General features: G+C 55.9%; 113 protein-coding genes, 2 tRNA genes and 1 rRNA gene (1 of these 116 cut by a window edge). 69 read left to right on the forward strand and 47 right to left on the reverse strand.

Translation table 11 applies throughout. The features are described from left to right. The first annotated feature begins 90 nt into the window (after positions 1 to 90). Positions 91 to 206 (forward strand): 5S ribosomal RNA (rrf, locus tag NKJ21_RS06750). 435 nt (positions 207 to 641) lie between these two features. Here rrf and NKJ21_RS06755 read toward each other — a convergent pair. The 3 genes from NKJ21_RS06755 to NKJ21_RS06765 form a co-directional block, all read right to left on the reverse strand. Continuing rightward, positions 642 to 863 carry a membrane protein gene (locus NKJ21_RS06755; protein ID WP_004206262.1) on the reverse strand — a complete coding sequence of 74 codons (222 nt, stop codon included), beginning with the start codon at positions 861 to 863 and terminating at the stop codon, positions 642 to 644. Positions 864 to 1159: 296 nt separating this feature from the next. Then, positions 1160 to 4270: an efflux RND transporter permease subunit gene (locus NKJ21_RS06760; protein WP_117108824.1), complete on the reverse strand. Its 3111-nt coding sequence runs from the start codon at positions 4268 to 4270 to the stop codon at positions 1160 to 1162. 12 nt (positions 4271 to 4282) lie between these two features. After that, a complete protein-coding gene (locus NKJ21_RS06765) occupies positions 4283 to 5422 on the reverse strand; it encodes an efflux RND transporter periplasmic adaptor subunit (RefSeq protein ID WP_008806702.1) in 1140 nt (379 codons plus the stop codon). Positions 5423 to 5800: 378 nt separating this feature from the next. On the opposite strand from NKJ21_RS06765, the gene envR reads away from it, so the two are divergent. Then, entirely contained in the window at positions 5801 to 6454 is a 654-nt protein-coding gene (envR, locus tag NKJ21_RS06770) for an acrEF/envCD operon transcriptional regulator (protein WP_008806701.1), read from the forward strand. Between the two features lie 84 nt (positions 6455 to 6538). Here envR and fis read toward each other — a convergent pair whose 3' ends face one another. From fis to msrP, 10 genes are all read right to left on the reverse strand, one after another. Further along, the gene (gene fis, locus NKJ21_RS06775) at positions 6539 to 6835 is read right to left on the reverse strand and encodes a DNA-binding transcriptional regulator Fis (protein ID WP_000462905.1); all 297 of its coding nucleotides are present in this window, start codon (positions 6833 to 6835) and stop codon (positions 6539 to 6541) included. 24 nt (positions 6836 to 6859) lie between these two features. Then, positions 6860 to 7825, reverse strand: coding sequence for a tRNA dihydrouridine synthase DusB (gene dusB, locus NKJ21_RS06780; protein ID WP_008806700.1), 966 nt, complete (start codon positions 7823 to 7825; stop codon positions 6860 to 6862). Positions 7826 to 8182: 357 nt separating this feature from the next. Beyond that, a complete protein-coding gene (prmA, locus tag NKJ21_RS06785) occupies positions 8183 to 9064 on the reverse strand; it encodes a 50S ribosomal protein L11 methyltransferase (protein ID WP_008806699.1) in 882 nt (293 codons plus the stop codon). A gap of 11 nt (positions 9065 to 9075) precedes the next feature. Next, complete coding sequence (gene panF / locus NKJ21_RS06790) at positions 9076 to 10527, reverse strand: sodium/pantothenate symporter (protein ID WP_023298282.1); 1452 nt, start codon at positions 10525 to 10527, stop codon at positions 9076 to 9078. Further along, positions 10517 to 10759, reverse strand: coding sequence for a YhdT family protein (locus NKJ21_RS06795; RefSeq protein WP_012540445.1), 243 nt, complete (start codon positions 10757 to 10759; stop codon positions 10517 to 10519). Before NKJ21_RS06795 ends, panF begins: the two co-directional genes overlap by 11 nt. Positions 10760 to 10869: 110 nt before the next feature. Continuing rightward, on the reverse strand, positions 10870 to 12219 hold the full coding sequence (accC, locus tag NKJ21_RS06800) for an acetyl-CoA carboxylase biotin carboxylase subunit (protein WP_008806697.1): 1350 nt from the start codon (positions 12217 to 12219) through the stop codon (positions 10870 to 10872). A gap of 10 nt (positions 12220 to 12229) precedes the next feature. After that, positions 12230 to 12697, reverse strand: a complete 468-nt coding sequence (gene accB / locus NKJ21_RS06805; protein ID WP_008806696.1) for an acetyl-CoA carboxylase biotin carboxyl carrier protein — start codon at positions 12695 to 12697, stop codon at positions 12230 to 12232. Positions 12698 to 12719: 22 nt separating this feature from the next. Beyond that, positions 12720 to 13172 (reverse strand): type II 3-dehydroquinate dehydratase, encoded by a 453-nt coding sequence (gene aroQ, locus NKJ21_RS06810; RefSeq protein ID WP_012540446.1) that lies wholly within the window; start codon positions 13170 to 13172, stop codon positions 12720 to 12722. Positions 13173 to 13404: 232 nt separating this feature from the next. Then, positions 13405 to 14004: a protein-methionine-sulfoxide reductase heme-binding subunit MsrQ gene (gene msrQ, locus NKJ21_RS06815; RefSeq protein WP_012540447.1), complete on the reverse strand. Its 600-nt coding sequence runs from the start codon at positions 14002 to 14004 to the stop codon at positions 13405 to 13407. Next, positions 14004 to 15005, reverse strand: a complete 1002-nt coding sequence (gene msrP, locus NKJ21_RS06820; protein ID WP_012540448.1) for a protein-methionine-sulfoxide reductase catalytic subunit MsrP — start codon at positions 15003 to 15005, stop codon at positions 14004 to 14006. The genes msrQ and msrP overlap by 1 nt, the downstream gene beginning before the upstream one ends. Before the next feature lie 228 nt (positions 15006 to 15233). Between msrP and NKJ21_RS06825 the strand changes: the two genes are divergently transcribed. The 9 genes from NKJ21_RS06825 to tldD all read left to right on the forward strand — a co-directional run bounded on the left by NKJ21_RS06825 (position 15234) and on the right by tldD (position 27775). Further along, the gene (locus NKJ21_RS06825) at positions 15234 to 15425 is read left to right on the forward strand and encodes a hypothetical protein (protein WP_032691257.1); all 192 of its coding nucleotides are present in this window, start codon (positions 15234 to 15236) and stop codon (positions 15423 to 15425) included. 79 nt (positions 15426 to 15504) lie between these two features. Then, complete coding sequence (gene csrD, locus NKJ21_RS06830) at positions 15505 to 17445, forward strand: RNase E specificity factor CsrD (protein ID WP_008806692.1); 1941 nt, start codon at positions 15505 to 15507, stop codon at positions 17443 to 17445. 305 nt (positions 17446 to 17750) lie between these two features. Further along, positions 17751 to 18794 carry a rod shape-determining protein MreB gene (mreB, locus tag NKJ21_RS06835; protein WP_002918653.1) on the forward strand — a complete coding sequence of 348 codons (1044 nt, stop codon included), beginning with the start codon at positions 17751 to 17753 and terminating at the stop codon, positions 18792 to 18794. A gap of 70 nt (positions 18795 to 18864) precedes the next feature. After that, the gene (gene mreC, locus NKJ21_RS06840) at positions 18865 to 19857 is read left to right on the forward strand and encodes a rod shape-determining protein MreC (RefSeq protein ID WP_008806690.1); all 993 of its coding nucleotides are present in this window, start codon (positions 18865 to 18867) and stop codon (positions 19855 to 19857) included. Beyond that, on the forward strand, positions 19857 to 20345 hold the full coding sequence (gene mreD / locus NKJ21_RS06845; RefSeq protein ID WP_008806689.1) for a rod shape-determining protein MreD: 489 nt from the start codon (positions 19857 to 19859) through the stop codon (positions 20343 to 20345). The genes mreC and mreD overlap by 1 nt, the downstream gene beginning before the upstream one ends. Positions 20346 to 20352: 7 nt before the next feature. Beyond that, on the forward strand, positions 20353 to 20934 hold the full coding sequence (locus tag NKJ21_RS06850) for a nucleoside triphosphate pyrophosphatase (RefSeq protein WP_022064520.1): 582 nt from the start codon (positions 20353 to 20355) through the stop codon (positions 20932 to 20934). A 2-nt stretch (positions 20935 to 20936) separates the two neighbouring features. Next, positions 20937 to 22406, forward strand: coding sequence for a ribonuclease G (gene rng, locus NKJ21_RS06855; protein ID WP_008806687.1), 1470 nt, complete (start codon positions 20937 to 20939; stop codon positions 22404 to 22406). A 37-nt stretch (positions 22407 to 22443) separates the two neighbouring features. Beyond that, positions 22444 to 26241, forward strand: a complete 3798-nt coding sequence (gene yhdP / locus NKJ21_RS06860; protein WP_239270427.1) for an AsmA2 domain-containing protein YhdP — start codon at positions 22444 to 22446, stop codon at positions 26239 to 26241. Positions 26242 to 26329: 88 nt separating this feature from the next. Next, positions 26330 to 27775 (forward strand): metalloprotease TldD, encoded by a 1446-nt coding sequence (tldD, locus tag NKJ21_RS06865; protein WP_008806685.1) that lies wholly within the window; start codon positions 26330 to 26332, stop codon positions 27773 to 27775. Between the two features lie 35 nt (positions 27776 to 27810). Here tldD and aaeR read toward each other — a convergent pair whose 3' ends face one another. Continuing rightward, entirely contained in the window at positions 27811 to 28740 is a 930-nt protein-coding gene (aaeR, locus tag NKJ21_RS06870; RefSeq protein ID WP_008806684.1) for an HTH-type transcriptional activator AaeR, read from the reverse strand. Positions 28741 to 28871: 131 nt separating this feature from the next. Here aaeR and aaeX point away from each other — a divergent pair, with 131 nt between their 5' ends. The 4 genes from aaeX (at position 28872) to NKJ21_RS06890 (ending at position 32343) form a co-directional block, all read left to right on the forward strand. Further along, positions 28872 to 29075, forward strand: coding sequence for a p-hydroxybenzoic acid efflux pump operon protein AaeX (gene aaeX / locus NKJ21_RS06875; protein ID WP_002918640.1), 204 nt, complete (start codon positions 28872 to 28874; stop codon positions 29073 to 29075). 7 nt (positions 29076 to 29082) lie between these two features. Further along, a complete protein-coding gene (gene aaeA, locus NKJ21_RS06880) occupies positions 29083 to 30015 on the forward strand; it encodes a p-hydroxybenzoic acid efflux pump subunit AaeA (protein WP_008806683.1) in 933 nt (310 codons plus the stop codon). Between the two features lie 5 nt (positions 30016 to 30020). Beyond that, positions 30021 to 31988 carry a p-hydroxybenzoic acid efflux pump subunit AaeB gene (gene aaeB / locus NKJ21_RS06885; RefSeq protein WP_008806682.1) on the forward strand — a complete coding sequence of 656 codons (1968 nt, stop codon included), beginning with the start codon at positions 30021 to 30023 and terminating at the stop codon, positions 31986 to 31988. A gap of 79 nt (positions 31989 to 32067) precedes the next feature. After that, entirely contained in the window at positions 32068 to 32343 is a 276-nt protein-coding gene (locus NKJ21_RS06890; RefSeq protein ID WP_008806681.1) for a barstar family protein, read from the forward strand. Positions 32344 to 32536: 193 nt separating this feature from the next. On the opposite strand, the gene yhcN-B is transcribed toward NKJ21_RS06890, so the two are convergent. The 3 genes from yhcN-B to argR all read right to left on the reverse strand — a co-directional run bounded on the left by yhcN-B (position 32537) and on the right by argR (position 34009). Then, complete coding sequence (yhcN-B, locus tag NKJ21_RS06895) at positions 32537 to 32803, reverse strand: DUF1471 family stress response protein YhcN-B (protein ID WP_008806680.1); 267 nt, start codon at positions 32801 to 32803, stop codon at positions 32537 to 32539. A gap of 98 nt (positions 32804 to 32901) precedes the next feature. After that, positions 32902 to 33165, reverse strand: a complete 264-nt coding sequence (gene yhcN, locus NKJ21_RS06900) for a peroxide/acid stress response protein YhcN (protein WP_008806679.1) — start codon at positions 33163 to 33165, stop codon at positions 32902 to 32904. A gap of 373 nt (positions 33166 to 33538) precedes the next feature. After that, positions 33539 to 34009: a transcriptional regulator ArgR gene (gene argR, locus NKJ21_RS06905; RefSeq protein ID WP_002918625.1), complete on the reverse strand. Its 471-nt coding sequence runs from the start codon at positions 34007 to 34009 to the stop codon at positions 33539 to 33541. Positions 34010 to 34423: 414 nt separating this feature from the next. On the opposite strand from argR, the gene mdh reads away from it, so the two are divergent. The 10 genes from mdh to NKJ21_RS06955 all read left to right on the forward strand — a co-directional run bounded on the left by mdh (position 34424) and on the right by NKJ21_RS06955 (position 44069). Further along, complete coding sequence (mdh, locus tag NKJ21_RS06910) at positions 34424 to 35362, forward strand: malate dehydrogenase (protein WP_008806678.1); 939 nt, start codon at positions 34424 to 34426, stop codon at positions 35360 to 35362. Between the two features lie 131 nt (positions 35363 to 35493). Then, positions 35494 to 36123: a GntR family transcriptional regulator gene (locus NKJ21_RS06915; protein WP_254732814.1), complete on the forward strand. Its 630-nt coding sequence runs from the start codon at positions 35494 to 35496 to the stop codon at positions 36121 to 36123. Then, complete coding sequence (locus NKJ21_RS06920) at positions 36110 to 36775, forward strand: GntR family transcriptional regulator (RefSeq protein ID WP_008806676.1); 666 nt, start codon at positions 36110 to 36112, stop codon at positions 36773 to 36775. Before NKJ21_RS06915 ends, NKJ21_RS06920 begins: the two co-directional genes overlap by 14 nt. Before the next feature lie 211 nt (positions 36776 to 36986). Further along, a complete protein-coding gene (locus tag NKJ21_RS06925) occupies positions 36987 to 38255 on the forward strand; it encodes an SLC13 family permease (RefSeq protein WP_254732816.1) in 1269 nt (422 codons plus the stop codon). A gap of 32 nt (positions 38256 to 38287) precedes the next feature. Further along, positions 38288 to 39187, forward strand: a complete 900-nt coding sequence (ttdA, locus tag NKJ21_RS06930) for a L(+)-tartrate dehydratase subunit alpha (RefSeq protein ID WP_012540456.1) — start codon at positions 38288 to 38290, stop codon at positions 39185 to 39187. After that, positions 39187 to 39804 (forward strand): L(+)-tartrate dehydratase subunit beta, encoded by a 618-nt coding sequence (gene ttdB / locus NKJ21_RS06935; protein ID WP_008806673.1) that lies wholly within the window; start codon positions 39187 to 39189, stop codon positions 39802 to 39804. The genes ttdA and ttdB overlap by 1 nt, the downstream gene beginning before the upstream one ends. Positions 39805 to 39945: 141 nt before the next feature. Continuing rightward, on the forward strand, positions 39946 to 40197 hold the full coding sequence (locus tag NKJ21_RS06940; protein ID WP_012540458.1) for an oxaloacetate decarboxylase subunit gamma: 252 nt from the start codon (positions 39946 to 39948) through the stop codon (positions 40195 to 40197). Positions 40198 to 40212: 15 nt separating this feature from the next. Continuing rightward, positions 40213 to 41982 carry a sodium-extruding oxaloacetate decarboxylase subunit alpha gene (gene oadA / locus NKJ21_RS06945; RefSeq protein WP_072122018.1) on the forward strand — a complete coding sequence of 590 codons (1770 nt, stop codon included), beginning with the start codon at positions 40213 to 40215 and terminating at the stop codon, positions 41980 to 41982. Between the two features lie 15 nt (positions 41983 to 41997). After that, on the forward strand, positions 41998 to 43299 hold the full coding sequence (locus NKJ21_RS06950) for an oxalacetate decarboxylase subunit beta (protein ID WP_004147009.1): 1302 nt from the start codon (positions 41998 to 42000) through the stop codon (positions 43297 to 43299). Between the two features lie 59 nt (positions 43300 to 43358). After that, positions 43359 to 44069, forward strand: coding sequence for a hypothetical protein (locus NKJ21_RS06955; protein WP_022065668.1), 711 nt, complete (start codon positions 43359 to 43361; stop codon positions 44067 to 44069). A 25-nt stretch (positions 44070 to 44094) separates the two neighbouring features. On the opposite strand, the gene degS is transcribed toward NKJ21_RS06955, so the two are convergent. The 3 genes from degS to zapG form a co-directional block, all read right to left on the reverse strand. Continuing rightward, positions 44095 to 45153 carry an outer membrane-stress sensor serine endopeptidase DegS gene (degS, locus tag NKJ21_RS06960; RefSeq protein ID WP_008806667.1) on the reverse strand — a complete coding sequence of 353 codons (1059 nt, stop codon included), beginning with the start codon at positions 45151 to 45153 and terminating at the stop codon, positions 44095 to 44097. An 87-nt stretch (positions 45154 to 45240) separates the two neighbouring features. Beyond that, positions 45241 to 46608 carry a serine endoprotease DegQ gene (gene degQ, locus NKJ21_RS06965; protein WP_008806666.1) on the reverse strand — a complete coding sequence of 456 codons (1368 nt, stop codon included), beginning with the start codon at positions 46606 to 46608 and terminating at the stop codon, positions 45241 to 45243. 173 nt (positions 46609 to 46781) lie between these two features. Further along, positions 46782 to 47180 carry a Z-ring associated protein ZapG gene (gene zapG / locus NKJ21_RS06970; RefSeq protein ID WP_012540461.1) on the reverse strand — a complete coding sequence of 133 codons (399 nt, stop codon included), beginning with the start codon at positions 47178 to 47180 and terminating at the stop codon, positions 46782 to 46784. A 190-nt stretch (positions 47181 to 47370) separates the two neighbouring features. Here zapG and zapE point away from each other — a divergent pair, with 190 nt between their 5' ends. The 7 genes from zapE to NKJ21_RS07005 all read left to right on the forward strand — a co-directional run bounded on the left by zapE (position 47371) and on the right by NKJ21_RS07005 (position 51876). Then, positions 47371 to 48501, forward strand: coding sequence for a cell division protein ZapE (gene zapE / locus NKJ21_RS06975; protein WP_012540462.1), 1131 nt, complete (start codon positions 47371 to 47373; stop codon positions 48499 to 48501). A gap of 266 nt (positions 48502 to 48767) precedes the next feature. Next, positions 48768 to 49196, forward strand: a complete 429-nt coding sequence (gene rplM, locus NKJ21_RS06980) for a 50S ribosomal protein L13 (RefSeq protein ID WP_002918559.1) — start codon at positions 48768 to 48770, stop codon at positions 49194 to 49196. 15 nt (positions 49197 to 49211) lie between these two features. Further along, entirely contained in the window at positions 49212 to 49604 is a 393-nt protein-coding gene (gene rpsI / locus NKJ21_RS06985; protein ID WP_000829815.1) for a 30S ribosomal protein S9, read from the forward strand. Between the two features lie 57 nt (positions 49605 to 49661). Further along, positions 49662 to 49874, forward strand: coding sequence for a hypothetical protein (locus NKJ21_RS06990; protein ID WP_136047529.1), 213 nt, complete (start codon positions 49662 to 49664; stop codon positions 49872 to 49874). Positions 49875 to 49915: 41 nt separating this feature from the next. Beyond that, on the forward strand, positions 49916 to 50554 hold the full coding sequence (gene sspA / locus NKJ21_RS06995) for a stringent starvation protein SspA (protein WP_002918467.1): 639 nt from the start codon (positions 49916 to 49918) through the stop codon (positions 50552 to 50554). A 3-nt stretch (positions 50555 to 50557) separates the two neighbouring features. Further along, positions 50558 to 51052 carry a ClpXP protease specificity-enhancing factor gene (gene sspB, locus NKJ21_RS07000; RefSeq protein WP_148273717.1) on the forward strand — a complete coding sequence of 165 codons (495 nt, stop codon included), beginning with the start codon at positions 50558 to 50560 and terminating at the stop codon, positions 51050 to 51052. 119 nt (positions 51053 to 51171) lie between these two features. Then, entirely contained in the window at positions 51172 to 51876 is a 705-nt protein-coding gene (locus tag NKJ21_RS07005; RefSeq protein ID WP_166716451.1) for an N-acetylmannosamine-6-phosphate 2-epimerase, read from the forward strand. 55 nt (positions 51877 to 51931) lie between these two features. Here NKJ21_RS07005 and gltD read toward each other — a convergent pair whose 3' ends face one another. Continuing rightward, positions 51932 to 53350 (reverse strand): glutamate synthase subunit GltD, encoded by a 1419-nt coding sequence (gene gltD / locus NKJ21_RS07010; RefSeq protein WP_008806661.1) that lies wholly within the window; start codon positions 53348 to 53350, stop codon positions 51932 to 51934. A gap of 9 nt (positions 53351 to 53359) precedes the next feature. Next, entirely contained in the window at positions 53360 to 57820 is a 4461-nt protein-coding gene (gene gltB / locus NKJ21_RS07015; RefSeq protein ID WP_131002561.1) for a glutamate synthase large subunit, read from the reverse strand. Positions 57821 to 58493: 673 nt separating this feature from the next. Here gltB and NKJ21_RS07020 point away from each other — a divergent pair. Beyond that, positions 58494 to 59429 carry a TIGR01212 family radical SAM protein gene (locus NKJ21_RS07020; RefSeq protein ID WP_008806659.1) on the forward strand — a complete coding sequence of 312 codons (936 nt, stop codon included), beginning with the start codon at positions 58494 to 58496 and terminating at the stop codon, positions 59427 to 59429. A gap of 46 nt (positions 59430 to 59475) precedes the next feature. Here NKJ21_RS07020 and NKJ21_RS07025 read toward each other — a convergent pair whose 3' ends face one another. Both NKJ21_RS07025 and NKJ21_RS07030 read right to left on the reverse strand, forming a co-directional pair. Then, positions 59476 to 60759 (reverse strand): MFS transporter, encoded by a 1284-nt coding sequence (locus NKJ21_RS07025; RefSeq protein WP_008806658.1) that lies wholly within the window; start codon positions 60757 to 60759, stop codon positions 59476 to 59478. An 86-nt stretch (positions 60760 to 60845) separates the two neighbouring features. Next, positions 60846 to 61862: a Zn-dependent oxidoreductase gene (locus tag NKJ21_RS07030; protein ID WP_012967168.1), complete on the reverse strand. Its 1017-nt coding sequence runs from the start codon at positions 61860 to 61862 to the stop codon at positions 60846 to 60848. Between the two features lie 288 nt (positions 61863 to 62150). Here NKJ21_RS07030 and uxuA point away from each other — a divergent pair, with 288 nt between their 5' ends. From uxuA to mtgA, 4 genes are all read left to right on the forward strand, one after another. After that, positions 62151 to 63215: a mannonate dehydratase gene (gene uxuA, locus NKJ21_RS07035; protein WP_008806656.1), complete on the forward strand. Its 1065-nt coding sequence runs from the start codon at positions 62151 to 62153 to the stop codon at positions 63213 to 63215. Between the two features lie 149 nt (positions 63216 to 63364). Beyond that, the gene (arcB, locus tag NKJ21_RS07040) at positions 63365 to 65704 is read left to right on the forward strand and encodes an aerobic respiration two-component sensor histidine kinase ArcB (RefSeq protein WP_074387488.1); all 2340 of its coding nucleotides are present in this window, start codon (positions 63365 to 63367) and stop codon (positions 65702 to 65704) included. A gap of 233 nt (positions 65705 to 65937) precedes the next feature. Beyond that, on the forward strand, positions 65938 to 66591 hold the full coding sequence (gene elbB / locus NKJ21_RS07045; protein WP_008806654.1) for an isoprenoid biosynthesis glyoxalase ElbB: 654 nt from the start codon (positions 65938 to 65940) through the stop codon (positions 66589 to 66591). Then, complete coding sequence (gene mtgA / locus NKJ21_RS07050; RefSeq protein WP_008806653.1) at positions 66588 to 67313, forward strand: monofunctional biosynthetic peptidoglycan transglycosylase; 726 nt, start codon at positions 66588 to 66590, stop codon at positions 67311 to 67313. The genes elbB and mtgA overlap by 4 nt, the downstream gene beginning before the upstream one ends. 63 nt (positions 67314 to 67376) lie before the next feature. Here the strand turns inward: mtgA and npr are convergent, their stop codons facing one another. The 11 genes from npr to NKJ21_RS07105 form a co-directional block, all read right to left on the reverse strand. Beyond that, positions 67377 to 67649 (reverse strand): PTS phosphocarrier protein NPr, encoded by a 273-nt coding sequence (gene npr, locus NKJ21_RS07055; RefSeq protein WP_002918431.1) that lies wholly within the window; start codon positions 67647 to 67649, stop codon positions 67377 to 67379. Next, on the reverse strand, positions 67646 to 68500 hold the full coding sequence (gene rapZ, locus NKJ21_RS07060; RefSeq protein WP_002918428.1) for an RNase adapter RapZ: 855 nt from the start codon (positions 68498 to 68500) through the stop codon (positions 67646 to 67648). Before rapZ ends, npr begins: the two co-directional genes overlap by 4 nt. A 45-nt stretch (positions 68501 to 68545) precedes the next feature. After that, entirely contained in the window at positions 68546 to 69034 is a 489-nt protein-coding gene (ptsN, locus tag NKJ21_RS07065; RefSeq protein ID WP_004144926.1) for a PTS IIA-like nitrogen regulatory protein PtsN, read from the reverse strand. A 70-nt stretch (positions 69035 to 69104) separates the two neighbouring features. Continuing rightward, on the reverse strand, positions 69105 to 69392 hold the full coding sequence (gene hpf, locus NKJ21_RS07070; protein ID WP_004206206.1) for a ribosome hibernation promoting factor: 288 nt from the start codon (positions 69390 to 69392) through the stop codon (positions 69105 to 69107). 22 nt (positions 69393 to 69414) lie between these two features. Continuing rightward, a complete protein-coding gene (gene rpoN / locus NKJ21_RS07075; protein ID WP_012540467.1) occupies positions 69415 to 70848 on the reverse strand; it encodes an RNA polymerase factor sigma-54 in 1434 nt (477 codons plus the stop codon). A 47-nt stretch (positions 70849 to 70895) separates the two neighbouring features. After that, a complete protein-coding gene (lptB, locus tag NKJ21_RS07080; RefSeq protein WP_002918417.1) occupies positions 70896 to 71621 on the reverse strand; it encodes an LPS export ABC transporter ATP-binding protein in 726 nt (241 codons plus the stop codon). A 6-nt stretch (positions 71622 to 71627) separates the two neighbouring features. Then, positions 71628 to 72173, reverse strand: coding sequence for a lipopolysaccharide ABC transporter substrate-binding protein LptA (gene lptA / locus NKJ21_RS07085; protein ID WP_002918415.1), 546 nt, complete (start codon positions 72171 to 72173; stop codon positions 71628 to 71630). After that, complete coding sequence (gene lptC, locus NKJ21_RS07090) at positions 72142 to 72717, reverse strand: LPS export ABC transporter periplasmic protein LptC (protein WP_008806651.1); 576 nt, start codon at positions 72715 to 72717, stop codon at positions 72142 to 72144. Before lptC ends, lptA begins: the two co-directional genes overlap by 32 nt. Next, entirely contained in the window at positions 72714 to 73280 is a 567-nt protein-coding gene (gene kdsC / locus NKJ21_RS07095) for a 3-deoxy-manno-octulosonate-8-phosphatase KdsC (protein ID WP_032736461.1), read from the reverse strand. Before kdsC ends, lptC begins: the two co-directional genes overlap by 4 nt. A gap of 14 nt (positions 73281 to 73294) precedes the next feature. Next, positions 73295 to 74299: an arabinose-5-phosphate isomerase KdsD gene (gene kdsD / locus NKJ21_RS07100; RefSeq protein WP_075206807.1), complete on the reverse strand. Its 1005-nt coding sequence runs from the start codon at positions 74297 to 74299 to the stop codon at positions 73295 to 73297. Continuing rightward, positions 74296 to 75273 (reverse strand): calcium/sodium antiporter, encoded by a 978-nt coding sequence (locus tag NKJ21_RS07105; protein WP_023340757.1) that lies wholly within the window; start codon positions 75271 to 75273, stop codon positions 74296 to 74298. Before NKJ21_RS07105 ends, kdsD begins: the two co-directional genes overlap by 4 nt. Before the next feature lie 209 nt (positions 75274 to 75482). Between NKJ21_RS07105 and mlaF the strand changes: the two genes are divergently transcribed. From mlaF to murA, 7 genes are all read left to right on the forward strand, one after another. After that, entirely contained in the window at positions 75483 to 76295 is an 813-nt protein-coding gene (gene mlaF / locus NKJ21_RS07110; RefSeq protein ID WP_012540470.1) for a phospholipid ABC transporter ATP-binding protein MlaF, read from the forward strand. A gap of 7 nt (positions 76296 to 76302) precedes the next feature. Beyond that, entirely contained in the window at positions 76303 to 77085 is a 783-nt protein-coding gene (gene mlaE, locus NKJ21_RS07115) for a lipid asymmetry maintenance ABC transporter permease subunit MlaE (RefSeq protein ID WP_254732818.1), read from the forward strand. Positions 77086 to 77089: 4 nt separating this feature from the next. After that, complete coding sequence (mlaD, locus tag NKJ21_RS07120) at positions 77090 to 77641, forward strand: outer membrane lipid asymmetry maintenance protein MlaD (protein WP_004206195.1); 552 nt, start codon at positions 77090 to 77092, stop codon at positions 77639 to 77641. An 18-nt stretch (positions 77642 to 77659) separates the two neighbouring features. Beyond that, positions 77660 to 78295, forward strand: a complete 636-nt coding sequence (gene mlaC, locus NKJ21_RS07125) for a phospholipid-binding protein MlaC (RefSeq protein ID WP_002918386.1) — start codon at positions 77660 to 77662, stop codon at positions 78293 to 78295. After that, positions 78295 to 78585 carry a lipid asymmetry maintenance protein MlaB gene (gene mlaB / locus NKJ21_RS07130; protein ID WP_008806646.1) on the forward strand — a complete coding sequence of 97 codons (291 nt, stop codon included), beginning with the start codon at positions 78295 to 78297 and terminating at the stop codon, positions 78583 to 78585. The genes mlaC and mlaB overlap by 1 nt, the downstream gene beginning before the upstream one ends. Before the next feature lie 136 nt (positions 78586 to 78721). Next, positions 78722 to 78976 (forward strand): BolA family iron metabolism protein IbaG, encoded by a 255-nt coding sequence (ibaG, locus tag NKJ21_RS07135; RefSeq protein WP_004144910.1) that lies wholly within the window; start codon positions 78722 to 78724, stop codon positions 78974 to 78976. A gap of 53 nt (positions 78977 to 79029) precedes the next feature. After that, positions 79030 to 80289 carry a UDP-N-acetylglucosamine 1-carboxyvinyltransferase gene (gene murA, locus NKJ21_RS07140; protein WP_008806645.1) on the forward strand — a complete coding sequence of 420 codons (1260 nt, stop codon included), beginning with the start codon at positions 79030 to 79032 and terminating at the stop codon, positions 80287 to 80289. A 54-nt stretch (positions 80290 to 80343) separates the two neighbouring features. On the opposite strand, the gene sfsB is transcribed toward murA, so the two are convergent. Both sfsB and ispB read right to left on the reverse strand, forming a co-directional pair. Further along, positions 80344 to 80616, reverse strand: coding sequence for a DNA-binding transcriptional regulator SfsB (sfsB, locus tag NKJ21_RS07145; protein WP_008806644.1), 273 nt, complete (start codon positions 80614 to 80616; stop codon positions 80344 to 80346). Between the two features lie 195 nt (positions 80617 to 80811). Continuing rightward, complete coding sequence (ispB, locus tag NKJ21_RS07150; RefSeq protein WP_008806643.1) at positions 80812 to 81783, reverse strand: octaprenyl diphosphate synthase; 972 nt, start codon at positions 81781 to 81783, stop codon at positions 80812 to 80814. A 260-nt stretch (positions 81784 to 82043) separates the two neighbouring features. On the opposite strand from ispB, the gene rplU reads away from it, so the two are divergent. From rplU to cgtA, 4 genes are all read left to right on the forward strand, one after another. Next, entirely contained in the window at positions 82044 to 82355 is a 312-nt protein-coding gene (rplU, locus tag NKJ21_RS07155) for a 50S ribosomal protein L21 (RefSeq protein WP_002918379.1), read from the forward strand. A gap of 20 nt (positions 82356 to 82375) precedes the next feature. Further along, positions 82376 to 82633 (forward strand): 50S ribosomal protein L27, encoded by a 258-nt coding sequence (gene rpmA, locus NKJ21_RS07160; RefSeq protein ID WP_002434222.1) that lies wholly within the window; start codon positions 82376 to 82378, stop codon positions 82631 to 82633. A gap of 92 nt (positions 82634 to 82725) precedes the next feature. Next, complete coding sequence (locus NKJ21_RS07165) at positions 82726 to 83691, forward strand: DMT family transporter (RefSeq protein ID WP_074387492.1); 966 nt, start codon at positions 82726 to 82728, stop codon at positions 83689 to 83691. Between the two features lie 15 nt (positions 83692 to 83706). Next, a complete protein-coding gene (gene cgtA, locus NKJ21_RS07170; protein WP_008806641.1) occupies positions 83707 to 84885 on the forward strand; it encodes an Obg family GTPase CgtA in 1179 nt (392 codons plus the stop codon). 51 nt (positions 84886 to 84936) lie between these two features. Here the strand turns inward: cgtA and dacB are convergent, their stop codons facing one another. After that, positions 84937 to 86370 (reverse strand): serine-type D-Ala-D-Ala carboxypeptidase, encoded by a 1434-nt coding sequence (dacB, locus tag NKJ21_RS07175; protein ID WP_008806640.1) that lies wholly within the window; start codon positions 86368 to 86370, stop codon positions 84937 to 84939. A gap of 235 nt (positions 86371 to 86605) precedes the next feature. Here dacB and greA point away from each other — a divergent pair, with 235 nt between their 5' ends. Next, positions 86606 to 87082, forward strand: a complete 477-nt coding sequence (gene greA, locus NKJ21_RS07180; RefSeq protein ID WP_008806639.1) for a transcription elongation factor GreA — start codon at positions 86606 to 86608, stop codon at positions 87080 to 87082. A 152-nt stretch (positions 87083 to 87234) separates the two neighbouring features. On the opposite strand, the gene yhbY is transcribed toward greA, so the two are convergent. Next, positions 87235 to 87528, reverse strand: a complete 294-nt coding sequence (gene yhbY / locus NKJ21_RS07185; protein WP_002918374.1) for a ribosome assembly RNA-binding protein YhbY — start codon at positions 87526 to 87528, stop codon at positions 87235 to 87237. A gap of 123 nt (positions 87529 to 87651) precedes the next feature. Between yhbY and rlmE the strand changes: the two genes are divergently transcribed. The 7 genes from rlmE to NKJ21_RS07220 all read left to right on the forward strand — a co-directional run bounded on the left by rlmE (position 87652) and on the right by NKJ21_RS07220 (position 93793). Continuing rightward, positions 87652 to 88281, forward strand: a complete 630-nt coding sequence (gene rlmE / locus NKJ21_RS07190) for a 23S rRNA (uridine(2552)-2'-O)-methyltransferase RlmE (protein ID WP_008806638.1) — start codon at positions 87652 to 87654, stop codon at positions 88279 to 88281. A gap of 99 nt (positions 88282 to 88380) precedes the next feature. After that, the gene (ftsH, locus tag NKJ21_RS07195) at positions 88381 to 90315 is read left to right on the forward strand and encodes an ATP-dependent zinc metalloprotease FtsH (RefSeq protein WP_008806637.1); all 1935 of its coding nucleotides are present in this window, start codon (positions 88381 to 88383) and stop codon (positions 90313 to 90315) included. A gap of 98 nt (positions 90316 to 90413) precedes the next feature. Continuing rightward, positions 90414 to 91262, forward strand: coding sequence for a dihydropteroate synthase (gene folP / locus NKJ21_RS07200; protein ID WP_012540474.1), 849 nt, complete (start codon positions 90414 to 90416; stop codon positions 91260 to 91262). After that, positions 91255 to 92592: a phosphoglucosamine mutase gene (glmM, locus tag NKJ21_RS07205; protein WP_002918370.1), complete on the forward strand. Its 1338-nt coding sequence runs from the start codon at positions 91255 to 91257 to the stop codon at positions 92590 to 92592. The genes folP and glmM overlap by 8 nt, the downstream gene beginning before the upstream one ends. A gap of 229 nt (positions 92593 to 92821) precedes the next feature. Beyond that, positions 92822 to 93151 carry a preprotein translocase subunit SecG gene (secG, locus tag NKJ21_RS07210; RefSeq protein WP_060619835.1) on the forward strand — a complete coding sequence of 110 codons (330 nt, stop codon included), beginning with the start codon at positions 92822 to 92824 and terminating at the stop codon, positions 93149 to 93151. Positions 93152 to 93160: 9 nt separating this feature from the next. After that, positions 93161 to 93247 (forward strand) — tRNA-Leu (locus NKJ21_RS07215). 297 nt (positions 93248 to 93544) lie between these two features. After that, a complete protein-coding gene (locus NKJ21_RS07220) occupies positions 93545 to 93793 on the forward strand; it encodes a hypothetical protein (protein WP_162493299.1) in 249 nt (82 codons plus the stop codon). Positions 93794 to 93834: 41 nt separating this feature from the next. Here NKJ21_RS07220 and NKJ21_RS07225 read toward each other — a convergent pair whose 3' ends face one another. The 3 genes from NKJ21_RS07225 to argG all read right to left on the reverse strand — a co-directional run bounded on the left by NKJ21_RS07225 (position 93835) and on the right by argG (position 96880). Continuing rightward, positions 93835 to 94386, reverse strand: coding sequence for a YfaZ family outer membrane protein (locus NKJ21_RS07225; protein ID WP_008806633.1), 552 nt, complete (start codon positions 94384 to 94386; stop codon positions 93835 to 93837). Between the two features lie 349 nt (positions 94387 to 94735). After that, positions 94736 to 95365 (reverse strand): winged helix-turn-helix transcriptional regulator, encoded by a 630-nt coding sequence (locus tag NKJ21_RS07230; protein ID WP_012540476.1) that lies wholly within the window; start codon positions 95363 to 95365, stop codon positions 94736 to 94738. A gap of 171 nt (positions 95366 to 95536) precedes the next feature. Beyond that, positions 95537 to 96880 (reverse strand): argininosuccinate synthase, encoded by a 1344-nt coding sequence (gene argG, locus NKJ21_RS07235; protein WP_008806631.1) that lies wholly within the window; start codon positions 96878 to 96880, stop codon positions 95537 to 95539. 307 nt (positions 96881 to 97187) lie between these two features. Here argG and NKJ21_RS07240 point away from each other — a divergent pair. The 13 genes from NKJ21_RS07240 (at position 97188) to NKJ21_RS07300 (ending at position 111934) form a co-directional block, all read left to right on the forward strand. Beyond that, positions 97188 to 97264, forward strand: a tRNA-Met gene (locus tag NKJ21_RS07240). A 208-nt stretch (positions 97265 to 97472) separates the two neighbouring features. Further along, complete coding sequence (gene rimP / locus NKJ21_RS07245; RefSeq protein WP_002918364.1) at positions 97473 to 97925, forward strand: ribosome maturation factor RimP; 453 nt, start codon at positions 97473 to 97475, stop codon at positions 97923 to 97925. Positions 97926 to 97952: 27 nt separating this feature from the next. Further along, positions 97953 to 99440 (forward strand): transcription termination factor NusA, encoded by a 1488-nt coding sequence (gene nusA / locus NKJ21_RS07250; protein ID WP_008806630.1) that lies wholly within the window; start codon positions 97953 to 97955, stop codon positions 99438 to 99440. 24 nt (positions 99441 to 99464) lie between these two features. Continuing rightward, positions 99465 to 102155, forward strand: a complete 2691-nt coding sequence (gene infB, locus NKJ21_RS07255) for a translation initiation factor IF-2 (RefSeq protein ID WP_008806629.1) — start codon at positions 99465 to 99467, stop codon at positions 102153 to 102155. A 102-nt stretch (positions 102156 to 102257) separates the two neighbouring features. After that, on the forward strand, positions 102258 to 102659 hold the full coding sequence (gene rbfA, locus NKJ21_RS07260; RefSeq protein ID WP_002918248.1) for a 30S ribosome-binding factor RbfA: 402 nt from the start codon (positions 102258 to 102260) through the stop codon (positions 102657 to 102659). Next, on the forward strand, positions 102659 to 103603 hold the full coding sequence (truB, locus tag NKJ21_RS07265; RefSeq protein WP_049139420.1) for a tRNA pseudouridine(55) synthase TruB: 945 nt from the start codon (positions 102659 to 102661) through the stop codon (positions 103601 to 103603). The genes rbfA and truB overlap by 1 nt, the downstream gene beginning before the upstream one ends. 148 nt (positions 103604 to 103751) lie before the next feature. Then, a complete protein-coding gene (gene rpsO / locus NKJ21_RS07270) occupies positions 103752 to 104021 on the forward strand; it encodes a 30S ribosomal protein S15 (RefSeq protein WP_012540479.1) in 270 nt (89 codons plus the stop codon). A gap of 242 nt (positions 104022 to 104263) precedes the next feature. After that, on the forward strand, positions 104264 to 106399 hold the full coding sequence (gene pnp / locus NKJ21_RS07275; RefSeq protein WP_008806626.1) for a polyribonucleotide nucleotidyltransferase: 2136 nt from the start codon (positions 104264 to 104266) through the stop codon (positions 106397 to 106399). A gap of 108 nt (positions 106400 to 106507) precedes the next feature. Then, positions 106508 to 107392 (forward strand): lipoprotein NlpI, encoded by an 885-nt coding sequence (gene nlpI / locus NKJ21_RS07280; RefSeq protein WP_002918241.1) that lies wholly within the window; start codon positions 106508 to 106510, stop codon positions 107390 to 107392. Between the two features lie 104 nt (positions 107393 to 107496). Next, entirely contained in the window at positions 107497 to 107577 is an 81-nt protein-coding gene (gene yrbN / locus NKJ21_RS07285; RefSeq protein WP_085903200.1) for a protein YrbN, read from the forward strand. Then, positions 107570 to 109501, forward strand: a complete 1932-nt coding sequence (gene deaD, locus NKJ21_RS07290; protein ID WP_012540481.1) for an ATP-dependent RNA helicase DeaD — start codon at positions 107570 to 107572, stop codon at positions 109499 to 109501. Before yrbN ends, deaD begins: the two co-directional genes overlap by 8 nt. Before the next feature lie 143 nt (positions 109502 to 109644). Next, on the forward strand, positions 109645 to 110889 hold the full coding sequence (gene mtr, locus NKJ21_RS07295; protein WP_012540482.1) for a tryptophan permease: 1245 nt from the start codon (positions 109645 to 109647) through the stop codon (positions 110887 to 110889). A 103-nt stretch (positions 110890 to 110992) separates the two neighbouring features. Continuing rightward, a complete protein-coding gene (locus NKJ21_RS07300) occupies positions 110993 to 111934 on the forward strand; it encodes a LysR family transcriptional regulator (RefSeq protein ID WP_155010922.1) in 942 nt (313 codons plus the stop codon). Here the strand turns inward: NKJ21_RS07300 and NKJ21_RS07305 are convergent. The 5 genes from NKJ21_RS07305 to mdcG form a co-directional block, all read right to left on the reverse strand. Further along, a complete protein-coding gene (locus tag NKJ21_RS07305; protein WP_022066344.1) occupies positions 111897 to 112328 on the reverse strand; it encodes a HutP family protein in 432 nt (143 codons plus the stop codon). The two genes, NKJ21_RS07300 and NKJ21_RS07305, sit on opposite strands and share 38 nt — an antisense overlap. A 44-nt stretch (positions 112329 to 112372) precedes the next feature. Beyond that, complete coding sequence (madM, locus tag NKJ21_RS07310; protein WP_049162900.1) at positions 112373 to 113143, reverse strand: malonate transporter subunit MadM; 771 nt, start codon at positions 113141 to 113143, stop codon at positions 112373 to 112375. Positions 113144 to 113162: 19 nt separating this feature from the next. Then, positions 113163 to 113543, reverse strand: coding sequence for a malonate transporter subunit MadL (gene madL / locus NKJ21_RS07315; protein WP_022066342.1), 381 nt, complete (start codon positions 113541 to 113543; stop codon positions 113163 to 113165). 247 nt (positions 113544 to 113790) lie between these two features. Continuing rightward, the gene (locus tag NKJ21_RS07320; RefSeq protein ID WP_022066341.1) at positions 113791 to 114009 is read right to left on the reverse strand and encodes an acetyl-CoA carboxylase biotin carboxyl carrier protein subunit; all 219 of its coding nucleotides are present in this window, start codon (positions 114007 to 114009) and stop codon (positions 113791 to 113793) included. A gap of 1 nt (position 114010) precedes the next feature. Further along, positions 114011 to 114013, reverse strand: the 3' end of a protein-coding gene (gene mdcG / locus NKJ21_RS07325; RefSeq protein ID WP_048272061.1) for a malonate decarboxylase holo-[acyl-carrier-protein] synthase. The gene runs 702 nt beyond the window's last position; 3 of the gene's 705 nt are visible here — the last part of the coding sequence; the start codon falls outside the window, past its right edge; its stop codon occupies positions 114011 to 114013.

Here is a 114013-nt window from a genome sequence, read left to right on the forward strand (position 1 = left end):
CGCACCCTTGGTAAGGGTGAGGTCCCCAGTTCGACTCTGGGTATCAGCACCACTTTTTAGGTTAAAGTTCGGCACGTTGTAAAGAATTTGCCTGGCGACAATAGCGCGGCGGTCCCACCTGACCCCATGCCGAACTCAGAAGTGAAACGTCGTAGCGCCGATGGTAGTGTGGGGTCTCCCCATGTGAGAGTAGGGAATCGCCAGGCATCAAATAAAACAAAAGGCCCAGTCGAAAGACTGGGCCTTTTGTTTTTGTTATATCTGTTGTTTGCCGATGAGCGCTCTCCGGAGCAGGACAAATCCGCCGGGAGCGGATTTGAACGTTGCGCAGCAACGGCCGGAGGGTAGCGGGCAGGACGCCCGCCATCATTCCCAGGCATCAAATAAAACGAAAGGCTCAGCGGAAGACCGGGCTTTTTTGTTTTTTGCGGCCAGACGCGCCGCCAGCTCCCCCGGTGGCGCTGCGCTTACCGGGGCTACAGACCCCGTAGCCCGGAAAAGGTGCGCAGCACCGCCTCTGGGGAAAGCAGCGGTCATATCAACGTAAATGAAAGGCCCAGTCGTGTGACTGGGCCTTTTGTCTTTCTGGCGACTGAGCCGAAGGGAACGCCTCCAGGCTGAGCATTTGTGGAGCGGAGTTGCTAACGAGTCAGCGCGACGATCCCTAACGTGAGGCCGGCTACCGCGGCGGCCCCCCCGGCGATCGCACCTGCGGTGTCCCAGTTGTCTTCTGTTGTGCCTTTCATACAGGTATTGGTGTGGACTAAGCGGCCTTGCGAGTCATAAACCGGCACGCAAGGAGAGTCATGGGCACAGCCTGCCAGCAGAGAGGCCAGCAGCGCCACGATTAAATACTTTTTCATGATATTACCTCTGGATAATCCGCAGGGTTGTACTGAGAGCCAGTGCAGAACGGAATGGCTTATTTTATCACCGCGGATTGTCCGGCCCGGATGCCGAAATCATCTCAATTTATGAGCCGCGTAAATATCGTGAAGATAAGCCCGGGAATATGCAGAAAAGATGGAGAGAAAGATTGTGATTCAGCGATGCTGCGTGCGATGGCGGTTGCCAGACTGAGGGGAGTTTAGTTTAGCTGGCGACCAATATTCCATGCAAAAAAAGCGCCCGGAGGGGGCGCCTTCAAGACATAGCCGAATTATTCAGCGTGCCGGGTAAAGCGTCGCCTAACGACCACGAAGAACACCGGGACAAAGAAAATCGCCAGCAGTGTCGCGGTAAGCATCCCGCCCATCACGCCGGTGCCCACTGCATTCTGAGCCCCGCTACCGGCACCATGGCTAATCACCAGCGGCATAACCCCGAGGATAAAAGCCAGAGATGTCATAAGAATAGGGCGCAGACGCATCCGCGATGCCTCCAGCGTGGCCTCAATGATCCCTTTCCCTTCTTTCTCCATCAGATCCTTGGCGAACTCAACGATCAGGATCGCATTCTTTGCCGACAAACCGATCGTAGTCAAAAGACCGACCTGGAAGTAAACGTCATTATTCAGCCCACGCAGCGTGGCGGCTAACAGCGCGCCAATGACCCCCAGCGGAACCACTAACATGACTGAGAAGGGGATCGACCAGCTCTCATACAGCGCTGCCAGGCACAGGAAGACGACGATCAATGAGATGGCATAAAGTGCAGGCGCCTGGTTGCCGGAGAGCCGTTCCTGGTAAGACATCCCGGTCCAGTCGTAACCGATGCCGCTCGGCAGTTTACTGGTCAGTTGTTCCATCAGGGCCATGGCTTCCCCGGTACTTTTTCCTGGCGAGGCTTCACCGAGGATCTCCATGGACGGCAAGCCGTTGTAGCGCTCCAGACGCGGCGAGCCATATATCCAGCGTGAAGTGACAAAGGCGGAGAACGGAACCATTTCGCCGTTGGCGCTACGAACGTACATGTTGTTAATGTCGCTCGGCAGCATACGGAAATGGGCATCAGCCTGGACGTACACTTTTTTCACGCGGCCGCGGTCGATAAAGTCATTGACATAGTACCCCCCCAGCGCCGCAGATATCGTTTCATTGATATCGGAGAGGGATACGCCCAGCGCCTGCGCTTTTTCCTGATCGACATCCAGTTTGAACTGCGGCGTATCTTCCAGCCCATTGGGCCGTACCCGGACCAGCTGATCCGGATGCTGTTTCACCATACCGAGCAGTTGGTTTCGCGCCTGGGTCAGGGCGGTATGGCCAAGTCCACCCTGGTCGATCAGCTCAAAGTCGAAGCCGGTGGCGGTACCCAGCTCAATAATGGCCGGCATGTTGAACGGGAAAACCATGGCGTCTTTTATCTGGCTGAAGGCCACGGTGGCCCGTTTAATAATCGACTCAACGTTGTTTTCATCACCGCTACGCGCTTCCCAGGGTTTCAGGCTGACAAACGCCATGCCGGAGTTTTGCCCCTGGCCGCTGAAGCTAAAGCCGTTAACGGTAAAGACGCTTTCAACATTGGCCTTCTCGTTATGCAGATAGTAGTCGGTTACGGTATCCAGCACCTTCTGCGTGCGCTCCTGGGTCGCGCCGGAAGGCAGCTGGATCATGGTCAGGAAGACGCCTTGATCCTCGTCGGGCAGAAAGGACGTGGGCAAACGCATGAACAACACGGCCATCCCCACGACTATCACCAGGTAGATCACCAGATAACGGCCTGTTCCACGCAGAATGCCGCTAACGCTGTTGGTATAGTGATTGACGCTCTGGTCAAAGCGGGCGTTAAACCAGCCGAAAAATCCTTTTTTCTCATGGTGTTCGGCTGAGGCTGGCTTCAACAACGTGGCGCAGAGCGCCGGCGTCAGTACCAGCGCAACCAGCACGGAGAGCGCCATGGCGGAGACGATAGTGATCGAAAACTGACGATAAATCGCGCCAGTCGAGCCGCCGAAGAAGGCCATCGGGACGAATACCGCAGAGAGCACCATGGCGATACCCACCAGCGCTCCCTGGATCTGCGACATCGACTTTTCTGTCGCTTCTTTTGGCGAGAGCTTCTCCTCAACCATTACACGTTCGACGTTTTCCACCACCACGATGGCGTCATCGACCAACAGGCCTATCGCCAGCACCATGCCAAACATCGTCAGGGTGTTGATGGAGTAGCCAAACATCGACAGTACCGCAAAGGTACCCAACAGCACGACAGGAACGGCAATCGTCGGAATGAGCGTTGCGCGCATGTTCTGCAGAAACAGATACATGACAAGAAAGACGAGGATAATTGCCTCAAAGAGCGTTTTAACCACTTCGTGAATGGAGATTTTGACGAAAGGGGTCGTATCGTACGGATAGACAACCTTCATCCCCTGAGGGAAATAGGGCTGCAGCTCGGCCAGCTTCGCTTTAATCGCGGTGGCAGTATCCAGCGCGTTGGCGCCGGTCGCAAGCTTAATACCCAGACCAGAGGCGGGTTTACCGTTAATTCTCGCGACGACGTTGTAGTTTTCTCCCCCCAGCTCAATGCGGGCGACGTCTTTCAGATGGACGACCGAACCATCGGCATTGACCCGGAGTGTAACCTTGCCAAACTCCTGCGGATCTTTAAGCCGCGTCTGAGCGATGATCGACGCGTTCAGTTGCTGACCTTTCAGCGCCGGCGTACCGCCCAACTGACCCGCGGCGATCTGATCGTTCTGAACCTTCAGCGCATTGATGACGTCGACCGGCGTGAGGTTGTATTTATTCAGCAAATTGCCGTCCAGCCAGACGCGCATGGCGTACTGCGCGCCGAACAGCTGCACATCGCCCACGCCGTTGAGGCGGCTGATAGGGTCTTTCACGTTGGAGGCGACATAGTCAGAAATATCGTCCTGGGTGGTGGCCGGGTTATCAGAGATAAAGCCGGCAACCAGCAGGAAGCTGCTGCTGGATTTTTCGACGCTAATCCCTTGCTGCTGTACTTCCTGAGGCAGCAGCGGCGTAGCCAACTGCAGTTTGTTTTGCACCTGCACCTGGGCGATATCCGGATCGGTGCCGGACTTAAAGGTGAGCGTAATGGTTACCGAGCCAGCGGAGTCGCTGGTTGACGACATATACATCAGGTTGTCGATACCGTTCATATTCTGTTCGATAACCTGAGTGACCGTATCCTGCACGGTTTGGGCATCCGCACCCGGGTAGGTGGCGGAGATCGCCACCGCAGGGGGCGCAATCGTCGGATACTGCGCTATCGGTAGCTGCAGGATGGCCAGGCCGCCGGCAATCATCATAATGATGGCCAGCACCCAGGCGAAGACCGGTCGATGGATAAAAAACTTAGACATGGCTGAGTATCCTTATTGTGCGGCCGGTGCCGCACGCTCCGCTTCCGCTTTGACGGTGACGCCTGGACGGACTTTCTGTAAGCCGCTGACAATCACTTTATCGCCCGGCTTCAGCCCGCTGGTGATGAGCCATTTATCGCCAACGGCCTGAGTCGCGACCACTTCCCGGGTTTCAACCTGGTTTTTGTCATTCACCAACATCACGGAGGCATCGCCCCGCGGCGTGCGGGTCACTCCCTGCTGCGGCACCAGGATGGCCTGCGGATCGACACCTTCGTCTATGCGAGCACGGACGAACATCCCCGGCAGCAGGGCATGCTGCGGGTTAGGGAAGATAGCGCGTAGCGTGATAGAGCCCGTGCTTTCATCGACAGTGACGTCAGAGAACTGCAGCGACCCTTTAAGCGGATAGGCCTGGCCGTTCTCCATCACCAGCTCAACGCTTTTTGTATCACCGCCGCGCTGCAGGCTTTCCTGCTTAAGGCGCATAAAGTCATTGCTGGACTCCGTCACGTCGACATAGATGGGGTCGAGCTGCTGGACGGTGGCCAGGGCATCCGACTGACCGTTGGTGACCAGCGCGCCCTCGGTGACGCTCGATTTGCCGATGCGCCCGCTTATGGGGGAGGTCACTTTGGTGTAGGCCAGGTTGATACGGGCGGTGTCTACGGCGGCTTTGGTGGCGATGACGTCGGCGTCGGCCTGGCGTGCGGTGGCCACCGCCTGATCGTATTCCTGCTGGCTGATATATTTGGTACCCAGCAGTGGAACGTAGCGTTTCACCGTCAAATGGGCGATGGCGGCTGCGGCTTCGGCCTTGGCCTCATCGCCTTTCGCGCTGTTCCAGGCGGCCTGATAGGTTGCCGGATCGATCTGATAGAGCGACTGACCTGCTTCGACATCACTTCCTTCAACAAAGTTACGCTTCAGGATGATACCGCTCACCTGGGGGCGGACTTCCGCCACGCGAAAAGCAGAGGTGCGGCCTGGCAGTTCGGTGGTGACCGACAACGGCGCACTGTTCACGACATGGACCGTCACCTGCGGCGCCTGTGCATGGGGTTGCGGGTTGCCCGAATTATCGCAGCCGGTAAGCAACAAGGCAGAGATAATTAAACCGGATAAAAGTGTCACTCTGGCGTGAGTTGTCATTGCGGTTCCTTATAGATTACGTGCCAAATTCGGCGGCGAATCTGTGAAAGAAAGAGGGAATCAAAAAGCAGTTTGCCATCCTACAAATAAACGCCATTGGATGTAAGAGATACTTATTTTTAAGCAATCAGCAAGGCACGCAAAAACAAAAAAATGGCCGATCTGTTTTTACTATTTATCTTAATTGTAAAACATAATAAACAGACATTGTTTTAATGAATGAGTTGGCTATTAATATTCATTAAGGTGATTCGTTGGTTTTCTACATCAGAATTAGCTTGTCTGCATTTTTGCTAAATAATATTGTGCACCGAATGTTAGATTAAGGGATCTTCAGAAAAATCTATATTGCCTGTTAATCGGGAACTGAGATCTTATATGGCGAGAAAAACCAAAGAGGAGGCGCTGCGCACGCGGCAGCTCCTGATTGAGTCCGCGATCCAGCAGTTCGCCCTGCGGGGGGTGACCAATACGACCCTGACGGATATCGCTGATGCGGCGGGGGTGACTCGCGGTGCCGTATACTGGCATTTTGCCAGTAAGACCGAGTTGTTTAATGAGATGTGGCAGCAGCAGCCGCCGCTCAGGGATTTGATTCAGCAAAACCTGGCGACAAGGAATGAGCAGGAGCCCTTAAAAGATTTGCGCCAGCGATTTATTGCTGGCCTGCGCTATATTGCTGAGAATCCTCGCCAGCGTGCCCTGATGCAAATCCTTTATCAACGCTGTGAGTTTGCCAGCGATATGTTATCGGAGAGCGAAATTCGCCAACGCATTGGATTTAACTATTCCGTTATTGGCGGCATTCTGCAGCGCTGTGTGCGTAACAATATATTGCCAGCCGAAACAAATATCGACGTGATATTAATTGTTTTACATAGCGCCTTTTCCGGCTTGATTAAAAACTGGCTGCTTGAACCGCAACGCTTCGATCTGTATCAGCAGGCACCTGCGCTGGTGGATAATATTATGGCGGTGGTCTGTGCTGCTCGTTTATCGCAGGAGCCTGTACTGCGGGTAGTGAATCAGTAATGTGTTCTGTCGGCGCAGATAATAAAAAAGGCGCTTCCCCATGCCGAAGAGCGCCTTTTATATCAAGCAAGCAACTGACTAGTATCAGTTCATGCCGTATTTTTTCAGTTTTTTACGCAGTGTACCGCGGTTGATGCCCATCATCAGGGCTGCGCGGGTCTGGTTACCACGGGTGTATTGCATCACCATGTCCAACAGGGGCTGTTCAACTTCAGCCAGTACCAGCTCATACAGGTCATTCACATCCTGACCGTTCAGTTGAGCAAAATAGTTCTTCAGTGCCTGTTTAACCGAGTCACGCAGGGGTTTTTGAGTTACCTGATCCTGAGAGTTAACGGTAGAAACGGTCAGTACGTCAGAATTTACGCGTTGTTCGAACATAGTTCTGTCAGCTCTTTATTTCTATTACGCAAAATTTTCGAAGTATGCCTCCAACGCCTCCAGCTGTTCGCTGGCATCCTCAATGGCGTTGAATGTGCGCCGAAACTGGTCATCTGGAGCATGTTCCTGAAGATACCAGGAGACGTGTTTACGCGCGATTCGGTACCCTTTTGCCTGACCGTAAAAGTCATGCAATTCCCGAACGTGCGCACAAAGCAAGCGCTTAACCTCTGCCAGTGGCAGCGGGGGCAGCAGCTCTCCAGTGTCCAGATAATGCTGGATTTCCCGAAAGATCCAGGGTCTTCCCTGAGCTGCACGGCCTATCATCAGGGCATCAGCCCCTGTATAGTCGAGCACAGCTCTGGCTTTAAGCGGGTCAGTAATGTCACCATTCGCGATAATCGGAATGGAAACTTTCTGCTTAACTGCCCGAATACTGTCGTACTCAGCGTCTCCGTTAAACAAGCAGGCGCGGGTGCGTCCGTGAATAGTCAGAGCCTGAATGCCACACTCTTCGGCCAGTTGGGCAATCTCTACGCAGTTACGGTGTTCCGGTTCCCAACCGGTGCGAATCTTGAGAGTCACAGGAACGTCCACCGCGTTGACGACCGCCGTCAGGATTGACTTCACCTGCTCGGGGTACTGCAAGAGGGCTGAACCTGCAAGCTTGCGATTCACCTTTTTCGCCGGGCATCCCATATTGATATCTATAATCTGGGCGCCACTTTCCACGTTAATCCGCGCGGCTGCAGCCATCTCTTCCGGTACGCTACCGGCGATTTGCACGGTACGAATACCGGGCTCATCAATATGCACCATCCGTAAACGGGACTTGTCGCTCTCCCACACCTGTGGATTAGAGGACATCATCTCGGAAACGGTTAAACCCGCTCCCATCTCATAGCACAGCGTCCGGAATGGTCTGTCAGTAATGCCAGCCATGGGCGCTGCGATCAGGCGATTTCTGAGCTGGTGGTGTCCGATGCGCATGAGTTAAGAAATGACCATACTGTGACTGCAAGGCGGCGTATATTACGCATTTTTTGCACGAGATGAAAGGCCAAACTTTGAGCAATCCTCTGTTGCAGATCAATGAATCCGGGACTAGCGTAAAAGCGATGAATAAATACTTATATTAATCATTACTTTAATTGATGATGGGTAATTTGTGTCCATTTATAAAATCGTAAAACTTCTCGATTTTTCTTAGATAAACTCGCTGCCTGACGGCATAAAACGCTGTTTTTGTAGCCAAAAAAGTACTCTGTAGTGCGATCTGCCTCTCATTTCCAGGCATTATTTGGTGGCTACTGGAAACAAAAATGCGGCCCGCAGGCCGCATTGTGCTTAGTTTTTCCGGCCGGTGATCCGGCACCACTCCTCTTTCTCCACCACCGGGTCGAGGGTGAAGAGCGGGGCGTAGGCTTCGCAGACGCTTTCCGCCTGGCTTGCCAGAATGCCGGAAAGGCCCAGCAGGCCGCCTGTAACCGGCAGGACGCTGATTAATGGGGCCAGCTCACGTAACGGGCCCGCGAGGATGTTTGCGACCACGACATCGGCTTTCATGGCTTCTGGCTGATCCTGCGGCAGATACAGTTCAAGACGCTCGGAGACGCCGTTACGCTGGGCGTTATCACGGCTGGCCTGGATGGCCTGTGGGTCGATATCAATCCCGATCGCTTTAGCGGCACCCAGTTTCAGGGCGGCGATCGCCAGGATGCCGGAACCGCAGCCAAAATCGATAACGGTTTTGCCCTGCAGGTCGAGGCCGTCGAGCCACTGCAGACACATGGCGGTAGTGGGATGAGTGCCGGTACCAAAAGCCAGTCCCGGATCAAGCATCACGTTGACCGCGTTCTCATCGGGGACATCGCGCCAGCTCGGACAAATCCACAGGCGCTCACCGAAACGCATCGGGTGGAAGTTATCCATCCACTCGCGCTCCCAGTCTTTATCTTCCAGCTGTTCAATTTTATGCGCAAAGCCGGCGCCGAGCAGCGGATGCTGCTCCAGTTGGGCAACGACCGCTTTCATATCGGTTTCGGCATCGAACAGGCCGATCACGTCGGTATCGCCCCACAGCCGGGTTTCCCCGGGCAACGGCTCAAATACCGGCGTATCGTGCGTATCCTGGAAGGTGATGGAGACCGATCCGGCCTCCATCAGCGCATCGCTAAGATCTTCTGCGTTCGCGCCGGTAGTATTTAGTTTCAGTTGGATCCATGGCATAGCAAAACTCTTTATTTATCAGTAGTCATCACAGGGGCTGGCGGGACGGGTTGGCCGAAACGGTTCCCGACGACAAAAGCCAACAAACTTAGCAGTAGCGAGGGCACGATAGGATGGAAGCCCAGGAACTGAATATGAAACGTCGCGAGCACGGCATACAGCACGCCGCCCACCAACATCGCGCTGAGCGCCCCGGCAGCGTTTGCCCGCTCCCAGTAAAGGCCCAGCACCAACGGCCATAAAAACACCGCTTCAAGGCCGCCGAAGGCCAGCAGATTGAGCCAGATAATCATTTCCGGTGGCCGCCAGGCGGCCAGCATCATTAATATACCCAGCACTAAGGTGGCGATCGTTGAGATCCGCTTGAGCTTCTGCTCATTGCGTTTTTTTGTTGGCTGCGCGCTGAGCCACAGATCTTTAATGATCGTAGCCGATGCCTGCAGTAAATGGGCGTTCACGTTCGACATAATCGCGGCCATCGGCGCGGCTAAAAACAGTCCTGCAGCCCACGGCGGCAGCACCTGGACCATCAACGTGGGGATCACCAGATCGGGCACGGTGAGGCCCGGCAGGACGGCGCGGCCAAGAGCACCGGCGAGATGCATGCCAAACATCAGAATCGCCACGACGATCGTGCCAATGACAATCCCACGGTGCACGGCTTTGCTGTCTTTATAGGAGATACAGCGTACGGCGGTATGCGGCAGGCCGATAACGCCGAAGCAAACCAGCACCCAGAACGAGGTCATAAAGGTGGGGGACAGGATATCATCCGCACCGTGCGGCGACACCAGCTGTGGGTCGATCCGCTGCAGTGTGTCCACCGCCTGATGCAGGCCGCCGGCAGCATGGACGACACCAACCAGCAGGACGATCGTCCCGATCAACATCACCATTCCCTGCATCGTATCGTTGAGTACGCTGGCGCGGAAGCCGCCGAAAGCGGTATACAGCGCGATGGTGATCCCAAAGAGCAGCAGACCGGTTTCGTACTTGATCCCGGCAGCGGTTTCCAGCAGGCGCGCGCCGCCAATAAACTGCACCGCGATGGCCCCGACAAAGGCCACCAGCAGGCTGACGCTGGCAATCCATACCACCGCGCGGCTTTGGTAGCGCGCCTGCAGCATATCGTTAAGGGTAATAGCATTGTAGCGTCGCGCCAGGATCGCGAACTTCTTGCCGAGGATCCCGAGAGAGAGCCAGATCGTCGGTACCTGGATCATCGCCAGCAGTACCCAACCCAGCCCATATTTATAGGCGGCGCCGGGGCCGCCTATAAACGAGCTGGCGCTAATATAGGTGGCGGTGAGGGTCATGGCTAATACAAACCCCCCCATCGATCGACTGCCGAGGAAATACTCGCTAAGGAAGTTCCCGGTGCTGCGTTTACGCATCGCGTAAATCGACAGCCCGAAGACCACAAACAGATAAGCGATCAGCACCACGATAATCTCAAGCTGCATCGTTATCCTCCAGAGAGATATCACGGAAGATAAAGCGCACCATCGCCCAGCACAGCAGTATAAACAGCAGCGGCACCAGCAGGCAGGCCATTTCAAACCAGTGGGGCAGGCCGGTAAAACCGATACTGACGCCCGGCAGATAGGCCGCCGCCAGCCAGGCGGCAAGATAGAGAAGGGTCAGCCACAGCGCCCAGCGCGCTTCTTTATGGGCCTGAACAAAGCGTTTGTCCATTTTTTGTCCCTTGAGGATGAAGAAAGCGGGGATTGTACCGCATGGAAAAGTCGAGGGGAGAGAAAAAGAAAAAAGGCCGGATTAACCGGCCTTTTGCAGCAAATACAGGATTATTTTTCCTGCAGTCCGAGCTTTTTCTCCAGATAGTGGATGTTAGTGCCACCATGCTGGAAGTTCTCGTCGCTCATAATGCGCATCTGCAGATCGACGTTGGTTTTGATGCCATCGATGATCAGCTCCTGCAGCGCATTCTTCATGCGGGCAATCGCCACGTCACGGCTTTCGCCGTAGCAGATCAGTTTACCGATCATGGAGTCATAGTACGGCGGTACGGTGTAACCGGCGTAGATATGAGACTCCCAGCGCACGCCAAAACCGCCCGGCGCGTGGAAGCGGGTAATTTTACCCGGGCTCGGCAGGAAGGTGTTCGGGTCTTCGGCGTTGATACGGCATTCCACCGCATGGCCTCTGACGACCACTTCATCCTGCTTGATGGACAGCGGCTGGCCAGCTGCAATACGCAGCTGCTCTTTGATCAGGTCAACGCCGGTGATCATTTCGGTAACCGGGTGTTCTACCTGAATACGGGTGTTCATTTCAATGAAGTAGAACTCGCCGTTTTCGAACAGGAACTCGAAGGTGCCCGCTCCGCGGTAGCCGATATCCACACAGGCTTTCGCGCAACGTTCGCCGATGTAGCGACGCAGTTCCGGGGTGATGCCCGGCGCCGGCGCTTCCTCGACCACTTTCTGGTGGCGACGCTGCATGGAGCAGTCACGCTCTGCCAGATAGATAGCGTTACCCTGACCGTCCGCCAGTACCTGGATCTCGATGTGGCGAGGATTTTCCAGGTATTTCTCCATGTAGACCATGTCGTTATTGAAAGCCGCTTTCGCTTCCGCTTTCGTCATGGAGATAGACTGCGCCAGTTCGGCGTCGCTACGCACAACGCGCATACCGCGACCGCCGCCGCCGCCGGAGGCCTTGATGATCACCGGATAGCCAATGCGTTTGGCATGGGCGCGGTTAGCGTCCATATCGTCGGTCAGCGGGCCGTCAGAACCTGGAACGGTCGGGACGCCGGCTTTCTTCATCGCGGTGATTGCGGACACTTTGTCGCCCATCAGGCGGATAGTGTCGGCTTTCGGACCGATGAAGATAAAGCCGGAGCGCTCAACCTGCTCGGCAAAGTTGGCGTTCTCGGAGAGGAAACCATAACCCGGGTGAATCGCTATCGCGCCGGTGATTTCCGCCGCGCTGATGATAGCCGGGATGTTGAGATAGCTTTTTACGGACGGAGCCGGGCCAATACAGACCGTCTCATCCGCTAACAATACGTGTTTTAGATCGCGATCCGCGGTGGAGTGCACAGCGACGGTCTTGATGCCCAGTTCTTTACAGGCACGCAGGATGCGCAATGCGATCTCGCCACGGTTAGCGATGACAATTTTATCCAGCATGTTCGCCTCGTTACTCGATAACTACCAGCGGCTCGTCGAATTCTACCGGTTGGCCGCTTTCGATCAGAATGGCTTTCACCACGCCGGCTTTGTCGGCTTCGATCTGGTTCATCATTTTCATCGCTTCGACGATGCACAGGGTGTCGCCCACGTTAACTTTCTGGCCAACTTCCACAAACGCTTTCGCGTCCGGGCTTGGCGTACGATAGAAAGTACCAACCATCGGGGAACGTACGATGTGACCACTGATTTCCGCTTTTGCCGGCGCTTCAGCTGCAGCAGCTGGTGCGGCAGCCGCGGCGGCAGGCGCCTGAGGCTGCATCATCGGCGCAGCATAAGCCTGCTGCATAACCGGATAGCTTGCGACCGGTGCAGAGCGGCTGATGCGAACAGACTCTTCGCCTTCAGAAATTTCCAGTTCGGAGATACCTGATTCTTCAACCAGCTCGATCAGTTTTTTAATCTTACGAATATCCATGAGTGGGTTCCGTACTCTTTGTTTAGTGTGATTGTGACAGGCGTTTTACCGCCGTCTGTAAAGCGTATGAATAGCCGTCCGCCCCCAGTCCGCAAATGACGCCAGCGGCGACATCTGACAGGTATGAGTGCTGGCGGAAGGGTTCGCGTGCATGCACGTTGCTCAAGTGAATCTCGATAAACGGGATGTTCACGGCAAGCAACGCGTCACGGATTGCTACGCTGGTATGCGCGAACGCGGCCGGATTAATCAGGATATAGTCCACGTTGTCTTTAGCCTGATGAATTCGGTCGATTAACGCATACTCCGCGTTGGACTGCAGGTGATCCAGGCTCACATTCAGCGCCGCCGCCTCAGATGTTAAACGGTTAACAATTTCAGCCAGCGAGAGGGTGCCATACTTATCAGGCTCGCGGGTACCGAGCATGTTAATGTTTGGACCATTCAAAAGCAAAATGTGAAACTTGTCAGCCATCGTGTGGCGATCTCCTGCCATCTTCGGGTAAAAAACAACATATACCTTCAATGCGCCCTTGTCACCTTTTCAGGGTCAGAAAACCCCGTCAGGAAAACCAAAGTCGCACATTATAACGATTTCGTAGCAATTGGCAGCTAAATACTGGTCTTATCAGGGAAGATTATCAACCGCTATCGTAAAAAGAGTCGCGGTTGATAAAAGATCTGCGGGAAACTGCACATTACCGGATTCAGCGCCACCACTGGCGGAACTTCTTATAACGGCATGCCAAAAGCACCACCGCCAGCAGGGCATAAATGATGGGCTGCGGCGAGACGATCTTCACTGACCACAGGTAGTGAATCGGCGCGAGGATCGCCACCAGATAGACGAAATTGTGCAAAAGTTGCCAACGACGGCCCAGTTTTCGCTGCATCGCCTGCGTCGAAGTCGCCGCCAGCGCCAGCAGGATCACCCAGCAGATCATGCCTAACGTCAGATAGGGGCGATTGATAATCTCCGAGCCCAGCAGCGCCAGATTGTTAATGCCCAGCTCCAGCAAGGTGTAGCTGGTCAGGTGCAGCGTCGCCCAGGCAAAACACCATAAACCTAACAGGCGGCGAATGCGAATCAATAATGGCTGCTTCGCATAGCGCGCCAGCGGGGCGACCAGCAGAGTCGCCAGCAGAAATTTAAGCGCCATCCTGCCGGTAAAGTGCTGGATATCCTTGGCCGGATCGGCGCTAAAGTAGCCCTGATGCCCGGCCCAGAACAACCAGACCAGCGGTAAAAACCCCGCCAGGTGGAGGAAGACTTTCAACCACGCGATCTGTTTGACGGTGAAACGCACTAGAAGTTCTCCCGCAAGTTCATACCACGATACAGTGAGGCCACCTCGTCGGCATAGCCGTTAAACAGCAACGTCGGCTGACGTTTCACATCGAGCACACCGCCTGAGCCGATGAACCGCTCGCTGGCCTGCGACCAGCGGGGATGATCGACATGGGGATTAACGTTGGCAAAGAAGCCGTATTCGTCCGGCGCCGCCAGATTCCAGGTGGTCGGCGGCTGCTCGCGCGTCAGCTCAATGCTGACGATGGATTTAATGCCTTTAAAACCGTACTTCCACGGCACGGTCAGGCGGATCGGCGCGCCGTTCTGCGGCGGCAGCGCTTTGCCATACACGCCGACGGTAAGCAGCGTCAAGGGGTGCATGGCTTCGTCAAGTCGCAACCCTTCCACGTAAGGATAAGCAAGTCCCCCGCCGATAAAACGATCTTTCTGCCCGGGCATTTGATCCGGGGCGTAAAGGGTTTTGAAGGCGACATAGCGTGCGTTGCTGGTGGGTTCCACCAGCGCCAACAGTTTATGCAGCGGGAAACCGACCCAGGGAACGACCATCGACCAGGCCTCCACGCAGCGCATACGGTAAATGCGCTCCTCCAGCGGAAAGCGTTTGGTCAGATCGTCATGGTCAAGGGTCAGCGGCTTCGCCACTTCACCGCCGATGGTCAGTGTCCAGGGATCGGTGCGCAGGCTACCTGCGTTCGCCGCCGGGTCGGCTTTATCGAGGCCGAATTCATAAAAGTTATTGTAACCGGCGACCTTATCTTCCGGGGTGAGCGTCAGATTAGCCTGCCACTCGGCGGGTTTAGCAAAGTCCAGGGCCTTGCCCGCCGGGGCCGGCGGGCGGTCATTTCCTTTAAACCAGTCCAGCAGATCGGCCTGCGCGGCGGCGGGAAGCGAAAGCGCCGTCGCGCTGATACCCAGCATTTTCAGCACCTGGCGCCGCTTGAGCATAAAAACGGATTCGGCCGTGACGTCGGCTTCCGTCAGTTTTTTTCTTTTCATGGTGTCCTCCGTCATGCGTTTCCCTAAGCATGACGGAGACGACGATTTATCGCGAATATGTCACGAAAAATTGCAGATTAGGATGAGGAGCCGCCGCCGAAGCAGAGGCGCGGTCGTCCAGGAATCATCGGAAAGTGGCGCAAGACGTTTCCTTTACCGCGCATGACCCGGCATCTTTAGCAGGGAAAAGAGGGCGGCAAGCAGGCCAAACGGTAAACCGGTAATAATTTGCGTCGCTGGCGCGGGTTTGCCATCCTGCGTCTAAAATTAAAGCGCTTCTGGCGCAGGCCGCAGGCGGGCAATGATTGGCAAATTTTTTCTGCCGACTATACTCGCTATCGGCATACTTTCGCCGATAATACGCATTCCATTGCCAGACTCGCCATCTTTGATAGTATGCGTCGCGCTTTAAAAGGTTAATGCTAGCGGCAAGGCGCGCGCCAGCACGGGAGCCTGATGGTTCATCGGGCAGTCATTCACTCGCGGAGTTAACACAGGGATGCGATTAACGACGAAGTTCTCAGCCTTTATCACGCTGCTAACTAGCCTGACCATCTTTGTCACGCTGATTGGCGCTTCGCTGAGTTTTTATAACGGCATTGAGAACAAGGTCGAAAACCGGGTTCAGGCGGTGGCGACCATGCTGGATAACCGGCTCATCACCACCTCTTTTGATCAGCTTGAGCCGCAGCTGGATGAGCTGATGACGCCGATCGAGATCGTGCATATCGATTTCATGCTTAACGGCAAACCACTCTACAGCCACTCCCGAACCGACAGCTACCGCCCGCTTGGCAGCCATGAGCAATTCCGTGAGATCACGGTCCCGTCGCTTAAACACCCCGGTATCACTCTGCATCTGGTCTACGTTGACCCAATGGTGAACTATTTCCGCTCGCTGTCGATCACGGCCCCGCTGTCGATCTCCATCGGCTTTATGGTGGTGATTATTTTCTTCGCCGTCCGCTGGATCCGCCGCCAGCTGGCTGGTCAGGAGCTGCTTGAGCTGCGTTCCACGCGCATCCTGAGCGGCGAGCGCGGGCCGCAGGTGCGCGGATCGGTCTATGAATGGCCAGCCAGCACCAGCAGCGCGCTGGATATGCTGCTGTCGGAGCTGCAATTCGCCAGCGATCAGCGCAGCCGTATGGATACGCTGATTCGCTCCTATGCGGCACAGGATTCTAAAACGGGCCTGAATAACCGCCTGTTCTTTGATAATCAGCTGGCCACGCTGCTGGAAGACCAGGAGAAAGTGGGCGCCTACGGCATCGTCATGATGATCCGTCTGCCGGAGTTCGATCTGCTAAGGGACAACTGGGGACGGGCGGCCGCCGAAGAGCATTACTTCACGCTTATCAACCTGCTCTCTACCTTTATTATGCGTTATCCCGGCGCGCTACTGGCGCGCTATCACCGTAGCGACTTCGCCGTGCTGCTGCCGCACCGCACGTTAAAAGAGGCGGATAGTATCGCCGGGCTGTTGCTGAAGGCCATGGACGCACTGCCGCCGACGCGCATTCTCGATCGCGACGATATGATGCATATCGGGATCTGTGCTTTCCGCAGCGGGCAATCGACAGCGCAGGTGATGGAGCACGCGGAAGCGGCAACGCGCAACGCGGTGCTGCAGGGTAGCAATAGTTGGTCGGTTTACGATGACACCCTTCCTGAGAAAGGCCGCGGCAACGTTCGCTGGCGGACGCTGATCGAACAGATGCTGAGCCGCGGGGGACCGCGGTTGTACCAAAAACCTGCCGTTACCCGCGATGGCCGGGTGCATCACCGTGAACTGATGTCGCGGATGTACGACGGTAAAGAAGAGGTGATCGCCGCCGAGTACATGCCGATGGTGCTGCAGTTTGGTCTGGCGGAGGAGTATGACCGCCTGCAGGTGACGCGCCTGCTGCCATTTTTAGGCTTCTGGCCTGAAGAAAACCTGGCGTTACAGCTGTCGGTGGAGTCGCTGATCCGTCCCCGTTTTCAGCGCTGGCTGCGCGATGCCTTAATGCAGTGTGAAAAATCGCAGCGTCAGCGGATTATTTTTGAACTTGCGGAGGCAGATGTTTGTCAATATATCGGCCGTCTGCAGCCGGTTATGCGGTTGGTTAACGCCCTGGGCGTTCGGGTGGCGGTCGTTCAGGCGGGACTAACCCTGGTGGGAACCAGCTGGATCAAGCAGCTGGATGCGGAGTTGATCAAACTGCATCCTGGGCTGGCGCGCAACATTGAAAAGCGCAGTGAGAACCAGCTGCTGGTGCAAAGTCTGGTGGAAGCCTGCAAAGGCATGCCTATGCAAGTTTTTGCGACGGGCGTACGCAGCCGCAGCGAGTGGTTAGTGCTGTCCCAGTGCGGTGTCACAGGCGGTCAGGGGGAATTTTTTGCGGCCTCACAGCCACTTGACACAAATGTGAAAAAATATTCGCAAAGATACTCGGTTTGATCTGCCGTTTAGCGTGATTTCACGTAGAATAACGCGCGCCATCGTGAAGGGGGTGTGCTTGTCTACTCGCCGGATCATCGCAATGTAAATGCCAGTGACCCTCCTTTGACAGGTTACAAATTCAGGCGTGGAGCGCTGCTGAAGATTTCAGCAATGAACGGAGTCGGAAAAATTTGTAACAAAGGAAATGAACTGCACTAATTTTCACCGCAGCAGGTGATTTTTGCGCCTTGTCGCTGCTGCGTGTGGTTGGTAAAGTAAGCGGATTTTGTTTTCCGCCCCAGCTTTCAGGATTATCCCTTAGTATGTTAAAAAAATTTCGTGGCATGTTTTCCAATGACCTGTCCATTGACCTGGGTACCGCGAATACCCTTATTTACGTAAAAGGACAAGGCATCGTATTGAATGAGCCTTCCGTGGTGGCCATTCGTCAGGATCGTGCCGGATCGCCGAAAAGCGTCGCCGCCGTAGGTCATGAAGCGAAGCAGATGCTCGGCCGTACCCCGGGTAATATCGCGGCGATTCGCCCGATGAAGGACGGCGTCATCGCTGACTTCTTCGTGACGGAAAAGATGCTGCAGCACTTTATCAAACAAGTGCACAGCAACAGCTTTATGCGCCCGAGCCCGCGCGTGCTGGTGTGCGTACCGGTTGGCGCCACCCAGGTTGAGCGTCGTGCGATCCGTGAATCCGCGCAGGGCGCTGGCGCTCGTGAAGTCTTCCTGATCGAAGAGCCGATGGCGGCAGCGATTGGCGCAGGCTTACCGGTTTCTGAAGCGACCGGTTCTATGGTTGTCGATATCGGCGGCGGTACTACCGAAGTCGCGGTTATTTCCCTGAACGGCGTGGTCTACTCTTCTTCCGTGCGTATCGGCGGCGACCGTTTCGACGAAGCCGTGATTAATTACGTGCGTCGTAACTACGGCTCCCTGATCGGTGAAGCGACCGCTGAGCGTATCAAACACGAAATCGGTTCGGCTTACCCGGGCGATGAAGTGCGTGAAATCGAAGTTCGCGGCCGTAACCTGGCGGAAGGCGTACCACGCGGCTTTACCCTGAATTCCAACGAAATTCTTGAAGCGCTGCAGGAGCCGCTGACCGGCATCGTGAGTGCGGTCATGGTTGCTCTGGAGCAGTGCCCGCCGGAACTGGCTTCTGATATCTCCGAGCGCGGGATGGTTCTTACCGGCGGTGGTGCGCTGCTGCGCAACCTGGACCGTCTGTTAATGGAAGAAACCGGTATTCCAGTCGTGGTTGCTGAAGATCCGCTGACCTGCGTAGCGCGTGGCGGCGGCAAGGCGCTGGAAATGATCGACATGCACGGCGGCGACCTGTTTAGCGAAGAGTAGTCAGCCTGAAGGTCTGGGGTGGCTTAGCGGCTGCCCCTGGTCTTTACTGACACGAGAATACGCATAGCCTATGAAGCCAATTTTTAGCCGTGGCCCCTCGCTACAGATTCGCCTTATTCTGGCGGTGCTGGTGGCGCTTGGCGTCATTATCGCCGACAGCCGCCTGGGTACGTTCAGTCAAATCAGAACGTACATGGATACAGCCGTCAGCCCTTTCTACTTTGTCTCTAATGGTCCCCGGGAACTCCTCGACAGCGTATCGCAAACGCTGGCGACCCGCGATCAGCTCGAACTGGAAAACCGCGCGCTGCGTCAGGAACTGTTGCTGAAAAACAGCGATCTGCTGATGCTGGGCCAGTACAAGCAAGAGAACGCGCGTCTGCGTGAACTGCTTGGCTCGCCGCTGCGCCAGGACGAACAAAAAATGGTGACGCAGGTCATCTCAACGGTCAACGACCCCTACAGCGATCAGGTGGTTATTGATAAGGGCAGCGTGAACGGTGTTTACGAAGGCCAGCCGGTTATCAGCGATAAAGGCGTGGTGGGGCAGGTGGTAGCGGTGGCGAAAATGACCAGCCGGGTGCTGCTGATCTGCGATGCCACCCATGCGCTGCCGATCCAGGTCCTGCGTAACGACATTCGCGTGATTGCCGCCGGTAACGGCTGTACTGACGATCTCCAGCTTGAGCATCTGCCGGCGAATACCGATATTCGCGTCGGCGATGTGCTGGTGACCTCTGGTCTCGGTGGCCGCTTCCCGGAAGGGTATCCGGTCGGGGTGGTCTCCTCGGTGAAGCTGGACACTCAGCGCGCCTACACCGTGATTCAGGCGCGTCCGACGGCCGGGCTGCAGCGCTTGCGCTATCTGCTGCTGCTGTGGGGCGCCGATCGCAATGGCGCCAACCCGATGACCCCGGAAGAGGTCCATCGCGTGGCTAACGAGCGCCTGATGCAGATGATGCCGCAGGTACTGCCTGCGCCGGATGCCATGGGGCCGCAGATGCCGGCGCCAGCCACCGGGCTGACGCCATCGCAGCCGTCTCTGCCTGCAGGGGGGCAATAGTGGCAAGTTATCGTAGCCAGGGACGCTGGGTTATCTGGCTCTCGTTTCTTATCGCGCTATTGCTGCAAATTATGCCCTGGCCGGCGGACATCAGCGTTTTCCGGCCCAACTGGGTATTATTGATCCTGCTGTACTGGATCCTCGCCCTGCCGCATCGGGTGAACGTGGGGACGGGCTTCGTGATGGGGGCTATTCTTGATCTCATTAGCGGCTCGACGCTGGGCGTTCGCGCGCTGTCCTTAAGCATTATCGCCTATCTGGTCGCGCTGAAATATCAGCTGTTCCGTAACCTGGCGCTGTGGCAACAAGCGCTGGTGGTCATGCTGTTATCCCTGGCCGTGGATATCATTGTTTTCTGGGCAGAGTTTTTAGTGATCAACGTCTCTTTCCGTCCGGAAGTATTCTGGAGTAGTGTAGTAAACGGTGTCCTCTGGCCATGGCTCTTCCTGCTGATGCGCAAAGTGCGTCAGCAATTTGCAGTGCAATAAGGTTGATATGACAACTCTGTATCTTGCTTCAGGTTCCCCGCGTCGGCAGGAACTGCTGACTCAGCTTGGTCTCACTTTCGAGCGTCTGGTTCCCGGTATTGAGGAACAGCGCCAGCCGCAGGAGAGCGCCGAGCACTATGTTGTCCGCCTGGCGCGCGAAAAAGCGCAGGCCGGGGTGGCGATGGCATCGCGCGATTTGCCGGTGCTGGGGGCGGATACGATTGTCATTCTTAACGGCGAAGTGCTGGAGAAACCGCGCGACGCTGAACACGCTGCAGCAATGCTGCGTCTGCTTTCCGGCCAAACGCATCAGGTCATGACTGCGGTGGCGCTGGCAGATACGCAGCAGATGCTGGACTGTCTGGTGGTCACGGACGTGACCTTCCGGCTGCTTAGCGAGCAGGATATCGCCGAATATGTGGCCAGCGGCGAGCCTTTAGATAAAGCAGGTGCATACGGTATTCAAGGGTTGGGTGGTTGCTTCGTCAGGAAGATTAATGGCAGCTATCACGCCGTAGTCGGCTTACCGCTGGTGGAAACGTATGAGTTGCTCAGTAACTTTAACTCACTGCGTAAAGAAAAGGGATAAAGATGACGGCTGAATTATTAGTTAACGTAACGCCATCCGAAACGCGCGTCGCGTATATCGATGGCGGTATTCTGCAGGAAATCCATATTGAGCGTGAAGCGCGACGCGGAATAGTAGGCAATATCTACAAAGGTCGTGTTAGCCGAGTGCTGCCGGGAATGCAGGCGGCTTTTGTAGATATTGGTCTCGATAAGGCGGCGTTCCTCCACGCCTCCGATATCATGCCGCATACCGAATGTGTCGCCGGTGAGGAGCAAAAGCAGTTTACCGTACGCGATATTTCGGAGCTGGTGCGCCAGGGCCAGGACCTGATGGTCCAGGTGGTCAAAGATCCGCTGGGCACCAAAGGCGCGCGTCTGACCACGGATATCACCCTGCCTTCCCGTTATCTGGTGTTTATGCCAGGCGCCTCCCATGTGGGAGTATCCCAACGCATTGAAAGCGAAGCCGAGCGTGAGCGGTTGAAGAAGGTTGTCGCAGATTACTGCGACGAGCAGGGCGGATTTATCATTCGCACCGCTGCGGAAGGGGTTCACGAGCAGGAAATGGCCGCCGATGCCGCCTATCTGAAGCGCGTCTGGACCAAGGTGATGGAGCGCAAAAAGCGCAATCAGACCCGTTATCAGCTGTACGGCGAGCTGGCCCTGGCTCAGCGCGTGCTGCGTGATTTTGCCGATGCGCATCTCGACCGTATTCGCGTCGACTCTCGCCTGACCTACGAGGCGTTACTTGAGTTCACCGCTGAATATATCCCGGAAATGACCAGCAAGCTGGAACACTACAGCGGCCGCCAGCCGATTTTCGATCTCTTTGATGTGGAGAACGAAATTCAGCGCGCGCTGGAGCGTAAGGTTGAGCTGAAGTCCGGGGGCTACCTGATCATCGACCAGACCGAGGCGATGACTACCATTGATATCAATACCGGGGCGTTTGTCGGGCACCGGAATCTTGACGATACTATCTTCAATACCAATATCGAAGCCACCCAGGCGATAGCCCGCCAGCTACGTTTGCGTAACCTCGGCGGCATTATCATCATTGATTTCATTGACATGAACAATGAAGACCATCGTCGACGGGTACTGCACTCCTTAGAGCAGGCGCTGAGTAAAGATCGGGTGAAAACCAGCATTAATGGCTTCTCGCAGCTGGGACTGGTGGAGATGACCCGCAAGCGCACGCGTGAAAGCGTGGAGCATGTGCTGTGCAACGAGTGCCCGACCTGCCACGGACGCGGAACGGTAAAGTCGGTTGAAACGGTATGCTATGAGATTATGCGTGAGATCGTCCGTGTGCATCATGCTTATGATTCCGATCGCTTCCTGGTCTATGCTTCCCCTGCGGTGGCGGAAACCCTGAAAGGGGAAGAGTCGCACGCGCTGGCGGAAGTGGAAATCTTTGTCGGCAAGCAGGTCAAGGTACAAATTGAGCCGCTCTATAATCAAGAGCAGTTCGATGTGGTTATGATGTAAGACACCGCGTCATTGTGCGGCTGACAAGGAGAGAGGCGTGAGGCGACTGCCCGGGATTTTATTGCTCACCGTGGCAACATTGATTGTTATCGTCGCGCTGCTGGTGAGTGGCTTGCGTCTCGTGTTGCCGCAGCTTGACTCCTGGCGTCCGCAGCTGCTGGAGAAGATTTCCACACTTACCGGCACGCCGGTGGATGCCTCGCAGATCACCGCCAGCTGGCAAAATTTTGGTCCGACGTTAGATGTCCGTGATATTCAGGTAGGGCTGAAAGACGGCGGCAAAATGGCGGTGAAGCGCGTGACCCTGGCGCTGGACGTCTGGCAGAGTTTGCTGCATATGCGCTGGCAGTTCCGCGATCTTACCTTCTGGCAGCTGCAGGTTCATACCAACACCCCTATTCAGACCAATGACGGCGGCGAAAGCCTGAAAACCGACCGCATCAGCGATCTCTTTTTACGTCAGTTCGACCACTTTACCCTGCGCGACAGCCATCTGAGCTTCCTGACCATTTCCGGTCAGCGGGCGGAGCTGGCAGTCCCGCAGCTGACCTGGCTTAACGGCAGGAACCGTCACCGCGCCGAGGGGCAGCTTAGCCTCTCCAGTCTCACCGGCCAGCATGGCGTGATGCAGGTGCGGATGGATCTCCGCGATGAGGATGGCCTGCTGAATAAAGGGCGAGTCTGGCTACAGGCTGACGATATTGACGTCAAACCGTGGCTCGGCCGCTGGATGCAGGACAATATCGCTCTGAAGAGCGCCCGCTTCAGCCTTGAAGGTTGGATGACCATTGAAAAAGGCGATGTGGCCAGCGGTGACGTATGGCTGAAAAAAGGGGGCGCCAGCTGGCAGGGGGATGACGAAGTTCATCACCTGTCAGTGGATAACCTGACGGCGCATCTCTCCCACGACAAGCAGAGCTGGGGCTTCTACATTCCCGATACGCGGATCGCTATCGACGATAAACCCTGGCCAAGCGGCGCGCTGGCGATGGCCTGGATCCCGGCGCAGGACGTCGGTGGCGACGACCATCAGCGTAGCGATGAATTACGCATTCGTGCCAGCAACTTAACCCTCAGCGGCCTCAGCGGATTACAGCCCTTCGCCGATAAGCTGGCGCCTTCCCTGGGCGAGCTCTGGCGCACCACGCAGCCCAGCGGCAAAATCAACCTGCTGGCGCTCGATATTCCCCTGCAGGCGACGGAGAAAACGCGCTTTCAGGCGCAGTGGAGCGATCTGGCATGGAAGCAGTGGAAACTCCTGCCGGGAGCGGAACACTTTTCCGGCAGTCTGAATGGCAGCGTTGAGCACGGGGAACTGCGCGCCCGCATGACGCAGGCGCTGATGCCTTATACCGGTGTTTTCCGCGCCCCGCTGGAGATCGCCGCTGGCGAAGCCACCCTCAGCTGGGTGAAAAACGACAAAGGGTTTATGCTTGATGGCCGCGATATTGACGTGCAGGCGACGGGTGTCCGCGCCCGCGGCGGCTTCCGCTATCTGCAACCGCAGGGAGATGATCCCTGGCTGGGCATTCTGGCGGGCATCAGCACCAATGATGGTGGCCAGGCATGGCGTTACTTCCCGGAAAACCTGATGGGCAAGGCGCTGGTGGACTATCTCAGCGGCGCGATTAAAGCCGGACAGGCTCGCGATGCGACGCTGGTGTATGGCGGCAATCCGCATCTTTTCCCTTACCCGCATAATGAAGGGCAGTTCCAGGTTTATGTCCCGCTGAAGAACGCCACTTTTGCCTTCCAGCCGGACTGGCCGGCGCTGACCGGGCTGAACATCGACCTCAACTTCATCAATAACGGGTTGTGGATGCGGGCGGATAAAGCGATGCTCGGCAATGTCACCGCCAGCAATCTCGATGCCGCGATCCCGGACTATACCGCTGAAAAGCTGTTGATTGATGCCGATATCAAAGGCCCGGGCAAAGAGGTGGGACCTTATTTCAACACCACGCCGCTGAAAGAGACCCTGGGAGCGGCGCTGGATTCCCTGCAGCTGGACGGGGATGTGAGCGCTCGCTTACATCTTAACATCCCTTTAGATGGCGAAATGACCACCGCGAAAGGCGATGTGCGTCTGCAGAATAACAGTCTGTTTATCAAGCCGTTAGACACCACTCTGCAAAACCTGAGCGGGAATTTCAGCTTCGTGAATGGCGATCTCAATAGCGAAACGTTGAGCGCGACCTGGTTTCATCAGCCGCTGAATCTCAATTTTTCCACCCGGGAGGGCGAAAAAGCGTTTCTGGTGGACGTCGGGATGAACGCCAACTGGCAGCCATCGCATACCGGGTTGCTGCCAAAAGCCGTCAACGAGTCGCTGAGCGGCAGCGTGCCGTGGGAGGGCAAGGTCGCTATCGAACTGCCGTACCATGGTAACGCCAGCTATAAGGTTGATATCAACGGCGACCTCAAGAATGTGAGCAGTCACTTACCTTCGCCGGTCAATAAGCCCGCTGGAGAGCCGATGCCGATCAAAATTAACGTCGCCGGCGGTTTGAGCAGCTTCGACCTGACCGGCTCCGTCGGCGCGAAGAATCATATCAACAGCCGCTGGTTGCTGAACCATAAGCTGACGTTGGATCGGGCAATCCTTACTTCGGACAGCAAGGGGCTCTCTCCGCTGCCTGACCAGCCTGGGGTTGAACTCAATTTGCCACCGATGGATGGCGCTCAATGGCTGGCGCTCTTTCAAAACGGGGCGGCGAATGAAGTCAGCAGCACCATACTCTTTCCCCAGCGCATTGTGCTGCGTACGCCGTCGCTGGCGCTTGCCGGTCAACAGTGGAACAACGTCAGTCTGATGTCGCAGCCGGTCGCCGGCGGCTCGCAGGTCGAGGCGCAGGGGCGTGAAATCAACGCTACCCTGACGATGCGCGACAATGCGCCCTGGCTGGCGAATGTGCGTTATCTCTATTTCAACCCGACCAGCGCCAATGGCCAGACCGGTGAGAAGAACGCAGCCCCGCAGGCAGAGACGCGGCTGGATTTCCACGGCTGGCCCGATCTGCAGCTGCGCTGTGCGGAATGCTGGTTGTGGGGGCAAAAATATGGCCGTATTGACGGCGATGTGGCGATTAAGGGCGATACCTTAACGCTCTCCAATGGTCTGGTGGATACCGGGTTTGGCCGACTGACGACCGATGGCGTCTGGGTCAGCGCGCCGGCTGGTGTACGCACGTCGCTGAAAGGCAAACTGCATGGCAATAAAACGGATGAGTTTGCCAGTTTCTTCGGCGTTTCCACGCCGGTGAAGGATTCGCCGTTTGACATCGACTATGATCTGCACTGGCGCGCGCCGCCCTGGTCGCCCGATGTCGCATCGCTCAATGGGATCATTAAAAGCCACCTCGGCAAGGGACAGTTTACCGACCTGAGTACCGGACACGCTGGCCAACTGCTGCGTTTGCTGAGCGTTGATGCCCTGCTGCGTAAGCTGCGCTTCGACTTTAGCGATACCTTCAGCGAGGGCTTTTACTTCGACTCGATTAACAGTACGGCATGGATCAAGGATGGCGTGCTGCATACCGACGATACGCTGGTGGATGGCCTGGAAGCGGATATTGCCATGAAAGGTTCGGTCGATTTGGTGCGTCGCCGGCTGGATCTGCAGGCGGTGGTGGCGCCGGAGATCTCTGCGACCGTCGGCGTGGCGGCGGCTTTTGCCGTCAACCCTATCGTCGGCGCGGCGGTGTTTGCCGCCAGCAAGGTGCTGGGCCCGCTGTGGAACAAAGTCTCGATTCTGCGCTATCGCATTACTGGTCCGATTGACCAGCCGCAGATCAATGAGGTGCTGCGCCAGGCGCGTAGCAACAAAAAGCAATGATTTGACGATTGCCGGGAATTGCCGCAATCTCAATAGATCGCCTTCTGTATTTCCGCCTGTCAGGCGGCAACAAACGAGTAGCATAACGATGAGTCTGAACCTGGTAAGTGAACAATTACTGTCGGCAAATGGCCTGAATCATCAGGATCTGTTTGCCATTCTTGGTCAACTGACCGAGCGCCGCCTCGATTACGGCGATCTCTATTTTCAGTCGAGCTATCACGAATCCTGGGTTCTGGAAGACAGCATCATTAAAGATGGGTCGTACAACATTGACCAGGGCGTAGGCGTGCGCGCCGTCAGCGGCGAAAAAACGGGCTTTGCCTATGCGGACCAGATTAGCAAGCTGGCGCTGGAGCAGAGCGCCCAGGCGGCGCGGACGATTGTGCGTGATACCGGTAATGGCAAAGTGCAGACCCTGGGAGCCGTTGAGTACAGCCCTTTGTACACCAGCATCGACCCGCTGCAGAGCATGAGTCGGGAAGAGAAGCTGGATATTCTGCGCCGGGTGGACAAAGTCGCCCGGGCGGCGGACAAGCGCGTGCAGGAAGTTTCGGCCAGCCTGAGCGGCGTTTATGAGCTGATTCTGGTGGCCGCCACCGACGGCACCCTCGCCGCGGACGTTCGCCCGCTGGTGCGCCTTTCGGTCAGCGTGCTGGTGGAAGAGGATGGCAAGCGTGAGCGCGGCAGCAGCGGCGGCGGTGGACGCTTTGGCTATGACTATTTCCTCGCCTCCCAGGAGGGCGACGTGCGGGCTGATGCCTGGGCGAAAGAAGCCGTGCGCATGGCGCTGGTGAACCTTTCGGCAGTCGCCGCCCCGGCGGGGATGCTGCCGGTGGTGCTCGGCGCCGGCTGGCCTGGCGTCCTGCTGCACGAAGCGGTCGGCCATGGGCTGGAAGGTGATTTCAACCGTCGCGGCACCTCGGTCTTTAGCGGCCATATGGGGGAATTAGTTGCCTCTGAGCTGTGCACCGTGGTGGATGATGGCACCATCGTCGATCGTCGCGGGTCGGTTGCCATCGATGACGAAGGCACGCCGGGGCAATACAACGTGCTGATCGAAAACGGCATCCTGAAAGGCTATATGCAGGATAAGCTCAATGCGCGTCTGATGGGCGTCGCGCCGACCGGTAACGGCCGTCGCGAGTCGTATGCTCATCTGCCGATGCCGCGTATGACCAATACCTATATGCTGGCGGGCCAGTCGACGCCGCAGGAGATTATCGAGTCGGTCGATTACGGTATCTTCGCGCCTAACTTTGGCGGCGGGCAGGTGGATATCACCTCCGGTAAGTTTGTCTTCTCTACCTCCGAAGCCTATCTGATCGAAAAAGGGAAGGTCACGAAGGCGGTGAAAGGGGCCACGCTGATCGGCTCCGGGATTGAAACCATGCAGCAGATTTCGATGGTAGGGAATGACCTGCGGCTGGATAACGGCGTTGGCGTTTGTGGCAAAGAGGGCCAGAGCGTGCCGGTGGGCGTCGGCCAGCCGACCCTGAAGGTCGATAATCTTACCGTCGGCGGTACCGCCTGATCCTGACCAGGTTCCCGGCCCTGCCGGGAACCGCTTCACCGGGCGATCCCGCGCCCGTGCATGCCCTGATAGATCTTCGCCACGTCGACAAAATACTCTGTCAGATAGTTGATACAGACCTGCACTTTCAGCGGCAGTTTATCCTTTTCCGTATACAGCGCGTAGACCGGCCGCGGATCGGACTGGTAGCTGGGCAACAGGATCTCCAGCTCGCCGCGGTTGATCTCTTCGATCGCCCACATCAATGGTACATAAGCGATACCCACCCCGGCTGTCAGCCAGCGTATCAGCGTCATGGGATCGTTGGTCACAAAGCGCCCCTGCGGGATCAGGCGGGTTGAGATCCCTTCCGGGGCGATAATTTCAAATTCGTTATCCGGACGTACGCTATATTCGAGCCATGAATGGCTGGCGAGGTCGGCCGGTTTCTCCGGATTGCCTGCTTGCGCCAGATAGCTTTTGGCGGCGCATAATACCATCGGCATTGAGCCCAGGCGGCGGGAAAAAAGGCTGGAATCCTGCAGGGCCCCCACGCGGATCACCACGTCAAGGCCGTCGGCGATCAGGTCAGGGGCTGGTATGCCGGTGACCAGATTGACGGAGAGTCCGGGGTATTCTTTCAGCATTTCCGCCGTTATGCGCGCCAGAACATTTTGTGCCATAGTTGAAGAGCAACCGATGCGCAGCGTCCCGATGGGGGTGTTATTAAATGCGTATAATTGCTCATGGACATCCTGCGCTTCAAACAGCATCCTACGGCAGCCCTGGTAATAGATTTTACCTGCTTCAGTTAAGCCAAGGCTGCGGGTGCTGCGGTTGAGCAGCTTTACCTGCAGCTCATCTTCCAGTTTGGCTACGGTCTGACTGATCGAAGAAACGCTCATCTGAAGCTGGCGGGCCGCCGCGGTGAATGAACCTAATTCGACCACTTTGGCGAAAACGGACATGCGTTTTAATCGTTCCATTATTCACTCTGGCTTAAAAGTGATTTAGATCACACATTGTAGATAATGCGGCAATCGTTACGTTAATATATTGTTAGCTACATAATAAACGCATCTGCTCACTACCTGTACGCTTCTTATTCAAGGTCATCATGAGTCTGTTTCCTGTCATCGTGATTTTCGGCTTATCGTTTCCGCCGATCTTCTTCGAGTTGCTTTTGTCGCTGGCCATCTTTTGGCTGGTGCATCGACTGCTGGTTCCGACCGGCATTTACGATTTTGTCTGGCACCCTGCACTGTTTAATACGGCGCTATATTGCTGCCTTTTTTATTTGATATCGCGCTTGTTCGTTTGAGGTTGATGTGAAAACACTAACAAGAAATATCCTCCGTACCGCTATTACCGTGATACTGGTCATTTTGGCTTTCGTGGCGATTTTCCGCGCCTGGGTCTATTACACCGCTTCGCCGTGGACGCGGGATGCGCGCTTTAGCGCTGACATTGTGGCGATTGCCCCTGACGTCTCCGGGCTGATTTCCCAGGTAAACGTCAAGGATAACCAACTGGTTAAGAAAGACCAGGTATTGTTCGTTATTGACCAACCTCGTTACCAAAAAGCGCTGGCGGAAGCGGAAGCCGATGTCGCCTACTACCAGACCTTAGCGCAGGAGAAGCGCGTTGAAGCGGGTCGGCGTAATAAGCTGGGCATACAGGCGATGTCGCGGGAAGAAATAGACCAGGCGAACAACGTGCTGCAAACCGTTGAGCATCAGTTGGCGAAAGCGGTAGCCAGCCGCGATCTGGCCAGGCTGGACCTCGAGCGCACAGAAATTCGCGCCCCCGCGGATGGCTGGGTGACCAACCTTAACGTCTATACCGGGGAGTTTATTACCCGCGGCTCCACGGCGGTGGCGCTGGTGAAAGAGAATACGTTTTACGTCATGGCCTATCTGGAAGAGACCAAGCTGGAAGGCGTCCGCCCTGGCTACCGTGCGGAGATTACCCCGCTTGGCAGCAGCAAAACCATTAAAGGGACAGTGGACAGTATCGCTGCAGGGGTGACCAACGCCAGCAGCAGCAGCGACTCGAAAGGGATGGCCTCGGTCGACTCCAACCTTGAGTGGGTGCGTCTGGCGCAGCGTGTGCCGGTGCGTATTCGCCTCGACCAGCAGCAGGGCAATCTGTGGCCATCGGGCACCACGGCGACGGTGGTGATCACCGGTAAAGAAGACCGCGATACCAGCCGGGCCAACTTCTTCCAGAAACTGGCTATGCGCCTGCGCGAATTCGGTTAATCGCTATGGGGACATATACCATTGCTCCCCGGCATCTCCGCTTTGCCATTAAGCTTGCATGCGCGGTGGTGCTGGCGCTGTTCGTCGGTTTCCATTTTCAGCTCGAAACACCGCGCTGGGCAGTACTGACGGCAGCGATCGTCGCCGCCGGGCCAGCCTTTGCTGCTGGCGGCGAACCTTACTCGGGCGCGATCCGCTATCGTGGGATGTTGCGAATTGCCGGGACCTTTATTGGCTGTATTGCGGCGCTGATTATCATCATCCTGATGATCCGTGCGCCTCTGCTGATGATGCTGGTTTGCTGCCTGTGGGCCGGGTTTTGTACCTGGATTTCGTCGCTGGTTAAGGTCGAGAACTCCTATGCCTGGGGACTGGCCGGGTACACTGCGCTGATTATCATTATCACCATCCATACCAATCCGATGCTGGCGCCGCAGTTTGCTGTCGAACGCTGTAGCGAAATTGTCATCGGTATTGTCAGCGCTATCGTCGCCGACCTGCTGTTCTCTCCACGTTCGATTAAAAAAGAGATCGACCTTGAGCTGGATAACCTGCTGATTGCGCAATATAAGCTGATGCAGTTATGCGTCGCCCACGGTGAAAAAGAGGAAGTGGATCAGGCGTGGGGCGCGCTGGTGCGTCGCACCACGGCGCTGGAAGGTATGCGCAGTAATCTGATCATGGAATCCTCTCGCTGGGCGAAGGCGAATCAGCGCCTGAAGGCGATCAATACCCTTTCATTAACGCTTATCACCCAGGCTTGCGAGACCTACCTGATTCAGAACTCGCGCCCGGAAATGGTGACGGATGACTACCGTGAGCTGTTCGCCGAGCCGGTGGAGACAGTGCAGGACGTCCACCAGCAGTTGAAGCGTATGCGCCGTTTTCTGACCTGGAAAGGCGAGCATAATACGCCCGTCACCATCTACAGCTGGGTGGGTGCCGCTACGCGCTACTTATTGCTTAAGCGTGGCGTGGTGGGTAACACCAAAATCAGTCGCATTGAAGATAGTGTGCTGCGCGGCGAAGCGGTGGTCAAAGTGGAATCTGCTGAGCGCCACCATGCGATGGTGAACTTCTGGCGTACCTCCGTCTCCTGTATCCTCGGGACGCTGTTCTGGTTGTGGACAGGCTGGACCTCAGGCAGCGGCGCGATGGTGATGATTGCCGTCGTTACCGCGCTGGCGATGCGCCTGCCTAACCCCCGAATGGTGGCGATGGACTTCCTTTATGGCACCCTGGCGGCGTTACCGCTGGGTACCCTGTACTTCCTGGTGATCATGCCGGCGACGCAGCAGAGCATGCTGCTGCTTTGCATCAGCCTGGCGGCGATGGCGTTCTTTATCGGTATCGAAGTGCAGAAAAGGCGTCTCGGATCGCTGGGAGCGCTGGCGAGCACCATTAACATTCTGGTGCTGGATAACCCGATGCAGTTTCAGTTCAGTCAGTTCCTCGACAGTGCGCTGGGGCAGATCGTCGGCTGTTTCCTTGCCCTGATGGTCATTCTCATTGTCAGGGATAATTCTCGGGCCAGAACCGGTCGGGTGCTGTTGAATCAGTTTGTCTCTGCGGCGGTCTCTTCGCTGACAACGAACTCGGCGCGTCGTAAAGAGAACCATCTGCCCGCGCTCTATCAGCAGTTGTTTTTATTGCTCAATAAGTTCCCCGGCGATGTCGCCCGCTTCCGTCTGGCATTGACGTTGATTATTGCCCATCAGCGCCTGCGTGATGCGCCCGTGCCGGTGAACGACGATCTGTCGGCCTTCCATCGACAGCTGCGACGTACCGCAGATCATGTGATCTCCGCCGGGAGTGATGATAAGCGTCGGCGCTACTTTACCCAGCTGCTGGCTGAGCTTGATGTCTATCAGGAGAAGTTGCGGGTCTGGGAGGCTTCGCCCCAGGTGACCGAGCCCGTGCGGCGGCTGGTTGAGATGTTGCACAAGTACCAGCATGTGCTGACCAGCAGTTAACCCCTAAACCGACGCCCAGGCGTCGGTTTTTTTATCGCTATACTTAACGGCGACAGGAAGAGAAGCGGGAGGGGCTGCCATGACCACCTATACGTTTGATTTTGACGAAATCGCCGAACAACAGGATTTCTACCGGGAGTTTTCCCGAACCTTTGAGCTGGCTCAGGATAAGGTCAACAACCTCGATTCACTGTGGGACGCGGTGACTGGTGGGCTGCTGCCATTGCCGCTGGATATTGAGTTTATTCATTTAAACGACAAGCAGCGTCGGCGCTTCGGCGCGCTGATTTTATTATTTGATGAAGCAGAAGAGGAGCTGGAGGGGGAGTTGCGCTTTAACGCCCGGCATGGCTAAACGTTCATTTCTAATCTGTTGAATATTGGTGAAGGCTTCCCTCCAGAGGTTGCGCGCCTCGCCGACCGTGACGGACGTGTTTCTGAACCAGGGGAGCGCATTGAGACATCGCTGTTCCGGACGGGGCCGGCGATGAAGCAAAAAAAAGCCCCCGGCAGGCGGGGGCAAGTCGTCGAAATAAGACGACGAGGGTTTATTTGTACAGCTCAGCGGTGGCGTGCCAGCTATCGCCGGTACGTGCTTCAATAATACGGTAGCTGCTGGCGCCTTCTTTCTCGGCTTTAGCGGCCAGCTCCTGACGCATGTCCATTGGCGCACTACCTACCTGGGATACGGAGATGGTGCCCATGGACTGCAGGTTTTGTGCTTGTTCAGCGTTAACTTGCTGAACGGCCGCGCTTGCGCCGAAAGAGAGAACGGAAGCCAGGCCAAGGGATGCGATGATCATTGCGCGTTTCATAATCTTTACTCCAGTCTTTGTTTTGCCGCGGCGGGGGATGTATGCGCCCAGGCCGCGGTAGAGAATCTGTGTCGGGTTAGTCGTTGACGAACTACAACTTATTTATAAAGCTCAGCGGTGGCATGCCAGTGGTCGCCAGTGCGGGCTTCGATAATGCGATAAGAAGAAGCCCCTTCTTCCTGCGCTTTCTTGTTCAGCATTTCATGCATATCCATCGGGGAAGAGGCTACCGCGCCGACGGAAACTGTGCCGATGGCCTCGCGGCCCTGGGCTTGCTCGCTGTTGATAACGTCAGCGGCAAAAGCGCCAAACGACACGACGGACAGGATGCTGAGTGCTGCTACAGTGGTTTTGATTTTCATGATGTTCACCTCGTCGAATCTTTTTGTTGAGGGTCTTTGTTTCGTGACCCTCATCACAAAACCAAGTATACACTAATCACCAAAAATATTAATACCATGCTAATTGTTTTGCGCGTTAATAGTTACAATGAATTGCGCTTTTTATAACCTATAAGAATTAAAAATGACAACTTATCCGCAGTGATAAGATTTATTTCTAATAAAATCATAAAGGTATGCGAATTTGATCTTTTGTGCGTTTTAGGCGTTTCCCTTAAGTAAAAGAACGTATAGACGCGTTAAATCACACAAAATGTTAAATAATTGTTGGATTGAGGGGCGTGAGAGAGAAAGAAAGGGGAGTCGCCCTCTGACGATTGCCAGAGGGGAATACTCAGAGTTCCTGTTCGAACAGGACCAGGATGGCGTCGTGCAGATCTTTCACCGTAAAGCCGCGCGCAGGGGTGGTGAAGATGGTGTCATCCCCGGCGATGCTGCCGAGAATACCTTCCGCCTTGCCCAGCGAGTCGAGAAGACGGGCAATCAGCTGCGCCGCGCCGGGGCTGGTGTGAATCACCACGACGGCATCGTTATAGTCGATATCCAGCACCAGATTTTTCAGCGGGCTGGAGGTGGTCGGCACGCCAAGCTCAGCAGGCAGGCAATAGACCATTTCCATTTTGGCGTTACGGGTACGAACCGCGCCAAATTTGGTGAGCATGCGGGAGACCTTCGATTGGTTGATATTCTCGAAGCCTTCTTCCTGCAGCGCCTGGACGATCTCACCCTGCGAGCTGAATTTTTCTTCTTTAAGCAGCGCTTTAAACGCTTTAACCAGTTCTTCTTGTTTTGCCGAACTTCGCATAAGTCACCCAGATTATGGTGGTAAAAACAACATCATTATGCATAACCGTGAATTTTTATGCAAATAATCCGCAACGGGATAGGTCAATAATGTTATGAAGGGGGCATATTTTAGCAAAAAAACCATATAAGGAACATGTTCACATCACAACGCTTAAAGCCATGTAAAAGTAAATGAAATGTTATTGAGTTGGTGTTGTTTTGCGCAACTGGCTGGGTGTATTGTAACCAACAGTCGATCCGGTACTTCGCTTTGCTGGATGGTCAGTCAGGAAGCATAAAGTGCGCCGCTGTTCTATTGCTACGCACAATAATGCATTCTTCAGCCATAATCATTGTAATTGTTCATCTTGTGAATTAAGGTCCAGGCGACGGAATAACGAAAGACTAAATTAACCATAATAAGGAGTTTAGGATGAAAGTTGCAGTCCTTGGCGCCGCCGGTGGTATCGGCCAGGCGCTTGCCCTACTACTTAAGACCCAACTGCCTTCAGGTTCAGAGCTCTCGTTGTACGACATCGCTCCGGTTACGCCGGGCGTGGCGGTAGATCTAAGTCATATCCCCACAGATGTAAAAATTAAAGGATTTTCCGGTGAAGATGCTACCCCGGCGCTGGAAGGCGCTGATGTGGTGCTGATCTCCGCGGGCGTAGCGCGTAAGCCCGGCATGGATCGTTCCGACCTGTTTAATGTGAATGCCGGCATCGTTAAGAACCTGGTGCAGCAGATTGCCAAAACCTGCCCACAGGCCTGCATTGGTGTTATCACCAACCCGGTGAATACCACCGTGGCTATCGCCGCCGAAGTGCTGAAAAAAGCCGGCGTGTACGATAAAAACAAGCTGTTCGGCGTCACCACGCTGGACATTATCCGCTCCAATACCTTTGTCGCTGAGCTGAAAGGTAAATCGGCAACCGAGGTGGAAGTCCCGGTCATTGGTGGTCACTCCGGCGTCACCATTCTGCCATTATTGTCGCAGATCCCGGGCGTCAGCTTCAGCGATCAGGAAGTGGCCGATCTGACTAAACGCATTCAAAATGCCGGTACCGAAGTCGTGGAAGCGAAAGCGGGCGGTGGGTCGGCGACGTTGTCGATGGGTCAGGCGGCTGCGCGCTTTGGTCTCTCTCTGGTTCGCGCGATGCAGGGAGAGAAAGGTGTGGTGGAGTGCGCCTACGTGGAAGGCGACGGCCACTATGCGCGTTTCTTCTCCCAGCCGCTGCTGCTGGGAAAAAACGGCGTGGAAGAGCGACAGTCTATCGGCAAACTCAGCGCCTTTGAGCAGCAGGCGCTGGAAGGCATGCTGGACACCCTGAAGAAAGATATCGCGCTCGGCGAAGACTTCGTCAACAAGTAACCTCGCACGTGCAAAAAAGCCGGAACCGTTGTTCCGGCTTTTTATTGCCTCACTTTTCGCCTCCATGCGCCAGCGGTCGGGCAAATCTGCTAAAATCCCCCGCGTTTTAAGCCACCAGCCATGAGGACAGCGTGAAAAAGATCGAAAGAAAACAGACCCGGGACCAAATCGCGCAGATGATTCGTTATCAGATCCTCTCCGGCGCCATGAAACCCGGGGAGGAACTGACTCAGGAGAACATCGCGGAACAATTGGGACTTTCACGTATGCCGGTTAGGGAAGCGCTACAGTCCCTTGAACAGGAAGGATTTCTGGTGCGCTTGCCTAACCGACATATGCAGGTCTCCACGCTGGCCGTCGAGGATGTGAGCCATATTTTTCGCGTTATCGCGGTGATGGCTGTTGAACTGTTTGCCCTCGTGCCGGCAAATCAGGGGGAATTACTTCGCGCGCGCGCGCAGGAGCTGGCGCGTGCTGGCGATAATGCCGGTGAACTGGCGTTTCATCAGTTGCTGATTTCCTATCTTGATAACCGCTATCTGGCAAAGGCGTATCAGCAATTTTTGGACGGTTATATTTCCTATGTCATTCTGTACCTGAAAGAGGATGGCCAGGAGTCGGCGCAGATCCTGAACGAACTGGCGAGCGCCATTGGCCATGGCGAAGGCGAAAAAATTGCTCAGGCAACACAGCGTTATTTCCTTATGCTTGCGGAGATAATGCGTCAACATATGAAGGATTGGGAAAGTGCAGAAGCCTAAATTAGGGAAAATTAAGCTTCTTTCCGCGAAGGAGCAGGTGGCGGCGGTTTTGCGTAAAGCGATCCTTTCGCGGGATTTAGTGGAAGGGCAGGAAATTACCCTTGAAGGGATTGCCAAAATGGTTGGCGTTTCCAGCATGCCGGTACGTGAAGCGTTTCAGATTTTAGCCGCCGATGGTCTGATTCAAGTGCGGCCGAATAAAGGTGCGGTGGTGCTGGGGATTAATGAGCAGACTATCCGCGAGCATTACGAAATTCGCGCTGTACTGGAAAGTGAAGCGGTGGCGAAAGCTTCTCGTCCAGGGACCGATATTTCACGCATCGCTCAGGTTCACTATGCCGCAGAGAAGGCGCTGGCAGACAATAATTCTGCTGAATATTCCGACCTGAACCAGGCCTTCCACATGGAGATCTGGAACGCGGCGGGAAATGAAAAAATGAAGATGCTGCTCTGCAACATGTGGAACGGACTGTCGATGGGGCACAAGGTGACCGAAGAAGAGTACGCCGTCATTTCCCTCCGTGAACATAAAGCGATCTTACAAGCGCTTGAGCAGCATAACGAAGCGCTGGCCCGTCAGCGAATGCATGAGCATATCATCCGCTCGATGGAGAATATGCTCACGCGTTACCTGCCCGATCCTGCTCCCTGACCGGATCGATCGCCAGCGAATAGCTGGCGTTTGTTATATTTATCAACGTTATTAATTCCTCAACGTGACGATCTGCGCAGGATCTTGATGTAGATCTCATTGCGCGATCATTCCACAAAAACGCATTGACTTACTTTTTGCATGGGAATAATTTCTCCCTCGTCAATATTGGATACAATATCATATATCATTGATAGGAAGAATTATAAGTATGGAACCGATTACCATCACCCTATGTTTGCTGGTGTTCGCTATCGTTATGTTCGTCTGGGAGAAAGTGCCGCTGGCAGTGACTTCCATGGTGGTTTGCGTGGCGTTAGTGGTCACTGGCGTATTGGATCTGAAGCAGGCCTTTGCCGGTTTTATCGACAGCAACGTCATTCTTTTTGTCGCCATGTTCATCGTTGGCGGGGCGTTATTTGAGACCGGGATGGCCAATAAAGTCGGTGGGGTGATCACTCACTTCGCCAAAACGGAGAAGCAGCTGATCTTCACCATTATGGTGGTGGTTGGCGTGATGTCAGGTTTTCTCTCCAATACCGGTACAGCAGCCGTATTGATCCCGGTCGTCATTGGCGTAGCCGCCAAATCGGGATTTTCCCGCTCGCGTCTGCTGATGCCGCTGGTGTTTGCTGCCGCGCTGGGCGGCAACCTGTCGCTGATTGGCGCGCCGGGCAACCTGATTGCGCAATCGGCCCTGCAAAATATCGGTAGCGGCTTCGGTTTCTTTGAGTATGCGAAAGTGGGTCTACCGATGCTGGTCTGCGGCATCCTCTATTTCCTGACCATTGGCTATAAGTTTCTGCCCAATAATCCAAACAGCGGGGAAGTGGGCAGCGTCGGCGAACAGCGGGATTACAGCCACGTTCCACGCTGGAAGCAGATCCTGTCCCTGGTGGTGTTGATCGCCACGATCCTCGGCATGATTTTCGAAAAACAGACCGGCATTAGCCTGGCGGTGGCCGGCTGTATCGGTGCCCTGGTGCTGGTGGTTACCGGGGTGCTGACGGAAAAGCAAGCTTACAAGGCCATTGATTCACAGACTATTTTTATCTTCGGCGGCACTCTGGCGCTGGCAAAGGCGCTGGAAATGACCGGGGCGGGCAAGCTGGTGGCTGACCAGATTATCGGTCTACTGGGCAACAACTCCTCGCCGTTCATGCTGCTGGTGGTGGTCTTTGCCCTCTCCGTGGTGATGACCAACTTTATGTCCAATACCGCCACCGTCGCGCTGTTGGTGCCGGTGAGCCTGTCGATTGCCGCCGGTATGGGCGCCGATCCGCGTGCGGTGCTGATGGCGACGGTAATTGGCAGCTCCTGCGCCTATGCGACGCCGATCGGTATGCCCGCCAATATGATGGTGCTGTCGGCCGGGGGCTATAAGTTCGTCGATTACGCCAAATCCGGCATCCCTCTGATTATCGTTTCCACCATTGTCAGCCTGATCCTGCTGCCAATCCTTTTCCCTTTTCATCCGTAACTTACGGACGCTGTTCTGACTAAGGAGCCTTTATGAGCAAAAGCGAACAGATATCCCGCATGACCGACATCATGGCCAGATTTGTGGGATATACCGGCAAAGTATTGCCTGATGACGTCACGGCAAAACTAAAAGAGTTGCATAAGAAAGAGACCAGCCAGCTGGCGGACGTCATCTTTACCACCATGATTGAAAACCAGCGTCTGGCGAAAGAGCTGGATCGTCCCTCCTGCCAGGATACCGGCGTGATCCAGTTTCTGGTGGAGTGCGGCGCCAACTTTCCGCTGATCGGCGAACTGGAAGCGCTGCTGCGCGAATCGGTGATCAAAGCCACCGTCGACTCCCCGCTGCGTCATAACAGCGTCGAGACCTTTGATGAATACAACACCGGCAAAAACGTTGGCAAAGGGACACCCACCGTTTTCTGGGAGATCGTCCCGGATTCCGATCAGTGCAGCATCTACACCTATATGGCTGGCGGCGGCTGCTCGCTGCCGGGTAAAGCGATGGTGTTAATGCCTGGCGCTGGCTATGAAGGGGTGACCCGCTTTGTGCTGGATGTGATGACCAGCTATGGCCTGAACGCCTGTCCGCCATTGCTGGTTGGCGTTGGGGTGGCAACGTCGGTGGAAACCGCGGCGCTGCTGTCGAAGAAAGCGCTGATGCGCCCGATTGGCTCGCACAATGATAACGAACGGGCGGCATCGCTGGAAAAAATGCTCGAAGACGGCATCAACAAAATCGGTCTGGGCCCGCAGGGGATGTCCGGCAATACCTCCGTGATGGGCGTCAATATCGAAAATACCGCACGCCATCCTTCCACCATTGGCGTGGCGGTCAACGTCGGCTGCTGGTCGCACCGCAAAGGACATATCGTTTTCGATAAAGACCTGAACTACACCATTACGTCTCACACAGGAGTGGCATTCTGATGGCTAAAAAAATACTCACTACGCCCATTAAAGATGAAGATTTAGCTGATATTAAAGCGGGCGATATCATTTATCTCAACGGCCATATTGTGACCTGTCGCGATGTGGCTCATCGTCGCTTAATTGAGGGCGGGCGTGAATTACCGGTCAATGTTGCCGGTGGCGCGATATTGCATGCCGGGCCGATTGTGCGACCGATTAAAGGTTCGGAAGATAAATTTGAAATGGTCTCCGTTGGGCCGACCACCAGTATGCGCATGGAGAAATTTGAAAAAGAGTTTATTGCCAGGACTGGCGTGAAATTAATCGTTGGTAAAGGCGGTATGGGGAAGGGAACCGAAGAGGGTTGCGCCGAGCATAAAGCCTTGCACTGCGTGTTCCCGGCCGGCTGCGCGGTCGTCGCCGCGGTCTGCGTGGAAGAAATCGAAGATGCGCAGTGGCGTGATTTAGGGATGCCGGAAACCTTATGGGTATGTCGGGTGAAAGAGTTCGGGCCGTTAATTGTCTCAATCGATACCCACGGCAATAACCTGTTTGAGCAGAATAAAGTGATCTTTAATCAGCGCAAAGACATTGTCGCCGATGAAATCTGCAAACATGTGAGCTTCATTAAATAACCCCGATTGAATATATAGCGCAGTAATGGCAGCGGCAGCTGACTGCTAAACAGAGGCTTCTGACCAGGCGGTCCGGGGAAATCCACTCGGCTAACGCGGTCTGCTGTTAGCCATTATTGCGCTCCTCCCAAAGGCTATTTTATGACTGACAATGCCGTCCTGTTAGGCGAAGGCTTCACCCTGATGTTTCTCGGCATGGGCTTTGTGCTGGTGTTCCTGCTGCTGCTCATCTTTGCCATCCGGGGAATGTCCCTCGCCGTCAACCGCCTGTTTCCCGAGCCGCCTGCCGCCCCCAAACCGGCACCGGCCGCCGTCGCGCCCGCCGACGACTTCGCCCGCTTAAAGCCGGCGATTGTCGCCGCCATTCACCACCATCGCCGTCTTCACCCTTAATTCACGGAGGAATTTATGACCGTTGCCATTACCGATGTCGTCCTGCGCGACGCCCACCAGTCCCTGTTCGCCACCCGTCTGCGTCTCGACGATATGCTCCCCGTCGCCGCTCAGCTGGATGACGTCGGCTACCGCTCCCTTGAGTGCTGGGGCGGCGCCACCTTTGACGCCTGCATCCGCTTCCTCGGCGAGGACCCGTGGGTCCGCCTGCGCGAGCTGAAAAAGGCGATGCCGAAGACCCCGCTGCAGATGCTGCTCCGCGGCCAGAACCTGCTCGGCTACCGCCACTACGCCGATGACGTGGTGGAGCGCTTCGTGGAGCGCACCGTCAAAAACGGCATGGACGTCTTCCGCGTCTTCGACGCCATGAACGACCCGCGCAACATGCAGGCCGCCCTGCAGGCGGTCCGCCGCCACGGCGCCCACGCCCAGGGCACGCTTTCGTACACCACCAGCCCGGCGCACACCCTGCAGACCTGGCTCGACCTCACCGAACAGCTGCTGGAGACCGGCGTCGACTCCGTCGCCATCAAGGACATGTCCGGCATTCTGACGCCGGGGGCCGCCTTTGAGCTGGTCAGCGAAATCAAGAAGCGCTACGACGTCACCCTGCACCTGCACTGTCATGCCACCACCGGGATGGCGGAGATGGCCCTGCTGAAGGCCATTGAAGCCGGGGTCGACGGCGTCGACACCGCCATCTCCTCGATGAGCGCCACCTACGGCCACCCGGCCACCGAGGCGCTGGTCGCCACCCTCGCCGGCACGCAATATGACACCGGGCTGGATATCCACAAGCTGGAGAGCATCGCCGCGTACTTCCGCGAGGTGCGTAAGAAGTACCACGCCTTCGAAGGCCAGCTGAAAGGCACCGACAGCCGTATCCTCGTCGCCCAGGTCCCGGGCGGGATGCTCACCAACCTCGAAAGCCAGCTGAAGCAGCAGAGCGCCGCCCACCGTCTGGATGAGGTGCTGGCGGAAATCCCCCGCGTGCGCGAGGACCTCGGTTTCATCCCGCTGGTCACCCCGACCTCGCAGATTGTCGGCACCCAGGCGGTGCTCAACGTCCTGACCGGCGAGCGCTACAAAACCATCGCGAAGGAGACCGCCGGTATCCTGAAGGGCGAGTACGGCCGCACCCCGGCGCCGGTGAACGCCGCCCTGCAGGCGCGGGTGCTCGAGGGCGCCGACCCGGTGACCTGCCGCCCGGCCGACCTGCTGAAGCCGGAGCTGGCGCAGCTGGAAGCGGATGTGAAACGCCAGGCGCAGGAGAAAGGCATCACCCTTGCCGAAAACGCCATCGACGACGTGCTCACCGTGGCCCTGTTCCCGCAGCCCGGCCTGAAGTTCCTCGAAAACCGCCACAACCCGGCAGCCTTTGAGCCGGTACCGCAGGCGGAAGCCGCGCAGCCGCTGGCAAAAGCAGAAAAACCAGCCGCCTCCGGTATCTACACCGTGGAGGTGGAAGGCAAAGCCTTTGTGGTCAAAGTCAGCGACGGCGGCGACGTCAGCCAGCTCAGCGCCGCGCCGGTGGCCGCTGCGCCTGCTGCCGCCCCGGCTCCGGCCGGCGCCGGCACCCCGGTGACCGCCCCGCTGGCGGGCACTATCTGGAAGGTGCTGGCCGCGGAAGGCCAGACGGTGTCCGAAGGCGAGGTGCTGCTGATTCTGGAAGCCATGAAGATGGAGACCGAAATCCGCGCCGCGCAGGCCGGGACCGTGCGCGGCATCGCGGTGAAAGCCGGCGACGCGGTGGCGGTCGGCGACACTCTGCTGCAGCTGGCGTAAGGACGAGGAGCGGAAATGGAAAGTCTGAACGCCCTGATTCAGGGCATGGGGCTGATGCACCTGGGGGCTGGCCAGGCGGTGATGCTGCTGGTCAGCCTGCTGCTGCTGTGGCTGGCGATTGCGAAGAAGTTTGAGCCGTTACTGCTGCTGCCGATTGGCTTCGGCGGCCTGCTGTCGAACATCCCGGAGGCCGGGCTGGCGCTCACCGCCCTGGAGAGCCTGCTGGCCCACCACGACCCGGCGCAGCTGGCGGTGATTGCCGCGAAGCTCCACTGCGCGCCGGACGTCCACGCCATCAAAGAGGCACTGGCGCTGGCCCTGCCGTCGGTGCAGGGGCAGATGGAGAGCCTCGCGGTGGACATGGGCTACTCCGCCGGGGTGCTGGCCATCTTCTATAAGGTGGCCATCGGCTCGGGCATCGCGCCGCTGGTCATCTTTATGGGCGTCGGGGCGATGACCGATTTCGGCCCGCTGCTGGCCAACCCGCGCACCCTGCTGCTGGGGGCGGCGGCGCAGTTCGGTATCTTCGCCACCGTCCTCGGAGCGCTGACGCTGAACTACTTCGGCATCATCAGCTTCACCCTGCCGCAGGCGGCGGCCATCGGGATTATCGGCGGCGCCGACGGCCCGACGGCGATTTACCTGTCGGGCAAGCTGGCGCCGGAGCTGCTGGGGGCCATCGCGGTGGCGGCCTACTCCTACATGGCGCTGGTGCCGCTGATCCAGCCGCCGATCATGAAGGCGCTGACCACGGATAAGGAGCGGAAGATCCGCATGGTGCAGCTGCGCACGGTGAGTAAGCGGGAGAAGATCCTCTTCCCGGCGGTGCTGTTACTGCTGGTGGCGCTCCTGCTGCCGGACGCCGCGCCGCTGCTGGGGATGTTCTGCTTCGGCAACCTGATGCGCGAGAGCGGCGTGGTGGAGCGGCTGAGCGATACGGTGCAGAACGCGCTGATCAACATCGTGACCATCTTCCTCGGACTGTCGGTGGGGGCCAAGCTGGTGGCGGACAAGTTCCTGCAGCCGCAGACGCTGGGGATCCTGGTGCTGGGGGTGATCGCCTTCTGCGTGGGCACCGCGGCCGGGGTGCTGATGGCGAAGCTGATGAACGTGTTCAGCCGGCACAAAATCAACCCGCTGATCGGCTCGGCGGGGGTGTCGGCGGTGCCGATGGCGGCGCGGGTGTCGAACAAAGTGGGTCTGGAAGCGGACGGGCAGAACTTCCTGCTGATGCACGCCATGGGCCCGAACGTGGCCGGGGTGATCGGCTCGGCGATCGCCGCCGGGGTGATGCTCAAGTACGTGCTGGCGATGTAGGCCAGCCTGTTCCCGCGGCTGGCATACCGGCCGCGGAGATTTCTCATAAGGAGACGGTGATGAATGAAGCCATAGCATGCTGTCCGGAAAACCGGACATCAACACGGGAGGCGGTGGTTGACGCCATGCTGGCGTCAGGCGATGAACTTGCACAACTGCAGCCGGCGCTGAACCTGCTTTCGCCCCCGCTGAACGCCACGCCTGGTGAAGCGCTGCTGGCCAGCTGTTATGAGGCCGGCGCTGACCATAACGCTGACGAGGCAACACGGGCGGTGATCGCCTTACCGGCGGCGGTCGTGCGCTCTGCGACGCCCTCGCTGCAGCGCAGCGGTCTGCTGTGCATGGCGGCCGGGGCGCTCAGCGCCCGGCAACTTCCGCTGACGCACAACCGGCTGTGCGACGTGGCGGGGCAGTTCGCCCGCGCTATTCCTGAAGGCGATGAAGAGGCGGGCAGTGGATTTTATACCGTGCGCAGCGTGTCCCTGCCCGTCTACCGGCGGCTGCGGCGGGATAACCATTCGCACAGCGTCTGTCTGCAGCAGGCGATGCTGCATTTGCTGGCCTGGAAGAGCGAGTCGCCCTGGGCGCGGCAGCAGGCGCAGCGCCTGCTCTGGCAGGGTGGCGTGCTGGGTGAGAAGGGGGAATTTGCGCTACTGACGCTGGATGATGAGCTTCGCGAGCGACAGATAGTCTGGCCCGGGCTGAGATCGCTGCTGGCGGTGACCGGGTTTCTGGTCAGATTCCCGGCCGGTCCGGTATTTAGCGATTAACGAGGCTCCCCAAACGGGGAGCCGTTTAGTTGGTGGCCGGGTATTCCTGAACGGCGATATGGAGCGTAATTTTCTTATCATCACGCATGATGACTACCGGAATTTCCGATCCCGGGCGGATCTCGGCCACCTGATCCATCGTCTCCAGTGCAGAAACCGCAGGTTTGTCATTCACGGAGATGATCACGTCGTTGGCGCGGATCCCGGCTTGTGCTGCGGGGCCATCAGGCGCCACATCGTTAACCACGATCCCCTGGATCTGATCGATCCCGCCGCCCTGCGCGTGCAGCGGGGCGATCTCCCGGCCGCTAATGCCGATATAGCCGCGGATCACCCGGCCATCCCGGATCAGCTTATCCATAATTTTGGTCGCTAACTGGAACGGGATCGCAAAGCCAATGCCTTCCGGCGTTTCGCCGTCATTGCTCTTGTCAAAGGAGAGGGTGTTAATCCCCATCAGCTCGCCGAGGGAGTTCACCAGCGCCCCACCCGAGTTACCGTGGTTAATCGAGGCGTCAGTCTGCAGGAAGTTCTGGCGGCCGGTCGGGTTGAGGCCAATGCGCCCTGTGGCGCTGATGATCCCCTGAGTGATGGTCTGCCCCAGGTTATAGGGATTGCCAATCGCCAGGACGACATCGCCAATATGCGGCGTGCGTTTCGGGTTGATCGGGATCACCGGCAGCCCGCCGGTGGCGTTGATCTTCAGCACGGCGAGGTCAGTCAGGGTGTCGGATCCGACCAGCAGCGCTTCGAAGACGCGGCCGTCCTGCAGTGCGACAATGATCTGATCGGCATCATTGATAACATGCTTGTTGGTCAGGATATAGCCGCGCTGATCCATGATCACCCCGGAGCCAAGCGTCAGCTGATTATGGCTGGTGCTGTTCAGGGCGCGGTTATAGACGTTCACCACGGCGGGCGCCGCGCGGCGTACGGCGGCGTTATAGCTCACAGGGGAGTCGTCTGCCGTATCGTTTTGGGTGGTCGGCGTCAGCTGCCACTGGCGTAGCGATGGCATCAGGGCCAGCAGCAGTCCCCCGACAATCAAACCGATGAGTATCGAACGTAATAACTTTCCAGGCATGATGCAAATATCGTTAATGAATGGTCAGACGCAGCATAGCATGAGTTGTCCGGACATCGCACATGGCGGCGATGTCCGGGAAGAAAATCAGCGTAGCAGCAGATAGATGCTTTCGTTGCCGCGGATCACATTCAGGGCGATGACCGGCGGTTTGCCTTCAAGCACTTTGCGCAGTTCGGCAATCGAATGAATACGTTCCCGGTTAAGGCCAATGATAATGTCATCCTTATGCAGGCCGACCTGGGCGGCGGCGCTGCCTTTATCGACATTATCGATCACCACGCCTTTGGTACCGTCCTTCATCTGACCATCGCTGAACGAGGCTCCCTGCAGGGCTGGGATAATCAGCTCGGCGCTGGCGGTGGAGGAGGTGCTCTTATCCAGCGTCACTTCGACATCGACCGGTTTTCCGTCGCGCAGCAGGCCAAGTTTGACCTTGGTCCCCGGTTCGGTGGTGGCGATGCGCGAGCGCAGTTCGGCAAAACTGTTCAGCGGCTTGCCGTTCAGACTGACAATGACGTCGCCGGATTTGATCCCTGCTTTGGCGGAACCGGAGTTTGGTAACACTTCACTGACGAAGGCGCCGCGCTGAACGTCGAGATTCATCGCCTTAGCGATATCGGCGCTCATTTCCATGCCTTTAATGCCCAGCAGGCCGCGCTTGATTTCGCCAAACTGAATGAGCTGGTCGGCGAGGGTTTTCGCCATGTTGCTTGGAATGGCGAAGCCGATGCCGATGCTACCGCCGCCCGGCGCCAGGATCGCGGTGTTGATCCCGATAAGCTCGCCGTTGAGGTTCAACAGCGCGCCGCCGGAGTTACCGCGGTTAATCGAGGCATCGGTCTGGATGAAATTCTCCAGCCCTTCCAGGTTCAGGCCGCTGCGGCCAAGGGCAGAGATAATGCCGGAGGTGGCGGTCTGGCCAAGGCCGAACGGGTTGCCGACGGCGACGGCGAAGTCGCCGACGCGGAGTTTATCGGAGTCAGCAATGGCGATTTGCGTCAGGTTCGCCGGCTTGATCAGCTGCAGCAGAGCGATATCGCTCTGTTCATCGCTGCCGACCAGTTTGGCATCAAATTCACGGCCATCGTTCAGCTGGACGCTGATCTTCTGCGCCTGATTGATGACGTGATTATTGGTTAGCACGTAGCCTTTCGCTGCGTCGATGATGACGCCGGAGCCGAGCCCTTCAAACGGCTGCGCCTGCTCCTGCGGGGCGTTATCACCAAAATATTTCTTCAGCTCTTCCGGCATATTGAGCGTCGGCGAGGCGGTGCCTTCCACCTGCACGCTGACCACCGCTGGCAGGACCTTTTCCAGCATCGGCGCCAGGCTCGGTAACGCGCCCTGGCCGGGCACCTGAGTCGGTAAGGATGCTGCTGCCGGAGGCAGGGCCGACAACGATAACCCAATGCTTAACGCTAACGCACTCAACAGCAAAGTCTGTTTCTTCATTAGATGCTGGCTCTCGTAACCTGAGGTGTATGGAAAAACGTCCTGAATAACCTGATGTTATTGAATTTTTGCACAGGTAACAATGTGGGTACTGGTTTAAATTGTAGCCGGGAAGTGGGGGAAGGAGCGGGCGCGGTGGGCGCGCCCGGAGATATTTTATCAGACGCGATCAGTTAATCGCGTTTTGCGCCACCGCGCAGTAAACCGGATGCGCCTTCAGAGTAGTCGCGCGGCATCTGGACCGGTGCCTGATCGTTGCTGGCTTCAGACTCTTCCAGACGGTTGCGGAACGGGTTGGCGTCTGCCATAGAGTCCGGCAGCAGGTTGTTAGAGCTTTTCGCCATATGCTGATACAGCTGACGATAGTCATGCGCCATGTTATCCAGCAGCTCAGCGCTGCGCGCGAAGTGGCTGACCAGCTCTTCACGGTATTCTTCAAGCTCGGCTTTATTCTTTTCCAGTTCGAACTGCAGCGCCTGCTGCTGGCGCAGTTTGCGGTTGCCGAAACGCATGGCGACGGCACCAATAATGATACCGACGACTAACCCAATTAGCGCGTATTCCCAGGTCATGAACATCTCCCGTTGTTTTGTGGTTCCGTAGGGTGGCTCTTAGGCTCTCCGCCTGCGCCCGATAGTGCCACTATAACCGCTAATTCCACAGAAGTGGAATCCTGGCGTATCATCGCGTAGTGTAGAACGGCCTTTTTTTCGTCAATCGTGAGCTTCGGCATTACGGTTTTCAAGGAATAACAATTAGATCATGCAAAGCCTGTCTCCAACATCGCGTTACCTTTTAGCCCTGAAAGAGGGCAGCCATCAACCCGACGACGTCCAGCAAGAAGCGGTGAGCCGCCTCGATACCATTTACCAGGAACTGCAGACTCAGCCCGCGCCCGTCGCGTCAGGCGGCGGTTTGCGCGCGAAATTCGGCAAACTGCTGGGTAAGCGCGAACCGGCTGCCGAGGCGGCGCCTGTCCGCGGCCTGTATATGTGGGGCGGCGTGGGGCGGGGAAAAACCTGGCTGATGGACCTGTTTTACCAGAGCCTGCCGGGCGAGCGTAAGCAGCGCCTGCATTTCCATCGCTTCATGCTGCGCGTGCACGAAGAGCTGACCACCCTGCAGGGACATAGCGACCCGCTGGAGATTGTCGCCGACCGTTTCAAGGCGGAAACGGATGTGCTCTGTTTTGACGAGTTTTTCGTCTCTGATATTACCGATGCCATGCTGTTAGGCGGGTTGATGAAAGCCCTGTTTGCCCGCGGCATCACCCTGGTCGCCACTTCCAATATTCCGCCGGATGAGCTCTATCGCAATGGCCTGCAACGGGCCCGTTTTCTGCCGGCGATCGACGCCATCAAGCAGCATTGCGATATTATGAACGTCGATGCCGGCATCGATTATCGTCTGCGTACGCTGACGCAGGCGCACCTGTGGCTGTCGCCACTGAACAGCGAAACCCGCGAACAGATGGATAAACTGTGGCTGGCGCTGGCCGGGGCGCCGCGCGCTGCTGCCGGGCCGACGCTGGAGATCAATCACCGTGAGCTGCCCACGCTTGGCGTCGAAAACCAGACGCTGGCGGCGTCGTTCGCCACGCTGTGTGTGGATGCCCGTAGCCAGCATGACTATATTGCCCTCTCCCGTCTGTTCCACACCGTGATGCTGCTCGATGTGCCGGTGATGACCGCGCAGCTGGAGAGCGAAGCGCGGCGCTTTATCGCCCTGGTGGATGAGTTCTATGAGCGCCACGTGAAGCTGGTGGTCAGCGCCGCGGTGCCGCTGTACGACATTTATCAGGGAGAGCGGCTGAAGTTTGAGTTCCAGCGCTGTCTGTCGCGTCTGCAGGAGATGCAGAGCGAAGAGTATCTCAAGCGTCCGCATATGCCCTGACAGGGCGCTTTTTCCCGACGGATTGAGAGCCGGAAGGCCACCCCGGGGCCTGCCTGAAAAATCTCATAAAGGGGTCGATCTTTGACCCCGACTTCTCTATAATCTTGCGACCCCACGTTACGAGAAGGTTTTTTTCCCGAAACTTTCTATGCGCCGGCATAGGCTATTCGAAGGGGTAGGTTTGCTGGACAATGTCGTGTGAACCTCAACTGACTAAACGTTTGGGTGTTCACCAACGTGTAACTTATTATTTGGGTAAGCTTTTAATGAAAACTTTTACAGCTAAACCAGAAACCGTAAAACGCGACTGGTATGTTGTTGACGCGACCGGTAAAACTCTGGGCCGTCTGGCTACTGAACTGGCTCGTCGCCTGCGCGGTAAGCATAAAGCGGAATACACTCCGCACGTTGATACCGGTGATTACATCATCGTTCTGAACGCAGAAAAAGTTGCTGTAACCGGCAACAAGCGCGAAGACAAAATGTACTACCACCACACCGGCCACATCGGTGGTATCAAAGAAGCGACCTTTGAAGAGATGATTGCCCGCCGTCCTGAGCGTGTGATTGAAATCGCGGTTAAAGGCATGCTGCCAAAAGGCCCGCTGGGTCGTGCTATGTACCGTAAACTGAAAGTTTACGCGGGTAACGAGCACAACCACGCGGCACAGCAACCGCAAGTTCTTGACATCTAATCGGGATTATAGGCAATGGCTGAAAATCAATACTACGGCACTGGTCGCCGCAAAAGTTCCGCAGCTCGCGTATTCATCAAACCGGGCAACGGTAAAATCGTTATCAACCAGCGTTCTCTGGAACAGTACTTCGGTCGCGAAACTGCCCGCATGGTAGTTCGTCAGCCGCTGGAACTGGTCGACATGGTTGAGAAACTGGATCTGTACATCACTGTTAAAGGTGGTGGTATCTCTGGTCAGGCTGGTGCGATCCGTCACGGTATCACCCGCGCTCTGATGGAGTACGATGAGTCCCTGCGTGGCGAACTGCGTAAAGCAGGCTTCGTTACTCGTGACGCTCGTCAGGTTGAACGTAAGAAAGTCGGTCTGCGTAAAGCACGTCGTCGTCCGCAGTTCTCCAAACGTTAATTGTCTTCTGCTCACGCAGAACAATTTGCGAAAAAACCCGCTCCGGCGGGTTTTTTTATGGATAAAACGGCTGTTATCCACAATCATGCCGCCGGTTTTCGCCACTTTTTCAGCATTTCCAGAATCCCCTCACCACAACGTCTTCAAAATCTGGTAAACTATCATCCAATTTTCTGCCCAAATGCTGGTGATTGTTCATTTTTTGTTTTATTCGTGAACGAAGGTGACATCGCGCTACTGGGGTTTTTACATCTGGCCGGTCATGAGTGACTGGCAGCAGTACAAAATTCTGAATATACCTGGAGGTTTTCATGGCTGTCGCTGCCAACAAACGTTCGGTAATGACGCTGTTTTCTGGTCCTACTGACATCTATAGCCATCAGGTCCGCATTGTGCTGGCTGAGAAGGGTGTCAGTTTTGAGATAGAGCACGTGGAGAAGGACAACCCACCTCAGGATCTGATTGACCTCAACCCGAATCAAAGCGTACCGACGCTGGTGGATCGTGAGCTCACTCTGTGGGAATCTCGCATCATTATGGAGTATCTGGATGAGCGTTTCCCGCATCCGCCGTTAATGCCGGTTTATCCGGTGGCGCGTGGAGAAAGCCGCCTGTATATGCAACGTATCGAGAAGGACTGGTATTCGCTGATGAACACCATCCAGAGCGGTACCGCAGCGCAAGCTGATGCTGCGCGTAAGCAGCTGCGTGAAGAACTGCTGGCCATCGCGCCGGTCTTCACCCAGAAACCTTACTTCCTGAGCGACGAGTTCAGCCTGGTGGATTGCTACCTGGCGCCGCTGCTGTGGCGTTTGCCGGTTCTCGGTGTGGAACTGGTTGGCGCAGGCGCGAAAGAGCTCAAAGGCTACATGACTCGCGTATTTGAGCGTGATTCCTTCCTCGCTTCTTTAACTGAAGCCGAGCGTGAAATGCGCCTCGGTCGGGGCTAAATAATGGATGTATCACAGCTGACGCCGCGTCGCCCGTATCTGTTACGGGCGTTTTATGAGTGGCTGCTGGATAACCAGCTGACGCCGCACCTGGTGGTGGATGTCACTCTGCCGGGCGTGCTCGTACCGATGGAGTACGCGCGCGACGGTCAAATCGTTCTCAATATTGCCCCGCGTGCGGTCGGCAATCTGGAGCTGGCGAATGACGAGGTGCGTTTTAACGCGCGCTTTGGCGGCGTGCCGCGTAACGTGTCTGTTCCGCTGGCTGCGGTACTCGCCATCTATGCCCGTGAGAACGGCGCCGGCACGATGTTTGAACCGGAAGCGGCCTATGACGAAGATGTCAGCAGCCTCAACGATGATGACGTCGCGCCTGAGAGTGAAAGCGAAACGGTGATGTCGGTGATCGATGGCGATAAGCCGGATAATCGCGACGACGATCCTGACGACACGCCGCCGCCGCGCGGTGGTCGCCCGGCGCTCCGCGTTGTGAAGTAACGCCTGACAGGCCCTCCGGGGCCTGTTTTTTTTCCTGCCTGCTTTGTTAACCCCGCCACACACGACGCGCCCCTGCGGCTGGTACTGTTATTGCCACACTTATCTTTCAGGGAGCAGTCATGTCTTTACTTGCACAACTGGATCGGCGTATTCGCTATTACGGTGGGTTAATTGTCTCCTGTCAGCCGGTGCCGGGCAGCCCGCTGGATAACCCCGCCATCGTCGCGGCGATGGCGCTGGCGGCGGAACAGGCGGGGGCGGTGGCGCTGCGCATAGAAGGTCTGGCCAACCTGCAGGCCGTTCGTCCGTTAGTGACGGTGCCTGTTATCGCGCTGATTAAGCGCGATCTGCATGATAGCCCGGTGCGTATTACGCCGTGGCTTGAGGATGTGAATGCCCTGGCGCAGGCGGGGGCCGATATCATTGCGGTTGACGGCACGCGGCGCCAGCGTCCGGCCTCTGTCGCATCGTTGTTGGCGGCAATTCACCGCCAGGGGAAAAACGCGATGGCAGATTGTTCCTCTCTCGACGATGCCCTGGAATGCTGGCAGTTGGGCTTCGATATGGTTGGCACTACTCTCTCCGGCTATACCGCAGAGGAGACACCGGTCGAACCGGACCTGGCGCTGGTGAAAAGCCTGAGCGCCGCGGGCTGCCGAGTGGTCGCAGAGGGGCGCTACAATACGCCTGCGCAGGCAGCTGAGGCGATGCGCTGCGGCGCGTGGGCGGTGACCGTCGGATCGGCGATCACCCGCTTAGAGCATATCTGCGGCTGGTATAATTCGGCGCTGAAAGCGGCGGTTTGCCCGGCGAATGAGCAATAAAAAAGCCCGATGGCGTTAACCATCGGGCTTTTAGGCGCTGAGGCTCAGAGCCTAATCAGACTTCAAGGTAGTTGAGGATCCCGTCCGCCGCTTTACGGCCTTCGGCAATCGCAGTGACCACCAGGTCGGAACCGCGAACGATATCGCCACCGGCGAAGATTTTCGGGTTGCTGGTCTGGAACGCGTTGTCGCTGCCTTCCGGCGCGATGATGCGGCCCTGAGAGTCCAGCTCGACGCTGTGCTTCGCCAGCCACTCCATGCTGTGCGGACGGAAGCCAAAGGCCATTACCACCGCATCAGCCGGCACCACGTGTTCAGAACCAGCGACGATCTCCGCGCGACGGCGGCCTTTCGCGTCCGGCTGGCCCATCTCGGTGCGCGCCATCTTCACGCCGCACACTTTGCCATTGGCATTCACTTCCACGCCCAGCGGCTGGACGTTGAACTGGAACTCAACGCCTTCTTCACGCGCGTTTTTCACTTCGCGTTTTGAACCGGGCATGTTCTCTTCGTCACGACGATAGGCACAGATCACGTGCGCCGCATTCTGACGAATGGAGGTCCGCACGCAGTCCATCGCGGTGTCGCCACCGCCGAGCACGACCACGCGTTTGCCTTCCATGCTGACGTAGGGCTCATCAGCTGTTTCGCCAAAGCCCATGATCTGCTTGGTGTTAGCGATCAGGAACGGCAGCGCGTCGTAGACGCCCGGGGCGTCTTCGTTGTCCAGTCCACCGCGCATCGACTGATAGGTCCCGACGCCGAGGAACACGGCATCGTACTCTTTCAGCAGGTCGTCGAGCTGTACGTCGCGACCCACTTCGGTATTGAGTTTGAACTCAATGCCCATGCCGGTGAAGATTTCACGGCGGCGGGTCATCACCTCTTTTTCCAGCTTGAACGCCGGGATACCGAAGGTCAGCAGGCCGCCGATTTCCGGATGGCGGTCAAACACCACCGCCTTGACGCCGTTGCGGGTCAGCACGTCGGCACAAGCGAGGCCCGCCGGGCCAGCACCGATGATCGCGACGGTTTTACCGGTCGGCTTCACGCCGGAGAGATCCGGACGCCAGCCCATTTCGAACGCTTTGTCATTGATATAGCGTTCGATGTTGCCGATGGTCACCGCGCCGAACTCATCGTTCAGCGTACAGGAACCTTCACACAGGCGGTCCTGCGGGCAAACGCGCCCGCAGACTTCCGGCAGGGTGTTGGTCTGATGCGACAGCTCAGCCGCCTCAAAAATACGCCCCTCGTTGGCCAGCTTCAGCCAGTTCGGGATGTAGTTATGCACCGGGCATTTCCATTCGCAGTACGGGTTGCCGCAGGAGAGGCAGCGATCTGCCTGCGCCTTGGCCTGGCCTTCTGAAAACGGCTCGTAAATTTCCACAAACTCAATTTTACGGATCTTCAGCGGTTTCTTTGGCGGATCAACGCGCTGCAGGTCGATAAATTGATAAACGTTCTGACTCATCTTAACCCCTTACTGCGCCTGCACCCGCAGCTCAGCTGCGGAACGACTACGGTGACCCAACAGTGCTTTAACATCGCTGGACTTCGGTTTAACCAGCGCAAACTTCGCGGAGAAGGCCGGCCAGTTGGCGAGGATCTCTTCGCCACGTTGCGAACCGGTAAGCTGCACATGTTCGGTGATTAAACCGCGCAGGTGCTCTTCATGGATAGCCAGAGAATCAACGTCCAGCACTTCCACCAGTTCCGGGTTCACGCGTTTACGGAAGTCGCCATCTTCATCCAGGACATAAGCAAAGCCGCCGGTCATCCCTGCGCCAAAGTTGACGCCGGTTTTACCGAGCACGCAGACGATGCCGCCGGTCATATATTCACAGCCGTTGTCACCGATGCCTTCCACCACGGTAATGGCGCCGGAGTTACGCACGGCGAAACGCTCGCCTGCGCGGCCTGCGGCGTACAGACGACCACCGGTCGCGCCGTACAGGCAGGTGTTGCCGATAATGCTGGCTTCATGGCTGCGGAACGCAGAGCCGACCGGAGGACGAATGGCCAGCAGACCGCCCGCCATGCCTTTCCCGACATAGTCGTTGGCATCGCCGGTCAGATGCAGCTCTACGCCACCGGCGTTCCACACGCCGAAGCTCTGGCCTGCGGTGCCGCTAAAGTGGGCGACGATCGGATCCCCGGCCAGTCCCTGGTCACCATGGGTCTGGGCGATATAACCGGACAGCGAGGCCCCCACGGAGCGGTCGGTATTGCGGATATCGAACCAGAACGTTTTGCTCTGCTTTTCATCCACGTACGGTTTCGCCTGCTGCAGCAGCTGCGCGTTGAGTACACCGTTATCGAACGGTGGGTTGTTCTCGGTGCAGTACAGCGCTTTGCCCGGATGCGGCTCTGCGGTCTCCAGCAGTTTACCCAGATCCAGTTTCTGCTGTTTGGCAGTAAACCCATCCAGCTCTTTGAGCAGATCGGTGCGGCCAATCAGATCCACCAGACGCTTGACGCCCAGCTGGGCCATCAGCTCGCGGGTCTCACGGGCGATAAATTCAAAGTAGTTGGTCACTTTGAACGGCAGACCGTGATAGTGGTTCTTACGCAGTTTGTCATCCTGAGTCGCCACGCCGGTCGCGCAGTTGTTCAGGTGGCAAATACGCAGGTATTTACAGCCCAGCGCGACCATCGGGCCGGTACCGAAACCGAAGCTCTCTGCGCCGAGGATCGCCGCTTTGATGATATCGAGGCCGGTTTTCAGTCCGCCGTCCACCTGCAGACGGATCTTATGACGCAGACCGTTAGCGACCAGCGCCTGCTGGGTTTCCACCAGGCCAAGCTCCCACGGACAGCCGGCATATTTCACCGATGAGAGCGGGCTCGCCCCGGTACCGCCGTCGTAGCCGGCGATGGTGATCAGATCGGCATAGGCTTTGGCCACGCCGGTGGCGATGGTGCCAACGCCCGGTTCAGAAACCAGTTTGACCGAAATCATCGCTTTCGGGTTGACCTGCTTGAGGTCGAAAATCAGCTGCGCCAAATCCTCGATAGAGTAGATATCGTGGTGCGGCGGCGGGGAAATCAGCGTCACGCCCGGTACGGAATAGCGCAGTTTGGCGATATACGGGGTGACTTTATCACCCGGCAACTGACCGCCTTCACCCGGTTTCGCCCCCTGGGCGACTTTGATCTGGATGACGTCGGCATTGACCAGATAGGCTGGCGTGACGCCGAAGCGGCCGGACGCGACCTGCTTGATGCGCGACACTTTATTGGTGCCGTAGCGCGCCGGGTCTTCACCGCCTTCACCGGAGTTAGAGAAACCGCCGATGCTGTTCATCGCTTCCGCCAGCGATTCGTGTGCTTCCGGGCTCAGCGCACCGATCGACATCGCCGCGGTATCGAAGCGTTTGAACAGCTCTTTCGCCGGTTCTACTTCGTCGATACTGATAGCGTCTTCGCCTGGATTGAGCGCCAGCAGATCGCGCAGCGTGGCCGCCGGACGTTCGTTAACCAGTTTCGCGTATTGTTGATAGTCGCTGTATTCGCCGCTCTGCACGGCCTTCTGCAGGGTCTGAACCACGTCCGGGTTGTAGGCGTGATATTCACCGCCGTGCACGAACTTCAGCAGGCCGCCCTGAGCCAGTGGCTTACGTGCCAGCCAGGCGCGTTTCGACAGATTCAGCAGATCCTGCTGGAAATCGTCGAAGCCGGCGCCGCCGATGCGGCTGACCACGCCCTGGAAGCAGAGATCGGAAACCTCGCGATGCAGACCGACGGCTTCGAACAGCTTCGAGCAGCGGTAGGACGCGATGGTGGAGATCCCCATCTTCGACATGATTTTGTACAGACCTTTGTTGATACCGTTGCGATAGTTCAGCATCACCGCACGGTAGGCTTTATCGATAGCTTTGCTGTCGACCAGCTTCGCCAGCGTTTCATAGGCGAGGTACGGATAAATAGCGGTCGCGCCGAAGCCGAGCAGGACCGCAAAGTGATGCGGATCGCGGGCACTGGCGGTTTCAACGATGATGTTGGCATCGCAGCGCAGACTTTTATCGACCAGACGGGTCTGGATCGCGCCAACGGCCATCGGCGCCGGTACCGGCAGACGGTCTTTGGCGATGTTGCGGTCGGACAGCACCAGCAGCACGGTACCCTCGCGCACCATTTGCTCTGCTTTGTCACACAGGGCTTTCACCGTCTCGCTGAGCGAGGCCTCTGCCGGGTTAAACGTGATGTCGAGGACGTCGGCACGATAGTGCTCTTCTTCCATCGTCGTCAGCTGTTTGAAATCGGAGTACAGCAGGATCGGCGATTTGAAGCTCAGGCGATGGGCCTGGCCTTCCGCTTCGCAGAAGACGTTCATTTCGCGACCGATGCTGGTGGCCAGCGACATGACGTGCGCTTCACGCAGCGGATCGATAGGCGGGTTAGTCACCTGGGCGAACTGCTGACGGAAGTAATCGTAGATAATGCGCGGCTGGCTGGAGAGCACGGCGAAAGGTGTGTCATCGCCCATCGAACCGACTGCTTCCTGGCCATTTTCGCCGAGCACGCGCAGGACGGAGTCCAGCTCTTCCGCGCTGTAGTTAAACTGTTTCTGGTAGCTGGCGAGCGTGTCGTCATCCAGTTGGCGGCTGCCGACTTCTTCTTCCGGCAGATCTTCGAACGGCACCAGGCGACGAACGTTTTTCTCCATCCACTCTTTGTACGGGTGGCGGCTCTTCAGATCGTCATCGGTTTCCGCCGAGTGCAGAATGCGTCCGGCGCGGGTATCGATAACCATCAGCTCGCCCGGGCCCACGCGGCCTTTCTCGACCACTTCGTCCGGCTGGTAGTCCCAGATACCGACTTCAGAGGCGCAGGTGATGAGCTTATCTTTGGTAATGACGTAGCGCGCCGGGCGCAGGCCATTACGATCGAGGTTACAGGCAGCGTAGCGGCCATCGGACATGACGATGCCCGCCGGGCCGTCCCACGGCTCCATATGCATGGAGTTAAAGTCGAAGAACGAACGCAGCTCCGGATCCATATCCGGGTTGTTCTGCCAGGCTGGCGGCACCAGCAGGCGCATGGCGCGCACGATATCCATCCCGCCGGCCAGCAGCAGCTCCAGCATGTTGTCCATTGAACTGGAGTCAGAGCCGGTTTCGTTAACGAACGGCGCGGCGTCGTGCAGATCCGGGATCAGCGGGGTCTGGAACTTATAGGTACGGGCGCGGGCCCACTGGCGGTTGCCGGTGATGGTGTTGATTTCACCGTTGTGCGCCAGGTAACGGAACGGCTGCGCCAGCGGCCAGCGCGGCACGGTGTTGGTGGAGAAGCGCTGGTGGAACAGGCAGATAGCCGACTCCAGGCGCAGGTCCGCGAGGTCCAGGTAGAAGCGCGGCAAATCCGCCGGCATACACAGACCTTTATAGATGTTGACCAGGTTGGACAGGCTACAAACGTAGAAATCTTTGTCTTCCTGCAGGCGTTTTTCAATGCGACGACGCGCAATAAACAGACGGCGCTCCATATCGCGCGGGCGCCAGCCAGCCGGGGCGTTCACAAAGATTTGCTCAATACGGGGCAGCGAGGAGAGGGCGATTTCACCGAGGACGCCTTCGTTGGTCGGCACATCGCGCCAGCCGACAATCGACAGGGTCTCAAGCTGAAGTTCTTCTTCAACGATGCGGCGCGCCGCTTTAGCCAGCTCAGGATCTTTATTCAGGAACAGCATCCCAACGGCGTAGTTTTTGGCTAAACGCCAGCCGCGCTCTTCAGCAACGATGCGGAAGAAACGATCGGGTTTTTGCAGCAGCAGACCGCAACCGTCGCCGGTTTTACCATCGGCAAGGATTGCGCCACGGTGCTGCATGCGGGCCAGTGCGTGTATCGCGGTTCGCACTACCTTGTGGCTAGGTTCGCCTTCTATGTGGGCGATCAGGCCGAAACCACAGTTATCCCTCTCAAGGGATTTGTCGTACAACATATCAGTGAACCTCCCCAGGCTCTGCGGACACCCTCCGATACCGATTGCGCACAGGCACAGAAAGAGTATGGCGACGGGGTTTGCACCTCGCATTCGCCCTCTTTAAATCCTTTTCGCATCGGTACACAAGTTTGAGGACTTGCTGTTAAGAGGGAATCTCAATTACTGCATAAATATGATGAGCAGAGTGCTCATCCAGAAAGCTTCCAGCGGATTCCCAACTTATCGGGAATCCACACTTACGTCAAATGGCAATCTTATTAATACAAAAATGTGCTATACAGGTGTTAACTTGTTGTTTTAAAAATAAATAGTGCCATTTTTCGTGCTATGAATACGCCTCAGGAAGGTCAGGCTAGTGTGATCTGTCTCACTGTGCACGCGGCTTTGCATTACCGTTATGCGCTGAAATGCATGTCATCATTAGCATATTTGACTGCCATATATTTTCTCAATGGATATTAATACTGTTTTTTGCCGTGAAGAAGATTGGGGCTATCCGCAGGTGAAATATAAGGAAAACTCATCACCACAGAGGTGAATGAAATTGCAGTAATCATGATTGTTTATGCAATGAGGGTGGCCGCCGCGCTGACGATTGATCCAGGTCATCGCCGTCGGTGACAAAAAGTGGCAGGCTTGGCCCCCTTTGTTGAGGCCGGTCTATCAGATTATGCAGTTACAGAAATTAGTCAATATGTTTGGTGGGGATCTTATGCGCCGCTATGGCGAAAAGGTCCATAAGCTGACGCTGCACGGCGGTTTTAGCTGCCCGAACCGCGACGGCACGCTGGGCCGCGGCGGTTGCACTTTCTGTAATGTGGCTTCCTTTGCCGATGAGGCGCAGCAGCATCGCTCCATCGCCGAACAGCTCGCTCATCAGGCGCAGCTCGTCAACCGGGCAAAGCGCTATCTGGCCTATTTCCAGGCCTATACCAGCACCTTCGCTGAAGTGCAGGTGCTCCGCTCGATGTATCGTCAGGCCATCAGCCAGGCGAATATTGTCGGCCTCTGCGTCGGCACCCGCCCGGACTGCGTGCCGGAGGCAGTCCTCGATCTGCTGAGTGAATATCATGAGCAAGGATATGAGGTATGGCTGGAGCTGGGACTGCAAACCGCGCACGATAAAACCCTGCATCGGATTAACCGTGGGCATGATTTCGCTTGCTACCAGCGTACTGCGCGTCTGGCGCGAGCGCGAGGGCTGAAGGTCTGCGCACATCTGATCGTCGGCCTGCCCGGAGAGACCCAGGGCCATTGCCTGGAGACGCTGGAGCGGGTGGTGGCGACCGGCGTGGACGGCATCAAGCTGCACCCGCTGCACATTGTCAAAGGCAGTATTATGGCCAAAGCGTGGCAGGCCGGGCGTCTCAATGGCATTGAGCTGGAGGCGTATACCGTGACCGCCGGGGAGATGATTCGCCATACGCCGCCGGAGGTGATCTATCACCGGATATCGGCCAGCGCCCGTCGACCCACGCTATTGGCGCCGCTGTGGTGCGAAAATCGCTGGACCGGAATGGTTGAACTGGATCGCTATCTGAATGAGCAGGGCGCTCAGGGCTCGGCGCTAGGCCGCAGCTGGGCTGTGCCCCTGGCGGAGAAGTAGAAGCAGACGATGTCCGGGCCAAGGCCGGACATCGCTCTTCAGCCATTTATGCCTGACTGGCTTTCATCGTCATCCGCGGGGTTTTAATCACCAGCAGCACCAGCACGGCGCCAAGCGCGGCGATAGTGCCGGCGAGAATAAAGGCGCTGTCGAATTTGCCGGTGGACTGCACGATATAGCCCGTGACAATCGGCCCCACGATGCCGGAGACGCTGCCGATAAGATGGATAAAGCCGCTGGCGCCGCCGACGCGGGATTTATGCACCACGTCCTGAATAATCGCCCAGTAGATCGCCCCGGTCACATAGAGGAAAAAGATGGAGACCGACATCAGCAGAACGGCAGGAACGACGCTGCTAACGGTACCGGCGAGCCCCACGCAGAGCGCGGCCATTAGCAGGCATACCACCAGCACGATTTTGCGCGACAGCAGCAGCCTTCCGGTAAGGTTAAATATTTTATCGGATATATAACCCCCCAGCGCCAGACCGACAAAACCGACGATCCACGGGATCATGGTGGTGAGACTCATCTGTTTAATATCCAGATGGTGCTGCTGGACCAGATAGGACGGAAACCAGCTGAGAAAGAAAAACAGAATATAGTTGTAGCAGAAGAAGGCAAATGCCGTCACCAGAATAATAGGCTGCTTGAGATAATAACCCAGTGAGTGGGCCGTTTGATTTTCTACGGTTTCCAGGGCGTCCTCCTCTTGCTTCATTTTATTAATGAGCATGAGCTCTTCCTGACTGACATGCTTATGTTTGTCAGGCGAGTTGGCGGCAATAAAAAACCACACGACCATCCACACAATACCGATGGCGAAAATAATCATAAACGCGGGACGCCAGCCGAAAGCCAGGGCCAGATAACCGACGATAGGTCCGGCGACCGCGCCGCCCAGCGGAGAGCCGGCGCTGAGGAACCCCACTGCGGTTGCTGCTTGCTTTTTAGGAAACCAGCCGTTAATCATCTTGTTCGCTGAGGCGCAAATCGGGCCCTCTGCCATCCCGAAGAGCACGCGGAGCACCAGCATGGAATAAAAGCCGGTGGCAACCGCGGTTAAGCCGCAAAACAGCGACCATAACCCAACCGCCAGGCCCATCACCAATGTGGCGCCAAATTTATCGACGGCGAGGCCGCCAATAAAATTAAAGACCGCGTAGCCGAAGAAAAAGCTGCCGAAAATCATACCAAATTGTTCAGCGTTAAGTGCAAGGTCCTTTTCAATCATCGGCACCGTAATGGATAACGCCACCCGGTCCAGATAATTTATCATATACACTAAAAATAATAACAGGACGATAATCCAGCGAATATTTTTTCCCATGATAACACCATGCTCATTATATGATTTATATCAGGCGCGGCGGATCTACAGATATCCGTCGGCCGTTATTTAAAAATAATGTCGGCTTAGCCTAATTGCAGCAGCACTTTGCAACAGGTCTTCCGATCGTTGGCGAAAATCTCCATGGCTTCTTTCACCTGCTCCAGCGGCATACAGTGGGTGATTAACGCCTCAGGATGGATAAGGCCTTTTTCCATCCAGTCGATGACCAGCGGAAAGCGCCCGCTGTTCAGCCGCGAGGAGAAAATGGAGATCTCTTTACTGGTGATGCTTTGCTGGGTCAGCGTGGACGCCTCGCCGGAGAAACCGAGTATGCCGATGCGGGCGGCAGGGGAGGCGAGGAGGATTGCCTCCTGCAGAATGGCTGGGTGGCAGGCGGCATCAATGACCAGCGTGGGGGCTATCTGCCGCTGCGCCAGCTGATCCGCCAGCGGCTGATGGGTGTTATCGAGCGTCAGATCGGCGCCGTTGTCCCGTGCCATCTGTAGACGTTCGGCAATGCGGTCCACGACGATCACCTGCTTAACGCCATACACCCCCTTCAGCGCCTGGATCACCGTCAGGCCCATCGGGCCAGCGCCGTAAACCAGGGCGATATCCTGCGGCGTGGGCTGCAGCTGGGCGGTAATATTTGCCGCAATAGTAAAAGGCTCAACCATTGTCGCCTGACGATCGCTGATAGCCTCCGGAATGCGCCAGGCATTTTTGGCCGGCACGCAGGCATAGTCGCTGAATCCCCCATCGCGGTGCACCCCGATGACCTGGAGCTGCGCGCAAACATTCGGCCGACCAACCGAGCAGGGATAACAATGGCCGCAGCTGACCACCGGATCGACCGCGACGCGTTCGCCAATACGCGCCGGAGAGACCTGCTCGCCGACGGCATCGACAATGCCGAAGAATTCATGACCAATAACGCGGGGATATTTCGCGAAGGGGTTGTGGCCCTGATAGATGTGTACATCGGAACCGCAGATCCCGGCAAAGGCGATTTTCACCCGTACTTCATGGCTGCCCGGAACGGGAACCGGACGTGATGCAATGTTCAGTTGGCCTGGCTCTTTGACGATGACGCTTCTCATTTCTGTTCCTTCCATTGTCTGTTTCGCGAACGAATTTCGCCTGTTTTTATTACCATACAAGTATGCATTTGATCATAAATAGCTCTGGATCACATTTGGAAGAGGTCGTCAGAAAAAGCTAGACTATTATTAATCTATTGAAATAAATTGAAAAAAAATATGAATGTGCCGGGATGGGCTTGCCCGGTGCAGGAATGTGATCGTTATCACGACAGGAAAGGGCAATTCGATTATGATTGCTGGTATGGTAGTAGGGTAAAAACACAAATTATGAAGCAGGTGATAACGATGCAGATGACAATGCGCTGGTTTGGGCCAGAGGAAGACAAGGTTTCATTAGAGCATATACGACAGGTGCCCGGCGTGGAGGGGGTCGTCGGCGCGCTCTATGACGTCGCGGTGGGTGAGGTATGGCCAGTCGATAAAATTGAGCGTCTGGTCAGCCAGGCCCATGCCGCGGGCCTGAAAATGGAGGTGATAGAGAGCGTCAACATTCATGATGACATTAAAATCGGCCTTCCTTCCCGTGACCGCTATATTGCCAACTATCAGCAGACCATTCGCCACCTTGCCCGCTTCGGCGTCAAAGTTATCTGTTATAACTTCATGCCGGTTTTTGACTGGATGAAGACGGATATGAACTACGTCCTGCCGGATGGTTCGTTGACGATGGCTTTTGAGAAGAAAGATATCGATAAACGGCTGGAAGACGTAGTGAAAGAGGTACTGGAGAACTCAAACGGCTTCGCCTTGCCGGGCTGGGAGCCAGAAAGGCTGGCGGAGGTGCAGACCCTGTTTGCCAAATATAGCGCGGTGGATGACCACAAGCTGCGGGAGAACCTGGTCTATTTTCTGCGGGCGGTGATCCCGGTCTGTGAAGAGGTCGGGGTGAAAATGGCGATCCATCCGGACGATCCGCCGTACTCCATTTTTGGCCTGCCGCGGGTGGTCAAAAACCGCGACGATCTGGACTGGATCTGCCGGGCCGTCGATTCGCCCGCCAACGGCATCACGCTCTGCACCGGCTCGATTGCCGAAGATCCGGATAACGATGTGTACGCCATCCTGGCAGAGTTTACCCGGCGCAAACGGATCCACTTTGCCCACGTCCGCAATATTAAGCTGATACGGGATAAAGATTTTTACGAGTGCGCCCATCCGTCAGAGTACGGTTCCCTGGATATGTACAAGGTGATGCAAGCGCTGTATGACAACGGGTTCGACGGCTATATTCGCCCGGATCATGGCCGCTTTATCTGGGGAGAGACCGGACGGCCAGGCTATGGCTTGTACGACCGCGCTCTCGGCGTGACCTACCTGAAGGGGCTCTGGGAGGCGTTAAGCAAGCGCTAATCGTTCTCCTGACCTTGCCTCTTTTTAGCGGCTGGTTCGCCTTGGCGACCAGCCGTCATATCAGCTCCTTCCCGCATTTTTTGCACAACTTACAGCGCATTGCTCAGAATTGAGTATTATTGTGCGGAGTTGTCGTGAAGGAATCCTCTATGAAGCAAATTCGTATGCTGGCGCAGTATTATGTCGACCTGATGATGAAGCTGGGTCTGGTCCGCTTTTCGATGCTGTTGGCTCTTGCGCTGGTGGTGCTGGCCATTGTGGTACAGATGGCGGTCACCATGGTGCTGCATGGCCAGGTAGAAAGTATCGACGTTATCCGCTCTATCTTCTTTGGTCTGTTGATTACCCCCTGGGCGGTCTACTTTCTCTCGGTGGTGGTGGAGCAACTCGAAGAGTCCCGCCAGCGTCTTTCGCGGCTGGTGGACAAGCTGGAGGAGATGCGAGAGCGCGATCTGAAGCTGAACGTGCAGCTGAAAGATAACATCGCGCAGTTGAATCAGGAGATTGGCGAACGTGAAAAGGCGGAAGCCGAGCGCGAGACCACTCTCGAGCAGTTGAAGATCGAGATGAAAGAGCGTGAAGAGACGCAGATCCAGCTCGAACAGCAATCCTCCTTTCTGCGCTCTTTCCTTGATGCTTCCCCGGACCTGGTCTTCTATCGCAATGAAGATAAGGAGTTTTCAGGCTGTAACCGGGCGATGGAGCTGTTGACCGGCAAAAGTGAGAAACAGCTGATCCATCTCAAACCGCAGGACGTCTATAGCGAAGAGGCCGCAGAAAAGGTGCTGGAAACCGACGAGAAGGTGTTCCGCCACAATGTATCGCTGACCTATGAGCAGTGGCTGGACTATCCCGATGGCCGCAAAGCGTGCTTCGAAATCCGCAAGGTCCCGTACTACGATCGCGTCGGTAAGCGTCGCGGCCTGATGGGCTTCGGGCGCGATATCACCGAACGAAAACGCTATCAGGATGCCCTCGAGCGCGCCAGCCGGGATAAAACTACCTTTATCTCGACCATCAGCCATGAGCTGCGTACCCCGCTAAACGGGATCGTCGGGCTGAGCCGTATTTTGCTGGATACCGAACTGACCAGCGAGCAGGAGAAATACCTGAAAACCATCCATGTCTCGGCGGTGACGCTGGGGAATATCTTCAATGATATTATCGACATGGATAAAATGGAGCGCCGTAAGGTACAGCTCGATAACCAGCCGGTGGACTTCACCAGCTTCCTTGCCGACCTTGAAAACCTCTCCGGTCTGCAGGCCCAGCAGAAGGGCCTGCGCTTTGTGCTGGAGCCGAGCCTGCCGCTACCGCATAAAGTGATCACCGACGGTACGCGTTTGCGCCAGATCCTGTGGAACCTTATCAGCAACGCCGTGAAGTTTACCCCCCAGGGCGGCGGGGTGAATGTCCGCGTGCGCTATGACGAAGGCGATATCCTGCACTTCGAAGTGGAAGACTCCGGAATTGGTATTCCTGAAGCGGAACAGGACAAAATTTTCGCCATGTATTACCAGGTCAAAGACAGCCACGGCGGCAAACCAGCCACCGGAACCGGCATTGGTCTCGCCGTCTCGCGTCGCCTGGCGCGCAATATGGGCGGCGATATCAGCGTAACCAGCCAGCCGGGTAAAGGGGCGACCTTTACGCTCACCGTCCATGCGCCTGCCATTGCGGAAGAAGTGGAAGATACGTTGGCGGAAGACGACATGCCATTACCCGCGCTTAACGTGCTGCTGGTGGAAGACATTGAGCTCAACGTCATTGTGGCCCGTTCGGTGCTGGAAAAGCTGGGCAACAGCGTGGATGTCGCCATGACCGGGAAAGCCGCGCTGGAGATGTTTGAGCCAGGCGAGTACGACCTGGTGTTGCTGGATATTCAATTGCCGGATATGACGGGGCTGGATATCTCTCGCCAGCTAAAACAGAACTTTGCCGCGGATGAGCTGCCGCCGCTGGTGGCCCTGACCGCCAACGTACTGAAGAATAAGAAAGAGTATCTCGACGCCGGGATGGACGATGTGTTGAGCAAGCCGTTGTCGGTGCCAGCGCTCACGGCCATGATCAAGAAATTCTGGGATGCGCCGGAAGAGGAAGCGCAGGAAGCGCCGGCGGCCGATGTGCATAAAGCCGACGCGGTGCTGGATACCGATATGCTGGAGCAATATATCGAACTGGTGGGACCGAAGCTTATCAACGATGGCCTCGCGGTGTTTGAGAAGATGATGCCGGGCTATATGTCTGTCCTCGAGTCCAATCTCACCGCCCGCGATCAAAAAGGGATTGTCGAAGAGGGGCATAAGATCAAAGGGGCGGCGGGTTCTATTGGTCTGCGCCACATCCAGCAACTGGGGCAGCAGATCCAGACGCCGGATCTGCCAGCCTGGTCTGATAATGTCGCTGAATGGGTTGAAGAGATGAAATCTGAGTGGCAAAACGACGTGGCGGTACTGAAGGCGTGGGTGGCGAAGGCCGGGAAAAAATGACCCCGGACAGACCGGGGTGCGCGAATACTGCGCCAACACCAGGGAACTGGTGGTTGAGCCAGTGTTATTTGAGTGATGTTGTTACGTGGCGCAACCTGAGAAGTGGATTGCTCGCTCATTAAGATAGCAAAGCTTAACTAATTTGTTACATGAATCAGTAAAATATGTGAAGCATAGCGAGTAAATCGACATTTTTGACTGGTTTCAGCGAGTTGCATGGAGGAGCGAAAGCGATGAAAAAAATTGGTGTGGTACTGAGCGGCTGCGGCGTGTACGACGGCAGTGAAATTCATGAAGCGGTGATTACCCTGCTGGCGATCGCGCGCAACGGCGCGCAGGCGGTGTGCTTTGCACCCGATAAACCGCAGCGCGACGTCATCAACCATCTGACGGGGGAACCGCTGACGGAGCAACGCAATGTGCTGGTGGAAGCGGCGCGAATTGCCCGCGGCGACATCTTACCGCTGACGCAGGCGCGTGCGGAGACGCTGGACGCGCTGATCGTCCCCGGCGGCTTCGGCGCGGCGAAAAATTTAAGCAGCTTCGCCGCCGAGGGCAGCGAATGTCAGGTGGACCGCGATCTGCAGGCTCTGGCACTGGCGATGCATCAGGCCGGCAAACCGCTGGGTTTCATGTGCATTGCCCCGGCGCTGCTGCCGAAGATTTTTGCGTTTCCGCTGCGCATAACCATCGGGACCGATCTCGATACTGCCGATGTGGTCGAAGAGATGGGGGCGGAGCACGTGCCTTGTCCGGTCGACGACATCGTGGTGGATGAAGAGAACAAAGTGGTCACCACCCCGGCGTATATGCTGGCAGAGAATATTGCTCAAGCCGCCACCGGGATCGAAAAGCTGGTCGCCCGCGTGCTGGCGCTGAGCGCATGAGGCTCCGCGTTGCGCCCTTTGCGCTGCTAAAACGACTGGCGCTGCGTCTGCTGCTGATCGCCGCCGTCTTCTGGGGCGGGGGGATCGCGCTGTTTAGCGTGCTGCCGGTGCCGTTTTCGGCGGTGATGCTTGAGCGGCAGGTGAGCGCCTGGCTCTCCGGAGATGTCCACTATCTGGCGCACTCTGATTGGGTCGGCATGGATGAGATCTCTCCGTGGATGGGGCTGGCGGTGATTGCCGCCGAAGATCAAAAGTTCCCGGAACATTGGGGGTTCGACGTATCGGCGATAGAAAAAGCGCTGGCGCACAATGAGCGTCATGATACCCGCATCCGCGGCGCGTCAACGCTGTCGCAGCAGACGGCGAAAAACCTGTTTTTATGGGATGGCCGCAGCTGGTTGCGTAAGGGGCTGGAAGCCGGGCTGACGGTCGGTATAGAAACCGTCTGGAGTAAAAAGCGGATCCTGACCGTCTACCTGAATATTGCCGAGTTTGGCGATGGGATATTTGGTGTGGAAGCGGCCGCGCAGCGCTATTTTCATAAGCCTGCCAGCCAGCTGACGCCGGGGGAAGCGGCTCTGCTGGCCGCGGTGCTGCCAAATCCGATCCGCTATCGCGCTGACGCGCCTTCGGGCTATGTGCGCAGCCGCCAGGCCTGGATCTTACGCCAGATGCGACAGCTGGGCGGGGAAGGGTTTATGCGCGAGCATAAGCTGTATTAGCGCGTGAATCCGGCGCCGGGGCTGGTACTGTCGCCAGTCGGCCGTCGCCGGGAAGCGTGACGCTTAGTCTTCATCAAATCCGGCATTAAAAAGAGCAATCACCGCGGCGAGCGCCTCAACTTCCTGCGGACCGCTGGCTTCCACCTCTATCTGCCGCCCTTTCGCGGAGTCCAGCATCAGCAGGGCAATCACGCTGTTTGCTTCCGCCTCCGTGCCTTCATCGTTGCGCAGCAGTACTTCGGCATCGAAATTCTGCATCAGCTCAAACAGTTTCATCGCCGGGCGGGCGTGCATGCCCAGCTTATTGGTGATTTCAACGGTCTGCTTTACGGTCATGATTTACGTTTTTCCAGCGTCCGATGACGAGACTGTACGTTTTTGCCGCGGGAGCGGAAGTAGTCAGCCAGTTGTTCAGCAATATAAACCGAACGATGTTTACCGCCGGTGCAGCCAATGGCCACCGTCAGATAGCTGCGATTGTTGGTCTCCAGCATCGGTAACCATAGCTCAAGATAGCTCCGGGTCTGGTAAATAAAGTTGTGCACTTCAGTGTGCCGGTCAAGGAAGGCGGCCACCGGTTTATCCAGACCGGTCATTGGACGCAGTTTCGGATCCCAGTGCGGGTTTGGCAGAAAGCGCACGTCAAAGACGTAATCAGCATCGATCGGAATACCGTGCTTGAAGCCGAAGGATTCGAAGACCATCGTCAGTTCGCGCTCGCGTTTGCCTAACAAGCGAGTACGCAGCATTTCCGCCAGCTCATGCACCGACATTTCGGACGTATCGACGATCAGATCCGCACGGGAGCGCAGTGGCTCCAGCAAGTCGCTCTCTTCGTCGATGGCGCTTTCGAGCGACAGGTTCTTGCTGGAGAGCGGGTGTAAGCGACGGGTATCGCTGTAACGGCGGATCAGGGTATTACGATCGGCATCAAGGAACAGCAATTGCGGAGAAAAGCATTCCGGCAGGTTCTGCATCGCCTGTTCAAAGATTTCCGGTGATTCCGGCATGTTACGCACGTCGATGCTGACGGCCGCGGAGATATTGCGGTCAGCCAGCGACCGCGCCAGATCGGGCAGCAGCACGACCGGCAGGTTATCCACGCAGTAAAAGCCCATATCTTCCAGCGCTCGCAGAGCGACGGATTTCCCCGAGCCCGAGCGGCCGCTGACGATCATCAGTACCATGTACCGTTTCTCCTCAGTACGATAAAGGATAAGGTGCGACTGCCGTTATGCGTCATCGCTGCTTCCTGCTTCGGTGATGATCTCATACAACTCTTCATCGCTCTGCGCCGCGCGCAGGCGACGGCAAATCGCTTTGTCCGCCAGCCGTTTGGCCACCAAGGAGAGCGTATGCAGGTGAGTCTTTGTCTGGTCGGCTGGCACCAGCAGCGCGAACAGCAGGTCGACAGGCTGATTGTCGATCGCGTCGAAGGCGATGGGGGTTTCCAGCTGGACAAAAACGCCGACAGCACGCAGCGTATCCTCTTCCAGTTTACCGTGAGGAATGGCAATACCATTGCCAATCCCGGTACTGCCCATTTTTTCGCGGGTGAGGATCGCTTCGAACACCACCTGCGGCGGCAAACTTAACTGTTTGGCGGCCAGTTCGCTAATGATTTCCAGAGCACGCTTCTTGCTCTGGCAGTGAACCTGGCTACGGGTACATTCCTGGTTCAGGACGTTGCTCAGTTGTAGAGCCGAATCGTTGTTCATCATAATTTCACCTGAGCGCCCCCGCGCCCGCCGCCGATGTTAAACCACGACGGACGCAGGGGGGCCCGGACAATTAGTGTTGTTTTAGTTTATCTTTGTGCTTCGTTAACTGCCTTGCCAGCTTGTCGATAAGACCATCGACAGCTGCATACATATCCTGCCCTTCCGCACTGGCATGGATTTCGCCACCGTTGACATGCAGATTCGCGTCCGCAATTTGCGTCACTTTCTCTACTTTTAACACAATATAGACCTGATTGATCCGGTCGAAAAATTGCTCCAGTTTGCTGAACTTCGCCGTGACGAAGTCGCGCATCGCGGGGGTGATCTCGACGTTGTGTCCTGTAATGTTGAGCTGCATAGTGTCTTCCTTATCGGTTGTGTCAGACCAGTTGTTTACGCTGGTTTGACGGCGGAATGGATAAAGACTCTCTGTACTTCGCGACAGTGCGGCGCGCGACCATGATACCCTGCTCGGACAGCATGGAGGTGAGCTTACTGTCGCTCAACGGCTTCGCGGGGTTTTCCGCGGCGATTAACTTCTTCACCAACGCGCGAATGGCCGTCGACGAGGCTTCGCCGCCGCCTTCGGTATTCACATGGCTGGAGAAGAAATACTTCAGTTCAAAAATACCGCGCGGACTGTGCAGATATTTTTGCGTGGTGACACGGGAAATGGTGGATTCATGCATCTCGACAGCCTGGGCGATATCGGCCAGCACCATCGGCTTCATATACTCTTCACCCTGTTCGAAAAAAGCCTGCTGCTGTTCAACGATGCAGCGGCTGACGCGCAGCAGCGTATCGTTGCGGCTTTCGAGACTTTTGATTAGCCAGCGGGCTTCCTGCAGATTGCTGCGAATGAACTGGCCGTCGGCGTCATTGCGGGCGCTGTTGCCCATTGCCGCATATTGCTGATTAATCTTCAGCCGGGGAATGCTGTCGGCGTTGAGCTCCACGGTCCAGCGGCCACTGACCTTGCGGACCAGTACGTCGGGAATGACATATTCCGGTTCACTGGTATGAATGGACTGGCCAGGGCGGGGATCCAGCGACTGGATCAGATTCACCGCCTCTTTCAGCACCTCTTCTTTCAGGCGCGTTACTCGCATCAGGGTGCGGAAATCGTGGTTAGCCAGCAGATCGAGATGGTCGCTGATAATCAACCGGGCCTCTTCCAGCCACGGCGTCTCTTTAGCGAATTGCGACAGCTGGATCAGCAGGCAGTCGCGCAGATCTTTCGCCGCGACGCCAACCGGATCAAAACGCTGGATGCGCTTCAGAACGGCCTCCACCTCTTCCAGGCCGATTTCGTCATCGCCAATGCTGTCGACGATGTCTTCAATCTGAATGGTGAGATAGCCCGTATCGTCGACGGCGTCGACGATGGAGGTGGCAATGGCGCGGTCGGTGTCGGTGAAGGGCGTCAGCTCGACCTGCCACATCAGATAATCCTGCAGCGTCTGAGTGGTTTCGCCTTGATAGACGGGCAGCTCGTCGTCCTGATAATCCACGCCGTTGCCTGACGGCGTACCGGCGGTATAGATTTCATCCCAGCTGGCATCGAGAGGGAGCTCGTCCGGCATCTCTTTTTGCTCAAGCGCATCGACGGTATCGAGGGACTCGCGATCCTCCACTTCTTTCGCCTCTACCTCGTCGTGAAGATCGGTTTGCTCAAGCAATGGGTTACTTTCCAGCGCTTGCTGGAGCTCTTGCTGGAGTTCTAACGTGGACAACTGCAGCAAACGAATAGCCTGCTGCAGTTGCGGCGTCATGGCAAGCTGTTGGCTAAGCCTTAATTGCAAACCTTGCTTCATGTTCAGGGTAAATATCTCCGGCTAAAACGTCTGTAACCTCTACCCTATCAGAGTCTGAAGTCTTCCCCAAGATACACGCGCTTAACCTGCTCATCTTCGAGGATCTGCTGCGGCGTACCATGAGCAATAAGGTGTCCCTGACTGACAATATACGCCCGTTCGCAGACGGCGAGGGTCTCTCTGACGTTATGGTCGGTGATCAGTACGCCGAGGCCGCTGTCGCGCAGGTGTTCAATGATGCGTTTGATATCGATAACGGAGATGGGGTCAACACCGGCAAAGGGTTCATCCAGAAGGATAAATTTCGGGTTCGCCGCCAGCGCGCGAGCAATTTCGACACGGCGGCGTTCACCACCGGAGAGCGCCTGACCGAGGCTGTCGCGCAGGTGCTCAATATGAAACTCTTCCATCAGCTCTTTGGCGCGATCTTCCCGCTGTTCGCTGGTTAAATCGTCACGGATCTGCAGGACCGCCATCAGGTTGTCATAGACGCTCAGACGACGAAAAATAGAGGCTTCCTGCGGCAGATAGCCGATGCCCCGGCGCGCGCGCGCGTGCAGCGGTAGCAGACTGATGTCTTCGTCATCGATAATAATATTGCCCGCGTCGCGCGGCACAATGCCGACCACCATGTAGAAGGTGGTGGTTTTACCGGCGCCGTTCGGGCCGAGCAAGCCGACAATCTCTCCGGAGTTAACGGTGAGACTGACATCTTCCACCACGCGGCGGCCTTTATAAGCTTTGGCGAGGTTCTTCGCAGTTAAGGTTGCCATAACGAATTAGTTACTCTTCTTTTGCTGATTGCCGCTTTTATCCTGCAGCTCAGACGGCACCAGAACGGTGGTGACGCGTCGACCTTTGTCGCTGAAGGCCTGCATTTTTTGCTCTTTCACCAGATAGGTGATCTTATCGCCCTTGATATTGCTGTCGAGCTGCTCAAGGTAAGCGTTGCCGGTCAGCACGACGTAATCATTCTGCAGCTCGTAGCGCATTTTCGACGCCCGGCCTTTTACCGGCTTGCCGTTATCCTGCATCTGGTAGAAGGTGGCCGGGTTACCGAAGCCTTCGATCACCTCTTTACCTTTCTCATTGCCCGGACGGGTGACCACCACTTTATCAGCGTTAATTTTGATCGTCCCCTGGGTGACGACCACGTTACCGGTGAAAGTGACGACGTTGCCCTGCATATCCAGTGACTGCTGATCGGACTCGATATGGATCGGCTGATCGGTATCTCCCGTCTTGGCCAGGGCCGGCAGGCTGGCGGCCAGTAAAGCGCCGGCGAGCGCAATCTTAAGGCTGAGTTTGTTTGTTCTGAATTTCATAAGAGGTTCTCACCTTTTCAATCAGCTCGGCATTTTTGCTGCGAAGGTTTCCACGCATTTTCAGGCCGCTGGAATTAAATGTGGTGCCGTATAACGTCACCATGTCATCGGAGGTAACGTCCTGTGTGACCAGATTTATCTGGGCGTTATCCGTCGTAATTTTGCGCAGTTGAGAGTCAGGCGCGAGCGCATTCACCTCAACGTGCCCGTAAAGATAGAGCATTCGGTCATTCGTCAGCTTCGCTTTATCTGCCCTGATTGACCAGGTTGGCACCTTATTGGTATCAAAGGTGGTCATCACCGGCTTGGTAAACCAGGAAACCTCCTGATCGGAAAAGTATTCCACATGCTCGGCAATCAGCCGATAGCTCAGGGCGCCTTCCGGGCTGTACACGACGGTGTCGGTATGTTCGCTTTTATACGTCGGGTCGTTGGGATTGACCTCCGGCTGGGCCGTGTCGTCCGTATTCGCCAGATTCAGGCCGATGAGGATCAGCGCGAGCAGCGACAGTAAAATGATAACCCAACGTCTGGTTTTACTCATATTGATTGCCCTTTGGCCTCATCCAACTTGCCCTGCGCCAATAGTAACAAATCGCAGACTTCGCGTACCGCGCCGTGTCCGCCGTTAATGCGCGTGACATAATTCGCCCGCGGCAGCAGCAGCGGATGCGCATCGGCGACGGCGACGCTTAAACCCACTTCCGCCATCACCGGCCAGTCGATCAGATCGTCGCCGATATACGCCACTTCATCCGGACGAACCGCCAGTTTGCTGACTAATTCGCGAAACGCCAACAGCTTATCCGACTGACCTTGATAGAGATGCGTAATGCCCAGCGTCTGGCAGCGGTCTTCTACCAGTTTAGCTTTTCGCCCGGTAATAATCGCCACTTCGATGCCGGAGGTCAGCGCGCAGCGGATACCATAGCCATCGCGGACGTTGAACGCTTTCAGCTCCTCGCCGTGATTACCCATATAGATAAGTCCGTCGGATAATACACCGTCAACATCGAGGATCAGTAGACGGATCTTAGCCGCGCGATCGAGAAACGCCTGGCTTACCGGCCCATAGCATGTCGCTAACTGAGCATCAGCATTATTCATTATTTTTTCCTTACTTACACTACGCCCGCGCGCAGGAGATCGTGCATATGTACCACACCTAGCAGGTGGTCGCCATCGGCAACCAGCACGCAGGTGATATGACGGGATTGCATCAGGTTTAGCGCATCTACCGCCAGGGTGCCGGGACGGATGCGGATCCCTCCCCGGGTCATGACATCGGCAATGCTGGCATTACGCATATCGACGCCGGTATCAAAGACCCGGCGCAGGTCACCATCGGTGAAGATCCCGATGATGTTCATATCGTCATCGCAGACGGCGGTCATGCCTAAATTTTTACGCGTGATTTCCAGCAGCGCATCGCGCAGGGTGGCCTGCAGGCCGACGTGCGGGATTTCATCACCGGTATGCATAATATCATTGACGCGCAGCAACAGCTTACGACCGAGTGCGCCGCCAGGATGAGACAGGGCGAAATCTTCGGCGGTAAAGCCACGGGCTTCCAGCAGAGCGACGGCGAGGGCATCACCCATCACCAGCGCCGCGGTGGTGCTGGAGGTGGGCGCCAGCCCTAACGGGCAGGCCTCTTTGGGCACTTTCACGCACAGATGGATATCCGCTGCGCGCGCCATGCTGCTCTCAGGCCGGCTGGTGATGCAGATAAGCTTCACCTGCTGGCGCTTCAGGACCGGGATCAGCGCCAGAATTTCATTCGATTCGCCGGAATTCGACAGCGCAATCACCACATCCTGTGGAGTGACCATTCCTAAATCGCCGTGCGCCGCTTCGCCGGGGTGGACAAAAAAAGCCGAGGTGCCGGTACTGGCGAACGTCGCCGCCATTTTGCGGCCGATGTGGCCGGATTTGCCCATCCCCATCACCACGACTTTGCCGCCGCAGCGGAAAATCGTTTCGCAAGCATGGGTAAAGTCTTCATTTATATATTGATCGAGCTGGGCCAGACCTTCACGTTCAATTTCCAGCACCTGACGGCCTGCCTGTTGAAAGTCAAAATCCGTGGGCAAATCTATTTGCGACATGATGTTATCCCGAGTCATTCAACGAAGAGCGGCGCTGTCCAGAACAGCATCGCCAACCAAACCACAAAGCCGCCGACCAGCAGTGCGCCAACCAGCCGTCCCGGCTGCTGCTGGCGGCGCCAGCACAGCACCGCGAAGATCAGGCTGACCAGCAGCATCACGCCATAATCGCGAGTGAAGGCTTCGCTCGCAAAGCTCCCCGGCGCGATCAGCGCCGGTAAACCCAGCACCAGCGCAATATTGAGGATATTGGCGCCGATGATATTGCCGATAGCAATGTCATCTTCCCCTTTCCGCGCCCCGGCGATAGCGGTGGCCAGCTCTGGCAGGCTGGTGCCTATCGCCACCACCGTCAGACCGACGGTCAGCTCGCTAATGGCAAAAAAGTTTGCCAATACCGTGGTGTTATCCACCACCATACGGGTAGCCATGGGCATGACAATCATCGCGACCCCTAACCAGAGCAGAGCGACCGGCAGCGATCCTTCACGCGGCAGCTCCGCCAGCTGTTCGCGAGTCAGGCTATCGCTGCCCTGGCGCTCCGCCAGACGGGCGATTTTGATGGTAAACAGCAGCCACAGAAGCGCTAACGTCAGTAAAAACAGCCCGTCGAGACGGGACAGCTGTCCATCGTAGAGCACCAGCCCGGCCAGCACACTGACCAGCAACATTAGCGGTAATTCGCGGCGCAGAATATCAGAATGCACGGTAAATGGCCTGAGTAAGGCGGCGAGTCCGAGGATCAGAAGAATATTGGTAATGTTGGAGCCGAGCGCGGTGCCGACCGCCAGATCGATCTGCCCATGCAGCGAGGCCGTGGTGGAAACCATGATCTCGGGCAGGCTGGTGCCGATACTCACCACCGTCATACCGATGATCAGCGGCGGGATCCCCAACATACGACACAGGATGGAAGCGGCATAGACCAGACGATCGGCGCTGTAGACAACCAGCAGTAAACCAATAATTAACAGAGCCGTCGCTAAGAGCATCTAAAGTCCTTTCTTCAGGTATAATCGTCGCCTCGCTGGGTTATCCCTACGCAGCGTAACGAATTCTTAATTTTGACTTTATGTGTGCCAAAAGTAAAACAAATGCCAGCTTTCGCTAACCTGTGCAGGTAAGATTCTGTAAAAATGTTGTGATTGTGGCGCAAGAAAGGGCCATGCTTGCCCGTCAGGTGTTTAGTAAGGATGATTTTATGAGCCAAACTCAGGCGAATTTAGTTGAAGTACGCGGTATCCGCTTTTCACGCGGCGATCGTGTGATCTTCGACGACATCTCGCTGTCGGTGCCGCGCGGTAAAATTACTGCGATCATGGGACCTTCGGGGATCGGCAAGACTACCCTGTTACGCCTGATCGGCGGGCAGATCCCGCCGGACAGGGGAGAGATCCTGTTTGATGGCGAGAACGTGCCGCAGATGACGCGATCGCGTCTTTATACGGTGCGTAAGCGGATGAGCATGCTGTTCCAGTCTGGCGCGCTGTTCACCGATCTCAATGTCTTTGATAACGTTGCCTATCCGCTGCGCGAGCATACGCAGCTGCCGCCTGCGCTGCTGCATACGACGGTGATGATGAAGCTGGAAGCGGTGGGGTTGCGTGGGGCGGCGAAGTTAATGCCCTCCGAGCTTTCCGGCGGGATGGCGCGCCGCGCCGCCCTGGCGAGAGCGATTGCCCTTGAGCCGGATCTGATTATGTTCGACGAACCGTTTGTCGGGCAGGATCCCATCACCATGGGCGTGCTGGTGAAGCTGATTTCTGAACTCAACAACACGTTGGGTGTCACTTGCATCGTGGTTTCGCACGATGTGCCTGAGGTGCTTAGCATTGCGGACTACGCGTATATCGTGGCGGATAAAAAGATTGTCGCCCACGGTAGCGCCCAGTCGCTGCGGGAGAATACCGATCCTCGGGTTCGTCAGTTTATTGATGGTATTGCCGACGGCCCGGTGCCGTTCCGTTATCCGGCTGGCGACTATCACCATGATTTATTAGGCATAGGGAGTTGAGCGACTCATGCTGTTTAATGCGCTGGCCGCGCTAGGACATCGCGGGATTAAAACCACCGCGAAGTTTGGACGCGCCGGATTAATGCTTTTCAACGCCGTTGTGGGCAAACCAGAGTTTCGCAAGCACGCGCCGCTGCTGGTTCGTCAGCTCTATAACGTTGGCGTTCTGTCGATGCTGATTATCATTGTATCGGGCTTGTTTATCGGTATGGTGCTCGGGCTGCAGGGTTATCTGGTCTTAACCACCTACAGCGCAGAGACCAGTCTTGGCATGCTGGTGGCGCTGTCGCTGCTGCGCGAGCTGGGGCCGGTTGTCGCTGCGCTGCTGTTTGCCGGGCGCGCCGGATCGGCGCTGACCGCCGAGATTGGCCTGATGCGGGCCACGGAGCAGCTCTCGAGTATGGAGATGATGGCGGTGGACCCGCTGCGTCGCGTGATTTCTCCACGCTTCTGGGCTGGCGTCATTTCGCTGCCGCTGTTGACGATTATCTTTGTCGCGGTAGGGATCTGGGGTGGTGCGCTGGTAGGCGTAAGCTGGAAAGGCATTGACGGTGGTTTTTTCTGGACCGCGATGCAAAATGCCGTCGACTGGCGAATGGACCTGGTGAACTGCCTGATTAAGAGTCTGGTATTCGCCATTACGGTAACCTGGATTGCGTTATTTAACGGTTATGACGCTATCCCCACTTCCGCCGGGATTAGCCGGGCGACAACACGCACCGTGGTGCATGCGTCGCTGGCGGTTCTGGGGCTGGATTTTGTGCTGACTGCGCTGATGTTTGGGAATTGAGTTCATGCAAACGAAAAAAAATGAAATCTGGGTAGGGGTGTTCTTACTGGTGGCGCTGCTGGCGGCGCTGTTTGTCTGCCTGAAGGCGGCGAACGTCACCTCGCTACGTACTGAGCCGACTTACCGCCTTTACGCGACCTTCGATAACATCGGCGGCCTGAAGGCGCGTTCGCCGGTACGCATCGGCGGTGTGGTTGTGGGACGGGTAGCGGACATCACTCTCGACCCGAAAACCTATCTGCCACGCGTGGAGCTCGATATCGATGAGCGCTACAACCATATCCCGGATACCAGTTCGTTGGCGATCCGCACCTCGGGTCTGCTGGGCGAACAGTATCTGGCGCTGAACGTCGGTTTTGAAGACCCGGACCTTGGGACGACTATCCTTAAAGACGGCGGTACTATCCAGGACACCAAGTCCGCCATGGTGCTGGAAGATCTGATTGGTCAGTTCCTTTATAACAGCAAGGGCGGCGACAATCAGAATTCTGGCAATGATAAGGCCGAGGCAGAAGGTCATACTGACGCGACGCCGGCAGCCGGCACGACGCATTAATTTCAGGAGAAACACGATATGTTTAAACGCTTACTCATGGTCGCCATGCTGGTGATTGCCCCGCTGACCGCTGTCCAGGCGGCAGACCAGTCCAACCCGTATAAGCTGATGAATGAAGCGGCGCAGAAAACCTTCGATCGCCTGAAGAATGAACAGCCGAAGATCAAAGCCAACCCTAACTATCTGCGCGACATCGTCGACCAGGAGCTGTTGCCGTATGTGCAGGTGAAATATGCTGGCGCGCTGGTGCTGGGCCGCTATTACAAAGAAGCGACCCCCGCGCAGCGTGAGGCCTACTTTGCCGCCTTCCGTGAATATCTGAAGCAGGCCTACGGCCAGGCGCTGGCGATGTACCACGGGCAGACTTACCAGATTGCGCCGGAGCAGCCGCTGGGCAGCGCAACCATCGTTCCGATCCGCGTCACTATCATCGACCCGAACGGTCGTCCGCCGGTGCGTCTGGACTTCCAGTGGCGTAAAAATACCCAGACCGGTAACTGGCAGGCCTACGATATGATCGCCGAAGGCGTCAGTATGATCACTACCAAACAGAATGAGTGGAGCGATCTGCTGCGCACCAAGGGCGTTGACGGCCTGACCGCGCAGCTGAAAGCGATCTCCGCTCAGCCGATCACGCTGGAACAGAAAAAATAATGACCGGGCAGCTGAGCTGGACTCGCGAGGGCGAGACGCTGGCGCTGCACGGAGAGCTGGACCAGGATCTGCTGGTCCCGCTCTGGGAAGCACGCGCCAGGGCGACGGAGGGGGCGACGATCATCGATCTCAGCCAGACTACGCGCGTGGACACGGCGGGCCTGGCGCTGTTAGTGCATTTTGTGGCACTGATCCGCCGTCAGGGGCGGGAAGCGCAGCTGATCGCGAAGAGCGAAAATCTGCAAACGCTGATCGGTCTTTACAACCTGCCTGTCGATATGATCCCATAATCTTTTCAGTGTCTTAGCGTTGAAGCTATTCCGAAAGCCCCGGCAATCTTTTCGTCGGGGCTTTTTGCTTGTTTAAGACCGCGCCACTTTCCTCTAAGATGTTGGGCTGTTTTCACTATCAGATAAATTTGAGCCCATGGAAAATCATGAAATTCAGACCGTGCTGATGAACGCACTCCCCCTCCAGGAAGTCCACGTCTCTGGCGATGGCAGCCACTTTCAGGTTATTGCTGTGGGTGAGATGTTCGATGGCATGAGTCGGGTTAAAAAGCAGCAGAGCGTCTACGCGCCGCTGATGGAATATATTGCTGACAACCGTATCCATGCGCTGTCGATCAAGGCCTTCACTCCGCAGGAGTGGGCGCGAGACCGCAAACTAAATGGCTTCTAAGCTGTGGGGGGTCCCCTGCAGCGTATGTGAATTTTTAATAGAGAACAGAATCAATGGATAAATTCCGTGTTCAGGGGCCGACTCGCCTTCAGGGCGAAGTCACCATTTCTGGTGCAAAGAACGCCGCCCTGCCAATCCTCTTTTCCGCGCTGCTTGCCGAAGAGCCGGTAGAGATCCAGAACGTACCTAAGCTGAAAGATATCGATACCACCATGAAGCTGCTGAGCCAGCTGGGCGCGAAGGTTGAGCGCAATGGTTCGGTATGGATTGACGCCGGTCCGGTTGATGTATTCTGTGCTCCGTACGACCTGGTGAAAACCATGCGTGCCTCCATCTGGGCGCTGGGCCCGCTGGTAGCGCGTTTTGGTCAGGGACAAGTTTCTCTGCCAGGCGGCTGCGCCATCGGCGCGCGTCCGGTCGACCTGCACATTAGCGGTCTGGAACAGCTGGGCGCCGAGATCAAACTGGAAGAAGGTTATGTCAAAGCCTCGGTCAACGGTCGCCTGAAAGGCGCGCATATCGTGATGGATAAGGTGAGCGTCGGCGCTACCGTAACTATCATGAGCGCAGCGACCCTCGCGGAGGGGACGACGATTATCGAAAACGCCGCGCGCGAGCCGGAAATTGTCGATACCGCCAACTTCCTTAACGCGCTGGGCGCGAAAATCAAAGGCCAGGGCACCGATCGCATTACCATCGAAGGCGTGCAGCGTCTGGGTGGCGGCGTATACCGTGTACTGCCGGACCGTATCGAAACCGGCACCTTCCTGGTGGCCGCGGCGATTTCCGGCGGCAAGATCCTCTGCCGTAACGCGCAGCCGGATACTCTGGATGCCGTTCTGGCGAAACTGCGTGACGCCGGGGCTGACATCGAAACGGGCGAAGACTGGATTAGCCTCGATATGCACGGCAACCGTCCGAAAGCGGTCAACGTGCGTACCGCGCCGCACCCGGGCTTCCCGACCGATATGCAGGCCCAGTTCACGCTGCTTAACCTGGTGGCGGAAGGGACCGGCGTGATCACCGAAACGATCTTTGAAAACCGCTTCATGCACATTCCGGAACTGATCCGTATGGGCGCGCACGCGGAGATCGAGAGCAATACCGCTATCTGTCACGGCGTGAAGCAGCTTTCGGGCGCGCAGGTGATGGCGACCGATTTGCGTGCGTCGGCGAGCCTCGTGCTGGCAGGCTGCATCGCTGAAGGGACCACCATCGTTGATCGCATCTACCACATCGATCGTGGCTATGAGCGTATCGAGGATAAACTGCAGGCGTTGGGTGCCAATATTCAGCGCGTGAAGGGCGAGTAACCGTGTCCTGACAGGGCCCCGGGGCGTTGGTTCGGGACCCTGTCGATTATCACATCACCTGTCTGTCTTCTTTTGACGCATCATCTGCGTTCTGTCGATAAACTCATGAGTCACCGGGTCGTGGTAGCGTGACGGCCAGATGACCCACGGCTGCGTTTCCAGCGCCGTGGCGATAATCAACTCGCCTTTCGGCCAGGGGCGGGTCAGGGCGTTCGCCAGCGTTGAAGAACTCAGGCCGTGCCGTCGCGACTCTGCCGCCAGCGATGTTCCCCGTTTACGTAACCCAGCAACAATATCGGCGGGATGCCAGTCGATGAACTTATCCATAAATTCTCCTGGTGTTAAAGGTCCAGATCGTCCACATGGGCGATGGGGACACTATACCCGCGTACTATGTAGGGTTCTAACAAGTTCTGTTAAGGCGCCAGAATATTCAGAATCTATCAAGATATTCGGAAGTTTAGGGAGAGAAGTGGCATTTTACTGGAACTTTCCCGCGCATCGCGCGGGAAAGGAGGGGGATTAATGATCGCGCTGGACCGCAATATGTGCCAGTCCAATCAAAGCTTCGCGCCACGGCGTGTCCGGGAGGATCTGCAGGGCTGCAATCGCTTTATCGGCTTCTTCTTCAGCACGCTTCTGCGTCCACTCCAGCGAACCGCAGGTGGCCATGGTTTCCAGAACAGCATCCAGCAGATGGCGACCATTGCCCTGCTCGATCGCCCCGCGGATCATCGCCGCCTGATCGGGGGTGCCATGATGCATAGCATGCAGCAGCGGTAGCGTCGGTTTGCCTTCGTTCAGGTCATCACCGACGTTTTTACCGAGTCGCTCTCCGTCGGAGCTGTAGTCGAGTAAATCGTCGATCAGCTGGAAAGCGGTGCCGAGATAGCGACCATAATCCTGCAACGCGCGCTCTTCTTCCGCGGAGCAGTCGGCCAGCATTCCCGCACACTGCGAGGCCGCCTCAAACAGGCGCGCCGTCTTGCTGTAGATGACGCGCATATAATTCTCTTCCGTGATATCCGGATCGTTGACGTTCATCAACTGCAGCACTTCGCCTTCGGCAATGACGTTCACCGCCTCCGACATGACCTCGAGGATCTTCAGTGAGCCTAGCTGGGTCATCATCTGGAAGGCGCGGGTATAGATGAAATCGCCAACCAGCACGCTGGCGGCATTGCCGAACGCCGCATTGGCCGTGGCTTTGCCGCGACGCATGTCAGACTCATCGACGACGTCGTCATGCAGTAGCGTGGCGGTATGAATAAATTCAATCAGCGCAGCAATAGTGACATGCGCGCTCCCTTGATAGCCCACCGCGCGCGCGGCAAGCACAGCAATCATCGGGCGAATGCGTTTGCCGCCGCCGCTGACGATGTAATAGCCTAACTGATTGATAAGCTGAACATCGGAGTTGAGTTGCTCAAGAATCGTCGCATTGACACCCGCCATATCTTGCGCGGTTAACTCATTGATTTTTTCTAAATTCATCGCAAAAGCCGGGCCAAATGTCCTGTTACCATGAATCCAGGTGGGATCACAGAAGGATTAAGACAGAATTAAAAGAAGATATGATTGTACTGAAAAATTGCCGTAGATAAACGTTGTCGTGAAAGTTGTGTTTTTTTTCTGCATTGATCGCTAATCGCTCTTGTCAAAGGCTCGCGTTTTGCGTAATATTCGCGCCCTATTGTGAATATTTATAGCGCACTCTGAATCACATAAAGAGGTGCGCGGAAGCGGAGTTTTATATGTACGCGGTTTTCCAAAGTGGTGGTAAACAACACCGAGTAAGCGAAGGTCAGACCGTTCGCCTGGAAAAGCTGGACATCGCAACTGGCGAAGCTGTTGAATTCGCTGAAGTGCTGATGATCGCAAACGGTGAAGAAATCAAGATCGGCGTTCCTTTCGTTGAGGGCGGCGTAATCAAAGCTGAAGTTGTTGCTCACGGTCGTGGCGAGAAAGTTAAAATCGTTAAGTTTCGTCGTCGTAAACACTATCGTAAGCAGCAGGGCCATCGTCAGTGGTTCACTGATGTGAAAATCACTGGCATCAGCGCCTAAGACCTGAGGAGTAGATTTAAATGGCACATAAAAAGGCTGGCGGCTCGACTCGTAACGGTCGCGATTCAGAAGCTAAACGTCTGGGCGTAAAACGTTTCGGCGGTGAAGCAGTTCTGGCAGGTAGCATCATCGTTCGTCAACGTGGTACCAAATTCCACGCTGGCACCAACGTTGGTTGCGGCCGTGACCACACTCTGTTCGCTTTGACTGACGGTAAAGTCAAGTTCGAAGTTAAAGGCCCGAAAAACCGTAAATTCATCAGCATCGTTGCTGAATAAGTTTTTCGCGTCCCGGTAACGGATGAAAGCCCCGCAACACGTTGCGGGGCTTTTTACATTCGTCTACTGGAAAATTTTGCAGGGAAACAGGCATGAAGCAGCAGGCTGGGATTGGCATTATTCTGGCGCTTACCACCGCGATGTGTTGGGGAGCGTTGCCGATTGCGATGAAACAGGTTCTTGAGGTGATGGCGCCGCCTACGGTGGTGTTTTATCGCTTCCTGATGGCCAGCATTGGGCTTGGCGCGATCCTCGCGATCAAAGGCAAACTGCCGCCGCTGCGAATTTTTCGCAAGCCGCGCTGGCTGGTTTTGTTAGCCATTGCCACCGGTGGCCTGTTCGGTAACTTCATTCTGTTCAGTTCTTCCCTGCAATATCTCAGCCCCACTGCTTCTCAGGTCATCGGCCAGCTATCGCCGGTGGGCATGATGGTGGCAAGCGTCGTGATTCTGAAAGAGCGCATGCGCGGTACCCAGGTGGTGGGCGCGTTGATGTTGCTCAGCGGGCTGGTGATGTTTTTCAACACCAGCCTGATTGAAATCTTTACCCGCCTGACGGATTACACATGGGGGGTAATTTTCGGCGTTGCTGCTGCAACGGTGTGGGTAAGCTATGGCGTCGCGCAAAAGGTGTTATTGCGCCGTCTGGCATCACAGCAGATACTATTTTTGCTGTACACTTTATGTACGATTGCATTACTGCCGCTCGCTAAGCCCGGGGTGATATCCCAGCTAAGCGACTGGCAACTGGCATGCCTGATTTTTTGCGGGCTAAATACCCTGGTCGGCTACGGGGCGCTGGCGGAAGCCATGGCGCGCTGGCAGGCGGCGCAGGTCAGCGCGTTAATCACCTTGACGCCACTGTTTACGCTACTGTTTTCTGATTTATTATCAATGGCCTGGCCCGATGTTTTCGCCAGACCGATGTTAAACCTGATTGGTTATCTCGGTGCGTTTGTCGTGGTTGCGGGCGCGATGTATTCCGCCATCGGCCATCGTCTTTGGGGGCGTTGGCGTAAGCGAGAGGCGGTAGTACCGCTGCCCCGCTCAGGCGAATGATTTACGGAGAGTAAAATGAAGTTTGTAGATGAAGCAACGATCCTGGTCGTAGCAGGTGACGGCGGCAATGGTTGCGTAAGCTTCCGCCGCGAAAAGTATATTCCGAAAGGCGGTCCGGACGGCGGCGATGGCGGTGACGGCGGCGATGTCTGGCTGGAAGCGGACGAGAACCTGAACACCCTGATCGACTACCGTTTTGAAAAATCGTTCCGCGCCGAACGCGGGCAGAATGGCCAGAGCCGCGACTGTACCGGTAAGCGTGGTAAAGACGTGACGGTGAAAGTGCCGGTCGGGACCCGGGTTATCGACCAGGGCACCGGCGAGACCATGGGCGACATGACCAAACACGGTCAGCGTCTGATGGTGGCGAAAGGTGGCTGGCACGGTCTGGGCAACACCCGTTTCAAATCATCCGTTAATCGCACCCCGCGTCAGAAGACCATGGGTACCCCGGGTGATAAACGCGACCTGCAGCTGGAGCTGATGCTGCTGGCCGATGTCGGGATGCTGGGGATGCCGAACGCCGGCAAATCCACCTTCATCCGCGCGGTCTCCGCCGCCAAGCCGAAAGTGGCTGACTATCCGTTTACCACCCTGGTGCCGAGCCTGGGCGTGGTGCGTATGGACAACGAGAAGAGCTTCGTGGTCGCCGATATCCCGGGGCTGATTGAAGGCGCAGCGGAAGGCGCAGGCCTTGGTATCCGCTTCCTCAAGCACCTTGAGCGCTGCCGTGTGCTGCTGCATCTCATCGACATCGAGCCTATCGATGGTTCCGATCCGGTTGAGAATGCCCGCATTATCATTGGCGAGCTGGAGAAATACAGCGAGAAGCTGGCCTCCAAGCCACGCTGGTTAGTCTTTAACAAGATTGACCTGATGGACAAAGCGGAAGCCGAAGCCAAAGCGAAGGCGATTGCCGAAGCGCTGGGTTGGGAAGATAAATTCTACCTGATCTCAGCGGCCAGCCAGCAGGGCGTGAAAGAGCTGTGCTGGGACGTGATGACCTTTATCATCGAAAACCCGATCGTGCATGTGGAAGAAGAGCAGAAGCCGGAGAAAGTCGAGTTCATGTGGGACGACTATCACCGTCAGCAGCTTGAAGAAGCCGAAGTCGAAGTGGAAGATGACGAAGACTGGGATGACGACTGGGACGAAGACGACGAAGAAGGCGTCGAATTCATCTACAAACGCTAATCTTGACTTCGCTGGATCAAAAAGGGCCGCATCTGATGCGGCCCTTTTGTTTTAGTTGTTCTGGTACAAATCTTTATACAAGCGGCTTTCAAAGCGGACCAGCGGGATGCGGCGATTACGCTGGTCGGCGGGTTCCACGGCGTAGCCGGAGAGATATTGCACGAAGGCCACCTTTTGTCCGCTGGCGGTAGTGATAAAGCCTGCAAGGTTATAAACCCCCTGCAACGAACCTGTTTTCGCCGAGACTTTGCCATCCACGCCCGCCTGGTGGAGACCGGCGCGGTATTGCAGCGACCCGTCGTGGCCCGCCAGCGGCAGCATGGAGATGAAGTTGAGCTCGGTATCGTGCTGGGCGATATACTGCAGCACCTGCATCATGGTCGCCGGGGCGATCAGGTTGTGGCGCGACAAGCCAGAGCCGTCGGCGATGATCGTGTTGCCGAGATCGACCCCAGCCTGTTGACGCAGGATCTGGCGTACGGCATCGGATCCTGCCCGCCAGGTGCCTGGTACGCCGAAGCGGGCGTGGCCGATGGTACGAAAGACGGTGTCGGCAATCATGTTATCTGACTTCTTCAGCATGATCCGCAGCAGATCGTGCAGTGGAGCCGACTGGGTGGTGGCTAATACCGTTCCGGGGTCATTGGCCAGCGTCTGGCGCAACAGCGTGCCGCTATAGGTGATCCCCGCCTGGGTCAGCTCCGCTTTGAGGATCGCCCCGGCGTAGCTGGCGCCGTCCTGAATGGCGAAGGCCAGCGGCAGCGGCTCGCTACGCTGCGGCAGGCAGCCAGTGAGGGTATAGCGATTGAGATCGCCTGGCACTACGTCGAGCTCGCAGTACTGTGCTTCTGCTGAGCCGCGCGCCAGCGTTCGCACCTGGCTGAACATGGTGACCGGATAATAGGACGCAACGCGAATGAAGGCGAGATCGCCCGGTTTCTGCGCGCTATACAGCGAGACAGAGAAGCAGTTACGGTCGACAATTGCGGCCGCCGGCGGGGCGCTGAAGCACTGCGTCAGGTCGTTCCACGGCCAGCCCGGCGCTTTGTCATGGCTGGCGAAGACCGAGGTATCGATGAGCACATTGCCTTCGATACGCTGCACGCCAGCTTTTTTCAGCGTCGCCACCATATTGCGAATATCCTGCCGTTTGAGCGTCGGATCGCCGCCGAAGCGCGCAATCAGATCGCCTTTCAGCACGCCGCCGTCAAGTGAGCCTTTGGTTTCCAGCGTGGTGGTAAAGCGGAAATCGGGCCCCAGCTGCAGCAGAGCCGCCAGCGCGGTGATAACCTTTTGCGTACTGGCCGGGAGCGCCATTTGCTGGCTGTGATAGTCGATTTCCGGCGTCGATGCGCCGACCTTTTGCGCCATAAAGGCAAGGTTCGCACCGGCGGGAAGCTGGTTGATGTACTCGTCAATATTCGCCGCCTGAGCGCTAAGCGCTATACCGGCAGTCAATCCGATGATAAATCTGGGAAATCGCATAATCTCGCGCTAACAACCTGAAGCCAGGCCGTCATACTACGGTGCAACGCCCAGTAAAGTAAACGATGACCCATAATGAACTTCGGGGTAAAATACCTATCAAATGAAAAATTGCTGCTGACCTGGGGAGTGTTTCCCGGGTCGGTTTCTTTTTGCTCGTGTCCTGCCTGTGGGCAGGGCAGGTGGCGGGGCGGAGCTCTCCGTTCCCTGAAGGAATGATAAAGAGGTATAACTAATGCAAGCGATTCCGATGACCTTACGTGGCGCTGAGAAACTGCGCGAAGAACTGGATTATCTGAAGTCTGTGCGTCGTCCTGAAATCATTGCCGCTATTGCTGACGCTCGTGAACACGGCGATCTGAAAGAGAATGCTGAGTATCATGCTGCGCGTGAGCAGCAGGGCTTCTGCGAAGGGCGTATCAAAGATATTGAAGCGAAGCTGTCCAATGCCCAGGTGATCGATATCACCAAAATGCCGAACAATGGCCGGGTAATTTTTGGCTCAACCGTCAGCGTGCTCAACCTCGATACCGATGAGGAACAGACCTACCGCATCGTGGGTGATGATGAAGCTGATTTTAAGCAGAATCTGATCTCCGTGAACTCGCCGATCGCCCGTGGTCTGATCGGCAAAGAGCAGGATGACGTCGTGACTATCCGTACCCCGGGTGGTGAAGTGGAATACGAAATTACTAAGGTTGAATACCTGTAAGGCGTATTTCCCGCTACGATGTTTATAGATTGTAAAGAAAGGAAAAAGGCCGCATAGCGGCCTTTTATCAACGTCAGGAGCATGGCATTTTGCTCGCCTGGCCGCAGAAATCCCTCGTTTTACACAAAGTTGTGTCGAGATTCAGGATATTCTTAGCGTGGCAGCGAGATCTTACGCTCTGGCGTTGGGCGGTACAGAACCAGCGTTTTACCGATGACCTGTACGTTACAGGCGCCGGTTTCACGTACGATGGCTTCCACGATCAAGGCTTTAGTTTCGCGATCTTCTGAGGCGATCTTCACCTTGATGAGCTCATGGTGCCCTAACGCTTGTTCGATCTCGGCCAGTACCCCTTCGGTCAAACCATTATTGCCAAGCATAACTACCGGCTTGAGCGGATGTGCCAGACCTTTAAGGTGCTGTTTTTGTTTAGTACTCAGATTCATCGTGTTTTTTTGCTTACGTTGGGATTGAAAACGGGTCATTCTACCGCCATCTCCCATATATCGCCAAACTACCGCGTCGATTTTTACGCAGTAAAGTACGATGAACCCGAACGGGAATGTTAAATGACAGGTAAAAAGCGTTCTGCCAGCTCAAGCCGCTGGCTTCAGGAACACTTTAGCGATAAATATGTTCAACAGGCACAGAAAAAGGGGTTACGTTCCCGTGCCTGGTTTAAACTTGATGAAATACAGCAAAGTGACAAAATTTTTAAGCCGGGGATGACGATAGTCGATCTCGGTGCTGCTCCCGGTGGCTGGTCGCAGTATGCGGTCACGCAGATCGGCAACAGCGGCCGCATCATCGCTTGCGATCTTTTACCAATGGATCCAATCGTTGGTGTGGACTTCCTTCAGGGCGATTTTCGTGATGAATTAGTCCTGAAAGCGTTACTTGAGCGAGTGGGCGACAGTAAAGTCCAAGTTGTCATGTCCGATATGGCGCCGAATATGTGCGGAACACCGGCGGTGGATATTCCCCGGGCTATGTATCTGGTAGAACTGGCGCTTGAAATGTCTCGTGATGTATTAGCGCCAGGTGGTAGTTTTGTAGTGAAGGTGTTCCAGGGCGAAGGCTTCGATGAGTATCTTCGAGAAATTCGCTCCCTGTTTACGAAGGTCAAAGTTCGTAAACCGGACTCTTCCCGCGCTCGTTCGCGTGAAGTGTATATTGTAGCGACCGGGCGTAAACCATAACCGGCAGATTTCAAACGAAAGTTTGAAAGAAACTGGATATAGAGTATCCTGACGCTGTTTTTAACACAGTTGTAATAAGAGGTTAATCCCTTGAGTGACATGGCGAAAAACCTAATACTCTGGCTGGTCATTGCCGTTGTGCTGATGTCAGTATTCCAGAGCTTTGGGCCCAGCGAGTCGAATGGCCGCAAGGTGGATTATTCTACCTTCCTGCAAGAGGTCAATCAGGACCAGGTTCGCGAAGCGCGTATCAACGGACGTGAGATCAACGTTACCAAGAAAGATAGTAACCGTTACACGACTTACATTCCGGTTAACGATCCGAAGCTGCTCGATAACCTGTTGACTAAAAACGTCAAAGTTATTGGCGAACCACCAGAAGAGCCAAGCCTGCTGGCTTCCATCTTCATCTCCTGGTTCCCTATGCTGCTGTTGATCGGCGTCTGGATCTTCTTTATGCGGCAAATGCAGGGCGGTGGCGGGAAGGGCGCGATGTCCTTCGGCAAAAGCAAAGCCCGTATGCTGACGGAAGACCAGATCAAAACCACTTTTGCCGACGTTGCCGGGTGTGACGAAGCGAAAGAGGAAGTCGGTGAGCTGGTGGAATACCTGCGTGAGCCGAGCCGCTTCCAGAAACTGGGCGGTAAGATCCCGAAAGGCGTCCTGATGGTCGGCCCTCCGGGTACCGGTAAAACGCTGCTGGCGAAAGCGATCGCTGGCGAAGCAAAAGTACCGTTCTTCACAATTTCCGGTTCTGATTTCGTCGAAATGTTCGTCGGTGTCGGTGCATCTCGTGTGCGTGACATGTTCGAGCAGGCTAAGAAAGCAGCGCCTTGCATCATCTTCATCGATGAAATCGACGCCGTCGGCCGCCAGCGTGGCGCGGGTCTTGGCGGTGGTCACGATGAACGTGAGCAGACCCTGAACCAGATGCTGGTTGAAATGGACGGCTTCGAAGGTAACGAAGGTATTATCGTTATCGCGGCGACTAACCGTCCGGACGTTCTGGACCCCGCGCTGCTGCGTCCAGGCCGCTTCGACCGTCAGGTTGTCGTTGGTCTGCCGGATGTTCGCGGTCGTGAACAGATCCTGAAAGTGCATATGCGTCGCGTACCGCTGGCGCCGGATATCGACGCGGCGATCATTGCGCGCGGTACCCCTGGCTTCTCCGGTGCGGACCTGGCGAACCTGGTCAACGAAGCGGCGCTGTTTGCTGCTCGCGGCAACAAACGTGTTGTTTCGATGGTTGAGTTCGAAAAAGCGAAAGACAAAATCATGATGGGTGCGGAACGTCGCTCCATGGTGATGACGGAAGCGCAGAAAGAATCGACCGCTTACCACGAAGCAGGCCACGCCATTATCGGCCGTCTGGTTCCGGAACACGATCCGGTCCATAAAGTGACGATTATCCCGCGCGGTCGTGCGCTGGGTGTGACCTTCTTCCTGCCGGAAGGCGATGCGATCAGCGCCAGCCGTCAGAAACTGGAAAGTCAGATCTCCACCCTGTACGGCGGTCGTCTGGCGGAAGAGATTATCTACGGTCCGGAACATGTTTCTACCGGCGCGTCCAACGACATTAAAGTGGCGACGAACCTGGCGCGTAACATGGTGACCCAGTGGGGCTTCTCCGACAAACTCGGTCCGCTGCTGTATGCGGAAGAAGAAGGCGAAGTCTTCCTCGGCCGTAGCGTAGCGAAAGCGAAGCATATGTCCGATGAAACCGCGCGTATCATCGACCAGGAAGTGAAATCGCTGATCGAGCGTAACTACGGTCGTGCTCGCCAGCTGCTGAACGACAACATGGATATCCTGCACGCGATGAAAGATGCGCTCATGAAATATGAGACTATCGATGCGCCGCAGATTGACGACCTGATGGCTCGTCGCGATGTTCGTCCGCCGGCGGGTTGGGAAGAACCGGGTTCTTCGAATAACTCTGACAACAATGGCACGCCTCGTGCGCCGCGTCCGGTTGATGAACCGCGTACGCCGAACCCGGGCAACACCATGTCAGAGCAGCTGGGCGACAAGTAAGCTACCGCTGTTGATGTCTTGTTTTAACCTTAAAAACCCCGGGGCGCCCGCTCCGGGGTTTTTCTTTTTTTAACCTCTTCAGTCTCAGGGATTTTGTGATGAAACTTGTAGCCCAGGGCTCAACCCTCGATCTCTCTCATCCGCATGTGATGGGCATTCTTAATGTGACGCCCGACTCTTTCTCCGATGGCGGCGCTCACAACTCGCTGGTTGAGGCGGTGAAGCATGCCAATCTGATGATTAACGCAGGGGCGACCATCATTGATATCGGCGGTGAATCCACGCGGCCAGGGGCGGCTGAGGTGAGCGTAGAAGAGGAACTCGCGCGGGTGATCCCGGTTGTCGAAGCGATCGCTCAGCGCTTTGAAGTGTGGATCTCGGTGGATACGTCCAAACCGGAGGTTATCCGCGAATCGGCCCGGGCCGGGGCGCATATCATTAACGATATTCGTTCGCTGACCGAACCTGGCGCGCTGCAGGCCGCTGCGGAAACCGGGCTGCCGGTGTGTCTGATGCATATGCAGGGTCAGCCGAAAACCATGCAGGAGGCGCCGAAATATGAGGATGTCTTCGCCGATGTCGAGCGCTTTTTTGCAGAACATATTGTGCGCTGCGAGCAGGCGGGGATCGCAAAAGAAAAATTGCTGCTCGACCCGGGATTCGGTTTCGGTAAAAATCTCTCCCACAATTATCAGCTGCTGGCCAGACTGGGTGAATTTCACCACTTTGGGCTGCCTTTGTTGGTTGGTATGTCGCGGAAGTCGATGGTAGGTCAGTTGCTGAACGTCGGGCCGTCAGAACGGCTGAACGGCAGCCTGGCGTGTGCCGTCATTGCAGCAATGCAGGGCGCGCAGATAATCCGCGTCCATGATGTCAAAGAAACGGTAGAAGCGCTGCGCGTGGTGGAAGCCACCCTCGCCGCTAAGGGAAAAAAACGTTATGAGTAACCGCAAGTATTTTGGCACCGATGGTATTCGTGGCCGCGTCGGCGATGCGCCGATCACTCCGGAATTTGTGCTTAAGCTGGGCTGGGCGGCGGGGAAAGTGTTAGCGCGCCACGGCTCGCGTAAAATTATCATCGGCAAGGATACCCGTATTTCGGGCTATATGCTGGAGTCCGCGCTGGAAGCTGGGCTGGCGGCCGCGGGGCTCTCTGCGTCGTTCACCGGGCCAATGCCGACACCGGCCATCGCCTACCTGACGCGCGCATTCCGCGCCGAGGCGGGGATCGTTATTTCAGCTTCGCATAACCCTTTCTACGATAACGGTATTAAATTCTTCTCCATTGAGGGCACCAAGCTGCCGGATGATGTGGAAGAGGCGATTGAAGCCGAAATGGAGAAAGAACTCACCTGCGTGGATTCGGCAGAGCTGGGCAAAGCCAGCCGTATCGTTGATGCCGCCGGGCGCTACATTGAATTTTGTAAAGGCACCTTTCCCAACGAACTGAGCCTCGGCACGCTGAAAGTGGTGGTGGATTGCGCGCACGGTGCGACCTATCACATTGCCCCCAATGTCTTCCGCGAGCTGGGCGCCCAGGTTATCGCGATGGGCTGCGAGCCTGATGGCCTCAACATCAACGAAGAGGTCGGCGCCACCGACGTGCGTGCGCTGCAGGCGCGCGTGCTGGCGGAGAAAGCCGATCTGGGTATTGCCTACGACGGCGATGGCGATCGGGTGATCATGGTTGACCATGAAGGCAATAAAGTCGATGGCGACCAGATCCTCTACATCATCGCCCGGGAAGGGCTGCGTCAGGGGCAGCTGCGCGGCGGCGCCGTTGGTACCCTGATGAGTAATATGGGACTGGAGCTGGCGCTCAAGCAGTTAGGCATCCCGTTTGCCCGCGCGAAGGTCGGTGACCGTTATGTACTGGAGATGCTGCAGGAAAAAGGCTGGCGCATTGGTGCGGAAAACTCAGGCCATGTGATCCTGCTGGATAAAACCACCACCGGCGATGGCATCGTCGCCAGTCTGCAGGTGGTCGCGGCGATGGTACGTAACCATATGAGTCTGCATGACCTTTGCAGTGGCATGAAGATGTTCCCTCAGTTACTGGTGAATGTGCGTTTTACCGAAGGCAGCGGTAACCCACTGGAGAACGAGCATGTCAAAGCGGTGACCGCAGAAGTGGAAGCAGCGTTAGGGAAACGCGGCCGTGTCCTGCTGCGTAAATCCGGAACGGAGCCGCTGATCCGCGTCATGGTGGAAGGCGAGCATGAAGATCAGGTGCACGAGTTTGCGCATCGCATCGCCGAAGCGGTAAAAAGCGTCTAAGCTTGCCGGCTAAGTGGTTAAAAAGGCGGCGCTTGCCGCCTTTTTTATGATAGAAAACCGACTTTTTGCTGTTTTTTTCTGCAGTTGATACAATGTGTCGAAATTGCCCTTGCGAAGGTCATTCGCTTTGGTTAGTATTCACACCCGCTTCAGTGGGAAACGTTAAAACGTCCCGCTTTATTGGTCGAAGCACTTGGTATGCGGCAAATCCGCAAGGAACAGGTTGATTATGTACGAAGCTCTTTTGGTTGTTTTCCTTATTGTAGCGATTGGCCTTGTTGGTCTGGTTATGCTGCAGCAAGGTAAAGGCGCTGATATGGGAGCCTCCTTCGGTGCAGGCGCTTCCGGCACACTGTTTGGGTCCAGCGGTTCTGGCAACTTCATGACCCGTATGACCGGTATCCTGGCTGCGCTGTTCTTCATCATCAGTCTGGCGCTGGGTAACATCAACAGCAACAAGACCAGTAAAGGAAGTGAGTGGGATAACCTGAGTGCACCGAAAACGGAGAAAACTCAGCCAACTGCGCCGGCTCAGCCGACCAGCGACATCCCGCACTAAGTATTCTGTACCGAGGTGGTGGAATTGGTAGACACGCTACCTTGAGGTGGTAGTGCCCTAACGGGCTTGTGGGTTCGAGTCCCATCCTCGGTACCAATATTCCAGAAAAAAGACGCTGAAAAGCGTCTTTTTTTGTTTTTGTCCCCTCCGGCCATTTAATTATAAACATCTCTTTGCTGGTTCCCTTCTTTTACTGTCGTTAAAGTCGCCTCGTCAAATTAACAGAGGTGAAGTGACATAATGAACAAGATCGGGTTGCTTATCGTCGCCGGTGTGCTCGGTTTAGCAGGGTGCAGTTCAACATCACCCTCCCAAACGGTGGAGACGATTAATGCGCTAACGGTACCGGTATCGCACAGTGAGCCTGGGGCTACAGCGAATAATGCCCAGGCGGTGACGCGCTATTTCCAGGACAATACGGCGCTGATTGGTCGCCTTAACCATTCGTTGAAAAATCATTATTTGCAGGATGTGGAGCGCCGCGATGTGTTTGACAGACATAGTGAGGCGTACCAGGTGTATGGCGCCCTGACCCGTCTGGAGCAGATGGCGTCCATGAATGATGTTTACCGTAAAGAGAATAATGTTGCCGGTCTGCAGGAGATCAACCGCGTGCTGAAAAGCGTGCCGTTGGCCAGCTGAGAGAAGACAGGGACTGCCGGACAGCAATCCCTGTGTAAGGATTAAAAGCGGAAATTAACCCCGGCATAGGCCCCGTCGGCAAGGGTATTGTCACGATTGCCATCTTTCCCCGCCATATCGATATAACGATAGCCTGCTTCGATATTCAGAGACGGGAGTACGTTAATACGTAATCCGGCATTGGCCTCCACATAATCATCGACGCCGCTGGACATTGAGTCCGGCGAGTAATACCCCTCACCGAAGAGCGTGAAGTACTGGCCGAGGGGCAGCTCTGCGCCGCCGCCAGCGGCGATGGCATAGCCTTCATCACCATCTTTGGGATTCAGATAGACGCCTTTACCGCCCAGCGTCATCAGAAAAGGTCCAAGGTTAAAGTTGTAGCCCATTCCCAGCCCTACGCTGTCCCCGTCATTGTCGCTGTGAGCCCACTGGGTATTGAACGTCATACCCGGTTCCCCGGCGCCAAAGCTGGCGGACAGATTGGTGAACTCGGCACCGGCTTCACCATGCAGGTTAACGGATGCGCAGACGGCGCTGCTGGCCCCCAGGGCGATCATCACGGCAAACAATTTTGGAGCAATCGACTTCATTGTTGAATTCCTTCAGATAAAAAAAAGCCCGATACGGGCGTTCGGGCAAAATTAACGGGTTCTTGGATCTCATCGTTATGGTCGCTGCAGACGGCAGGCGAGGGGGTCAACTCCCGCTACCGCTGCTCACGCCTGGCCGATTTCCGGGGCATATCCTGAGCCGGTGCAGGCCCGGCGGTTAACGCCGTGAGTGGTTGCCTGCTGGTCGAGCCCAGGGACATGTTGTCCGCCGGTAAATTCAGGTGCTCAGCATAAAATTTTTCTTTTTTTACCGTTAGCGTTTATTAATTTAAATTTAAACATTTTCAACATTGAGGCGAGTAACAACAAATAAAGGTGACTGACGCGGTCAAAATTTTTCAGGAAGTGAGGTGATGCTTTGCAAATAACCGCCGCGGGCGAAAGCAATATAACCACCTTTCTTTAATGCTGACAAGACATTGAGAATACTGCTGCGCGACAGGTGGGTCCTGTCCTGAATATATTCAAGAATAGACACGCGCAGTCGGGTCTCTGCGGTTAATAGCATCATTTCCAGCAGATGGTTACGGATCACCGAATAGGTTCGCTGTTGCAGGACCAAATCGTCACGATATACCAGGTAAGAAGTATGATAGGCCAGCAGGCTGGTCACCTCCTCCCACAGGTTATGCTGACGAAAGAGCGCGGAAGCCAGGTCATAGTCGATGCGTAGCAGTTCGGAAGAGACTTCCGCTCGCAGGCTATGGCTGCGGCTGGGCTGTAGCATTTCCGCCACGCCGAAAAGGTGGGGCTCATAGACGGTCACCATCAATAGCTTGTCGGAATTCCGAATAATCGACAGCTCGCCTTTTTTAAAAATAAAGAGCTGGGTTTTGCCTTTATATTCCCAGGTGAGTCTTTTTCTGGCGATCGCGTTAACGGGCGTCGCGTGTGGCTCAAGCACATCGATCAGTCGGTCAATGGCCTTTTGCGGCCTGATCGGCGGTTTAATATTCATGATGTTTATCACCAGATATGAATTAATCAATTGAGGCTATTATAGTCAACAATTTTGCTGACCGGGCGATAAGGAAAAAATGCCTCTTTTCAATTTTTCTGGCGCTGACAGGGAACAAAAAATAAAAAGCCGGCGGAGGGCCGCCGGCGGGGAGCAAACATCGTCAGGCGATTATTTGCCTTTGTTTTCCAGATTCTCAACCTGCGGTAAACCGGTTGCCGAGGAGGCGCTCAGCAGGCCTGACTGGGCATAGCCGAACAGCTTCTCGCGGGTATCGGTGATATCCAGATTACGCATGGTCAGCTGACCGATACGGTCTTCGGCGGTAAACATGGAATCGCCTTTTTCCATGGTCAGACGTTCTGCTTTATAGGTCAGGTTGTCTGAAACGGTATTGAGGATCGAGTAGTCGTTACCGCGACGCAGCTCAAGGGTAACTTCGCCGGTGATCTGGCTCGCGACCCAGCGCTGCAGAGAATCACGCAGCATCAGCGCCTGGGAATCGAACCAGCGTCCCTGATACAGCAGGCGGCCCAGCTGACGACCGTGGGCATGGTATTGCTCGATTGTGTCTTCGTTATGGATACCGGTCAGCAGACGCTCGTAGGCGATATGCAGCAGCGCCATCCCGGGGGCTTCATAAATACCGCGGCTTTTCGCTTCGATAATGCGGTTTTCAATCTGATCGCTCATCCCCAGACCGTGGCGGCCGCCGATGCGGTTGGCTTCAAGCATCATCTCGACGTCGTCAGCGAAGGTTTTGCCATTCAGCGCCACCGGATGGCCTTGCTCAAAGCGTACGGTTACCTCTTCCGCCGGGATCTTCACGTTTTCGTCCCAGAACTTCACGCCCATAATCGGGTTGACGATTTTCACGCTGGAATTGAGGAATTCGAGGTCTTTCGCTTCGTGCGTCGCGCCGAGCATGTTGGAGTCGGTGGAATAGGCTTTTTCAACCGACATCTTGTAGTCAAAGCCGCAGGCGATCATAAATTCGGACATTTCGTGCCGGCCGCCGAGCTCATCGATGAAATCACTGTCCAGCCACGGCTTGTAAATCTGCAGTTCAGCATTGGTCAGCAGGCCGTAACGATAGAAACGTTCGATATCGTTGCCTTTATAGGTGCTGCCATCGCCCCAGATGTTGACGCCATCTTCTTTCATTGCCGCCACCAGCATGGTGCCGGTGACCGCGCGGCCCAGCGGCGTGGTGTTGAAGTAGGTCAACCCACCGGTGGTGTTATGGAAAGCGCCACACTGAATCGCCGCGATCCCTTCTGCGACCAGCTGTTTGCGGCAGTCGATCAGACGGGCACCTTCAGCGCCATACTCTTTCGCGCGGCGCGGAATAGCATCGTAGTCGTCTTCGTCCGGTTGACCCAGGTTAGCGGTATATGCATAAGGCACGGCGCCTTTTTTGCGCATCCATAACAGCGCGGCGCTGGTATCCAGTCCACCAGAGAAAGCGATACCAATACGTTGACCAACCGGGAGATGCTTGAGAATCGTCGTCATAAAATAAAACCCTGCTCGATAGACTGTGGTGAGTTCGACTCAACAACCTTAACTGCATTTTTATGCATTAATTGTGAGTATTCATTTAACCATCTTTTACTGGCGACAGGAAGGGCTTCATCATCTTTTTGCTAAAAAAGCCTGAAATACCAGCACAAACGGCAATCGGGGGCGATAAAAAGCATGTTGACAAAATATACTAATTGCCGATACAATTCACCCCGATTTTATGTCCCGTCTTCGGTACCAAATCCCAGCAGTATTTGCGTCTTTTGCTCAATAAGAGTAAAATATGCCACGTTTCAGGCGCGGGGTGGAGCAGCCTGGTAGCTCGTCGGGCTCATAACCCGAAGGTCGTCGGTTCAAATCCGGCCCCCGCAACCACTTTCCCATTAAGTACTTTTTCAAATATACTGTGAGGACTAAGTGTCCTTCGTAGCCGAATTTGAAAGAATTCTTGCGGAAGGTGTTCCAGATCGCCATGGCGATCTCAGGGTTCAGTTATCTAAAGCCCCGATTTATCGGGGTTTTTTGTTATCTGACTTCAGAATAACTGGGCTATACGCCCTTTTTTTATGTCTTGGGGGTGGGTTTGTCCACATTAGAGCAAAAATTGACAGAGATGCTCACAGCGCCGGTTGAAGCGCTTGGCTTTGAGCTGGTCGGCATCGAATTTATTCGCGGTCGCACATCCACACTGCGCATCTATATTGATAGTGAAGATGGCATCAACGTTGATGATTGTGCTGATGTGAGCCACCAGGTAAGCGCCGTCATGGATGTTGAAGACCCGATCACTGTCGCTTACAACCTGGAAGTCTCTTCGCCTGGTCTCGACCGTCCGATGTTCACCGCCGAACACTACCAACGTTTCACTGGCGAAGAAGTTGCGCTGGTGCTGCGCATGGCGGTTCAGAACCGTCGCAAATGGCAGGGCATTATCAAAGCGGTAGACGGTGAAATGATCACGGTAACCGTCGAAGGCAAAGATGAAGTGTTCGCGCTGAGTAACATCCAGAAGGCGAACCTGGTTCCCCACTTTTAACAGTCTGGATTGAGGTGAAAGGCCCCGATGAACAAAGAAATTTTGGCTGTTGTTGAAGCCGTTTCCAACGAAAAAGCGCTGCCGCGCGAGAAAATTTTCGAAGCGCTGGAAAGCGCGCTGGCAACGGCCACCAAGAAAAAATACGAACAAGAGATCGACGTTCGCGTAGAAATCGACCGTAAGAGCGGCGATTTCGACACCTTCCGTCGCTGGCTGGTTGTTGAAGAGGTGACTCAGCCGACGCGCGAGATCACGCTGGAAGCAGCGCGTTACGAAGATGAAAGCATGAACGTCGGCGACTATGTCGAAGATCAGATTGAATCTGTTACCTTCGACCGTATCACCACGCAGACCGCTAAACAGGTTATCGTGCAGAAAGTCCGCGAAGCCGAGCGCGCGATGGTGGTCGATCAGTTCCGCGAGCACGAAGGTGAGATCATCACCGGCGTGGTGAAAAAAGTGAACCGCGACAACATCACCCTGGATCTGGGCAACAACGCTGAAGCCGTGATCCTGCGTGAAGATATGCTGCCGCGTGAAAACTTCCGTCCGGGCGACCGCATCCGCGGCGTACTGTACGCTGTCCGTCCGGAAGCGCGTGGCGCCCAGCTGTTCGTGACCCGTTCCAAACCTGAGATGCTGATCGAATTGTTCCGCATTGAAGTACCGGAAATCGGTGAAGAAGTGCTGGAGATCAAAGCGGCGGCTCGCGATCCGGGCTCTCGTGCCAAAATCGCGGTGAAAACCAACGACAAGCGCATCGACCCGGTTGGCGCTTGCGTCGGTATGCGCGGTGCGCGCGTGCAGGCCGTCTCTACTGAGCTGGGCGGCGAACGCATCGATATCGTCCTGTGGGATGATAACCCGGCGCAGTTCGTGATCAACGCCATGGCGCCGGCAGACGTCGCGTCTATCGTGGTGGATGAAGATAAACACACCATGGATATCGCGGTAGAAGCGGGCAACCTGGCGCAGGCGATTGGCCGTAACGGTCAGAACGTTCGTCTGGCTTCGCAGCTCAGCGGCTGGGAACTCAACGTGATGACCGTTGACGACCTGCAGGCTAAGCACCAGGCGGAAGCGCATGCCGCTATCGATACCTTCACCAAATATCTCGATATTGATGAAGATTTCGCGACAGTGCTGGTTGAAGAAGGCTTCTCCTCGCTGGAAGAGCTGGCCTATGTGCCGATGAAAGAACTGCTGGAAATCGACGGTCTGGATGAAGCCACCGTTGAAGCACTTCGTGAGCGTGCGAAAAACGCACTGACTACGCTGGCGCTGGCTCAGGAAGAAAGCCTGGGAGATAACAAACCTGCCGATGATCTGTTGAATCTGGAAGGTCTGGATCGTGCCCTGGCATTCAAACTGGCTGCCCGTGGTGTTTGTACGCTGGAAGATCTCGCCGAGCAGGGCGTTGATGACCTGGCTGATATCGAAGGGATGACCGACGAGAAAGCTGGCGAGCTCATCATGGCCGCTCGCAACATTTGTTGGTTCGGCGACGAAGCGTAATAAACTGTAGCAGGAAGGAACAGCATGACAGATGTGACTATTAAAGCGCTGGCCTCAGAGATTCAGACCTCTGTGGATCGCCTGATACAGCAATTTGCTGACGCAGGCATCCGCAAATCGGCTGATGATTCTGTGACCGCGCAAGAGAAACAAACTTTGTTGACGCACCTGAACCGTGAACACGGCTCGGCGCCCGACAAGCTGACGTTGCAGCGTAAAACCCGCAGCACGTTGAATATTCCAGGTACCGGTGGAAAGAGTAAATCGGTACAAATCGAAGTCCGCAAGAAACGCACCTTTGTGAAACGCGATCCGCAAGAGGCTGAACGTCTGGCCGCGGAAGAGCAGGCGCAGCGTGAAGCGGAAGAGCAGGCCCGTCGTGAAGCTGAAGAAGCAGCGAAACGCGAGGCGCAATTAAAAGCTGAACGTGAGGCCGCAGAACAAGCTAAACGTGAAGTCGCTGATAAAGCGAAACGTGAAGCTGCGGAAAAAGACAAAGTGAGCAATCAACATACCGACGAAATGACCAAAACCGCCCAGGCTGAAAAGATCCGCCGTGAGAACGAAGCCGCGGAACTGAAGCGCAAATCGGAAGAAGAAGCACGCCGCAAACTTGAAGAAGAAGCGCGCCGTGTAGCGGAAGAAGCACGCCGTATGGCAGAAGAAAACGAAAAAAATTGGTCTGAAACCTCAGACAGCCCGGAAGATAGCAGCGACTATCACGTCACTACGTCACAGCATGCTCGTCAGGCTGAAGATGATAACGATCGTGAAGTTGAAGGCGGTCGCGGCCGTAGCCGTAGCAGCAAAGCGGCGCGTCCGGCGAAGAAAGGCAACAAACACGCTGAATCCAAAGCTGATCGTGAAGAAGCCCGTGCGGCCGTTCGCGGCGGTAAAGGCGGTAAGCACCGTAAAGGTTCCGCTCTGCAGCAGGGCTTCCAGAAGCCGGCGCAGGCCGTTAACCGTGACGTTATCATCGGCGAAACCATCACCGTTGGTGAACTGGCTAACAAGATGGCGGTGAAAGGTTCTCAGGTCATCAAAGCGATGATGAAACTGGGCGCCATGGCGACCATTAACCAGGTCATCGACCAGGAAACCGCGCAGCTGGTTGCCGAAGAGATGGGCCACAAAGTTATCCTGCGTCGTGAAAACGAACTGGAAGAAGCGGTAATGAGCGACCGTGACACCGGCGCTGCGGCTGAACCGCGCGCACCGGTCGTGACCATCATGGGTCACGTTGACCACGGTAAAACCTCGCTGCTGGACTATATTCGTTCTACTAAGGTTGCCTCCGGCGAAGCGGGTGGTATTACCCAGCACATCGGTGCTTACCACGTAGAAACCGACAACGGCATGATCACCTTCCTGGACACCCCGGGCCACGCCGCGTTTACCTCCATGCGTGCTCGTGGCGCGCAGGCGACGGATATCGTGGTTCTGGTGGTGGCGGCAGACGACGGCGTGATGCCGCAGACCATCGAAGCTATCCAGCACGCTAAAGCGGCGCAGGTACCGGTGGTGGTTGCGGTGAACAAAATCGATAAGCCAGAAGCTGATCCGGATCGCGTGAAGAATGAACTGTCCCAGTACGGCATCCTGCCGGAAGAGTGGGGCGGCGAGAGCCAGTTCGTCCACGTTTCCGCGAAAGCCGGTACCGGCATCGACGACCTGCTGGACGCGATTCTGCTGCAGGCTGAAGTTCTCGAACTGAAAGCTGTACGTAACGGTATGGCGAGCGGCGCGGTCATCGAGTCCTTCCTCGATAAAGGTCGTGGCCCGGTGGCTACCGTTCTGGTTCGCGAAGGTACTCTGCATAAGGGCGATATTGTCCTGTGTGGCTTTGAATATGGCCGCGTGCGTGCGATGCGTGACGAACTGGGTCGCGAAGTGCTGGAAGCGGGTCCGTCCATTCCGGTGGAAATCCTCGGTCTGTCCGGTGTGCCGGCTGCGGGTGATGAAGTGACTGTGGTTCGTGACGAGAAAAAAGCGCGTGAAGTGGCACTGTATCGTCAGGGCAAATTCCGTGAAGTTAAGCTCGCGCGTCAGCAGAAATCTAAGCTGGAAAACATGTTCGCTAACATGACCGAAGGCGAAGTTCACGAAGTGAACATCGTGCTGAAAGCGGACGTACAGGGTTCTGTCGAAGCGATTTCCGATTCCTTACTGAAACTGTCTACCGACGAAGTGAAAGTGAAGATCATCGGTTCCGGCGTAGGTGGTATCACCGAAACCGACGCGACCCTGGCAGCAGCATCCAACGCGATTCTGGTTGGCTTCAACGTTCGTGCCGATGCCTCTGCGCGTAAAGTTATCGAAGCGGAAAGCCTGGATCTGCGTTATTACTCCGTCATCTATAACCTGATCGACGAAGTGAAAGCGGCGATGAGCGGCATGCTGTCTCCGGAACTGAAACAGCAGATCATCGGTCTGGCTGAAGTGCGTGATGTGTTCAAATCGCCGAAATTCGGCGCCATCGCGGGCTGTATGGTTACCGAAGGGACGATCAAACGTCACAACCCAATCCGCGTCCTGCGCGACAACGTGGTTATCTATGAAGGCGAGCTGGAATCCCTGCGCCGCTTCAAAGATGACGTTAACGAAGTCCGTAACGGCATGGAATGTGGTATCGGTGTGAAGAACTACAACGACGTTCGCGTTGGCGATATGATCGAAGTGTTCGAAATCATCGAAATCCAGCGTAGCATCGATTAATCATTTGATGGCTAAGCAGCCGGGGAAGCGAAGCGCCACCCGGCAATCATTTTAAAAAGGGGCTTTTGGCCCCTTTTTTGTCTTTATTCTGGAGAACTTATTATGGCGAAAGAATTTGGTCGCCCGCAGCGTGTGGCCCAGGAGATGCAAAAAGAGATTGCCATCATCCTGCAACGTGAAATCAAAGATCCGCGTCTGGGTATGATGACCACCGTTTCCGGTGTGGAAATGTCCCGTGACCTGGCCTATGCCAAGGTGTATGTCACCTTCCTCAACGACAAAGATGAAGCCGCGGTGAAAGCGGGCATCAAAGCGCTGCAGGAAGCTTCTGGTTTTATCCGCTCCCTGCTGGGTAAAGCGATGCGTCTGCGTATCGTGCCGGAACTGACTTTCTTCTACGACAACTCGCTGGTGGAAGGGATGCGTATGTCCAACCTGGTCACCAGCGTGGTGAAACACGACGATGAACGTCGTGTGAACCCGGACGACAGCAAGGAGGACTGATGAGTCGTCCTCGTCGTCGCGGCCGCGACGTGCACGGCGTATTGTTGCTGGACAAGCCTCAGGGCGCTTCCAGCAACGATGTGCTGCAGAAAGTAAAGCGTATTTATAACGCCAACCGCGCTGGCCACACCGGCGCGCTGGATCCGCTGGCGACCGGTATGCTGCCAGTGTGTCTTGGCGAAGCGACCAAGTTTTCCCAGTATCTGCTGGACTCCGATAAGCGTTATCGCGTGATCGCCAAACTGGGCCAGCGCACGGATACCTCCGATGCCGACGGTCAGGTGGTGAAAGAGCGTCCGCTAACCTTTAGCGACGAGCAGCTGGCGGCGGCGCTGGATAGTTTCCGCGGCGAGACGCAGCAGGTACCGTCGATGTACTCGGCGCTGAAGTATCAGGGCAAGAAGCTGTACGAGTATGCTCGTCAGGGCATTGAGGTCCCGCGTGAAGCCCGGCCGATTACGGTCTATGAGCTGCTGTTTATTCGCCATGAAGGCGATGAACTGGAGCTGGAGATCCACTGCTCGAAAGGCACCTACATCCGGACGATTATCGATGATTTAGGTGAAAAGCTCGGCTGCGGCGCGCACGTGATTTTCCTGCGTCGCCTGGCGGTGAGCAAATACCCGGTTGAGCGGATGGTGACCCTCGAGCAGCTGCAGGCGCTGGTCGATCAGGCGGCAGCGCAGGATATTCCTGCCGCGCAGCTGCTTGATCCGCTGCTGATGCCGATGGACAGCCCGGCGTCGGACTATCCGCTGGTGGCGATTCCGGAGACCTCCGCGGTTTACTTTAAAAACGGTAACCCGGTTCGTCAGTCAGGCGCGCCGCTTAACGGGCTGGTGCGGGTGATGGAAAACGAATCCGGCAAGTTTCTCGGCATGGGCGAAATTGACGATGAAGGCCGCGTGGCGCCGCGTCGTCTGGTGGTGGAATACCCGGCGTAAGCGCTTTTCTTGCGATAAAAGCCTGCTACGAGTAGAATATCGCCGCTTAACGTCCGCTAAAGTGTTTTAACATTTTCGGGCGTTGCATCAGGGGTCGCTGAATTAGAGATCGGCACCCTTTCTTTCTTTTAATTTTTGGAGTTCTAAAATGTCTCTAAGCGTTGAAGCTAAAGCAAAAATCGTTTCTGAGTTTGGTCGTGGCGAAAACGACAGCGGTTCTACCGAAGTTCAGGTTGCACTGCTGACTGCACAGATCAACCACCTGCAGGGCCACTTTGCAGAGCACAAAAAAGATCACCACAGCCGTCGTGGTCTGCTGCGCATGGTTTCTCAGCGTCGTAAACTGCTCGACTACCTGAAACGTAAAGATGTTGCACGTTACGCTGCGCTGATCGAGCGTCTGGGTCTGCGTCGCTAATTCTGCGAGTTTCAGAAAAAGGGGCCTGACGGCCCCTTTTTTCGACCGGGCGGCAGCAATTCATTCAAAACTCATGTATTGTTGCTAGTAATGATCTTCATGCAGAGGTTCGCGCGGCTAATGAGAGGCTTCATCCGCAGGGGCGGGTAAAGGTTGTCATTAGTCGCGAGGATGCAGAGGATCGGGTCAATAGACGTTATGTCTTTGATATGGCGTGATTTATAGATAAAAAGGATAGAATTTTGCTTAATCCGATCGTTCGTAAATTCCAGTACGGCCAGCATACCGTAACCCTGGAAACCGGCATGATGGCGCGCCAGGCAACGGCCGCTGTGATGGTTAGCATGGATGACACCGCGGTATTCGTGACCGTTGTGGGTCAGAAAAAAGCGAAGCCAGGCCAGGACTTTTTCCCGCTGACTGTTAACTACCAGGAGCGTACTTACGCTGCCGGTAAAATCCCGGGTGGTTTCTTCCGTCGTGAAGGCCGTCCAAGCGAAGGCGAAACCCTGATCGCGCGTCTGATTGACCGCCCGGTTCGCCCGCTGTTCCCGGAAGGCTTCGTTAACGAAGTTCAGGTTATCGCCACCGTCGTTTCCGTTAACCCGCAGGTTAACCCGGATATCGTCGCGATGATCGGCGCTTCCGCTGCGCTGTCCCTGTCTGGTATTCCGTTCAATGGCCCAATCGGCGCCGCGCGCGTGGGTTACATCAACGACCAGTACGTACTGAACCCAACCCAGGAAGAACTGAAGTCCAGCAAACTGGATCTGGTGGTTGCCGGTACTGAAGCGGCCGTGCTGATGGTTGAATCCGAGGCTGAACTGCTGAGCGAAGACCAGATGCTGGGCGCGGTGGTCTTCGGCCACGAGCAGCAGCAGATTGTTATTCAGAACATCAACGACCTGGTGAAAGAAGCCGGTAAACCGCGTTGGGACTGGCAGCCGGAAGCCGTCAACGAAGCGCTGAACGCGCGCGTGGCTGCGCTGGCTGAATCCCGCCTGAGCGATGCTTACCGTATCACCGACAAACAAGAGCGTTACGCTCAGGTTGACGTGATCAAATCTGAAACCATCGCCACGCTGGTAGCAGAAGATGAAACCCTGGACGCTAACGAGCTGGGTGAAATCCTGCACGCCATCGAGAAAAACGTGGTTCGTAGCCGCGTACTGGCAGGCGAGCCGCGTATCGATGGCCGCGAAAAAGACATGATCCGTGGTCTGGACGTTCGTACCGGCGTACTGCCGCGTACTCACGGTTCCGCACTGTTCACCCGTGGCGAAACGCAGGCGCTGGTTACCGCGACTCTGGGTACCGCACGCGACGCGCAGAACATCGACGAACTGATGGGCGAGCGCACCGACTCCTTCCTGTTCCACTACAACTTCCCTCCGTACTCCGTAGGCGAAACTGGCATGGTGGGTTCTCCGAAGCGTCGTGAAATCGGTCACGGTCGTCTGGCTAAGCGCGGCGTACTGGCCGTGATGCCGACTATCGACGAATTCCCATACACCGTTCGCGTGGTGTCTGAAATCACCGAATCCAACGGTTCTTCTTCCATGGCCTCCGTCTGTGGCGCCTCTCTGGCGCTGATGGATGCGGGTGTGCCGGTGAAAGCCGCCGTTGCGGGTATCGCAATGGGTCTGGTGAAAGAAGGCGACAACTTCGTCGTTCTGTCTGACATCCTGGGTGACGAAGACCACCTTGGCGATATGGACTTCAAAGTTGCGGGTTCCCGCGACGGTATCTCTGCGCTGCAGATGGATATCAAAATTGAAGGTATCACCAAAGAAATCATGCAGGTTGCTCTGAACCAGGCTAAAGGTGCGCGTCTGCACATCCTGGGCGTGATGGAGCAGGCGATTAACGCGCCGCGCGGCGATATCTCTGAATTCGCACCGCGTATCCACACCATCAAGATCAACCCGGACAAGATCAAAGACGTTATCGGTAAAGGCGGTTCTGTTATCCGTGCCCTGACCGAAGAAACCGGCACCACCATCGAAATCGAAGATGACGGTACCGTGAAGATCGCAGCGACCGACGGCGATAAAGCACAGCATGCTATCCGTCGTATCGAAGAGATCACCGCTGAGATCGAAGTTGGCCGCATCTACAATGGTAAAGTGACCCGTATCGTTGACTTTGGCGCGTTCGTTGCCATCGGCGGCGGTAAAGAAGGTCTGGTTCACATCTCGCAGATCGCTGATAAGCGCGTTGAGAAAGTGACTGACTACCTGCAGATGGGTCAGGAAGTGCCGGTTAAGGTTCTGGAAGTTGACCGCCAGGGCCGTGTTCGTCTGAGCATCAAAGAAGCAACTGAACAGACTCCGTCTGCCGCAGCGCCGGAAGCTCCGGTCGCCGAGCAGGGCGAGTAAGGTTGCCGTTAGCCCTCCGCTTTTGCGGAGGGCGTTTTACGGGCAGGACGCCTCGTTTGCAGCCGGGGAACAGGACGTTCATCCAATCGTTGTCTTCGGGAGTGGGAAATGAAGCCTTTTTTGCGCTGGTGTTTCGTGGCGACAGCTCTCACGCTGGCAGGATGCAGTAGCACCGCCTGGCGTAAGGACGCCGTCCTCGCAGTACCATTGCAACCGACTTTACAGCAAGAAGTGATTCTGGCACGCATGGAACAAATTCTTGCCAGTCGGGCTTTATCCGATGACGAACGCGCACAGCTTTTATATGAGCGCGGAGTGTTGTATGATAGTCTCGGTCTGAGGGCATTAGCGCGAAATGATTTTTCACAAGCGCTGGCAATCCGACCCGATATGCCTGAAGTATTCAATTACTTAGGCATTTACTTAACGCAGGCAGGCAATTTTGATGCTGCCTATGAAGCGTTTGATTCTGTACTTGAGCTTGATCCAACTTACAACTACGCGCACTTGAACCGCGGTATCGCCCTGTATTACGGCGGCCGGGCTAAGTTAGCGCAAGATGATCTGCTGGCGTTTTATCAAGACGATCCCAATGATCCTTTCCGTAGCCTGTGGCTTTATATCGCCGAGCGTAAACTCGACGAGAAGAGGGCGCTTGAAGCACTCAGAGAGCGCTTAAACAAGTCGGACAAAGAGCAATGGGGATGGAACATTGTCGAGTTCTACCTTGGCGACATTAGCGAAAAAGAGCTGATGACTCGTCTGAAGGCAGACGCAACGGATAACACCTCGCTCGCTGAGCATCTCAGTGAAACCAACTTCTATTTAGGTAAGTACTACCTAAGTCTGGGGGACAAGGACAGCGCTACGGCACTGTTCAAACTGGCGGTCGCTAACAACGTACATAACTACGTTGAGCACCGATACGCATTGTTGGAATTATCGCTCTTGGGCCAGGAGCAAGATGACCTGGCAGAATCGGACCAGCAATAGCTGACGAACACATCAGCCCATAGTTTTTTGCTTGCCATCACCTTTGCGGGTGAGGGCGTTGTTGTTCGTTAATACACCTACTTTGAGCCGGTTCACACTTTTCAATGAAAATTACCGTAAATTTTCACGATGAGTTATGTAGACTGGCCGCCATTAATTTTGAGGCACACGTACTACATGGCTGAATTCGAAACCACTTTTGCAGATCTGGGCCTGAAGGCTCCCATCCTTGAAGCGCTTAACGATCTGGGTTACGAAAAACCATCTCCGATCCAGGCTGAGTGCATTCCGCATCTGCTGGACGGCCGCGATGTTCTGGGTATGGCCCAGACCGGTAGCGGTAAAACCGCAGCGTTCTCTTTACCGCTGCTGAACAACATTGATCCTGAGCTGAGAGCACCACAGATTCTGGTGCTGGCGCCGACCCGCGAACTGGCGGTACAGGTTGCTGAAGCAATGACGGAATTCTCTAAACATATGCGCGGCGTAAACGTGGTTGCCCTGTACGGCGGCCAGCGTTATGACGTGCAGCTGCGCGCCCTGCGTCAGGGTCCGCAGATCGTTGTCGGTACCCCGGGTCGTCTGCTGGACCACCTGAAGCGCGGCACGCTGGATCTCTCTAAACTGAGCGGTCTGGTACTGGACGAAGCCGATGAAATGCTGCGCATGGGCTTTATCGAAGACGTAGAAACCATTATGGCGCAGATCCCGGAAGGTCATCAGACCGCGCTGTTCTCTGCCACCATGCCGGAAGCGATTCGTCGCATTACCCGCCGCTTCATGAAAGAGCCGCAGGAAGTGCGCATTCAGTCCAGCGTCACCACGCGCCCGGACATCAGCCAGAGCTACTGGACGGCCTACGGCATGCGTAAAAACGAAGCGCTGGTGCGCTTCCTGGAAGCGGAAGACTTTGATGCGGCGATTATCTTCGTGCGTACCAAAAACGCGACCCTGGAAGTGGCTGAAGCGCTGGAGCGTAGCGGCTATAACAGCGCCGCGCTGAACGGCGATATGAACCAGGCGCTGCGTGAGCAGACGCTGGAGCGTCTGAAAGACGGTCGTCTGGACATTCTGATCGCTACCGACGTTGCGGCCCGTGGTCTGGACGTTGAGCGTATCAGCCTGGTTGTTAACTATGACATCCCGATGGATTCCGAGTCTTACGTTCACCGTATCGGCCGTACCGGTCGTGCGGGTCGTGCTGGCCGCGCCCTGCTGTTCGTTGAGAACCGCGAGCGTCGCCTGCTGCGTAACATCGAACGTACGATGAAACTGACGATCCCTGAAGTAGAACTGCCAAACGCAGAACTGCTGGGCAAACGTCGCCTGGAAAAATTCGCGGCTAAAGTTCAGCAGCAGCTGGAAAGCAGCGATCTGGACCAGTACCGTGCGCTGCTGGCGAAAATCCAGCCGACGGCGGAAGGCGAAGAGCTGGACGTGGAAACGCTGGCCGCCGCGCTGCTGAAAATGGCCCAGGGCGAACGTTCTCTGATCGTCCCGCCGGATGCGCCGATGCGTCCTAAGCGTGAGTTCCGCGATCGTGATGACCGTTTCGAGCGTCGTGGCGACCGTAATGACCGCGGCCCGCGTGGCGATCGTGAAGATCGTCCGAAGCGTGAGCGTCGTGATGTTGGCGAGATGGAACTGTACCGCATTGAAGTAGGCCGTGATGACGGCGTTGAAGTTCGTCATATCGTTGGCGCGATCGCTAACGAAGGCGATATCAGCAGCCGTTACATCGGTAACATCAAGCTGTTCGGTTCTCACTCCACCATCGAACTGCCGAAAGGTATGCCGGGCGAAGTACTGCAGCACTTTACTCGCACCCGCATCCTGAACAAACCGATGAACATGCAGCTGATGGGCGATGCGCAGCCGCGCACTGAACGTCGTGGCGGCGGTGAACGTCGTGAAGGCGGTCGTGGTTTCGGCGGTGAGCGTCGTGAAGGCGGCCGTAGCTTCGGTGGCGAACGTCGTGAAGGCGGTCGTGGTGATGGTCGTCGTTTCAGCGGCGAACGTCGTGAAGGCCGTGCGCCGCGTCGTGACGATGCAGCTGCGCCGCGCCGTGATGACTCCGCTGGTCGTCGTCGTTTCGGTGGCGATGCGTAATTAGCGCAACACGCTAGCGTAAAGTAAATAATACAGCCCCGATCGCCATGATTGGGGCTTTTTTTATTCCTTTTGTACTCGTGTACTGGTACAGTGCGTCACACCCACTGTGGGAAAGTTTTTTTGACTGGAGATTTCGGTAAATGGCGACACTAACCACTACAACCACCCGGCCGTCCCTGTTTGGCGGCGTGGTGATTATCGGCGGCACGATTATTGGCGCGGGCATGTTCTCGCTGCCGGTGGTGATGTCCGGCGCGTGGTTCTTCTGGTCGCTGGCGGCGCTGGTTTTTACCTGGTTCTGCATGTTGCACTCCGGTCTGATGATCCTGGAAGCCAACCTCAACTACCGGATTGGCTCCAGTTTCGACACCATCACCAAAGACCTGCTCGGCAAGGGCTGGAACCTGGTGAACGGCGTGTCGATCGCCTTTGTGCTGTATATCCTGACTTACGCCTATATTTCGGCGAGCGGTTCGATCCTGCACCATACCTTCAGTGAAATGTCGCTGAACGTACCGGCGCGCGCGGCGGGCTTCGGCTTTGCGCTTCTGGTGGCATTTATTGTCTGGATGAGCACCAAAGCGGTGAGCCGCATGACGGCTATCGTGCTCGGCGCCAAGGTCATCACCTTCTTCCTGACCTTCGGCAGCCTGCTGGGACACGTCGAACCGACGACGCTGTTTAACGTCGCGGAGAAGAATGCCTCCTATGCGCCCTACCTGCTGATGACGCTGCCGTTCTGCCTGGCCTCGTTTGGCTATCACGGTAACGTGCCGAGCCTGATGAAATATTATGGTAAGGATCCACGCACCATTACCCGCTGTCTGATTTACGGTACGCTGCTGGCGCTGGGTCTGTACGTGGTCTGGCTGCTGGTGACGATGGGCAATATCCCGCGTCCGCAGTTTATCGATATTGCGCAGAAGGGCGGTAACATTGATGTACTGGTACAGGCCCTGAGCGGCGTACTGAATAACCGCGGCCTGGATCTGCTGCTGGTAGTGTTCTCCAACTTTGCCGTCGCGAGTTCGTTCCTCGGCGTGACGCTGGGTCTGTTCGACTATCTGGCGGATCTGTTTGGCTTTGACGATAGCGCGATGGGGCGCTTTAAAACCGCGCTGTTGACCTTTATCCCGCCGATGCTCGGTGGGCTGGTGAAACCAGATGGTTTCCTTTACGCCATCGGCTATGCCGGCCTGGCGGCGACGGTATGGGCGGCCATTGTGCCGGCGCTGCTGGCCCGCGCTTCGCGTAAACGCTTCGGCAGCCCACAGTTCCGCGTGTGGGGCGGAAAAGCGATGATTGTGCTGATCCTGCTCTTTGGTCTCGGCAACGCGGTGGTGCACTTCCTGTCGAGCTTTAACCTGCTGCCGGTTTATCAGTAAGTTTTATTTTACCTGAGCCAGAATTACCGATCTGGCTCAATATATATACGTATACATTCTCTTATTATCTGATAAAGGTTATTTTAAATAAGGGAATGTTTATATGACTGAGCAAGACATAACTTTGCGCAAACTGGAAATTTTCCTGGGATATATGGATACCATGAATATTTCTAAGACGGCAGAGATAATGCATATTTCTCCGGTTAGCGTACACCGTGCGTTGCATTCTTTGGAGGATAATTTACGCTGCGATCTTTTCACACATAATGGCCGAAATTTACATCCTCTACCCGGTGCATGGGTAATGCAAAAGCAGGCCCGCGAAGTGATCCATGCAATGGAACGCTGTATTTATCTGACGCGTGAGGCTTCAGGATTCCATTCTCCTGCATTACGCTTAGGCCTACTATATTCATTGGTATTAAAAACGGCGCCGCAGATAGTACAGGGATTGAAGAAGCGGCGCCCTGAGCTTTCAATTGAGTTTATCATGAACTCTAATAAGAAATTACTAGAGGCGCTTAATGAAGGTAATATCGACGCGGCATTAATCTCGACGCCCGATGAATATAATTCAAATTTATTCGAAACCTGGACGATATTTTCAGATTCGATTTATTTAGCGGTTCCTGTGCAGGATGCGGATACGCTACAAATCCCCGTTGATCTCTCCCGTTTACAGAGTAAAAAATTTATTGCCTTGAGTGAAGGGTTCGCTACCTGGAGAGGTTTTCAGCAGGCCTTCCGTATCGCTGGTTTTGAGCCGGATATTGCGGTTCGGGTACACGACATTTTTTCATTAATGAGCATGGTGAATGCCGGAGTGGGTTACACTCTCATACCCGGACGTATGCGCGAGCTTTTTCGGAGTGGGATACGCCTGCTACCTTTGCAGGAAGCCTATCTCATGGAACAAGAAATTTCGCTCGTTTTTCCTCGTAGTCAGGAAAATCATCCTGGACTGCTATCTCTTCTCGCAGAATGCCGTATGTATGCCAGGCAGCTTATGCGGGAGAATAACGATGTAGACAAAGCCCCATGATTTCCTGGGTAATCCGCTGATAAACCTGGGCTTCGCCGTACATGGCGACGGCGAGCCACCGGGAGGTACTGACTAAGGCGATTTTCAGACGGATATGATCGCCGGTAATGGTGTTGGTTAACGCGTGGGTCAGCGCCTGGCGGCTGAGTGAGCATAAGGTGAAAATGGCTGACTCCTGCCTGGTGATGATCTGATTCTTTAACGCACAGCCGATGACGCAGCGCTGCAGCTTGTTTCGCAGTTCGTCAGAGGTGCCGCTGATAAACGCAAAGCCGATTCGGTGTTCGGGTTTATCGGCCAGTAACTTTTGCCGGAAAATCTCCTCTTCCTCCTGGGTGCACAGTGAGGCCTGTATCGCAATTTGCCCGGGCTTCATACGTTGAAATGAATACATAAGTCTCCCTGGCGCCTGTTGCACAAAACAACAGGCGCATGCGGTTAAAAGAACGGGGCTAAAGAGAGATAGAGCGCAGACGGCGCCAGCAGGCAGCCCAGGCCGGTATAGAAGGTGGCTGTCATTGCGCCATAAGGGACAAGTTTCGGGTCAGTCGCCGCCAGCCCTGCCGCCACGCCGCTGGTAGAACCCATCAGCCCGCCATATACAATGGCTGCAGCGGGAGAGTTCAGTCCGGCGGCTTTGGCTACCAGCGGCGTGACAATCATGATGGCGATAGATTTAATCACGCCGGCAGCGATACTGAGCGCGATAACATCCGAGCTTGCGCCAAGCGCCGCACCGGTAACCGGGCCGACGATAAAGGTCACCGCGCCGCCGCCGATAGTCGCCATGCTGACCGCATCGGTATAGCCGAAGGCCCAGGCAACAATTGCTCCCAGGTAGAAGGAGAGCACGGTGGAGACGACCAGCGCCAGCGCGCCCGCGAGGCCCGCTTTTTTCAGCTCGTCAAGCTTCACGCCAAAGGCGGTGGCGATAATGGCAAAATCACGGAACATGCCGCCGCCCATCAGTGCAATACCGCTAAAAAGCGTGATGTCGGAAAGCCCTTTTTTGCCGCCGGTGAGTTCGCCGCCTAACCAGGCTAGCAGCAGGCCCGCGGCAATGGCGATCGCCGAACTGTGAATTTTACCGCGAAAGACGTGGGTCGAGATCCAGGCCGCGACCCAGCAGACAATACCAACCACCACAAAAGCGGTGATCAGGGCATTGCTGGTGAAGTTACTGGTAAGAATCTTTGTGAGTTGTTCCATTCTTTATGCTCTCCACCGGTTAGTCTGCTGAACGTACCATCGCGCTTTTGCTGCCGATTTTGCTCAGTGGTTTAATCAACAGAAAACCAATCACGACGGCGCCAAGGCCAGCAATAAGCGCCACCGGGCCTCCTTTGAGTGCGGCCACAACGTTCTGGTTCGCGGACATGGCGACAACAATAGGGATATACATCGCGTTCCAGAATCCAACCCCCTGTTCGGCAGGTTTAGATAACAGCCCCTTTTCCGTCAGCTTCTGGGAAATAACGACTAAAAACAGCATGGCAAAGCCGACGCCGCCGATATTGGCGGAAATTCCAAGCAGCAAACCCAAAAGATCGCCGACAATTAACCCGGCGAACATGCACAATCCCATTAACATCAATCCGTAAATAATCATGATGTTTCTCTTTCTATAACTACACTAAAAGCATAAGAGACAACCCGAATCGGGAAATGACAATAAAGTAAGACAAGGGCTTTTAGCACAGTATGTTTTTATGATGCGGACAGTCAACAGTAAATTTATTCGTACTCACCGTGCCTGTCATATCAGCGAAATGTTTATCGCTGATATGACTGAGGCATAATGGTTATATCACAAAGGAATGCCGCACTAATTATTGAGTATTAAAAAACGTGATGGTCTACTCAGCAGAAATTTCGAATAAGACCATGCCTGGGTTTACACGATCGCCTGCTCTCACCGCCAGTGACTTTAATATGCCAGCCTCCGGCGAGGCGACAGGCATTTTCATTTTCATGGCTTCAAGAATAACAACCGGCTGGCCTTTTTCAATTTTATCGCCTACGGCGGCTTTAACTTCATCGACCACACCCGGTACTTTTGATTTAACTTCAGACATATTA

Origin of the sequence: Klebsiella sp. SWET4 (assembly GCF_024296565.1) — a bacterium.
Taxonomy (GTDB): Bacteria; Pseudomonadota; Gammaproteobacteria; order Enterobacterales; family Enterobacteriaceae; genus Klebsiella; species Klebsiella variicola.

Excerpts from the sequence above, each read along its gene's own strand:
- envR (WP_008806701.1), top strand. The coding sequence starts at position 5,801 with ATGGCGAGAAAAACCAAAGAGGAGGCGCTGCGCACGCGGCAGCTCCTG.
- kdsD (WP_075206807.1), bottom strand. The coding sequence starts at position 74,299 with ATGACTCGGGATAACATCATGTCGCAAATAGATTTGCCCACGGATTTT.
- nusA (WP_008806630.1), top strand. The coding sequence starts at position 97,953 with ATGAACAAAGAAATTTTGGCTGTTGTTGAAGCCGTTTCCAACGAAAAA.
- NKJ21_RS07320 (WP_022066341.1), bottom strand. The coding sequence starts at position 114,009 with ATGTCTGAAGTTAAATCAAAAGTACCGGGTGTGGTCGATGAAGTTAAA.
- NKJ21_RS06990 (WP_136047529.1), top strand. The coding sequence starts at position 49,662 with ATGGATAAAACGGCTGTTATCCACAATCATGCCGCCGGTTTTCGCCAC.
- tldD (WP_008806685.1), top strand. The coding sequence starts at position 26,330 with ATGAGTCTGAACCTGGTAAGTGAACAATTACTGTCGGCAAATGGCCTG.
- lptB (WP_002918417.1), bottom strand. The coding sequence starts at position 71,621 with ATGGCAACCTTAACTGCGAAGAACCTCGCCAAAGCTTATAAAGGCCGC.
- NKJ21_RS07005 (WP_166716451.1), top strand. The coding sequence starts at position 51,172 with ATGTCTTTACTTGCACAACTGGATCGGCGTATTCGCTATTACGGTGGG.
- truB (WP_049139420.1), top strand. The coding sequence starts at position 102,659 with ATGAGTCGTCCTCGTCGTCGCGGCCGCGACGTGCACGGCGTATTGTTG.
- mlaF (WP_012540470.1), top strand. The coding sequence starts at position 75,483 with ATGAGCCAAACTCAGGCGAATTTAGTTGAAGTACGCGGTATCCGCTTT.
- aaeR (WP_008806684.1), bottom strand. The coding sequence starts at position 28,740 with ATGGAACGATTAAAACGCATGTCCGTTTTCGCCAAAGTGGTCGAATTA.
- zapG (WP_012540461.1), bottom strand. The coding sequence starts at position 47,180 with ATGACCTGGGAATACGCGCTAATTGGGTTAGTCGTCGGTATCATTATT.
- prmA (WP_008806699.1), bottom strand. The coding sequence starts at position 9,064 with ATGCCATGGATCCAACTGAAACTAAATACTACCGGCGCGAACGCAGAA.
- mtgA (WP_008806653.1), top strand. The coding sequence starts at position 66,588 with ATGAGGCTCCGCGTTGCGCCCTTTGCGCTGCTAAAACGACTGGCGCTG.
- msrP (WP_012540448.1), bottom strand. The coding sequence starts at position 15,005 with ATGAAAAGAAAAAAACTGACGGAAGCCGACGTCACGGCCGAATCCGTT.
- murA (WP_008806645.1), top strand. The coding sequence starts at position 79,030 with ATGGATAAATTCCGTGTTCAGGGGCCGACTCGCCTTCAGGGCGAAGTC.
- ptsN (WP_004144926.1), bottom strand. The coding sequence starts at position 69,034 with ATGATGAACAACGATTCGGCTCTACAACTGAGCAACGTCCTGAACCAG.
- mreC (WP_008806690.1), top strand. The coding sequence starts at position 18,865 with ATGAAGCCAATTTTTAGCCGTGGCCCCTCGCTACAGATTCGCCTTATT.
- arcB (WP_074387488.1), top strand. The coding sequence starts at position 63,365 with ATGAAGCAAATTCGTATGCTGGCGCAGTATTATGTCGACCTGATGATG.
- yhcN (WP_008806679.1), bottom strand. The coding sequence starts at position 33,165 with ATGAAAATCAAAACCACTGTAGCAGCACTCAGCATCCTGTCCGTCGTG.
- dacB (WP_008806640.1), bottom strand. The coding sequence starts at position 86,370 with ATGCGATTTCCCAGATTTATCATCGGATTGACTGCCGGTATAGCGCTT.
- nlpI (WP_002918241.1), top strand. The coding sequence starts at position 106,508 with ATGAAGCCTTTTTTGCGCTGGTGTTTCGTGGCGACAGCTCTCACGCTG.
- argG (WP_008806631.1), bottom strand. The coding sequence starts at position 96,880 with ATGACGACGATTCTCAAGCATCTCCCGGTTGGTCAACGTATTGGTATC.
- madM (WP_049162900.1), bottom strand. The coding sequence starts at position 113,143 with ATGGAACAACTCACAAAGATTCTTACCAGTAACTTCACCAGCAATGCC.
- rpoN (WP_012540467.1), bottom strand. The coding sequence starts at position 70,848 with ATGAAGCAAGGTTTGCAATTAAGGCTTAGCCAACAGCTTGCCATGACG.
- NKJ21_RS07025 (WP_008806658.1), bottom strand. The coding sequence starts at position 60,759 with ATGGGAAAAAATATTCGCTGGATTATCGTCCTGTTATTATTTTTAGTG.
- dusB (WP_008806700.1), bottom strand. The coding sequence starts at position 7,825 with ATGCGCATCGGACACCACCAGCTCAGAAATCGCCTGATCGCAGCGCCC.
- rlmE (WP_008806638.1), top strand. The coding sequence starts at position 87,652 with ATGACAGGTAAAAAGCGTTCTGCCAGCTCAAGCCGCTGGCTTCAGGAA.
- secG (WP_060619835.1), top strand. The coding sequence starts at position 92,822 with ATGTACGAAGCTCTTTTGGTTGTTTTCCTTATTGTAGCGATTGGCCTT.
- fis (WP_000462905.1), bottom strand. The coding sequence starts at position 6,835 with ATGTTCGAACAACGCGTAAATTCTGACGTACTGACCGTTTCTACCGTT.
- mreB (WP_002918653.1), top strand. The coding sequence starts at position 17,751 with ATGTTAAAAAAATTTCGTGGCATGTTTTCCAATGACCTGTCCATTGAC.
- madL (WP_022066342.1), bottom strand. The coding sequence starts at position 113,543 with ATGATTATTTACGGATTGATGTTAATGGGATTGTGCATGTTCGCCGGG.
- argR (WP_002918625.1), bottom strand. The coding sequence starts at position 34,009 with ATGCGAAGTTCGGCAAAACAAGAAGAACTGGTTAAAGCGTTTAAAGCG.
- rng (WP_008806687.1), top strand. The coding sequence starts at position 20,937 with ATGACGGCTGAATTATTAGTTAACGTAACGCCATCCGAAACGCGCGTC.
- infB (WP_008806629.1), top strand. The coding sequence starts at position 99,465 with ATGACAGATGTGACTATTAAAGCGCTGGCCTCAGAGATTCAGACCTCT.
- yhbY (WP_002918374.1), bottom strand. The coding sequence starts at position 87,528 with ATGAATCTGAGTACTAAACAAAAACAGCACCTTAAAGGTCTGGCACAT.
- mlaC (WP_002918386.1), top strand. The coding sequence starts at position 77,660 with ATGTTTAAACGCTTACTCATGGTCGCCATGCTGGTGATTGCCCCGCTG.
- ftsH (WP_008806637.1), top strand. The coding sequence starts at position 88,381 with ATGGCGAAAAACCTAATACTCTGGCTGGTCATTGCCGTTGTGCTGATG.
- NKJ21_RS06890 (WP_008806681.1), top strand. The coding sequence starts at position 32,068 with ATGACCACCTATACGTTTGATTTTGACGAAATCGCCGAACAACAGGAT.
- degS (WP_008806667.1), bottom strand. The coding sequence starts at position 45,153 with ATGCCTGGAAAGTTATTACGTTCGATACTCATCGGTTTGATTGTCGGG.
- lptA (WP_002918415.1), bottom strand. The coding sequence starts at position 72,173 with ATGAAATTCAGAACAAACAAACTCAGCCTTAAGATTGCGCTCGCCGGC.
- NKJ21_RS06850 (WP_022064520.1), top strand. The coding sequence starts at position 20,353 with ATGACAACTCTGTATCTTGCTTCAGGTTCCCCGCGTCGGCAGGAACTG.
- rapZ (WP_002918428.1), bottom strand. The coding sequence starts at position 68,500 with ATGGTACTGATGATCGTCAGCGGCCGCTCGGGCTCGGGGAAATCCGTC.
- ttdA (WP_012540456.1), top strand. The coding sequence starts at position 38,288 with ATGAGCAAAAGCGAACAGATATCCCGCATGACCGACATCATGGCCAGA.
- glmM (WP_002918370.1), top strand. The coding sequence starts at position 91,255 with ATGAGTAACCGCAAGTATTTTGGCACCGATGGTATTCGTGGCCGCGTC.
- sspA (WP_002918467.1), top strand. The coding sequence starts at position 49,916 with ATGGCTGTCGCTGCCAACAAACGTTCGGTAATGACGCTGTTTTCTGGT.
- ttdB (WP_008806673.1), top strand. The coding sequence starts at position 39,187 with ATGGCTAAAAAAATACTCACTACGCCCATTAAAGATGAAGATTTAGCT.
- NKJ21_RS07105 (WP_023340757.1), bottom strand. The coding sequence starts at position 75,273 with ATGCTCTTAGCGACGGCTCTGTTAATTATTGGTTTACTGCTGGTTGTC.
- NKJ21_RS07165 (WP_074387492.1), top strand. The coding sequence starts at position 82,726 with ATGAAGCAGCAGGCTGGGATTGGCATTATTCTGGCGCTTACCACCGCG.
- oadA (WP_072122018.1), top strand. The coding sequence starts at position 40,213 with ATGACCGTTGCCATTACCGATGTCGTCCTGCGCGACGCCCACCAGTCC.
- aaeX (WP_002918640.1), top strand. The coding sequence starts at position 28,872 with ATGAGTCTGTTTCCTGTCATCGTGATTTTCGGCTTATCGTTTCCGCCG.
- NKJ21_RS06940 (WP_012540458.1), top strand. The coding sequence starts at position 39,946 with ATGACTGACAATGCCGTCCTGTTAGGCGAAGGCTTCACCCTGATGTTT.
- csrD (WP_008806692.1), top strand. The coding sequence starts at position 15,505 with ATGCGATTAACGACGAAGTTCTCAGCCTTTATCACGCTGCTAACTAGC.
- lptC (WP_008806651.1), bottom strand. The coding sequence starts at position 72,717 with ATGAGTAAAACCAGACGTTGGGTTATCATTTTACTGTCGCTGCTCGCG.
- NKJ21_RS07030 (WP_012967168.1), bottom strand. The coding sequence starts at position 61,862 with ATGAGAAGCGTCATCGTCAAAGAGCCAGGCCAACTGAACATTGCATCA.
- aaeB (WP_008806682.1), top strand. The coding sequence starts at position 30,021 with ATGGGGACATATACCATTGCTCCCCGGCATCTCCGCTTTGCCATTAAG.
- yhcN-B (WP_008806680.1), bottom strand. The coding sequence starts at position 32,803 with ATGAAACGCGCAATGATCATCGCATCCCTTGGCCTGGCTTCCGTTCTC.
- rplU (WP_002918379.1), top strand. The coding sequence starts at position 82,044 with ATGTACGCGGTTTTCCAAAGTGGTGGTAAACAACACCGAGTAAGCGAA.
- sspB (WP_148273717.1), top strand. The coding sequence starts at position 50,558 with ATGGATGTATCACAGCTGACGCCGCGTCGCCCGTATCTGTTACGGGCG.
- degQ (WP_008806666.1), bottom strand. The coding sequence starts at position 46,608 with ATGAAGAAACAGACTTTGCTGTTGAGTGCGTTAGCGTTAAGCATTGGG.
- kdsC (WP_032736461.1), bottom strand. The coding sequence starts at position 73,280 with ATGAATAATGCTGATGCTCAGTTAGCGACATGCTATGGGCCGGTAAGC.
- mlaD (WP_004206195.1), top strand. The coding sequence starts at position 77,090 with ATGCAAACGAAAAAAAATGAAATCTGGGTAGGGGTGTTCTTACTGGTG.
- panF (WP_023298282.1), bottom strand. The coding sequence starts at position 10,527 with ATGCAGCTTGAGATTATCGTGGTGCTGATCGCTTATCTGTTTGTGGTC.
- NKJ21_RS06795 (WP_012540445.1), bottom strand. The coding sequence starts at position 10,759 with ATGGACAAACGCTTTGTTCAGGCCCATAAAGAAGCGCGCTGGGCGCTG.
- rplM (WP_002918559.1), top strand. The coding sequence starts at position 48,768 with ATGAAAACTTTTACAGCTAAACCAGAAACCGTAAAACGCGACTGGTAT.
- deaD (WP_012540481.1), top strand. The coding sequence starts at position 107,570 with ATGGCTGAATTCGAAACCACTTTTGCAGATCTGGGCCTGAAGGCTCCC.
- NKJ21_RS06925 (WP_254732816.1), top strand. The coding sequence starts at position 36,987 with ATGGAACCGATTACCATCACCCTATGTTTGCTGGTGTTCGCTATCGTT.
- rpsO (WP_012540479.1), top strand. The coding sequence starts at position 103,752 with ATGTCTCTAAGCGTTGAAGCTAAAGCAAAAATCGTTTCTGAGTTTGGT.
- hpf (WP_004206206.1), bottom strand. The coding sequence starts at position 69,392 with ATGCAGCTCAACATTACAGGACACAACGTCGAGATCACCCCCGCGATG.
- greA (WP_008806639.1), top strand. The coding sequence starts at position 86,606 with ATGCAAGCGATTCCGATGACCTTACGTGGCGCTGAGAAACTGCGCGAA.
- mlaB (WP_008806646.1), top strand. The coding sequence starts at position 78,295 with ATGACCGGGCAGCTGAGCTGGACTCGCGAGGGCGAGACGCTGGCGCTG.
- aroQ (WP_012540446.1), bottom strand. The coding sequence starts at position 13,172 with ATGGCTGACAAGTTTCACATTTTGCTTTTGAATGGTCCAAACATTAAC.
- NKJ21_RS07230 (WP_012540476.1), bottom strand. The coding sequence starts at position 95,365 with ATGAATATTAAACCGCCGATCAGGCCGCAAAAGGCCATTGACCGACTG.
- NKJ21_RS06950 (WP_004147009.1), top strand. The coding sequence starts at position 41,998 with ATGGAAAGTCTGAACGCCCTGATTCAGGGCATGGGGCTGATGCACCTG.
- cgtA (WP_008806641.1), top strand. The coding sequence starts at position 83,707 with ATGAAGTTTGTAGATGAAGCAACGATCCTGGTCGTAGCAGGTGACGGC.
- accB (WP_008806696.1), bottom strand. The coding sequence starts at position 12,697 with ATGGATATTCGTAAGATTAAAAAACTGATCGAGCTGGTTGAAGAATCA.
- NKJ21_RS07020 (WP_008806659.1), top strand. The coding sequence starts at position 58,494 with ATGCAGTTACAGAAATTAGTCAATATGTTTGGTGGGGATCTTATGCGC.
- gltD (WP_008806661.1), bottom strand. The coding sequence starts at position 53,350 with ATGAGTCAGAACGTTTATCAATTTATCGACCTGCAGCGCGTTGATCCG.
- NKJ21_RS07225 (WP_008806633.1), bottom strand. The coding sequence starts at position 94,386 with ATGAAGTCGATTGCTCCAAAATTGTTTGCCGTGATGATCGCCCTGGGG.
- elbB (WP_008806654.1), top strand. The coding sequence starts at position 65,938 with ATGAAAAAAATTGGTGTGGTACTGAGCGGCTGCGGCGTGTACGACGGC.
- rbfA (WP_002918248.1), top strand. The coding sequence starts at position 102,258 with ATGGCGAAAGAATTTGGTCGCCCGCAGCGTGTGGCCCAGGAGATGCAA.
- folP (WP_012540474.1), top strand. The coding sequence starts at position 90,414 with ATGAAACTTGTAGCCCAGGGCTCAACCCTCGATCTCTCTCATCCGCAT.
- NKJ21_RS06755 (WP_004206262.1), bottom strand. The coding sequence starts at position 863 with ATGAAAAAGTATTTAATCGTGGCGCTGCTGGCCTCTCTGCTGGCAGGC.
- NKJ21_RS06955 (WP_022065668.1), top strand. The coding sequence starts at position 43,359 with ATGAATGAAGCCATAGCATGCTGTCCGGAAAACCGGACATCAACACGG.
- rpmA (WP_002434222.1), top strand. The coding sequence starts at position 82,376 with ATGGCACATAAAAAGGCTGGCGGCTCGACTCGTAACGGTCGCGATTCA.
- mdh (WP_008806678.1), top strand. The coding sequence starts at position 34,424 with ATGAAAGTTGCAGTCCTTGGCGCCGCCGGTGGTATCGGCCAGGCGCTT.
- mlaE (WP_254732818.1), top strand. The coding sequence starts at position 76,303 with ATGCTGTTTAATGCGCTGGCCGCGCTAGGACATCGCGGGATTAAAACC.
- accC (WP_008806697.1), bottom strand. The coding sequence starts at position 12,219 with ATGCTGGATAAAATTGTCATCGCTAACCGTGGCGAGATCGCATTGCGC.
- ibaG (WP_004144910.1), top strand. The coding sequence starts at position 78,722 with ATGGAAAATCATGAAATTCAGACCGTGCTGATGAACGCACTCCCCCTC.
- uxuA (WP_008806656.1), top strand. The coding sequence starts at position 62,151 with ATGCAGATGACAATGCGCTGGTTTGGGCCAGAGGAAGACAAGGTTTCA.
- NKJ21_RS07300 (WP_155010922.1), top strand. The coding sequence starts at position 110,993 with ATGACTGAGCAAGACATAACTTTGCGCAAACTGGAAATTTTCCTGGGA.
- mtr (WP_012540482.1), top strand. The coding sequence starts at position 109,645 with ATGGCGACACTAACCACTACAACCACCCGGCCGTCCCTGTTTGGCGGC.
- sfsB (WP_008806644.1), bottom strand. The coding sequence starts at position 80,616 with ATGGATAAGTTCATCGACTGGCATCCCGCCGATATTGTTGCTGGGTTA.
- zapE (WP_012540462.1), top strand. The coding sequence starts at position 47,371 with ATGCAAAGCCTGTCTCCAACATCGCGTTACCTTTTAGCCCTGAAAGAG.
- NKJ21_RS06760 (WP_117108824.1), bottom strand. The coding sequence starts at position 4,270 with ATGTCTAAGTTTTTTATCCATCGACCGGTCTTCGCCTGGGTGCTGGCC.
- NKJ21_RS07305 (WP_022066344.1), bottom strand. The coding sequence starts at position 112,328 with ATGTATTCATTTCAACGTATGAAGCCCGGGCAAATTGCGATACAGGCC.
- gltB (WP_131002561.1), bottom strand. The coding sequence starts at position 57,820 with ATGTTGTACGACAAATCCCTTGAGAGGGATAACTGTGGTTTCGGCCTG.
- NKJ21_RS06765 (WP_008806702.1), bottom strand. The coding sequence starts at position 5,422 with ATGACAACTCACGCCAGAGTGACACTTTTATCCGGTTTAATTATCTCT.
- ispB (WP_008806643.1), bottom strand. The coding sequence starts at position 81,783 with ATGAATTTAGAAAAAATCAATGAGTTAACCGCGCAAGATATGGCGGGT.
- npr (WP_002918431.1), bottom strand. The coding sequence starts at position 67,649 with ATGACCGTAAAGCAGACCGTTGAAATCACCAATAAGCTGGGCATGCAC.
- yrbN (WP_085903200.1), top strand. The coding sequence starts at position 107,497 with ATGAAAATTACCGTAAATTTTCACGATGAGTTATGTAGACTGGCCGCC.
- rpsI (WP_000829815.1), top strand. The coding sequence starts at position 49,212 with ATGGCTGAAAATCAATACTACGGCACTGGTCGCCGCAAAAGTTCCGCA.